General features: G+C 43.9%; 100 protein-coding genes, 3 rRNA genes and 1 pseudogene (1 of these 104 cut by a window edge). 33 read left to right on the forward strand and 71 right to left on the reverse strand.

Going from position 1 to position 115,343, the window contains the following annotated elements:
* The 5 genes from ACO05V_RS00535 to ACO05V_RS00555 form a co-directional block, all read left to right on the forward strand.
* Positions 1–700 carry the 3' portion of an ABC transporter ATP-binding protein gene (locus ACO05V_RS00535; RefSeq protein ID WP_421846493.1) on the forward strand. The gene continues 362 nt to the left of window position 1, outside the view, so 700 of the gene's 1,062 nt are visible here — the last part of the coding sequence; its start codon lies beyond the left edge, outside the window; its stop codon occupies positions 698–700.
* A 2-nt stretch (positions 701–702) separates the two neighbouring features.
* A complete protein-coding gene (locus ACO05V_RS00540; protein WP_421846495.1) occupies positions 703–1,563 on the forward strand; it encodes an ABC transporter permease in 861 nt (286 codons plus the stop codon).
* Complete coding sequence (locus tag ACO05V_RS00545; protein ID WP_421846497.1) at positions 1,560–2,384, forward strand: ABC transporter permease; 825 nt, start codon at positions 1,560–1,562, stop codon at positions 2,382–2,384. The genes ACO05V_RS00540 and ACO05V_RS00545 overlap by 4 nt, the downstream gene beginning before the upstream one ends.
* 54 nt (positions 2,385–2,438) lie before the next feature.
* On the forward strand, positions 2,439–3,548 hold the full coding sequence (locus ACO05V_RS00550; RefSeq protein WP_421846499.1) for an extracellular solute-binding protein: 1,110 nt from the start codon (positions 2,439–2,441) through the stop codon (positions 3,546–3,548).
* An 80-nt stretch (positions 3,549–3,628) separates the two neighbouring features.
* Positions 3,629–4,468: a glycerophosphodiester phosphodiesterase family protein gene (locus ACO05V_RS00555; protein WP_421846501.1), complete on the forward strand. Its 840-nt coding sequence runs from the start codon at positions 3,629–3,631 to the stop codon at positions 4,466–4,468.
* A gap of 108 nt (positions 4,469–4,576) precedes the next feature.
* On the opposite strand, the gene ACO05V_RS00560 is transcribed toward ACO05V_RS00555, so the two are convergent.
* From ACO05V_RS00560 to ACO05V_RS00605, 10 genes are all read right to left on the reverse strand, one after another.
* Complete coding sequence (locus ACO05V_RS00560) at positions 4,577–5,458, reverse strand: energy transducer TonB (RefSeq protein ID WP_421846503.1); 882 nt, start codon at positions 5,456–5,458, stop codon at positions 4,577–4,579.
* Positions 5,455–5,886, reverse strand: a complete 432-nt coding sequence (locus ACO05V_RS00565) for an ExbD/TolR family protein (RefSeq protein WP_421846505.1) — start codon at positions 5,884–5,886, stop codon at positions 5,455–5,457. The genes ACO05V_RS00560 and ACO05V_RS00565 overlap by 4 nt, the downstream gene beginning before the upstream one ends.
* The gene (locus ACO05V_RS00570) at positions 5,883–6,305 is read right to left on the reverse strand and encodes an ExbD/TolR family protein (RefSeq protein WP_421846507.1); all 423 of its coding nucleotides are present in this window, start codon (positions 6,303–6,305) and stop codon (positions 5,883–5,885) included. The genes ACO05V_RS00565 and ACO05V_RS00570 overlap by 4 nt, the downstream gene beginning before the upstream one ends.
* A complete protein-coding gene (locus ACO05V_RS00575) occupies positions 6,295–6,975 on the reverse strand; it encodes a MotA/TolQ/ExbB proton channel family protein (protein ID WP_421846509.1) in 681 nt (226 codons plus the stop codon). Before ACO05V_RS00575 ends, ACO05V_RS00570 begins: the two co-directional genes overlap by 11 nt.
* Positions 6,976–7,171: 196 nt before the next feature.
* Positions 7,172–8,125: a magnesium/cobalt transporter CorA gene (gene corA / locus ACO05V_RS00580; protein ID WP_421846511.1), complete on the reverse strand. Its 954-nt coding sequence runs from the start codon at positions 8,123–8,125 to the stop codon at positions 7,172–7,174.
* Positions 8,126–8,412: 287 nt separating this feature from the next.
* A complete protein-coding gene (locus ACO05V_RS00585) occupies positions 8,413–9,156 on the reverse strand; it encodes an amino acid ABC transporter ATP-binding protein (protein ID WP_421846513.1) in 744 nt (247 codons plus the stop codon).
* Between the two features lie 12 nt (positions 9,157–9,168).
* On the reverse strand, positions 9,169–10,287 hold the full coding sequence (locus tag ACO05V_RS00590) for an amino acid ABC transporter permease (protein ID WP_421846515.1): 1,119 nt from the start codon (positions 10,285–10,287) through the stop codon (positions 9,169–9,171).
* Position 10,288: 1 nt separating this feature from the next.
* A complete protein-coding gene (locus ACO05V_RS00595) occupies positions 10,289–11,422 on the reverse strand; it encodes an amino acid ABC transporter permease (protein ID WP_421846516.1) in 1,134 nt (377 codons plus the stop codon).
* Positions 11,423–11,508: 86 nt separating this feature from the next.
* Positions 11,509–12,528 (reverse strand): amino acid ABC transporter substrate-binding protein, encoded by a 1,020-nt coding sequence (locus ACO05V_RS00600; RefSeq protein ID WP_421846518.1) that lies wholly within the window; start codon positions 12,526–12,528, stop codon positions 11,509–11,511.
* 256 nt (positions 12,529–12,784) lie between these two features.
* On the reverse strand, positions 12,785–13,456 hold the full coding sequence (locus tag ACO05V_RS00605; protein WP_421846520.1) for a GntR family transcriptional regulator: 672 nt from the start codon (positions 13,454–13,456) through the stop codon (positions 12,785–12,787).
* A 185-nt stretch (positions 13,457–13,641) separates the two neighbouring features.
* On the opposite strand from ACO05V_RS00605, the gene iadA reads away from it, so the two are divergent.
* Positions 13,642–14,811 (forward strand): beta-aspartyl-peptidase, encoded by a 1,170-nt coding sequence (gene iadA, locus ACO05V_RS00610; RefSeq protein WP_421846522.1) that lies wholly within the window; start codon positions 13,642–13,644, stop codon positions 14,809–14,811.
* A 40-nt stretch (positions 14,812–14,851) separates the two neighbouring features.
* Here iadA and ACO05V_RS00615 read toward each other — a convergent pair whose 3' ends face one another.
* The 4 genes from ACO05V_RS00615 to ACO05V_RS00630 all read right to left on the reverse strand — a co-directional run bounded on the left by ACO05V_RS00615 (position 14,852) and on the right by ACO05V_RS00630 (position 17,783).
* Complete coding sequence (locus ACO05V_RS00615) at positions 14,852–15,076, reverse strand: hypothetical protein (RefSeq protein ID WP_421846524.1); 225 nt, start codon at positions 15,074–15,076, stop codon at positions 14,852–14,854.
* 148 nt (positions 15,077–15,224) lie between these two features.
* Complete coding sequence (locus tag ACO05V_RS00620) at positions 15,225–15,809, reverse strand: LysE family translocator (RefSeq protein WP_421846526.1); 585 nt, start codon at positions 15,807–15,809, stop codon at positions 15,225–15,227.
* Positions 15,810–15,878: 69 nt separating this feature from the next.
* Entirely contained in the window at positions 15,879–16,721 is an 843-nt protein-coding gene (locus ACO05V_RS00625) for a helix-turn-helix domain-containing protein (RefSeq protein WP_421846528.1), read from the reverse strand.
* A gap of 93 nt (positions 16,722–16,814) precedes the next feature.
* Positions 16,815–17,783 carry a DMT family transporter gene (locus ACO05V_RS00630; protein WP_421846530.1) on the reverse strand — a complete coding sequence of 323 codons (969 nt, stop codon included), beginning with the start codon at positions 17,781–17,783 and terminating at the stop codon, positions 16,815–16,817.
* Positions 17,784–17,904: 121 nt separating this feature from the next.
* On the opposite strand from ACO05V_RS00630, the gene ACO05V_RS00635 reads away from it, so the two are divergent.
* From ACO05V_RS00635 to ACO05V_RS00650, 4 genes are all read left to right on the forward strand, one after another.
* Complete coding sequence (locus ACO05V_RS00635) at positions 17,905–18,774, forward strand: LysR family transcriptional regulator (RefSeq protein WP_421846532.1); 870 nt, start codon at positions 17,905–17,907, stop codon at positions 18,772–18,774.
* Positions 18,775–18,931: 157 nt separating this feature from the next.
* Positions 18,932–19,816 (forward strand): N-acetylmuramidase family protein, encoded by an 885-nt coding sequence (locus ACO05V_RS00640; RefSeq protein ID WP_421846534.1) that lies wholly within the window; start codon positions 18,932–18,934, stop codon positions 19,814–19,816.
* A gap of 58 nt (positions 19,817–19,874) precedes the next feature.
* The gene (locus ACO05V_RS00645) at positions 19,875–20,984 is read left to right on the forward strand and encodes a hypothetical protein (RefSeq protein WP_421846536.1); all 1,110 of its coding nucleotides are present in this window, start codon (positions 19,875–19,877) and stop codon (positions 20,982–20,984) included.
* 48 nt (positions 20,985–21,032) lie between these two features.
* Positions 21,033–21,809: a lamin tail domain-containing protein gene (locus ACO05V_RS00650; RefSeq protein WP_421846538.1), complete on the forward strand. Its 777-nt coding sequence runs from the start codon at positions 21,033–21,035 to the stop codon at positions 21,807–21,809.
* A 352-nt stretch (positions 21,810–22,161) separates the two neighbouring features.
* Here ACO05V_RS00650 and ACO05V_RS00655 read toward each other — a convergent pair whose 3' ends face one another.
* Complete coding sequence (locus tag ACO05V_RS00655) at positions 22,162–22,833, reverse strand: transposase (protein ID WP_421846540.1); 672 nt, start codon at positions 22,831–22,833, stop codon at positions 22,162–22,164.
* A 200-nt stretch (positions 22,834–23,033) separates the two neighbouring features.
* On the opposite strand from ACO05V_RS00655, the gene istA reads away from it, so the two are divergent.
* On the forward strand, positions 23,034–24,566 hold the full coding sequence (gene istA / locus ACO05V_RS00660; RefSeq protein WP_421846542.1) for an IS21 family transposase: 1,533 nt from the start codon (positions 23,034–23,036) through the stop codon (positions 24,564–24,566).
* Between the two features lie 9 nt (positions 24,567–24,575).
* Positions 24,576–25,316: an IS21-like element helper ATPase IstB gene (istB, locus tag ACO05V_RS00665; protein ID WP_421846544.1), complete on the forward strand. Its 741-nt coding sequence runs from the start codon at positions 24,576–24,578 to the stop codon at positions 25,314–25,316.
* Here the strand turns inward: istB and ACO05V_RS00670 are convergent.
* From ACO05V_RS00670 to ACO05V_RS00690, 5 genes are all read right to left on the reverse strand, one after another.
* Entirely contained in the window at positions 25,266–25,952 is a 687-nt protein-coding gene (locus tag ACO05V_RS00670; RefSeq protein ID WP_421846546.1) for a transposase, read from the reverse strand. The two genes, istB and ACO05V_RS00670, sit on opposite strands and share 51 nt — an antisense overlap.
* Positions 25,953–26,173: 221 nt before the next feature.
* Complete coding sequence (locus ACO05V_RS00675) at positions 26,174–26,803, reverse strand: hypothetical protein (RefSeq protein WP_421846548.1); 630 nt, start codon at positions 26,801–26,803, stop codon at positions 26,174–26,176.
* Positions 26,804–27,291: 488 nt separating this feature from the next.
* Positions 27,292–27,633 carry a hypothetical protein gene (locus ACO05V_RS00680; protein WP_421846550.1) on the reverse strand — a complete coding sequence of 114 codons (342 nt, stop codon included), beginning with the start codon at positions 27,631–27,633 and terminating at the stop codon, positions 27,292–27,294.
* A gap of 683 nt (positions 27,634–28,316) precedes the next feature.
* A complete protein-coding gene (locus ACO05V_RS00685) occupies positions 28,317–29,678 on the reverse strand; it encodes an ATP-binding protein (protein ID WP_421846552.1) in 1,362 nt (453 codons plus the stop codon).
* A gap of 40 nt (positions 29,679–29,718) precedes the next feature.
* Entirely contained in the window at positions 29,719–30,117 is a 399-nt protein-coding gene (locus ACO05V_RS00690) for an eCIS core domain-containing protein (protein WP_421846554.1), read from the reverse strand.
* A gap of 253 nt (positions 30,118–30,370) precedes the next feature.
* Here ACO05V_RS00690 and ACO05V_RS00695 point away from each other — a divergent pair, with 253 nt between their 5' ends.
* Entirely contained in the window at positions 30,371–31,423 is a 1,053-nt protein-coding gene (locus ACO05V_RS00695) for a hypothetical protein (protein ID WP_421846556.1), read from the forward strand.
* Between the two features lie 27 nt (positions 31,424–31,450).
* Entirely contained in the window at positions 31,451–32,473 is a 1,023-nt protein-coding gene (locus ACO05V_RS00700; RefSeq protein ID WP_421846558.1) for a hypothetical protein, read from the forward strand.
* 201 nt (positions 32,474–32,674) lie between these two features.
* Here the strand turns inward: ACO05V_RS00700 and ACO05V_RS00705 are convergent, their stop codons facing one another.
* The 16 genes from ACO05V_RS00705 to ACO05V_RS00780 all read right to left on the reverse strand — a co-directional run bounded on the left by ACO05V_RS00705 (position 32,675) and on the right by ACO05V_RS00780 (position 45,509).
* Positions 32,675–33,286, reverse strand: coding sequence for a hypothetical protein (locus tag ACO05V_RS00705; protein ID WP_421846560.1), 612 nt, complete (start codon positions 33,284–33,286; stop codon positions 32,675–32,677).
* Positions 33,287–33,404: 118 nt separating this feature from the next.
* The gene (locus ACO05V_RS00710) at positions 33,405–34,022 is read right to left on the reverse strand and encodes a phage tail protein (RefSeq protein ID WP_421846562.1); all 618 of its coding nucleotides are present in this window, start codon (positions 34,020–34,022) and stop codon (positions 33,405–33,407) included.
* Positions 34,012–36,522 (reverse strand): hypothetical protein, encoded by a 2,511-nt coding sequence (locus tag ACO05V_RS00715; protein WP_421846564.1) that lies wholly within the window; start codon positions 36,520–36,522, stop codon positions 34,012–34,014. Before ACO05V_RS00715 ends, ACO05V_RS00710 begins: the two co-directional genes overlap by 11 nt.
* A gap of 171 nt (positions 36,523–36,693) precedes the next feature.
* Positions 36,694–36,984 carry a hypothetical protein gene (locus tag ACO05V_RS00720; protein WP_421846566.1) on the reverse strand — a complete coding sequence of 97 codons (291 nt, stop codon included), beginning with the start codon at positions 36,982–36,984 and terminating at the stop codon, positions 36,694–36,696.
* An 18-nt stretch (positions 36,985–37,002) separates the two neighbouring features.
* A complete protein-coding gene (locus tag ACO05V_RS00725; protein ID WP_421846568.1) occupies positions 37,003–37,443 on the reverse strand; it encodes a RebB family R body protein in 441 nt (146 codons plus the stop codon).
* Between the two features lie 15 nt (positions 37,444–37,458).
* The gene (locus ACO05V_RS00730; RefSeq protein ID WP_421846570.1) at positions 37,459–37,731 is read right to left on the reverse strand and encodes a hypothetical protein; all 273 of its coding nucleotides are present in this window, start codon (positions 37,729–37,731) and stop codon (positions 37,459–37,461) included.
* 62 nt (positions 37,732–37,793) lie between these two features.
* A complete protein-coding gene (locus ACO05V_RS00735) occupies positions 37,794–38,072 on the reverse strand; it encodes a RebB family R body protein (RefSeq protein ID WP_421846572.1) in 279 nt (92 codons plus the stop codon).
* Between the two features lie 70 nt (positions 38,073–38,142).
* Positions 38,143–38,409 (reverse strand): RebB family R body protein, encoded by a 267-nt coding sequence (locus ACO05V_RS00740; protein ID WP_421846574.1) that lies wholly within the window; start codon positions 38,407–38,409, stop codon positions 38,143–38,145.
* Between the two features lie 70 nt (positions 38,410–38,479).
* Positions 38,480–38,701 carry a RebB family R body protein gene (locus ACO05V_RS00745; RefSeq protein ID WP_421846576.1) on the reverse strand — a complete coding sequence of 74 codons (222 nt, stop codon included), beginning with the start codon at positions 38,699–38,701 and terminating at the stop codon, positions 38,480–38,482.
* 107 nt (positions 38,702–38,808) lie between these two features.
* Positions 38,809–39,087, reverse strand: coding sequence for a RebB family R body protein (locus ACO05V_RS00750; protein ID WP_421846578.1), 279 nt, complete (start codon positions 39,085–39,087; stop codon positions 38,809–38,811).
* 66 nt (positions 39,088–39,153) lie between these two features.
* Positions 39,154–39,420, reverse strand: coding sequence for a RebB family R body protein (locus ACO05V_RS00755; protein ID WP_421846580.1), 267 nt, complete (start codon positions 39,418–39,420; stop codon positions 39,154–39,156).
* Positions 39,421–39,514: 94 nt separating this feature from the next.
* Positions 39,515–39,760 (reverse strand): RebB family R body protein, encoded by a 246-nt coding sequence (locus ACO05V_RS00760; RefSeq protein ID WP_421846582.1) that lies wholly within the window; start codon positions 39,758–39,760, stop codon positions 39,515–39,517.
* A 162-nt stretch (positions 39,761–39,922) separates the two neighbouring features.
* Positions 39,923–41,074, reverse strand: a complete 1,152-nt coding sequence (locus tag ACO05V_RS00765; protein WP_421846584.1) for a helix-turn-helix domain-containing protein — start codon at positions 41,072–41,074, stop codon at positions 39,923–39,925.
* A 341-nt stretch (positions 41,075–41,415) separates the two neighbouring features.
* Positions 41,416–42,744, reverse strand: coding sequence for an MATE family efflux transporter (locus ACO05V_RS00770; protein ID WP_421846586.1), 1,329 nt, complete (start codon positions 42,742–42,744; stop codon positions 41,416–41,418).
* Positions 42,745–42,842: 98 nt separating this feature from the next.
* The gene (locus ACO05V_RS00775) at positions 42,843–44,087 is read right to left on the reverse strand and encodes a multidrug effflux MFS transporter (protein ID WP_421846588.1); all 1,245 of its coding nucleotides are present in this window, start codon (positions 44,085–44,087) and stop codon (positions 42,843–42,845) included.
* A 63-nt stretch (positions 44,088–44,150) separates the two neighbouring features.
* Positions 44,151–45,509 (reverse strand): amidohydrolase family protein, encoded by a 1,359-nt coding sequence (locus ACO05V_RS00780; RefSeq protein ID WP_421846590.1) that lies wholly within the window; start codon positions 45,507–45,509, stop codon positions 44,151–44,153.
* Between the two features lie 568 nt (positions 45,510–46,077).
* Between ACO05V_RS00780 and ACO05V_RS00785 the strand changes: the two genes are divergently transcribed.
* Positions 46,078–47,091, forward strand: coding sequence for an ABC transporter substrate-binding protein (locus tag ACO05V_RS00785; RefSeq protein WP_421846592.1), 1,014 nt, complete (start codon positions 46,078–46,080; stop codon positions 47,089–47,091).
* A gap of 242 nt (positions 47,092–47,333) precedes the next feature.
* Here ACO05V_RS00785 and ACO05V_RS00790 read toward each other — a convergent pair whose 3' ends face one another.
* Positions 47,334–48,338, reverse strand: coding sequence for a virulence RhuM family protein (locus tag ACO05V_RS00790; protein ID WP_421846594.1), 1,005 nt, complete (start codon positions 48,336–48,338; stop codon positions 47,334–47,336).
* 259 nt (positions 48,339–48,597) lie between these two features.
* Here ACO05V_RS00790 and ACO05V_RS00795 point away from each other — a divergent pair, with 259 nt between their 5' ends.
* Entirely contained in the window at positions 48,598–49,542 is a 945-nt protein-coding gene (locus ACO05V_RS00795; RefSeq protein ID WP_421846596.1) for a LysR family transcriptional regulator, read from the forward strand.
* 92 nt (positions 49,543–49,634) lie between these two features.
* Here ACO05V_RS00795 and ACO05V_RS00800 read toward each other — a convergent pair whose 3' ends face one another.
* The 7 genes from ACO05V_RS00800 to chvE all read right to left on the reverse strand — a co-directional run bounded on the left by ACO05V_RS00800 (position 49,635) and on the right by chvE (position 58,825).
* Positions 49,635–51,143, reverse strand: a complete 1,509-nt coding sequence (locus ACO05V_RS00800; protein ID WP_421846598.1) for an aldehyde dehydrogenase (NADP(+)) — start codon at positions 51,141–51,143, stop codon at positions 49,635–49,637.
* A gap of 197 nt (positions 51,144–51,340) precedes the next feature.
* A complete protein-coding gene (gene araD / locus ACO05V_RS00805; protein ID WP_421846600.1) occupies positions 51,341–53,101 on the reverse strand; it encodes an L-arabinonate dehydratase in 1,761 nt (586 codons plus the stop codon).
* A complete protein-coding gene (locus ACO05V_RS00810) occupies positions 53,098–53,814 on the reverse strand; it encodes an SDR family NAD(P)-dependent oxidoreductase (RefSeq protein ID WP_421856837.1) in 717 nt (238 codons plus the stop codon). Before ACO05V_RS00810 ends, araD begins: the two co-directional genes overlap by 4 nt.
* Positions 53,815–53,863: 49 nt before the next feature.
* Positions 53,864–54,844, reverse strand: coding sequence for an AraD1 family protein (araD1, locus tag ACO05V_RS00815; protein ID WP_421846602.1), 981 nt, complete (start codon positions 54,842–54,844; stop codon positions 53,864–53,866).
* A gap of 23 nt (positions 54,845–54,867) precedes the next feature.
* Complete coding sequence (gene mmsB / locus ACO05V_RS00820; protein ID WP_421846604.1) at positions 54,868–56,067, reverse strand: multiple monosaccharide ABC transporter permease; 1,200 nt, start codon at positions 56,065–56,067, stop codon at positions 54,868–54,870.
* A 46-nt stretch (positions 56,068–56,113) separates the two neighbouring features.
* Positions 56,114–57,652: a multiple monosaccharide ABC transporter ATP-binding protein gene (mmsA, locus tag ACO05V_RS00825; RefSeq protein WP_421846606.1), complete on the reverse strand. Its 1,539-nt coding sequence runs from the start codon at positions 57,650–57,652 to the stop codon at positions 56,114–56,116.
* A gap of 111 nt (positions 57,653–57,763) precedes the next feature.
* A complete protein-coding gene (chvE, locus tag ACO05V_RS00830) occupies positions 57,764–58,825 on the reverse strand; it encodes a multiple monosaccharide ABC transporter substrate-binding protein (RefSeq protein ID WP_421846608.1) in 1,062 nt (353 codons plus the stop codon).
* 294 nt (positions 58,826–59,119) lie between these two features.
* On the opposite strand from chvE, the gene ACO05V_RS00835 reads away from it, so the two are divergent.
* The 5 genes from ACO05V_RS00835 (at position 59,120) to ACO05V_RS00855 (ending at position 69,983) form a co-directional block, all read left to right on the forward strand.
* On the forward strand, positions 59,120–60,718 hold the full coding sequence (locus ACO05V_RS00835) for a cation:proton antiporter (protein ID WP_421846610.1): 1,599 nt from the start codon (positions 59,120–59,122) through the stop codon (positions 60,716–60,718).
* Positions 60,719–60,867: 149 nt separating this feature from the next.
* On the forward strand, positions 60,868–63,690 hold the full coding sequence (locus ACO05V_RS00840; protein WP_421846612.1) for an SNF2-related protein: 2,823 nt from the start codon (positions 60,868–60,870) through the stop codon (positions 63,688–63,690).
* A gap of 28 nt (positions 63,691–63,718) precedes the next feature.
* Complete coding sequence (locus tag ACO05V_RS00845) at positions 63,719–64,987, forward strand: RNA-binding domain-containing protein (protein WP_421846615.1); 1,269 nt, start codon at positions 63,719–63,721, stop codon at positions 64,985–64,987.
* 19 nt (positions 64,988–65,006) lie between these two features.
* Complete coding sequence (locus ACO05V_RS00850; protein WP_421846617.1) at positions 65,007–66,971, forward strand: site-specific DNA-methyltransferase; 1,965 nt, start codon at positions 65,007–65,009, stop codon at positions 66,969–66,971.
* A 9-nt stretch (positions 66,972–66,980) separates the two neighbouring features.
* Positions 66,981–69,983: a DEAD/DEAH box helicase family protein gene (locus ACO05V_RS00855; RefSeq protein WP_421846619.1), complete on the forward strand. Its 3,003-nt coding sequence runs from the start codon at positions 66,981–66,983 to the stop codon at positions 69,981–69,983.
* A 59-nt stretch (positions 69,984–70,042) separates the two neighbouring features.
* On the opposite strand, the gene ACO05V_RS00860 is transcribed toward ACO05V_RS00855, so the two are convergent.
* The 4 genes from ACO05V_RS00860 to gltB all read right to left on the reverse strand — a co-directional run bounded on the left by ACO05V_RS00860 (position 70,043) and on the right by gltB (position 76,741).
* Positions 70,043–70,318: a hypothetical protein gene (locus ACO05V_RS00860; RefSeq protein WP_421846621.1), complete on the reverse strand. Its 276-nt coding sequence runs from the start codon at positions 70,316–70,318 to the stop codon at positions 70,043–70,045.
* A gap of 105 nt (positions 70,319–70,423) precedes the next feature.
* Positions 70,424–70,591 (reverse strand): DUF6435 family protein, encoded by a 168-nt coding sequence (locus tag ACO05V_RS00865; protein WP_421846623.1) that lies wholly within the window; start codon positions 70,589–70,591, stop codon positions 70,424–70,426.
* A gap of 158 nt (positions 70,592–70,749) precedes the next feature.
* Positions 70,750–72,171, reverse strand: a complete 1,422-nt coding sequence (locus ACO05V_RS00870) for an FAD-dependent oxidoreductase (RefSeq protein WP_421846625.1) — start codon at positions 72,169–72,171, stop codon at positions 70,750–70,752.
* Between the two features lie 118 nt (positions 72,172–72,289).
* Positions 72,290–76,741 (reverse strand): glutamate synthase large subunit, encoded by a 4,452-nt coding sequence (gene gltB, locus ACO05V_RS00875; protein WP_421846627.1) that lies wholly within the window; start codon positions 76,739–76,741, stop codon positions 72,290–72,292.
* Positions 76,742–76,877: 136 nt separating this feature from the next.
* Between gltB and ACO05V_RS00880 the strand changes: the two genes are divergently transcribed.
* On the forward strand, positions 76,878–77,120 hold the full coding sequence (locus ACO05V_RS00880) for a hypothetical protein (RefSeq protein ID WP_421846629.1): 243 nt from the start codon (positions 76,878–76,880) through the stop codon (positions 77,118–77,120).
* A 66-nt stretch (positions 77,121–77,186) separates the two neighbouring features.
* Here the strand turns inward: ACO05V_RS00880 and ACO05V_RS00885 are convergent, their stop codons facing one another.
* From ACO05V_RS00885 to ACO05V_RS00910, 6 genes are read right to left on the reverse strand one after another with little or no spacing between them, the layout of a single operon-like run.
* On the reverse strand, positions 77,187–78,752 hold the full coding sequence (locus ACO05V_RS00885; protein ID WP_421846631.1) for an SPOR domain-containing protein: 1,566 nt from the start codon (positions 78,750–78,752) through the stop codon (positions 77,187–77,189).
* A gap of 42 nt (positions 78,753–78,794) precedes the next feature.
* On the reverse strand, positions 78,795–79,901 hold the full coding sequence (gene aroB, locus ACO05V_RS00890) for a 3-dehydroquinate synthase (protein ID WP_421846633.1): 1,107 nt from the start codon (positions 79,899–79,901) through the stop codon (positions 78,795–78,797).
* Entirely contained in the window at positions 79,901–80,449 is a 549-nt protein-coding gene (locus tag ACO05V_RS00895; RefSeq protein WP_421846635.1) for a shikimate kinase, read from the reverse strand. The genes aroB and ACO05V_RS00895 overlap by 1 nt, the downstream gene beginning before the upstream one ends.
* Before the next feature lie 42 nt (positions 80,450–80,491).
* Positions 80,492–81,673: a type II and III secretion system protein gene (locus ACO05V_RS00900; RefSeq protein WP_421846637.1), complete on the reverse strand. Its 1,182-nt coding sequence runs from the start codon at positions 81,671–81,673 to the stop codon at positions 80,492–80,494.
* A complete protein-coding gene (locus tag ACO05V_RS00905) occupies positions 81,666–82,376 on the reverse strand; it encodes a hypothetical protein (protein ID WP_421846639.1) in 711 nt (236 codons plus the stop codon). Before ACO05V_RS00905 ends, ACO05V_RS00900 begins: the two co-directional genes overlap by 8 nt.
* Positions 82,348–83,343 carry a hypothetical protein gene (locus ACO05V_RS00910; protein WP_421846641.1) on the reverse strand — a complete coding sequence of 332 codons (996 nt, stop codon included), beginning with the start codon at positions 83,341–83,343 and terminating at the stop codon, positions 82,348–82,350. Before ACO05V_RS00910 ends, ACO05V_RS00905 begins: the two co-directional genes overlap by 29 nt.
* Positions 83,344–83,500: 157 nt before the next feature.
* On the opposite strand from ACO05V_RS00910, the gene ACO05V_RS00915 reads away from it, so the two are divergent.
* Positions 83,501–85,945, forward strand: coding sequence for a penicillin-binding protein 1A (locus ACO05V_RS00915; RefSeq protein ID WP_421846643.1), 2,445 nt, complete (start codon positions 83,501–83,503; stop codon positions 85,943–85,945).
* Positions 85,946–86,009: 64 nt separating this feature from the next.
* On the opposite strand, the gene ACO05V_RS00920 is transcribed toward ACO05V_RS00915, so the two are convergent.
* From ACO05V_RS00920 to rpmE, 4 genes are all read right to left on the reverse strand, one after another.
* A complete protein-coding gene (locus tag ACO05V_RS00920) occupies positions 86,010–86,570 on the reverse strand; it encodes a TIGR00730 family Rossman fold protein (protein WP_421846645.1) in 561 nt (186 codons plus the stop codon).
* A 111-nt stretch (positions 86,571–86,681) separates the two neighbouring features.
* Positions 86,682–87,950: a malic enzyme-like NAD(P)-binding protein gene (locus tag ACO05V_RS00925; protein ID WP_421846647.1), complete on the reverse strand. Its 1,269-nt coding sequence runs from the start codon at positions 87,948–87,950 to the stop codon at positions 86,682–86,684.
* Between the two features lie 171 nt (positions 87,951–88,121).
* Positions 88,122–88,919: a thermonuclease family protein gene (locus ACO05V_RS00930; protein ID WP_421846649.1), complete on the reverse strand. Its 798-nt coding sequence runs from the start codon at positions 88,917–88,919 to the stop codon at positions 88,122–88,124.
* A gap of 8 nt (positions 88,920–88,927) precedes the next feature.
* Positions 88,928–89,143, reverse strand: a complete 216-nt coding sequence (gene rpmE, locus ACO05V_RS00935) for a 50S ribosomal protein L31 (RefSeq protein ID WP_072840831.1) — start codon at positions 89,141–89,143, stop codon at positions 88,928–88,930.
* A 266-nt stretch (positions 89,144–89,409) separates the two neighbouring features.
* On the opposite strand from rpmE, the gene ACO05V_RS00940 reads away from it, so the two are divergent.
* From ACO05V_RS00940 to ACO05V_RS00965, 6 genes are all read left to right on the forward strand, one after another.
* A complete protein-coding gene (locus ACO05V_RS00940; RefSeq protein WP_421846651.1) occupies positions 89,410–91,641 on the forward strand; it encodes a primosomal protein N' in 2,232 nt (743 codons plus the stop codon).
* Positions 91,642–91,717: 76 nt separating this feature from the next.
* Positions 91,718–92,353: an SPOR domain-containing protein gene (locus ACO05V_RS00945; RefSeq protein WP_421846653.1), complete on the forward strand. Its 636-nt coding sequence runs from the start codon at positions 91,718–91,720 to the stop codon at positions 92,351–92,353.
* A 120-nt stretch (positions 92,354–92,473) separates the two neighbouring features.
* Positions 92,474–93,025: an ATP-dependent protease subunit HslV gene (hslV, locus tag ACO05V_RS00950; protein WP_421846655.1), complete on the forward strand. Its 552-nt coding sequence runs from the start codon at positions 92,474–92,476 to the stop codon at positions 93,023–93,025.
* Between the two features lie 72 nt (positions 93,026–93,097).
* Positions 93,098–94,420: an ATP-dependent protease ATPase subunit HslU gene (gene hslU / locus ACO05V_RS00955; RefSeq protein ID WP_421846657.1), complete on the forward strand. Its 1,323-nt coding sequence runs from the start codon at positions 93,098–93,100 to the stop codon at positions 94,418–94,420.
* 80 nt (positions 94,421–94,500) lie between these two features.
* Complete coding sequence (locus ACO05V_RS00960) at positions 94,501–94,884, forward strand: gamma-butyrobetaine hydroxylase-like domain-containing protein (protein WP_421846659.1); 384 nt, start codon at positions 94,501–94,503, stop codon at positions 94,882–94,884.
* A gap of 38 nt (positions 94,885–94,922) precedes the next feature.
* Entirely contained in the window at positions 94,923–95,543 is a 621-nt protein-coding gene (locus ACO05V_RS00965; RefSeq protein WP_421846661.1) for a ubiquinone biosynthesis accessory factor UbiJ, read from the forward strand.
* 14 nt (positions 95,544–95,557) lie between these two features.
* Here ACO05V_RS00965 and ACO05V_RS00970 read toward each other — a convergent pair whose 3' ends face one another.
* The 4 genes from ACO05V_RS00970 to ilvA all read right to left on the reverse strand — a co-directional run bounded on the left by ACO05V_RS00970 (position 95,558) and on the right by ilvA (position 100,942).
* A complete protein-coding gene (locus tag ACO05V_RS00970; RefSeq protein ID WP_421846663.1) occupies positions 95,558–96,427 on the reverse strand; it encodes a DMT family transporter in 870 nt (289 codons plus the stop codon).
* Between the two features lie 23 nt (positions 96,428–96,450).
* Positions 96,451–97,434, reverse strand: a complete 984-nt coding sequence (locus tag ACO05V_RS00975) for a type I asparaginase (RefSeq protein ID WP_421846665.1) — start codon at positions 97,432–97,434, stop codon at positions 96,451–96,453.
* A gap of 134 nt (positions 97,435–97,568) precedes the next feature.
* Complete coding sequence (gene argS / locus ACO05V_RS00980) at positions 97,569–99,302, reverse strand: arginine--tRNA ligase (protein ID WP_421846667.1); 1,734 nt, start codon at positions 99,300–99,302, stop codon at positions 97,569–97,571.
* A 134-nt stretch (positions 99,303–99,436) separates the two neighbouring features.
* On the reverse strand, positions 99,437–100,942 hold the full coding sequence (ilvA, locus tag ACO05V_RS00985) for a threonine ammonia-lyase, biosynthetic (protein ID WP_421846669.1): 1,506 nt from the start codon (positions 100,940–100,942) through the stop codon (positions 99,437–99,439).
* 298 nt (positions 100,943–101,240) lie between these two features.
* Here ilvA and rpiA point away from each other — a divergent pair, with 298 nt between their 5' ends.
* Positions 101,241–101,912 (forward strand): ribose-5-phosphate isomerase RpiA, encoded by a 672-nt coding sequence (gene rpiA / locus ACO05V_RS00990; protein ID WP_421846671.1) that lies wholly within the window; start codon positions 101,241–101,243, stop codon positions 101,910–101,912.
* A gap of 42 nt (positions 101,913–101,954) precedes the next feature.
* Here the strand turns inward: rpiA and ACO05V_RS00995 are convergent, their stop codons facing one another.
* The gene (locus ACO05V_RS00995; RefSeq protein ID WP_421846673.1) at positions 101,955–102,923 is read right to left on the reverse strand and encodes a zinc transporter ZntB; all 969 of its coding nucleotides are present in this window, start codon (positions 102,921–102,923) and stop codon (positions 101,955–101,957) included.
* A 147-nt stretch (positions 102,924–103,070) separates the two neighbouring features.
* Here ACO05V_RS00995 and ACO05V_RS01000 point away from each other — a divergent pair.
* Positions 103,071–104,027: pseudogene (locus tag ACO05V_RS01000) on the forward strand (class 1 fructose-bisphosphatase); the annotation flags it as partial.
* Positions 104,007–104,513 carry a helix-turn-helix domain-containing protein gene (locus ACO05V_RS01005; RefSeq protein WP_421856840.1) on the forward strand — a complete coding sequence of 169 codons (507 nt, stop codon included), beginning with the start codon at positions 104,007–104,009 and terminating at the stop codon, positions 104,511–104,513. The pseudogene ACO05V_RS01000 and the gene ACO05V_RS01005, both read left to right, overlap by 21 nt.
* On the opposite strand, the gene ACO05V_RS01010 is transcribed toward ACO05V_RS01005, so the two are convergent.
* From ACO05V_RS01010 to ACO05V_RS01035, 6 genes are all read right to left on the reverse strand, one after another.
* Entirely contained in the window at positions 104,483–104,911 is a 429-nt protein-coding gene (locus ACO05V_RS01010; RefSeq protein ID WP_421846675.1) for a hypothetical protein, read from the reverse strand. The genes ACO05V_RS01005 and ACO05V_RS01010 overlap by 31 nt on opposite strands.
* Before the next feature lie 590 nt (positions 104,912–105,501).
* Positions 105,502–105,616 (reverse strand): 5S ribosomal RNA (gene rrf, locus ACO05V_RS01015).
* Positions 105,617–105,806: 190 nt separating this feature from the next.
* Positions 105,807–108,696, reverse strand: a 23S ribosomal RNA gene (locus tag ACO05V_RS01020).
* 367 nt (positions 108,697–109,063) lie between these two features.
* A 16S ribosomal RNA gene (locus tag ACO05V_RS01025) occupies positions 109,064–110,603 on the reverse strand.
* Together the 16S, 23S and 5S rRNA genes form the textbook arrangement of a ribosomal RNA operon.
* 477 nt (positions 110,604–111,080) lie before the next feature.
* A complete protein-coding gene (gene sfsA / locus ACO05V_RS01030) occupies positions 111,081–111,803 on the reverse strand; it encodes a DNA/RNA nuclease SfsA (RefSeq protein ID WP_421846677.1) in 723 nt (240 codons plus the stop codon).
* A gap of 530 nt (positions 111,804–112,333) precedes the next feature.
* A complete protein-coding gene (locus tag ACO05V_RS01035; protein ID WP_421846679.1) occupies positions 112,334–112,912 on the reverse strand; it encodes a class I SAM-dependent methyltransferase in 579 nt (192 codons plus the stop codon).
* Between the two features lie 475 nt (positions 112,913–113,387).
* Here ACO05V_RS01035 and ACO05V_RS01040 point away from each other — a divergent pair, with 475 nt between their 5' ends.
* Positions 113,388–114,599, forward strand: a complete 1,212-nt coding sequence (locus ACO05V_RS01040; RefSeq protein ID WP_338269659.1) for an IS256 family transposase — start codon at positions 113,388–113,390, stop codon at positions 114,597–114,599.
* A 7-nt stretch (positions 114,600–114,606) separates the two neighbouring features.
* Here the strand turns inward: ACO05V_RS01040 and ACO05V_RS01045 are convergent, their stop codons facing one another.
* Together ACO05V_RS01045 and ACO05V_RS01050 are read right to left on the reverse strand one after the other, a co-directional pair.
* Complete coding sequence (locus ACO05V_RS01045; protein WP_421846681.1) at positions 114,607–114,831, reverse strand: hypothetical protein; 225 nt, start codon at positions 114,829–114,831, stop codon at positions 114,607–114,609.
* 103 nt (positions 114,832–114,934) lie between these two features.
* Positions 114,935–115,315: a DUF6626 family protein gene (locus tag ACO05V_RS01050; RefSeq protein ID WP_421846683.1), complete on the reverse strand. Its 381-nt coding sequence runs from the start codon at positions 115,313–115,315 to the stop codon at positions 114,935–114,937.
* Between the last annotated feature and the right edge of the window lie 28 nt (positions 115,316–115,343).

A 115,343-nucleotide genomic window follows, 5' to 3' on the forward strand; every position in this document is an offset into this window, starting at 1 on the left:
ATCTCTGACGTCACAACTAGATAAATTACCCACAGAATTATCCGGCGGACAGCAACAGCGCGTCGCCCTTGGAAGAGCGCTTGCTATTCAGCCTGGAGTCATTTTGTTTGATGAACCACTATCCAATCTTGATGCAAAATTACGCGATTCTGTTCGCTTCGAAATACGCCAGTTACAGAAAAAACAAAATTTTACTGCCATTTATGTCACCCACGATCAAGCTGAAGCATTAGCCATGTCTGATTTAGTCGTCATAATGAACCAAGGCGCAATACAGCAAATCGGCTCGCCCCAAGAAATCTATCATAATCCAGTCAATCGCTTTGTTGCGGACTTCATTGGCGCTGCCAATATATTAGCCGCCACGGTTCTTGAACAAACAACAACCGGCTATCGAGTACAAACAGAGCTTGGTGAGTTGCTGGTCGAAAGCAACGGTAAACCGGTTGCCAAACAAACCTATGTATTTTGGCGACCAGAAGACATGATTTTTGGCACTCAAGACATAAACAATATCGAGCTAAAGGTGATTGCCAAAACTTTTCTAGGCAATTTAACTGAGTTTTTACTTTCGCCTACCGCAAGTAATCAGTTAAACATTCGGATTCAATGTCTTGGCTTTCAGCAGCTACAGGAAAGAGAACAAGCTCACTGCCATATACCTGCCAATAAGATTCGTTTTCTTGCTGAGGAATCTTAATCATGTCTAAAAATACTTTATTAGCTTACGCACTGCTTATACCCGGATTAGGGTTCGTATTAGTCTTTATCGTGGTCGTGATTTCGATGGCAATAGCCCAATCCGTTGGCTACTTCAATTTTGCTGGAGACAGTAAATTCACCTTGAAGTTTTGGCATGAGATTTTAGCTAACGATCAGTTGTGGCGATCTTTCTTTTATTCTTTAAAAATAGCGACGATCAGTGCCATTCTCGCCATCGCCTTCGCCTACCCTCTCGCGCTGTGGCTAAGGAAACCTTTTTCTGGCTCTCAATTTATTTCCAGCCTACTCAAAGCTCCTTTGCTAGTACATGGTCTTGTTGCTGCATTTTTATATGTCAATTTCATCTCATTTAATGGTTTTTTGAATCTCATTTTTGTTCACCTTGGCTTTGTCAGTCGACCCATTCGTATGCAAAACGACACCTATGGGATAGGCGTTATCATTTTGCAAGTTTGGAAACAAATGCCGTTTGCTCTCTTGTTACTAAGCAACGCAGTGCAATCTATTGGTGACGATATTATTAATGCCGCGCGAGATCTCGGTGCAGGTAGCTGGAATCGATTTATAAAAGTCATTCTGCCACTCACTCTAAGGGCATTACAGGCTGCCTTAATTATCATCTTCATTGGTGCAATTGGAGACTATTCATTTCAAGCTGTTGCAGGACCCACCAGTGTTAATTCGCTCACTCAATTTATGCTTCGTATGAAAAATTCCTCGGTAGATGGCTGGCATCTTTCCGCTACTGTCGCTCTATTACTCATGTTCACGGCTCTTATTGGGTCGCTATTACTCGCTTTTATTACCGAACGCGTTGTTAAGTGGGGAGCAAAACGATGAACACGTCTCGAACAAATCAGCTTTTAGTAATATTTATTGTTGGCCTATCCTTGCTGTTATTGGTCATTCCATTTTCTCTCGCCATCCTGTGGTCCTTAGTGGACCCGAGCCATGCTTGGTCGTACCCAGATATATTGCCACCCGTTTTATCCTTTAGACGATGGGTAGAAGTGTGGACAACCACATCACTTCCGATCGCATTAATGAATAGTTATACGCTGGCGCCAACCGTTGCTCTATGTACCATTTTACTGGCGTTACCGACAGCTTTTGCATTTGGACGTTTGGAGTTTCCCGGTAAGGCCGTCGCACAATCACTTACCTTGTTGCCGCTGATGATTCCGAGTTTTGTCGTTGCGCTGTTTTTTTCATCACTGCTAACCGAACTCGGTATTTACTCACGCTTTTTAGGCATATTAATGGGTCACACTATTCTTTTTATACCGTATGCCATTCGTATTCTGTCGGTTTCATTTTCGCTTATTAGACAAGATATTGTGGATGCTACAAGAGATCTAGGAGGCAGTCGTTTTACCGTTTTTCGTACTGCCTATTTGCCAACGTTAAGATCTGGCTTATTCGCCAGCTTCATCATGGTCTTCATCATGAGCATTGAAGAGTTTGCCTTAGCCTTTGTCATCGGATCACCTGATTTCACCACAGTACCAACGATTCTCTATTCTTACCTCGGCTATAACTTCATTCGTTCGAATGCCGCCGTGGTGTCTCTCATTCTTGTTGTGCCCAATGTCTTTTTGATGTTGCTCATAGAGCGTTTTCTCAAAGGCCAAAACACAGCATCAATAACGGGCAAAGGGTAATTCACCCTTAACGTAATCCTTAAATAACTTCATGAATGTAAAAGGAAATAATGTATGAAAGCGTTACTGTTATCTCTCACATTAGCTTCAGTCAGCATCCTTCCCGCTGCAAATGCTGCAGACTTATCATCTATGTCATGGGAGCAAGTGGTTTCTCAGGCAAAAAGTGAAGGCAAAGTTGTTTGGTACAACTGGTTTTTGCAGAATGATTTTCGTCAACAGGTAAAAAGTTTCGAAGATACCTATGGTATTGAAGTGGTTATTCCTGAAGGCAGTCATGATGCCAATTTACAAAAATTCTTAGCCAACTCTAATCGTAAAAACGGCGATATTGATGTGCTATCTCTTGGTGGTGGAGACATCACTAAAATCAACGCTAAAAAGACGTTGATCGGGCCTTTGCCCTCCTTATTGCCTAATGGTAATAAGCTCAAATATAAAATAGAAGGCGCTGACTCTAAGGGTTACGGTGTTGCCTATTGGGGAAATCAAACAGGGATTGCCTACAACCCAGCATTCATTAGTAAAGAGCAATTACCCCAATCTATCGCCGACTTTGATGCTTACCTAGCCAAAAATCCAGAGATGCTAGGTTTTAACACCGTAAACGGAGGTTCTGGGCCAGCTTTAATAGAATCAATCACCAAAAACATTGCCACAGACATTCATTATCAAACGGATAAGCCGACCAAAACAACGATGGCCAAATTGCAGCCGGCTTGGAATTGGTTTAATAACAACAAAGGTAAATACATTATTACGGCGTCGAATTCAGACAGCATAACGCGTTTAAATAGTGGTGAATTTGCCATGGTCGCTACTTGGGAAGACTTTTTAGCTGGGTTACAAAACAAAGGCGAAGTGTCCAAAAACATCAAATTTTATATTCCTAAACTAGGCATGCCTGGTGGTGGAAATATCGTCGTCATTCCTAAAAATACTCAACACCCTGCCGCCTCTCTATTATTTGTCAGCTGGCTCACTAGCGCTGCAACTCAAACAGCATTTAATCAAAGATTTGGCTCAGCACCACAAAACCCAGATGCCGATGACAGCAATGCTTTGATATCAATAGAAGAACGGAAAAATAGTACCGACTGGGCTAATCAACCCCTTAAAGAGTCCATCACCAATACTTTCATAAAGGAGGTTACGCTTCACTAAACCTTCTCTCAGAAAACAAAGGCCGCCCAGTCATGAGCGGCCTTATTTAATACTTCTACATTTAGACATAAGGTAAAAGAATGACACCAAATAGTGCACCATTAGATTTTTCCCTGAGGAATTCTAAAATCATGGTTATTTCACACAGAGGGGTTTGGGAAAAAGCGCCTGAAAACTCTCTTTTAGCAGTCGACCATGCAATACAAGCAGGCGCTGATATCGTTGAAATTGATACACAAAAATGCTCAACAGGTGAGTTTGTCGTTATCCATGATGAAACATTAGATCGTACAACCAATGGCACAGGTCTTGTCTCCGAAACATCATTAGAGCAGATAAAGACATTACGGCTTCGACTCAGAGATGGTAGAGAAGAAAATGCGGTTAGTGGCCATTCTTTACCCTTGCTGTCCGAGCTGCTAGAACATGCAAAAGGTAAGATAATGGTCAACATTGACACAAAAAAACCAGAGGAGTTACCTGAACTCATCAAAGAAGTAGAACGACTAAACATGCAAGATATCGCTATTGTGAAATCTGATTTCAACACGACTTCCGCTACATGGGACTCGCTCAATAACAGCATCAAGCATATGCCAATGCTAACACCTAAAAAAGGGCAACTGATTACTAACCTAAAAGCGTTAGAAACAGCTAAACCTTTTATGATAGAGCTGATACCACAGAATATTGAAGAATTATGGGAAGCAAAACAGCAATTAGAAAAAATGGATTGCCGTATTTGGATCAATACTTTAGATCTTGTTCCTCCTTTCGATTTCTCCGATTCAAAAGCGGTTATTAATCCTGAAAATATATGGGGCACACTTATCAATGCCGGTGTTGGTGCGATTCAAACGGACTTTCCTAAACAACTAGCAATATGGCTAGAATCAAAGTCCGCTAACCAGCAACAATAGGCGAATCAAATCCATTAAAATGTGGATTTTAAAACCACAAATAAAAACGCCGCGCTTTAATATTTCAAGCGCGGCGTTGTTATTCTTCATGATCTCAAATTCGCTATCTTATCTAAGGTCACTTAACTTAAAGGATACGGGTAAGTTAATTCGCAACTCCGTTTCAGCCATGTCCTTTGAGAATTTAGGTAAAGGTGTTGAACGCTTTATCATGTCCAATACCGCATTATCCAAACGTTTATGACCGGAACTCTCGGTGATTTTTACGTCGGAGACAGAGCCATCCGCATGAGCAACAAAAGAAAGGGAAACAACACCTTCTTCATTGCGGCGACGCGATGCTCTTGGGTAGCGTTTATTCTGAGCCAACACAGATTTTAGCTCGGTAAAATAGTTTGCTTTTGCACCTGGGTTGCCTCCAGTGGTTGCCGCATTCGAGCTTCCCGTTGTGGCTTTCTGGTTCGCCATTGATGGCGGTGCAACCGGTTTAGGAGCAGCCTTTACCAAAGGCGCTTCTTTTTTGGGTTCAGGTTTTGGCTCTGGTTTGGGTTTCGGCTTAGGCTTAGGCTCAGGTTTCGGCTCTGGCTTTTTCACTTCAATTGGCGATACTTGCTTAACGTCAACTGGCTCCGGCTCTTTGATAACTTCTGGTTCAACAATAGGTTCAGGCTCGACTTCTGGTTCAGGTTCAGGATCGACAACGGGCTCAGGCTCGACTTCTGGTTCAGGCTCGACTTCTGGCTCAACTTCCTCTTGAACCTCTTCAATCTGCTCCTCTACCGTTTCCTCTACTTCTTTCACTTCTTCTTGAGCCGCTGTATTTTGTGCCGAAGCACCAAGATCACCAACCATACCTAGGTCGAACTCAATACCTTGCGCTCCCACAGACTGACTGCCAACGGATGGCGCATAAAATACCGCATAGAAAGCTGCTGCATGAACAGAAATAGCCAAGCCACCTGCAATAATCCAATGACGCTTGGAAATCATTTATTTTCCCGCTCAAGCTGAGTCGCCAAGCTGACTTTCGTAAGACCCGCTAAACGAACTTGATTAAAAATGGGGCGTAGTTTTTCTAACGAAATGGCACCATCGGCTTTGATTTGTATCCAAAAACCGTCTTTATCTGCAGCGGAAGCAAATTGCTGCTCTAGATAGGCTTGAACGTCATCAACAACAAATAATTTATCATCGACATAAAGGCTGCTGTCCGAACCCAGCACAATCTCAATATTTGGGTCGGTTGCGGCACGGTTATCGTTGATAGATTGTGGAGGCATCACAGGAATAGGATCTGCTTTTTGGATTTGCCCCGCGACCATAAAAAACACCAACATCAAAAACACCACGTTAATCAGTGGCACCATGTTGTCATCGCTGCTGGCGTTTCTCGCAGCGTATTTTTCGCCTATTTTCATTCTGCCTCCGGCATTGCAAAGGCATTCGCAATTGATACGGTGTTTGCGCCATTGAGTTTTAAGCGATCAGCAAGATGCATTAGGGTCTGTAAGGTGACACCGTCTTCTGCCTTGATGATAAAAACACCTTCGTTATGATCGGTTACGAGGGTTTGAAAACGGGACTGGTCGGAGAAACTAACCGCTTGGCCATCAACCCAAACCTGATCGTCATTTTGCTTCAAGGTCAGGATAAGGTTATCTTTCTCTTGCGGCGGCGTTTGAGCATCGGATGCCACCGATAACGGTGTATCAACAATGCGCCAAGGCACAAAACTTGAGGTCAACATAAAGAACAACAGCAAGATAAACACCACATCAATCAATGGCGTTAAACTTATTGCGTTCTTACGTTTGGGTTGAGAAAGGTTAAGCGGCATGCAACAACTCTTGGTCAGACTTTTCAATCAGTTGTTTAGCCTGTTTGCTAGTGAACACCTGAGTCACCGCATCATTCATATTATGCGCAATACGTTCTACTTTACGTTCTAGCCAGCTTTGCAGTGTGACCACTGGAATCGCTACGGCCAAACCCACGGCCGTCGTTAACAATGCTTGCCAAATACCGCCAGACAGCACAGAAGGATCAACTTGATTGCCCGCGCCTTCCATTTGCTGGAAAGCGGTGATCATGCCTAATACCGTACCTAACAAGCCTAATAACGGGCTCAAGGTCGCAATAATTTCTAAGGGGCGAAGGTAAGAACGAAGCTGGCTCAATTGATTCATTGCGCGGCGCTCTGCCTCTTCACGAATCAAATCGACTTGCGTATTCGCAGCCAACAAAGCACGCATGGTGTAACCCACTAACGCATCGATTGGGCGTTTTTCATTTAGTTGCTCAAGTGCGGTTTCGCCATCGTCTTCACTGCGCCATTGCTCAAGGGCCAAGTTACTTGTTTTAAGGCTTTCAGCGCGAAGTGAGGAGAACTGCCACAACTTTAATAGCACAATTGTCAAAGCAACGACGGAAAATACCATCAGAATCCAAACGACAGGTCCACCGACCTGCAAGAAGTCGACTATTTTCTGCTGAACTGAACCTTCCACGACACTCTCCAATGAATAAAAGACATTAAACAAATGGTAGTCATTCTCAACCGCATTTTCAATAAGTAATTACTTAAATAAAAAGATATAAAAAAACCACTAAAGCGTGGTTGTAATGAAGAGTGATAAAAAAAGATGAATGATCATGTTGGATTCAACATGATCATTTTTTAAGACGGGAAGAATGCCGTTTAGCTTACAACCAGCCGCGATGCTTAAAATACCAATAAGGCGCAAACGCAGAAAATACCATCAAGCCTAATGCAGCGGGATAACCAAAATCAAACCCAAGTTCAGGCATGATTTTAAAGTTCATCCCATAAATGCTGGCAACCAATGTGGGCGGTAAAAACACCACGGAAGCGATGGAGAATATCTTGATGATTTTATTCTGTTCGATGTTAATAAAACCTTGCGTCGAATCCATCAAGAAGTTGATCTTATCAAACAAGAAAGTCGTATGTGACATCAAGGTTTCAACGTCACGCATGACCTCACGTAGGGTTTCTGAATAGCCTTGTCGATTTGGCAAATGACGCAACAGAAAAGAAATATTGCGTTGCGTATCCATCAAACAAAGACGGATTTTGCCGTTACTGTCTTCTAGACGCGCTAACTTTTCGATAATCGTATCCAGCTCTGTCTCATCATCTTCTAGCACAAGATGGCTCACGCCTTCCAACTGACGATGGGAATCTTCTAGCGTATCTGCATGGTTCTCGACTTTATTTTCCAGCAAAGTAACCAATAAGTGTGCGGCCGAATCGACAACAATTTGTCCACGACGAGCGCGCATTCGTAACAACCTAAAATCGGCCAATTCTGTTTCACGAATGGTGATCAACCTGTCTTGCTGCAAGATACAGGCAACGGTTGAGGTTTTGTGTCGCCCTTCCGTTTGATTTAAAAACAATGAGTGAACATGAATGCCTGCTTGATCAACAAAACAACGGGCAGACGCTTCGATCTCTTCGACATCATCGGATTCGGGAAGGTCGGTTCTCAATAACGCTTTAAGCTGTAATCGCTCGTCGTCATCGGGTTCTGCGGCGTCAATCCAGTTCGCCTCTTTTTGAAGGGTGGCAAAATTCTCATCTTCTTTGGAAATTTCTTGAATCAACCCATTACGGATTTTAAAAAATCTTAACATGCTACTTCCTCGATATACTCAGCACCTTATTCCAGCCTAATCATGTAATTTGGACGGCTCGCAACCTATAGAATAAACACGAGAGATGTGTGTTTTATGACGTTGAAATAAGTTTTTGCGGTTGCAAGAGCACGTATTGTATCTCACGCCTAAGAGAAACAGCAGGACAAAAAAAGAGGCAATACAGACTAAGCCGTATTGCCCCAAAAAAGACCTTTCCCTGGGAGGAGACGGTCTACTTCTTATCGAGTTGGATAAGAAACTTTAAAATGTCATAACAAAAGCCATCAGTGCGCTAGAATTTGATCCAAGAAAACTTTGGCCCGCTCTGTTTTTGGCTTCACAAAAAACTCTTCTGGCGGCGATATCTCAATCACACTGCCCGCCTCCATAAAGACGATACGATCAGCAAACTCTTTTGCAAAGCCCATTTCGTGCGTCACACAAATCATCGTCATGCCATCTTTCGATAATGAGCGCATAATTTCCAGCACTTCAGAAATCATTTCAGGATCAAGTGCTGAAGTTGGCTCGTCAAACAACATAATGTCAGGAGACATAGTTAATGCTCTGGCGATGGCAACACGCTGCTGCTGACCACCAGACAGTTGACCTGGGTACTTCTGCTCTTGATCACCAATTTTCACTTTATTAAGCAAATCACGCGCGACTTCATTCGCCTGTGCTACAGACATGCCCAGTACGTGGCGTAAACCAAAGGTACAGTTATCTAACACTGTCATATGAGGAAAAAGGTTAAAGTGCTGAAACACCATCCCCGTATGACGACGAATTTTTTCAATGTCTTTAACATTGTCACTGATGGTGATATCGCAAATAGTGATATCTCCTTCGTCGTGTTGCTCTAAATTATTAAGGCAACGAATCAAGGTGGATTTCCCTGAACCAGAAGGTCCACAAATTACGATGGTTTCGCCTTTGGCTACTGCTAAATCGATATCGCGCAGCGCATGATATTTACCGTACCATTTATTAACTTGATCCAGCTTTACTACTGTTTGTTCAGACATAATGCATTCCAATTAATGTTTTGTGCGTTTGATACGTCGCTCTAGATGCGCGCCGTACTGTGCAATAGAAAAACAAGCGATAAAGAAAAACGCCGAAATAACGATTGGACCTTCCGCATGAAGACCAAGCCATTCCGCGTTATGAAACGTCGCATTAATCGCGCCCATCACTTCTAATAAGCCAAGAATCATCACCAAAGTGGTTTCTTTAAATAAGCCGATAAAGTTAGTAATCAGTGCAGGGACTGAATTACGTAATGCTTGCGGCATAACCACATACGCCATGGTTTTCCAGTAACCACATCCCATCGCATAAGATGCTTCCACTTGTCCTTTCGGCACGGCTTGAATCGCACCACGAATGATCTCGGCTTTATACACAGCAGAAACAAAAATCAGCACAAACAAGACACGGAACAATACGTCGATAGACACTCCGCTTGGTAAGAACAACTGCAATACCAAAGACGCCATGAATAAGAAAGTAATGACAGGCACCGATCGAATAATCTCGATATAGCCAGTACAAACCCAACGTAATATTGGCAATTTCGACTGTCGCCCTAAAGCCAACAGGATTGCCACAGGAAGGGACAAACACATGGCAATTATGCCTAAGAAAAAGGTCAGCGTCAGGCCGCCCAACGCGCTGGTTGAAATGTCTTTAAAAATGAAGCCGCCTTTCAACAACAACCAAAGCAACACTGGTAAAACAAGGATATAAACCACAATCCACTTTTGTGGAATACGCTTACTAAACAACAAAGGAAAGGCGAACAACCCCACTGCAAAAGCTGCATTCACACGCCATTGCTCGGCCTCAGGAAAAGGCCCATAAATGTAATAATCCATGTATTGTCGAATTGGAATCCAACACGCAGCACCCGGCGCACAATCCGCGCGGCTTGTTCCACTAAAGGTAGCGGAGAAAAACAGCCAATCCAAAGCCTTTGGCAACAACAAACACAAGAGCGCAATAATGGCCAAAGTGACGACACTGTCCAACCATGTGTTGAAAAGGTTACGTTTTATCCACATAACAACTCGGCTAAAACTTAAAGGCGTTGCTTGTTTCAGTCTCGCTTCAATCGGCTTACCAGTAATTTTTACAATGCTCGTTTGATGATTCATCTTATCGTCCTTTCAACTGCATGGCTTTGTTGAAACGTCCCATAATGGCCGCCAGTATCAAGTTCAAAACCCCATAGCTCACCATCACGATCACGATGCACTCAATGGCTTGGCCTGTAATGTTTAAACTACTTCCACCCATGGTGCCCATAATGTCCATAAAGCCCACAACGGAACCCAAGGCAGCGGCTTTTAAGACATTGATGTAAATAGACGTCATTGGCGGAATAATAGAATGCAGTGCTTGTGGAATAATCACTTTATTCATCACTACGTTATGTTTAACACCAAGCGCTAGACCTGCTTCCATTTGACCTTTTGAGATAGCCAAAATACTGCCTCGAATCACTTCCGATCCGTGGGATGCAGAGTAAGTACTTACTGCAATAATAAGCATTATGAATTCCGGAGGTAGCGTCCAACCATGTTTGAAATTAAAGCCGACTAATTTAGGGGCAGTGAACGTCATAATAGGGTCAGAAACAAGGCTCGCTAGCATCACCAAAACAACTGTCATCGACAGCAAAGATACAAAACGTCGTCCGCCTGTAGACACCTTCTTTTTGATTGCTACATACATTACAAACCAGAGCGTAATCACCACGAAAGAGGCCAAAAAACCATAATTCCATTGCACACTTGGAATGGACCAACCGCGATTTGAAAGAAAAGATACGCCGCCAAAATCAAATGCCTGACGCACACTTGGCAAAGTTAGTGACAAGGTATACCAAACAGAAATATGCACTAAAATGGGTACGTTACGCACATATTCCACCAAGCAAAGAGACACTTTTGACAGCAAGAAATTCTGCGACAAACGCATCACAGCCAAACACAAAGCCAGCACAGTCGTTAGCAAAATAGCCACGATAGCAAAAGCAATGGTATTAACCATGCCTGCTGCCCACGCCATCAGATGCGTGGAGGTTTTTGGATCATAGTGAATCAAGCTATAGCTAATATCGTAGCCAGCGCGTTGAAAGAGAAAGTCAAAGCCGCTAGTCAAACCCGCATCGCGCATATTGGTCGCAGCATTCAGCGCAAGATAGGTCGCCCCAAAACAAATAGCCACGAGAAACACAAGCTGTATCAGAATGTCTCGGACTTTGCGGTTATATAAAAAAGTGTGCATAAAACAACTACCATCGATGGCACGGAACAAGAGCCAAACACAACAAAAAAGCCAGTTCCTACATCAAGAAACTGGCTAAATTAGTATTAACGGAACGGATAGGCGTACAACAAACCACCTTTGGTATAAAGATCGTTTAAGCCTCGATCAAATTTCAGCGGAGAATCTTTACCCAAATTACGATCAAAAATTTCACCATAGTTGCCCACCGCTTTAATCGCGTTATAAGCCCACTTATTATCTAAACCAAAGTTGTCACCCAGTTTGCCTTCAGTGCCCAATAAGCGCATAACGGCTGGTTTTGTGCTTTTCAACTTTTCATCAACATTGCCTTGAGTAATGCCCATTTCTTCAGCTTCGATCAATGCCATTGCTGTCCAAGTGACTACTTGACGCCATTCATCATTACCTTGTTTTACATATGCGCCCAATGGCTCTTTGGAAATACGCTCAGGCAAAATAACGTTTGCTGACGGATCCGGCATACCTTGGCGATCAGCGGCCAATGCAGAGGCATCGTTGGTCACGGCATCACAGCGATTAGCTAGGTAAGCGGCGGTGGATTCAGCACAGCCTTCAACGATAAGTGCTTTATAGCTTAAACCATGTGATTCAAAATAATCGTTAATGTTTTTCTCGCTCGTTGTACCTGGATAAGTACAAATAGTCGCGCCGTCTAATTCTTCAATTGAGTTCACACCCAATTCTTTTTTCACCATCAAAGCTTGGCCGTCATAAAACCAAGGCGTGGTGACATCCACACCATTCAAACCATCGCGAGTCGCTGTAAAAGTGGTAGAACGCGCCAACATGTCAATCTCATCTGTCACTAAGGCTGTCAAACGGTTACGAGAATTCATCGTAATAAACTCGACTTTAGAAGCATCGCCAAATACTGCTGCCGCAACAGCCTTACAAAGTTCAACATCCAATCCAGTCCAATTGCCTTTCGTATCAGGCGTTGAAAAACCAGCTTTACCGGGGTGAATACCGCACTTCATAACACCACGTGCTTTTACTTCTTGTAGCTTATCCGCTGCGTAAACAGAAGCGCTAGCGGATAAAACCCCAGCACCAATAATCGCCGTCGCAATTAGTTTTTTCATTGTTGTAATCCTATATTAAGTTCCAATGTGACAAATAAAGAATACTTTGGATACATATTAAGAGTCAATAATGAATAAATGGATCCATAAATGCAAGTTCATTACCTGTATTAGAATACATATTGTCAAATAAGAAATGACTGAATTCAGAAAAAAGTGTCGGTACAGTGAGGCAGGCACAGGAATAACAACACCTTCCTAAGGAAAACCCCTAAGAAGGCGATAGAAAGAGCAACGTTATGAATAAGGTGAGGAATTACAATGAAGCAGTTTGACGACGCTTTAATTGCTGTGATTTCAACTGTTCGGCCAGAGCATAAGCGCTCATCATGATATGACTTTCCAACGCATAACAAGCGCCTTCTATGTCTTGACGTTCACAGCGATCTATCAATTCATCGTGCTCACGCAAGGAACGAGGTGTATTACGGTGACTCAAAATAAAAGACTTTAAGCGCGCATAATGACGATGATGCAGGTCTTTGATGACATTTTGCATCAAAGGACGATTCGCAGGTTTGTACAAAACTTCGTGGAACTGATAGTTCAATGGTGTCCATTCTTCAGGTGCGCATTTCTTCAGACTTTCATTGATTTCCCGGGCTTTCGCTATATCTTCCGAGCCCATTAAAGGAATTGCTAACTCTAGTAACTTCACCTCAATTAACGCTCTAAGCTCACATTTTTCAAGAAAGCTCTCGGGCGAAATCGTCGTAACTGTTGCTCTACCCGTGTCGCGAATATCAACTAGCTCTTCTCCTGCTAAAATCTGCAAGGCTTCACGTACCGGCGTGCGGCTAACCTGATAAGTACTAGCAATATCCACTTGAGAAAGTGCCATTCCTTCAGGATAAGTCCCATCCAAGATCTTAGCTCGTATGTCTTCCGTAACGGACAACACTGCTTTTTGCTTGTTATTTTCGCTCATGAAAGCCTATCTAATTGAGATTAATGAAGTTTCTGAATAAAACCACATAAAATATGGACAAGATTTTAACATAGAGTCGTCATATCTGCGACTGTAGACAATAGAAATACAGACGATAGAAACTTGATTAATGTATTCACTTGATATAAAAATACCAACAAAATGTATCCATTATGGTTTTATATATGTTCACTCTCGTTAAAAATGCAAATGTGTATGCACCAGAAGCACTTGGTATCAAAGATATTTTGGTCGCTGCTGGCAAAATTTTAAAGATAGAAAGCAAGATTGACATCACAAACATCGCTGATATCAACATTGTTGATGCACAAGGACAAACACTCATCCCAGGTTTTGTCGATGGTCATGTGCACCTGATAGGTGGCGGTGGAGAAGGCGGTTATCACACTCGTACTCCCGAAGTATTACTCAGTCATTTAACTCGAGCTGGCATTACCACAGTTGTTGGTTTGTTAGGAACAGACAGTGCTACACGACATAATGAAAGCCTCTACGCTAAAGCAAAAGCCCTGACCACCGAAGGTGTAAGTGCTTATATGTTTACTGGCGGCTACAAGGTTCCAACCGAGACCATTACTCAATCGATTCAACGTGATATTGTCTTTATCGACCGAGTCATTGGATTAAAAACCGCCCTTTCCGACCATCGTTCTTCACAACCAACCATAGAAGAGCTATCACGAATGGCTTCAGAAGCCCGTGTTGCAGGCCTTATTTCTGGAAAGTGTGGTCGTGTTGTCGTACATCTTGGCAATTCCAAGAAAGGCTTTGGCCGGCTGTTTGAAGTAGTAGAACAATCTGACATTCCGGTTTCTCAGTTCATACCGACTCACGTCAATCGCACCGAATTACTGGCAGAGCAAGGTATGGAATGGTTGAAACAAGGTGGTTTTGTTGATTTGACCGCTGGCATCAACCCAGACAAAGGTGCTACAGGCAGCGTTAAAGCATCCACGTTCCTCACTCGCTGTAAAACACAAAACATTGATACTAGCCGAGTTTGCATTAGCTCAGACGGTAATGGCTCTGTGCCAATATTCAATGAAAAGCGCGAACTTATTGGTCTGAAAGTAGCGGGATTTGGCTCTTTACTCTATCAGCTAAAAGAAATGATTCAGGTCGAAAATATGTCTATCACTGAAGCGGTTATTCCTTTCACTCAAGCACCGGCTCAATGCTTAGGGTTAGCCAGTGACAAAGGGGAAATATCATTAGGAAAGGACGCTGATTTCTTAATTCTTGATAAAAAACTCGACATCCAACACACCTTCGCTAAAGGCGTTTGTCATATAAAAGATGGCATCGCTCAAATCAAAGGGACGTTTGAGGACTAAACAAAAAACTCCTTGCTCTTTTTTGAGAGCAAGGAGTCACCTACTCCCCTTCAGCACTGTTCTTTTTTGCGGCCACTAACTTAGGGGCAACAATCAATTCTTTGATCAGAGTAAACACATTGCCTTTGGCGACTTCGGCCTCAAAGCTATCTTGCATGATACCGAGGTCTTTACGCAGCTCATGAGATAAGCCACTAAGTTTTTTACGAGAGTGGTAACGCTGAAAACAAATTGAAAAATGCTGGAGTAACGCAATAATGATCATATCAACCTCGCTTGCCGAATTAGATGTGTGAGCGAACAATATTAAGTGTATTAACACCAGCCAAACAGACTCAGACAGATCATTAAAAAGGCACACAGAATTCAATACAGACAATCTGTATTGTCATTTTTCACACATTCTGTGTGTTTTACGGATTAACAATAAATCGATAGGCAACATAGAATAGCAATAGCGCCATCACACGGTTAACCCACGCCATTACCTTGGGGTTCAACGCGGCTTTTTTAAGACATGAACCAGCTATTAAATACACGCTTGGCGCCCCGCAAGCCATGACAGCCAGCCCAAATGACCATACAGCAATTTGCCCATCTGCAATCTGCTCTCGCGGAAATTGCACCGTAACAATCGGTACAATTGCGACCAAAGCTTTAGGATTACAAAGTTGTAATATCAGCCCTGTTTTAAAGCTCACTGCTGTATTTTTTGCCTTTATCGTCGTGGATTGAAAACTCGTTTGCAGAATTTTTACACCAAGATAAGCGATATAAATGCCACCCAGTATGGCGATAATCGATTGGTATTCTTGAGGGATAATTTCTCCCCCTAAATAGCCGATCAGTAAGAACAAGATCAACATGGCAAGCCCTACGCCCACACAATACAAAAAAGCACGCCAACCCTGACCATTCACACCAGCAAAAAGCGCTAGCATATTAGCAGGGCCAGGACTGTACATAACGCCAAAGGCGTAGATGAGTATTTCGAGCATAGGAATCCCTCAAATGGATATTTGATTAAACGAAGTAATAGAAAAAAGAGTTCGAGTGTTGTGTTGCTACTAGGTACGCAGCAAAGTGCGCCTAAATTGATAAGGAGTGAGCCCAAACATGGGTTTGAATCGCCGGTTAAAGTAACTCAGATCCGTGAAGCCAAAGGTAAATGCCACATCAGCCAATGGCATACCCAATTCGAGCGCTTCTTTGGCGCGGTTAATACGATAATTTTGCCAATATTGATGTGGCGTCATACCAAAATAATCACGGAAACAGCGTAACAAGTGGTACTTAGACATATGCGCCACTTGGCTTAACTCGTCGAGAGACACCTCTTCCCCGACATGAGCATGTAAATAATCACGTACTCGTTCAAATACAGGGTCTTTCGCGCGACGTTTGGACTTGCCTAGACTAACAGAGCGCTGAATTCCCTTTTGGCATGCTAAATATTCGGCAAACTCAAACAAGGCAGACGAGTATTCGAGCGCAGATGAGGTGTCGTTTTCTACTAACGCCGCCAAACGTAAAATATGCGTTTTTAGCACAGTATCGTTTTGTACAGCCTGCTCGATGCGAAAGTCTTGCGCGCGATGAACGCCTGCGCTTTCAAGCATAGGGCTTAATTGGTCAGGATGAACATAAAGCATTTTGTAATGGAGCGGGTCATCAGCACCAGAATGACCATCGTGAGCGTCTTCTGGATTAAACACAATCACATTGCCGGCATAGCTTTTGTGATGTTCACCTAAAGCGAAGAAATCCTGACGACCCGATAACGTCACACCAAACGAAAACTCCTCATGGGCATGAGTACCATAAGAAAAATCGCTCATAGAGGCTTCCAGCAACATGACCTCATCAAGCACAGCGCTTTTCGCAAACTGAAAACGATTTTCTGCCGACATCACACCCTCTCTCAACTCGCCCAATCCATAACCATAGACTAACCAATAACAAACAAAAAAGATTGGACGATATTGCTCAATGAACTGTCTTGACTAACCATTATGTTTAGCAACGAATCCTGCACTATGGCGTTCAGCAAGGGCCAAAACAACAACCGATGCCATTAAAATAATCACGCCAAACATAGCCAAAGGCGTCAGCTTTTCGCCCAAAAATAACACAGCAATAACCGCCGCCGTCACGGGTTCGACGAGCACAATAACCGATGCCGTTGTGGCGCGGACAGAAGCAAGGCCGGTATTGAACAGTATGTAGGCAACCGCAGTCGGCACCAAACCAAGATAACTAAGAAGAGCAAAGCTAGAAAGATAGTTTCCTGATAGAGGCAGCAAGCCTTCAAGTAAGGCGAATGGCAATAGACAAATGGTTCCGATTATTATGCCAAAGAAGGTAATATTAAATTGATCAGTACGATCACGCCGACCCATCGCTCTAGTAATCAAAGTGACACTGGCATAACAGATAGAAGATAGGAGAGCAAAAGTTAGCCCTAGCAGTGAGCTGGTCTCAACATCTCCGCCCCCCGTCAACAAACCAAGGCCAAGAATAGCAAAGGCGATGATCAGAGCACCCGACCAGCCGATTCGTTCACCCATTGTCAGATGAGAACCGATAGCCATCAAAATTGGTCCCAACCCTAACGTCACTATGGTGGCCACTGCTAAGCCGCTATATTGCACCGCTGCGAAATACGCAGTCTGATAAATTGCTAATCCCATGCCAATGACAATAATTCGTGCCCAGCGCTCAAGGATGAACTCTCCCATAGCGCTTCTTTTGTCTTTCGAACTCATAACGAGAGCCACAATAGCAAGAACCAACATACCGATGGCGAAACGCCAAAACGAGACCGCAATCGGCCCAAGACCACTGCGATAGAGAACGGCAGCGACAGCCCCGCCCGTGCCCCATGCAATGGCAGCAAAGGACACATAGAGCAAACCACGACTAACCGATAAAGTGGAAGAAATCCCCTTTGTATCTGCAGCGTCAGAAACCATGTTTAACCCTCAGCTTAAAATGAATACCTTCTGTTCTTGCAGCAAGCGTCGCTTAGTTATATACAATAGTAAAACGCATAACTTACAAATCAATTATTCGAAAAACGAATAGGTAATACCGATGAATTACCCTGACTTACAAATAAGTTGGTTACGAACCTTTGTGGCAGTGGTCGATACTGGGTCTTTATCCGCCGCCGCCCCCTTAGTGCATCGCTCTCAATCCGCCGTCAGCATGCACATCAAAAAGTTAGAAGACATTATTGGTACGGCCATTTTATCCAGAGGGCCTCGTCATTTAGAGGTCACATCAAAAGGCATTGAATTACTTGCCTACTCACGACGAATCCTCGAACTACAGTCTGAGGCCTATGACGCACTATTTGGTACGCAATTGACTGGCCTAATTCGCATCGGTGTTCCTGATGACTATGCCATGTACCTAGCCCCTATATTACGAAGCTTTGTTAGTCGCTATATGGGCGTAGAAATCGAATTAACCTGTGAACAATCAACCTCTCTTATTCCGCGCATTATTGGTAATGAATTGGATATTGCGCTAATCTCTCGCGACAAACCAGAAAATGGGGAGTTGCTTTTTCAGGAGCCGCTCGTTTGGGTGGGAGCGTCAAAATACGAGGTCTGGCGACGCAATCCTTTACCTATTGCGGTCTATGAAGCGGGTAGCATGGCGCAAATTGAAACATTGTCGGCCTTAAATAAGTTCAACAAAGATTATCGCATTGTTTATAAAAGCTCAGGGCTAGCTGGTCAGCTTGCCGCAGTAGAAAGTGGATTAGCTGTCGCAGCACTGACTCGTTGCAGCGTTCCCACCGAATTGCAAATCTTACAAAATTTACCCGCTGAATATGATTTACCTAAACTAGCGGCCATGGAAGTGGCTGTCTTTCGCAGCAAACGATCACAAAAATCAGCGGCTGTGGATGTGATTTACGAGCAAATAGTTCAAGCATTAAAAGTCGACTCTTAATGTCTATATCAGAACAGAACGGAACACACAGTTTTTGATCTGCCCGCAAATTCCGAACTTCCTTCGTTTACCAGACAAATCCCTAGGTTTCACCAATTACCTGAAGATCATTCTATTTAAGCTTTGCATGAAATTCATCACTTAATAGGAATGCATTATGTCTGAACTCGTCCTTTCGTCGTCCGTTGGTATTGGTGGAGAAAACCAAGCAGAAGACGTGCTAAAGATACAAAAAGCGCTCAATGCTATCCAAAAAAAAATCGGTTTAGATGAACCGTTATCGGAAGACGGTCAAATTGGAACAAATCCAAGCGTATCAAAGACCTGCCACGCTATTGCGCTCATGCAAGAAAAAATTCTAGGGTTCAAGAATCCAGATAGTTTAATCAGCTGCAACGGCAAAACCCACAAGGCGTTAGAAAAGGCGATTCAACAACCGTCTTCTACATTAAGTTTATTTTTACCTAAAATTGAGCCAGAAAAAGGCTTAACAGAAGAAGATTATCAGCATGCAGCTGGACTATTGAACTGCGAAGTTGCTGCAATCAAAGCCGTCTCTGAAGTGGAATCATCAGGCAGTGGTTATTTTGAGAATGATGCGCCTTGCATTCTGTTTGAAGCCCACCAGTTTTCAAAATACAGCGACCATCGTTTTGATGAATCTCATCCTGAAATCTCCTCAAAAAAATGGGATCGCTCTTTATACCTTGGCGGGGAAAAAGAATATGGACGCCTACAAACAGCCATGACACTTGACCGCACTGCCGCGCTCAAATCGGCCTCTTTTGGTCGTTATCAAATCATGGGGTTCAACCATCAAGCCGCTGGTTATGACGATCTAGAAACCTTTGTTAGAGACATGTTTTTTGCAGAACGTCACCACCTTATTGCCTTTGTAAACTTCATCAAATCAAACAGTCGATTGCTCGATGCGATACAAAAGCTAGATTGGCCAACCTTCGCTCGTTATTACAACGGTCCGAGCTATGCTGAAAATAATTACGATAAAAAATTAGAAAGTGCTTACAAGAGACACTGCTAATGCTTAAATCAATAACCAATACGACGGATCAAAAATGGGTTATTTACAAGGAAATACCATGTCTCTGAAGACGATAAACGAAATACTAGGCAAGCATGCAAAAGCCATTATCCTTTTTATAATGGGTATTCTTTCTGCTGCCATCATTCCTATTTGGCAAATTCATTTTATTGCTCAGCCTGATATCAATATAGAAATAACAGAGATCCGCCGTATTAATTCAGACGACTTCAAGGTGCCACTATCAACAGATGAGCTCCAATTGATTAAGCCATACCTAGATGAAGACCTTTTCTATTCTTATGATAAAAACGGAAAACGTGCTGATAAAATAAATCATCCTGAGTTCACAATTGACACTATTAGCACCGCTTTTGAAAAATCTAAAACTGATATGAAAAATATCACTGAGACAAGATCCATATTAAATAGCCACATTGATATAATTGACAAATACTTGGACCCACAAGATAAGGTTCATTTATTAACAGAGTTCCGTGTGGGAGATATTAAAGATTGGTCGCTACGTAATTACATTGACGATGACGAAGCACGATACTATGAGGAACAGGTACTAAAAATTACCCGTGATTATACTGACATGCATTTCCAAAAAGGCAAAGCCGTCCCAATCAATACGGCTGCATTAACCTTTCTTCTTTCTGATGTTAAAAAGGATCTTCTTGAAGTCATCTCTGAAAATGAAGTTCGTGTAGAAACATTACGAGACAATCTTCAAGCTATCGATACGCAAATAGCAAAACTAAAAATAGAGCAAAAAAATCTTTACAGTTATTTTGATGTCAGTGTTGTAACCACCAATAATGGGCGAGCAAGCGCTTCCCTCCGGCCAGCAGCATTACTTCGAGTGGATATTAGTAAAGATAACTACGTCAATCTCAACTTAGAAATGCAAGATTATCAAAGGCAATCAAACTTCCCAGCAGGTTCTACTAATATTTTGCATTATAAATCAAGAATTTTACATGAAATCCCAGCCGAAGACAGAACAATGGTCAATACATTTTGGGGTAGCACTGGTCGAGCAAGTGTATTAAGCCTAGACACAAAACAAAATATTTATACATCAAACACTATTGCTTTTGCTGATAACAGCAACCAGAAAGTAATGTTTGATAAATTAAAAGAAGCGGCTAACGCCCTATAAAAATTTATATCCCTGCAATAATTTTTCAGACTAAAAAAGGAAAAAACCATGTCTTTTTTCAATAAACAGCTAAGTAAAGAACTCACTAAATCGCTCAATTTATTCGCATCTTGCTCACCAATGAGCCGACTACAAGCTGATGAATATTGGCTAAAACTCAATAAACTACAAGCCTTAAGCCAAGTTCAAATCGAGGACATTGACTTTAAAGGCAGCCCTCACCCACTGGATGAATCAGTGACGATTCGTAACCATGGAGGCTTGATAATAGATATCAGCGGCTGGCGAATTCAAGCCAGCTCCCCCCGACAAGTTTATATTTTCCCTGAAGATACCTTTATTTTTCCTAACGACACTATATGCATAGACACACAAGGTAGAACCGAGCATAGCTTTAATACCAATAGACCCATTTGGAGCAATCGAGGTGACACCGGAACCTTGTTTGATGATGAAGGTCAAACCATTTCCACCTTATCCTACGGCGACAATGCGAATAGAAAAATTCTCATTAGCCATATGAATTTTGATGGCAAAGAACATCATACTGAAGATGATGAATTTGTCGAAATAAGCAATGTGTCTAACGAAGATGCGGTGCTATCTGGATGGCGCTTAGAAGCCAAGACAAACAATAGCGTATTCCACTTCCCAGAAGGCACTAAATTAGAGGCTTACACATCTCTCAGGGTTTACACCAACAAAGCGGATTTACAGCAGAACGAGTACAGTTTTAATAGTCCAAAAGCCATCTGGAACAATTCTCGTGGCGGTTGCACGCTAATCAACTACCGAGATAACGAAGTATCCAGTTATCGCTACTAACCATAACCACTACTTAAGAGAAAACTCCCGTGGCAAACGACGCATTGATAACAGCAACACCATCGTCACACAAAGAGCTTGCTATGCTTGCTGAAGATGGCCGACGACTCTTGCAATATGTCGCTCGTCACGGGGTTTAACCATCATGCAGCATCGAGATTCAACACTATATTGATGAGATGAGATGAGATGAGATAAATCTAACAATGCATGATGAAAATGCTTCACATATACAAGATCAAGAAACTAGAGAAACATTGTGGCATGATGACAATGAGGACTAGCCAGTAACGAATTACTCGAGCCCCTACATGATTAGTTTTTGATCTGACCCTGAGGTATCCCCACGAACTTAAACCATAAAACCATCTCCCTTGAACAGCTCTTCGGCGATTTTCCGAATTCCTTCTCGCCATTGTTTGAGGGTGATTTTTAAATTCGTAGACAGTGCTCTTTTACCCAGAAAAAAGTGAGAGAGTACTCTGCGTTTGCGAATGCTAGAAGATTGAAAACGATAAGCTAATCCAGCCAGTTCAACAACTTTTCCCAACAAGATAAGTACCATAGCGGTCAGTGTTGTCAGTAACACTAACAGCTTCATTCTAGTCAGTTTTTTAGTGTGGTTATGCTCGAACCCTAAGCCAAATTTTGTGCTCTTCATGTCTCTAAAGCTTTCTTCTATTTGCATTCGTGTCTGATAAACCTTCACGCTTTTCTTGGCAAACGAGCTGTTCTTTGGCAGCGACGAAATCAACAACCACGGTTCTTTTGCTCCGCGATCAGCGGTTAACGACGTCTTTGATGTTTTCGTTGATCCGTCTTGGTTTAAAGAGTGCCGACCTTTTGGCTTTCCTTTGTAGAGCACTAGATGACAACAATACGATTTGAATTTACCTAGCGTTAATGAAAAAGATTTTGGAGTGCTGCTTGCTTGAGGAAATAAGTGTGAAATACAGCGCCATGACTGGCTTGCTTCATCAAAAAATTGTCGTGGTGCATATACCGGAGCAATCCGGACACCCATTCCGATATAACTCGGACACCCATTCCGTTTTTATCCGGACACCTATTACGCTCTAAACCGGACACTTTTTGGCTTTTCCCGGAATCCCTGTCCGGATTAGCGTAAACTCTGTCCGTATTCACCGGAATCCCTTCGTTTTCTCTTTTAAATCAATCGCTCACTACACTTGGTTACCCCTAATACGTTGCCAGGAAGTGATCATGACCAGAAAGAGAACCTCAATGACCAATATTAAAGAGATTTTGCGTCTCAAACATGAGTGCCATTTATCCACGCGGCAGATTGCTTCTTGTTTGAATATCGGCCGCTCTACCGTGTCCGATGTCCTGACTCGTTTCAAACAAAGTGACTATTATTGGCCCCTTGCCAGTGACGTTTCCGATACCGATCTGTCTAAAGCGCTGTATCAAGAAAAACCGGCTAATCGCCTGAAAGTGATGCCGGACTTTGCGTACTTTTTTATCGAACTCAAGCGCAAAGGGGCGACGAAGCAATTGTTGTGGGAAGAATATGTTGCCGAGCACCAAGAGCGCACTTATGGCTACAGCCAGTTCTGCGAGTACTTCCGTCGTTGGCTCACCACACAAAAACGCAGTATGCGTCAACTCCATACCGCAGGTGACAAGTTATTCATTGATTATTGCGGACCGACTATCCCGATCGTCAATCCGGAAACGGGCGACGTTCGCCACTCACAAGTGTTTGTCGCCACACTGGGAGCGTCTAACTACACCTACGTTGAAGCCAGCGAAAGTCAAAAGCTGGAGCATTGGTTACAGTGTCACGCCAATGCGTTTGAACACTTCGGTGGCGTTCCCGCTTTATTGGTGCCAGACAACTTAAAAGCTGCCGTGACAAAAACAGATCGTTATGAGCCGAAACTCAACGACAGTTATCGTCAGTTAGCACATCACTATCAAACCGCTATTATGCCGGCTCGTCCCTATAAACCCAAAGACAAAGCCAAGGCCGAAAATGCGGTTCTGATTGTTGAGCGCTGGATCATGATGCGTCTTCGTCATCGCACCTTCCACACCCTGAGAGAGCTGAATAATGCGATTCGAGAGCTGATGAAGGTTCTGAATCAGCGACCAATGCAAAAGATTGGCGTGAGCCGCCAAGCCCTTTTTGACACCCTCGATAAGCCCGCCCTGAAACCATTACCGATGCAAAAATATGTCTACACAGAACATAAACGCGCCAAAGTGGGGCCGGACTACCACATTGAGTACGCAAAACATTACTACTCGGTACCGCATCAGCTTGTGGGTCAACATGTGACACTGGAAGCCACGTCGCAGATCATACAAATCTTCCATCAAGGTCAACCTGTCTCGTCTCACCCAATCAGCCGAAAAGAGTATGGACTGAGTACCCACATGGAACATATGCCGAGCCATCATCAACATCAAAAGTGGTCACCAGAACGCTTGATCGGATGGAGCAAGCAGATAGGCGTCGCCACCGAAAACGTCATCAAACAACAAATCCAGTCCAAAGCTCATCCAGCCCAAGCCACTCGTCGCTGCCTTGGCATACTGAGTCTAGCGCGCAAACATGGTGATGTTCGCCTAGAGCAAGCCTGTCAGGATGCCTTACTGGTAAACAAGCCCGTTCTACGCTTTATCCGAAATCTGCTCGACCATCATCGAGAAGGCACGCTGTCCCTTCCTTCTGACTCGACACCCGACATCCCGCACAGCAATGTTCGCGGGCCACACTGCTACCACTAGGAGAACGACATGAATCACCTGACTGAACAACTAAAAATGCTGCGATTGAGCCATGCCGTCACCGCGTTAGAGCAACAACGAGAACAATTAACTACCTATGGAGAACTGGACTTTGAGCCACGTCTCACATTGCTCCTTGACAGTGAGCTGCTAGGCAGAAATCAAGGCAAAATCGAACGGCTCAAGCGACAAGCAAAACTGCGCGTAGAAGCCAGCGCCAGCCAGCTACTCTACAAAGAAGGGCGTGGACTGAAACGCCTCCAATTAGGAGAACTGCTGACAGGCGGTTATCTGCAAAAGCATCAAAACATCCTTATCACAGGCCCAACGGGCGCGGGAAAAACTTATGTTGCCTGCGCTCTTGCCTCACAGGCGTGCGAGCAACTTTATAGCGTTCGTTATCTGCGTCTGAGTCGACTGCTGGACGACCTCAGCCTTGGCCGCTTAGACGGCACCTATCAAAAACAACTCGCCGCCCTCGCCAAAAAGCAGCTGCTGATACTCGATGACTGGGGAATGGAAAAACTCAGTGCGGATCATGCAGGCCATTTATTAGAGCTTTTAGAAGATCGTTACCAAACAAGCAGCACGATCATGATCAGTCAACTGCCGGTGAAAGAGTGGTACAACATGATAGGCAATGCCACGGTAGCGGATGCTTTATTAGACCGTTTAATCCACAACAGTCACCGCATCGAACTAGGAGGAGAATCGATGAGAAAACTGGCGCAATCCGGACACATGGAGTAAAACTAGAAACTGAGAAAATGAAGGGAAAAAGGTGTCCGGATTAAAACGGTACCAGTGTCCGGAATCAGCGGAATATGCACGTGGCCGACGAACACGTCCAACATAGTCCCACTTCAAACTCTTTACCAGCTCAATCCAAGGCATTTTAAAACCAGCGTCTGTGACAATAATCGGTTTGGTTTTTTCTGGAAGAAGAGATTTTAATTTGGAAAGAAAGTGCTTGTGTGTTTCAGGTTTCTCCTTCGTTTTAATATCATGTACTTCTTCGTATAGAGTAAAAGGGCGTCCTTGAAATGCGACTACTGCTCGAATGAGAAAATGTTGTTTTCGACCATCAAGGTCAGACCAATCAACACTGATAATGGGTCGTCCTTTGCTCGCAAAAAGGTGACACATATGAGCATAAATAGAGATAGACTCTTGCTGTAAATGAACGTTAGAAAGCACTCGATCAGCACGTTTAATGCAGTGTTTTTCAAAGGCTTTAGATTGAATGACTCTTCCAATATTAGTCACGGTACTGAGATTGCCCTGAGCAAGGCTTTGAACGCAGGCCGCTACAGCATTGCGTCGAGTTTTGTGCATATTAGGGCTGACAAGAGGGAGGATTTTGTTCAGAATAGTCGTGGCGTTCATGTTTCTCGTGTTTGGTTGTTTTTGGCGAAATTATTGATCACCAAGGGTCATGAACGTTCCCTTTTTATGCTAACTAATTGTTATTTATTAAAAATTTGTGGGGATACCTCAGGATCTGACCCCAAACTCACCTAACGTGTTTTTGTTGTGCAGAGTCTCTGTTGTTTGTTTTCGAGTAAATGCTTGTCTTGGCCGCCGTTATTTTTCGGGGGGTATTTCTACTACTCTTGATTACAGTTTGCCGTCACCATCTGAGATATTTGCATTGCAATTCCATCATCTAAATGCCCAGCAAGTACAGCTAACATCTCAAATCCACCTTCTTTATGACCTTTCAAACTGGCCCAATGAGAGTGTTTAGCACTTATGCCAAATCCACCCGCGTCGTGCGCTCCTTTATGCCTAGGAGCAGGTTGATCGTCCTTGGCATCTAAAGGCGACTCCCCAAAAGCTTTCCCGAATTGTTCTCCCGCTGCTCCCAATAATTTATAGTATTTTCCGATGTCCACAGATGCTATACTCACAGAAATAATATGATTATGATTAACTTCAAAAACGAATATATCCCCTTTCTTGTTTACGTGTTTTATAAACCTAGTTATTCCATTATTTATAGTTATTTCACTATACTCCGCTCTCTGTACTATTGATTCCCTAGGATTTTTTGAGACTATTTCTTTTGCATCCTTTAACCGTGATCCATTTTTCCTTGAGGTTAACCTCAAAATTTTATTAGAATAGTCTGCACTCCCAATTCCTTTTTTTTCATTATTCATTCTATTTTTATGCCCTCCAAAATTAACGATACCTTTTCTTGTATTTTCTTTAGTTTTCTTCACGTGCATATACATTCATTAATTCCTCTACTATTTAATTCACAACGAGTGTAGTGGTCAAATAAAACTGGCCACCGCTTTATAGTTAATCCAGTACTGTTCTTCTTTCTTATTTGGGCTCATACCGAAGTGTTGGGGTCAGATCAAGAAACTAGGGTTCTATTACGAATGACGGTACTGGGGATCCGAAAAGTACGGGGCACGCGACAGTCTAAAGAATTAATTTTTGATCTGATCCCAAACTTACAATGTTTGGCCTGGTTGATAATGTTTTCAGATGTCGCTTCGGCTGATTGTTTAGATAGCCCCGTTGTAGTTAAGCATTCATGAGCACTGAGCGCGGCCAACGTTAGCCGGTACAGATCTCAATCGTTAGATCTCTACGGGCTCTATTTGTTTCCTTTCCGTCACTCTTTATACGTTTGGTTTTCTTAATTTTATTGGTTTGTTTTGTTAAAGGCTCGCGATTTACTCCGCAGTTTTTTTCCATGTAGGTGTTCGGCTTAGGCCCAGTGAACCGGAGTCAATACAAGGGTGGCTTCTGTCAATGCAGGCGGATCGTTCTCATTAGTTCTGCCAGTTCCGAGTGTTATGACCACGTCCCGTATACCCACACTCGTATGGCATGCTGTTTCTCCTCTGATAATTCTTTCAGCATCTGCCACATAAAGCTGGGGCACAGTCACGGTAAATTGCCATGTTTGTGTATTCGCATGCCACTGTGCTTGAGGCATCGCCCGATTAAGGGCGTCGAAAATCTCAGCATTCAATTGTTCTTCGTCAATGTTATAAATAACAGAACTTCGCATCAAACCATCATTTTGCATTAAACGTTGTTCCGCCATCGTCTCAGCTATCCTTGGGCTGTTCGTTGGCAGGTGGTGCTTAGCTATAAAATTGTGAGTTTTCCAGCTAGTGATGTCCCGTGATGTATCGATGGTGGCCGGTTGAAGCACCTGGTTCTTAGCAGCTGTAGGGTATCGCATATGTTTTTTTACAGAAAACTGGAATATATTATTCCCTTTACCCTCAGCTCTACCTTCACACTTACCTTGTTTTTTTTACCTGTTCATACATATCACTATCCTTTTAAATTGGATTTTGTCACTAGTTATAGGTTGTCTTTAGTTGCCTATAACATGCTCGGAAAGTCCCTAGTGGACTTTATTATCATTATCAACACTGTTTTTTAATACCTCCTTACGCTGTTAAAAGGCCACCCTTCGCACACCCTTCCATCCAAACACGAGCGCTTCATTGACGATGGCAACGCTTACGTTTATTTGTTGTGGTTAACCTTAGTGTTTCTTAAGCAGCATCTACCCCTAGCGGCGCTCTGCCCACTGCTCAACCACTCGCCCATAAACACCGACTATCCCCAATGCCTTGGGCAAGTTGACTGCTCAGCCCTTCTTTGATAACGGCTTACTGACGTTGCGTTTGTATTTTGCTCTGTTTACTCACTGTAAATCTAAATAAGATGTTTCACTTGGTGTAAATGACGCGCTATTTGGTCAAAGTGACGAGTTTAAAAAAATGTATGGCTTCCTGCGTGTTCCATGTTGTTTGGTTGAGTCCGTTGGGTTTTGTTGATCGCAGTTTGAATGTCTTCCAGCGCAAGGCGGTGAGTGTGTTTACTCATGGCTTTTAGCGCGGCGTAACGGACGATGTTGATAATTTCTGCGCCGCTGAGCGGGTGCCGTTTGGCTAATAGGTTTAGGTCGACATCGTTAGCCAATTTGGAAGCATCCGGGATGGCGTTTTTCCATAGAGCAAGTCTTACACGTTCATCTGGTTTTGGAAAATAGACGGTCGCTTCAAAGCGGCGAAAGAAGGCATCATCTAGGTTGTTTTCAAGGTTGGTCGCCAAGATAATCATGCCCGAAAACGCTTCTATTCTTTGTAATAGATAAGCGACATTTTGATTGGCAAATTGATCATTCGCTCCCGCCGTTTGTACTCGTTTGCCAAAAAGTGCGTCGGCTTCATCAAAAAACAATAGCCAATGATGCTTTTCCGCTAGGATAAAAACCTGTTCTAGGTTCTTTTCGGTTTCCCCTATGTACTTAGATGTGATCGCACCAATGTCTACTCGATACACGGGCCGTTGGGTTCGTTTGCCTAGTAAGGTGGCCGTGAGCGTTTTTCCCGTCCCTGGAGGGCCATAAAATAATGCCCTAAACCCGGGCCGTAGTTTGCCTTCCAGCTGCCATTCTTTATTCAGTGCCTCTCCATGGTCTAGCCAGAGGTCTATTTCGTTTAGTTCACTGTGCACTTCTTCCGGCAGCACAAGATCGTGCCACGTTAATGAGGTAGTTAGCGGTGAAGCTAAGCTGCTGCCGCTTATTGAATACTGATCGTCTAACAGTAACAAACGTTGGTAAACATCATTGTGCAGCTTAAGCGATTGCCCGATTAAAGGAACACTGCCGACGGATTTATCAAAGTCGAATAAGGGCGAAAGTGCGGCATCAGAGCTTTTTGACAATAATGTGAGCACGTCTAAGCGTTGTTGTGCAGGATTGCCACCAAGCAAAAAAGCCAATGTGTGCCCAGTTGCCAAGATACTTCCTTCGCTCTCCACCAGACCAAATTCGATAAAAGGCCGTTGAGTGTGTTCATTGGGTTGCAGCAACACCTCAAACAAGGAAGGCGATAAGATGGGGATCAGAGCCAAACAAACGGCTAACCGAGCTTCTTCTGTCAGTCTAAATTGTTCTATCAACGCCGTGTATTGGCATGTGTTTGGCGCGAGATACGGAGCGATCAGGCTTTGAGTCTCTTGAGATTGTGTCTCTTGAGATTGGAACATCTCGTCTAGGCGTGAGTGAATCCGTGCTTGGCACCATGCTAGATCGGCGTTGATATGTTGTATAAGGAGATTATTCAATTGCTTTGGCTTCCTTCGGGCAAGAGTCTCGTGATGAGCATTAAGAATGGCTAGAAGCTAGGCCATAACCTAAGCGCACGGCGGCATTCCCTAGCTCTGTGGCATGCTGCTCTAGGGCTGGATCATCATTAACTGGGACACCGTTCACATGGGTAGTTGGTTTCACCATACCTTTTGCTTGCTGAATGATATGACCAAGCTCATGAGGTAGGTGATGTTCTTGCCCGGAAGCGAGGTAGATATTCCAGCCTTGCGCATAGGCATGCGCCTTTACCTGAGCGGGCTTAGGGGAATGATAAAATACTCTGACGTAGTTGAGCCTAATGCCCGTCAGTTTTTCCATCCCCCTTCTTAATCGAGTAGGCAAAGGATAACAAACAGGCTTTCCTAAGCGATAAGAGAGTGCTTTGTCGTTATTTGTTTGCAGTGGCTTTATCACCTTGTTCTCCTGCTCTATTTAATTTCAAAAACGAAGCATTTGAATGTATGCCAGCCATTCACTAAAAACTCGGTTTTAATGACGATAAAAAAAGCAAAACATACTCTATTGTCTCTTTAAAATATATTCATTCATTAGGCCGATAATTAAAGAGATCCGTCCGACTAATATTTTTCATTACTGCTTATGCTTACTCTCTTATGAATTACCTATCATTCTGTATTTTTAGAGTACATTTAAAAAAGGAAACGTCATGGAATCGCCAGATCAATTAGATAATACAAATAACCTAGATACTCAATTAAATAATGAAGCGACACCTTTAGCATTACCTGAAAAACCAACGGACCTGATGCAGTTCGCATCTATTGAAGATGCCAACGCGGATTTTATCGCATCGCTTACCTCTTCTATTCCTATTTATGTTGCAGGAACACTTAGAGTCATTTTTCCCAATAAGGGCTTGGAGAAAGAATGTGAAGCCGCTGCTCAAGAAATTTCAGCCCAAAAAAAAGACAGTGTTGCACCCTATGACTATGGCAGAATATTTGGCTATAAAGACTGTGCTAATAAACAAGCCAATGGAGCATGTCAGAACAATGGGGTATGCCAATGCCCAAAACCTTATCGTTATCTTGCAGAACAGGTCAATTGGATACTGTCAGTAGACGATCAAGATGCGTATCTTCTTGAACCTAACAGCATTGTTGAATTAAATGAGTTTATTTTTTTTCTAAAGCAGGTAAAAAAGAGCTCTGATTTACTTTGTGTTATAGCAGGAGAAAAAATTGGGAATAAGACAACTACTAGCAATGACCCCACTTCATTACCAACGGTTAGGTGTAAACATATATTCGAGTTCGATATGAAACCGGAGGTCATTAAAAATAAATTAATCGAATGTGGAAATAACACCACTACAGAAGCCATACAAAACTTGATTAAGTTACTAGATACAAAAAACAATTTTGGTATTACCGACTTTGAGCGAGCTAAGAACTTTCTAGCTTTTAGATACCCAACTATCTATAAAACAAGAGCATCAGAGTATCAAACAAAGGCCTCAGGGCATTCATCAAAAGACCCTTATTCAACAGCTGACGATAACGATGCATCAGGCTTCTTACTCAGTATCGAAACCAAATATTCAGATAGTGCGGATGGACACAAAATCGTCGATGTGATTTTTCATTATCAACGCTCAATCAGCGGACGTCTTTACAGTTATTATGCCAGCGTCGATGTCTCTCATATTTTCCCTTATCTGCACTCTCCTTTGACCAACTATGTCTCATTAACAAATTAATCCAACCAAGTAAGAGGAGTGAACAGGATGAATGAATATAACCTCAGTACAAATAGGAATAAGAGTCATAGCTTGCTTAGCTTAGCGCATGAATATCCAGTACAAAGAAGCGTCACGCACAGCGCATTTGGGCCGAATGAACTAACAACGGATGTTTATGCTTTGGGGCGCATTAGCGCGAAATGGCCAAATAAAAGCATTGAGCAAGAGTTTCGTTGTAGCTATGACGTCATTAATAAATATGACAAAGACATCAAAGACCCAAACATGAATAGCTATAGAGATGGTAGAGCCCCTTTTTGGGTCAACAGTGAACAAACTCTTAACTGCTGTACTCCTTCAACAAACAGCATTAAGAATGAAGGAAAAGCTTGGAAAGAAGAGGAAGAGCGCAACATTATCAATACTGTGCTTTCTTCTCGGTATTTTCGCTACCTTGCGAGGGAACTGGACTGGAAACTTCAAGATCTATATCACAATGACATGTACCGGCTCATCCCTAGTGAATACAACATGCAATTGCTCATTAATGCATTGGCGAAAAGCAAGCCGTCTGAGAAAGATGAAGCACTAACCGTAAACTCCCTAGTGGTTGGCCAGTTAGTACCAACACTAGGACATGAAAATACCATTAAGATTAGTAGGTTTCATCAAGTCGATGCTCAGGAAATTGCTAACAATGCTTCTTATTTGGACTGTTTTGATAGTCAGAACGATCTAATTAACGTCATTCACGCTTATCTCGTTTTAGCCAAAAATAATGGTCTTGCAGACGAAGAAAGAGCTCTTAACTATATACTCTGTTATGGCTATTCCTTTTATCAAAAAATGTATAAACAACGCAGCCAAACATCCTCTTATCAAGCTATTCGCTTAGTCAACATCGATGCCCGAGTTGACTATGTGGGAGAGAGAACATTGGTATGTGTGATTTTTAATTTCCAAGACAGTAAAACCAATGCTACGGAAGCCTGGTCTTCTACAGTAGATGTGACCGAAACGTTTCCATTTATGGTTGCGCAGTTCGAGCCTTATATCAATATTTTATGAGTCGATGTGTGATTCACCCACCGCCACGTGAAATTTAGTGGCGGTGGTTTTTTTAATTCGAGTTAAAATGAGATGAAAACCTAAAAGCTAAATCGCTTTTTGGTTTAGAGAGTTAACAACTTGGGCGAGTGACAATCCAGCGCTGAAGAAAACTAAGCTTACTTCAACGCTGAATAAATAAGTTTTACAAAAATCTATGAACTATTTCCCTTTTTCTATCAATTCCCCAGTGACAGTACTACTGACACTGTTGCCTAGATTGAATATTGACTGAATACCTGTCGCACTAGAGGTGTTTTGCATCATTGCAGTTTGTTGTTGAGATACGGATAAAGTTTGACTTGAAGCCGAAAGCGCTTGGCTACTTGTATTCAGTTGATTACCTGTTGCAATCACCGGCGCCAACATAGTAACCATATCGCTAGCATTTAATGTGGACTCTAAAAATGAGACAGAAATATCTACCATGGCGCCCCAAGCGTATTGCCAAATCTTATTAACTCTTCTTGTAGGTTTGAAATATAAAACGATAGGGGAATTAGGCATAACGTATTTTGAAATATCTAATATCAATACGTGTAAATATTCCTTATTATGTTTTTTTGTCGTCAGCGAATCGACTTTATTTCCATTGACATATAAATCAATATACTCTCCTTTATGCCCCAAGTCTCCTTTTAAACTTATAGAAATTGATGCTCCAACTATTTGCCTTCTACTTGAAATCATTAGCTCAGCAGGTTCACTCTCTCCACCAATAATTTCTACTTTTTTATTTTTTTCATCTAATTGAATTTTTGATAATACGGTCATTTATACACCTCCAGTTATTTTCTATATTTTATGAAAAAATCACTAGTTATAACTGGGGAAAACCATCAATATTTAAGGGTAAATATTTAAAAAACCCCATATTAAAATTCTATTTACATTACAAAACAGCATCTGGTTTTGCTTTTATCAACCAATAAACAAAAGTATTTACCGGTCTAATCTCAATATTACTTTGATTACTAACATCCACATCCAGTAAACCTGTTGTCTCCTCGCTTGAATTTATGGCGTTTAAAAAAGTCGCTTTTGGTGGATCGGCTGGTGTAATCGCTCCTACCTGCCTGTATTTATAATTATGTTGATGTGTCTTCAAAGCATAATTTTGTGTGGAGCCAACACTATTTTTGCTACCATTTCCAGGTGTCGTTCTTTTCTCAAGGCTACCTGGATATTGCGTACTATTAGAATCATCAACACCACGTAAGAAGGTTCCCTTATAATTTGGCAGTTGAAATCTTCCTGACTTTTGATTCCCGCCATAGAGGAAACCTAATGCTGAAAATAGCACCGGAAATTCGGATATTTTCACACTCTGACCATCACACAAGAGCCAGTCAAACATAAATAAATTGGTTTTATGCTCTTTCAAATCATCAGGGCTCAACCTAAGCTCTCCAGCAAAAGCAATAACAGAGCCTACCGGCATTCCCAATGAAGATGGGAATGGCGGAAACTGGGGAGCGGGCATCACTGAAGTGGTACGTTTATCTTCCATAAAGGTGTCTTCCTATATTTTTTAAATTATCGTCGTCACTAAGTACTGACATAGCGGTTGGCAAAGTAATGGTCCAAGAGTTTTTTTCTTCTTTATCGCGGTCGGGATAAGGGAGCTTTTTATAGTCGTTGACAATAGCTAAGGCTTGCTCGTTAACAGGGGTTAGATGCTCAGCGCCATGCCAAATTTGCCCTGTATCTAAGAAATACAAGAACCTCAATACTTGATTTTCTTTAACAGGTAATAGGACTTTAGCTTTGGTTGCCAATAAAAAGCGTTTTAAATAAAGAGTATTATCAAGTTTTGATAATACTGGAGAAGTAGTAATGCCAAGACTATCACCATCCTGTTCATCAGGAGATAATTCAAACAGCTTACAATAAAGATGATCCCACTCTAGTGCATTTTCAAAATACTGGGTAAAGGGAAGTTCGTCATTTGGATAAGACTGATCTCCTGCACAGCGTCGCATGGCTTTATCATACAATACGCGCATGCTTTGCTTAGCAATATAATTATTAATTAGGCCTCGAGTTACTGGTGTATCATGATCTTCTAACCATCTCTCTAGTTGTTTCAGTTTTTCATGGTACTCAGCTAACTGCTTATCATAACCTCGACCTAATGCTTTATAGACTTCGTATTTCCATTGATTTAAATAATCTTCCTTAGCCACTAGATCAATCTGAATATTTGCTAAATAGCTTATATCTTGCTGAATATTTGCTAAATAGCTTATATCTTGCTCTTCTGAAGAGGGTAACTTTTTTAAAACAGAAACAGACAACTCCGTTAATTGCGCTCCACTAATGCTTGGTACAAATGAGCCTGATGTAAAGACATGACCGTCTTTTGTCATAGGTACGGATTCCCCACCAAGTGTCACTTCGAAAAGTGGCGCCGTACTGCAATTAATCACCACACAAATAGCATTAAGCTGATAACCAGGCTCTACAGAAAAAGAACAACTCGAAGCCACTTGGTCACTTTTAAAACTCTTGGCAACACTGTAGCTTTGCGGTGGCACAGCCACCTCTTCGACAGAAAATTGCTCTGCTAATGTCAGATAATAAAGCGGATCCGCCGTAACGGTACTAATGTCAGCATAGCTATTAAGCCCTACTTGCTTAAGCGTTTCTGGTGCTGAAAAATCATGTAACCTCTGCATTTCCAGCATTCGCTCTAATTCGGTATTTTGAATAGGAAAGATAATTTCGATTAGCAAACGCTTTCTCAGATCGGAAGCAACCACTTCATATTCCTTATTAAGCCAATAGTAAAAACCATTGGTATTACGATCGGATTCATTCGCAAACCTATTGGTAATAGTCAACTCTTTTTCTATAGTCAAACGCGTTTGACGAGCTTTTTGAACCGCTGCAGAGGCCTTGCTTTGAGTTTGCTCTAGTACTTTTTTTACAAACTCGACATGTCGTTCGTCCCCTCTAGCAGGCTTTTCATCTATGGTCCAGCCGCCCGTGGTTGTCGCATTAGGGGACGTACCTGCATAGTCAGCTTTGTAATCTTTAAAGTCTGTTGTAACCGAGCGATCTGCTAAAATTTGCTGTACATAAGTGTTGAGATCTTTATCAATCAATTGTTGCTGAGTATCATTTATCTCATTATTAGAGTTTTTCGAGTTAGCTTGCTGCTGATCTTGGACTAATTCACGAGAGCAGCTTTCGCGAGTCTCCCCTTTTAAAACCGTTTCAACTTTTTGTAATTCTCCAAGTTTATATCCAACCAGTTTATACTCGATTAAATGTAAGGTTCCTAGAGCATAATAGCGTGCATCATAAAGATTTTCTGTATTTTCACCTTTTACATTTTCAGCTGTATTATCGATATCCTCGACTACTTCAACCTGATCTATCAACCTACTATCTGGAAGCGGAAAAATACTTTTAGGCAAGAGTAAGCTTGCTTGCCACCATATCGATAAAAACTCTTCTGTAATCTCAATACCATGGTTGATGCTATTATTCACATGTTTTAAAACATTTATTTTCTTTAATAATTTGAACAATTCTTCCAACCAACTTAGTTCATAATCGATTTGAATTATCAATGAAAAAACACTTAACCATAGCGACTTTGTTTGATTTTCAGATACATTTAATACTTCACCATTTTTTTCTAAAAACTTTATAAGGTCTCTAGCTGATGTATTTTCATTAAATGGTGCATTAAAAATAAACTGCAATGAATCATTAAACTGCACTGAATAACGCAGAAAAGAGTGTTTCTGAAATTTAGTTCCATTAATATAATTGGCAGAAAGTGACTCCATTTTTTCTCTATTCAGATTTTTATCAAGCTCCTCTAATTCTATATAGTAATCTGTAGTAGTTACTGAAGATGGCACTTCGAAAAAATTATTTGCTCTAAAAAAATCACTAACCTCAATAAAAGATCCGACATTTAAATAAGGAAAGAGATTCTGATAGGTAGATTTTGTCCCTTTACCTATTAAAACATCAATTTCAGACTCATTTCTCATAATTCATCTCAAAAATAATAATAATCCACTACAATAAAACTTCATTTAACATAAAAATCGTATTACTAACTCAAAAACACAGCTTAATTTATTATAAATATCATCATTTTAAATGACATAAAAAAGGCCGCATTATAATATGCAGCCTAAATCATAAGTATCACTCTGAATTCATATTTTATTAATTTCATTCTGAATAATTCTTTGTAAATCCATAATTTTTTGACAATTATTTTCCAGAATCTCATCCAAGTTTAGTTTCATACTATTAATCTGAGCATCTAATCCTATACGATGCTCGGAGATTGTTCTTTCTAATGTTTGAACATCAAAATTATTGGATGAGGGCACTTTTTCCTTTACATAGGGCCCCTGGCTATAGCGTTTCCCATCAGGATCAAACTCAGAATTAGCAGGAAGGTTCGTAACCAATTCTACTGCTTCTGCCTTAGGTTCAATCATTACTTTTATCCTCAGGTTTTATAAACGTCCAAAAGAGTCTGTAGCCCAGAAAAGTATAAAACCAAGTGCAGTGAGTGAGATTAGCAATGCCCCTATACCTACTAAAAATAGCATTTTCGATCTATTCACTGGTTTTCTTTTAACATTGGTGCTCTCTTTTTCTTCCTTGCCTTTTTTGCAGGTATCACTCTTATTACTTTGAGCAATAGGAGGATAAGAGGAGCGCTCCTTTGGCATTGTGATTGGGCCACTCTTATTTGCCTGTGCTTGCAAAATTCTGGCACAAGCATTAGTAACAGAACTAGAAGAGGCCATTTGTGAATTCTGTTGAGATACGATGGCGTTTTGCATTCCACGTGAAAGAGTGTCTGCAAATATCGTATCTACAACCTCTAGGGAATAATTATTTTTCGACGGCTCATTCTCATTGGAATTCTGAGACTTTAAATCATTATCCATACGCTCCTCCTCCAGTCATTTTGAGGCTCTGGTGTTGTTAACACTGCTATAAAGCTCAATGAAGTTATTACGAGATGCTTGAGATTGCTCATTGATCTTATCAAGTGCCATCAAGTACTCTGGATTACCCGTTTCTATATAGTTTGCCAACGTTACGCCACTTGCCGTCGTCAATAAGGTACTCATATCCCGATAAGAGTTGGCAGCATCTTGAACCGCTAGCGCCCCTGATTGAGCTAAAGATTTATCAGTAATCTGATACGTTTGTTCCGTGTCTTTTGCACTCATTTTGACCCCCTGAAAATTAGAAAACTTCGAGGCTCTACGAGCCCCGAATCGTCCACTAAAAATTAGCGACGAACATCACCACGATCAATAATTTGTCCAGATACCGTTCCTGTAACCGCATTACCTGTGTTCATCAAAGCATTAATGCCTTGAACGGTTGCGGCTTGCCACATCACGTTTGCTTGTTGTTGACCAGCCGTTAGGTTTTGAGCTGAAACGGCCAATGCTTGACTGGTCATCATCATCAAGTTACCCATCGCAATAGCTGGGGTGTCCCCAAGAACTTTTGTATTTACTTGAGTGACGGAATCAGTAATGGCTTCATTAACATAGTTTGGCATAATGTATCCTTTATATATTGTATGTATGTTTATAGATGATTAAGTACCTGCGCTATCTTGTTAGATAACATTACCCTCGATCAATAATATTGCCTGTTACGGCACCTGTTACCGCATTACCGGTATTCATCAAAGCATTAATCCCTTGAACGGTTGCAGATTGATGCAAGACATTTGTTTGCTGCTGTCCTGTTGCTAAATTTTGACCAGATACGCTTAGCGCTTGGCTAGTCGTCAGAATCAAATTCCCCATTGCTGATGCTGGAGTATCACCAAGCACCTTAGTATTTACTTGAGTAACTGAATCAGTTATTGCACCATTTACACTTGTTGGCATTATATTCCCCTTTAATAATTGATTATTTTAAATATAAATATAAAAAACCAACTAATTTAAAAACCATTTGTTAAAAAAATGCACCTGATGTTCTCATTATTTCAGCATTAGAATGAGTCGATGAGACATTTAAAGTAACATTCCCTAAATGCTGATTAACTACAGCATTAGATATTGCTATTGATAACACTGTACTCGAAGTATTCATAAGACTTGCAGCAGAGTTAGCAGAAGACAGACCTACAGTGACAAAGGTTGTATTTGATACTGCTTCTGTGACCTGATTACTCATTAAACCACCTACTTAAGTAAATAGAATATTTCACATCAATAAACTTTAATTAACACTTTAATATAAGTTACTTCGGAGCTAAAAAAGCCCCGAAGTAATTTATTGAATTATCGACGAACATCACCTCGATCGATGATTTGTCCTGATACAGTACCGGTTACAGCGTTACCAGTATTCATTAACGCGTTAATACCTTGAACAGTAGCTGCTTGCCACATCACGTTTGCTTGCTGCTGGCCTGTTGTTAAGTTTTGAGCAGAAACGGCTAATGCTTGACTGGTTGTCATCATTAAGTTGCCCATTGCACTCGCAGGCACGTCACCAAGTACTTTTGTATTTACTTGAGTTACAGAATCTGTAATGGCTTCATTCACATAATTTGGCATAAATATTCCTCATTTATTATCTATTGAATTGTTTATTAATTACTTTTATCGCCTTGCTAGGCGAGTTTATCCACGGTCAATAATATTACCTGTCACCGTACCTGTTACCGCATTACCAGTATTCATTAAGGCATTGATACCTTGAACAGTTGCTGTCTGATGCATCACATTGGCTTGCTGCTGTCCTGTTGTTGCATTCTGACCAGACACACTAAGAGCCTGACTGGTAGTAAGAATCAAGTTGCCCATTGCTGATGCTGGGGTATCACCAAGCACCTTAGTATTTACTTGAGTAACTGAGTCTGTAATCGAACTATCTACAGTATTTGGCATATTTTCTCCTTTAATTATCTATTGCGAATACGCACTATTTAAAAATCGGGCTATGTAGAAATGCTAATAACCCTATTACTGTTCAAAACGAGTTTTAAAGAATATTCTCCGTTACTGCGCTTTGAACTGCACTTCCAGTACTCATTATTCCTGAGTTAGATTGAGCCGATACTGTTTGACGAGTAAGGCTACCCGCTTGCTGATTAGCAACAGCATTAAGCATGGATAATGATATTGATGTACTAACCGAATTAATTAGATTTACAGCAGAATTAACTGAAGATAAACCTACGGTTAGCAAAGCCATATCTGCAACTGTATTTTTAATCAACTGACTCATAACGATCACCTTATTTCTTTTCATTTTAAAAATGAAACCACCCCTAACAATAAAACTATAAAACTGAAACACTTCATTTAAACAATATTAATATTAATATTAATATTTTATTTTTCCTGAGTTTAAGTAACGAAAAAATAAGTGTTTTCAATGAAATTAACTTTATGAGAAAACTTTATTTTCCAACCTTAATTTCTGCCTATGCTGTCTAGGTGTATAACCAACATAACGTTTGAACATTTTCTCAAAATGACTTAAATCACCAAATCCAGATTGCAAACTAATATCGGTAATTTTCATTTGCGGAGAAGCTTCGATAAGTTGCTTGGCATAGCGCACTCGGACTTGAACGAGAATTGTTTTAAAAGATAGGTCCAGATAGTTTCTAAATAGAAAAGATAGATGTGAAGAGCTTGTGCAAGCTACATCAGATAGATTAGCGAGAGATATATCTTCTTTAAAATTTTCTCCCATATAAAGAATAGCTTTTTTTAGACCTTGATGAACATGATTAAATTGGTCAATATCCAGTGATAATATTTTGCCAATTGTGTCAGACTCATCATTTGTTTTTTTAATAAGATTTAGTGCTAGGACATCTTCTTTGGTTATGTTCCCATCACTACAAGAGGCTAATAAGAAGAGCACTCTTTGTAACTGATCTAAATTTCCAGGCCAGTCATAACTTAATAGTATGTCTATCGCCACATCCTCTATATGGTTTATAGACAACTTTTTAAGGATGTAATTAACGTGTAATTTAAGATCTTCTTTTCTTTCGCGTAAGGCTGGTATATTTATTTCTAAATGAGGAACGGTACAGCCAAATATTTTTGCAATGTATTGCGGATTGTCATGATGAGAAATTAATGAATTAGTACAGGAAATAATGAGGTGGAATTTATTTTCCAATAACTGATTATTGAATTCAGTCCCAGTAAATAAATCCATTAAATATATTTTTAATTTTTCAGGTAAAAGATCAACCTCAGATAAATAGAGTGTTCCTCCAGAAGAAGTAGATAGGCTTTTTTTCAGGAATTTATTATAGCTAACTATGTCAGTAATATTAGAAGAAACATGGATGAAAGCGTCTTTTTCGAAACCTCTGCGTTTATGCATTTGCTTTGCAATTGAAATCTTTTCAGTGCCTATTTCTCCTGATATGAAAATTGGATAGCTTACCTTGTCTGAAAATTCTATTTGATTTCGGATTCGAATAATATCTAAAGAGTCACCAATCAGTGGGTATTCCTCTTGTAAAAACGAAGATGTATCGAGCTCTTTACGTGGATTAAATACTTCATCTCTCACTTCAAATTCCTTTTTTCGTCATTATAAAATTTGGTGTAAGCATCTATACTAAATCCGACTCGTATTTTTATATTGGCCAAAGCAGTTACTTTTTCAGGGAAAACGATTAAAAATAGAAAAGAAAAAATTATAAAAACTAAAATAGCTGAGAGACAAACGAGAGGAGTTTGAGATAATTGAGATAATTGAGATAATTGAGATAATTGAGATAATTTAAACGAAGAAAGTCACTCTACAGAAAACACCATAAGAGTGAATTTTAAATTAATAACAATCATAAATAATGAATCAAAATATTTTAAATATATGATAATTAACTAAAAAAACAGTAATATTCCTTTTTATCTTAATGTGTTCTCAACCTGCCCAAGCGCCCTTCGGTACATACGCCAAGCACAAAAACCCGCGAGGATATTACCGATTAGAACGCCGAAGAACAGCCCTTTAAGCCCAGCGATTTCCGAGCCAATCCACAAGCAAGGTAAGAAGAAGGCAAATAAGCGCAATGCAGATATCGTCAACGCGGTATAGGATTTTCCCAAGGCGTTAGAGATAGACACCATCAACATACAAATACCGAGCAAACCAAGGCTCACCGGCACTATCATCAGATGCCAATGCAAGATTTTCGAGACTTCTTCGTCGCTGGTCATCAAGTTTGCCAATACGCCCGAGATGAAGAAAGTAATTACGGCGATCACCAACTGAAACGACAACACAAAGCGACACGCCAAACGCACCACATACCGCACATCGTCCAAACGGCCTTCGCCTAACAATCGCCCTACCATTGGCGGCATAGACATAGTCAGCGCCAACACAGCCACAATAGAGAAAAATTCAAAGCGCGAACCCAATGCCCAAGACGCCACCGCGGCCGTGCCAAACCCAGCAATCAGCTTGGTCGCCAACATAGAGGAGACTGGCGGCAACAACTGACTGATCATCGCAGGCCCCATAATATGACCAATCGACGCCAAGCTCTTGCCGATATTAAGATCTTGCCAATCAAAGGTAACCCAATGTTTACGAGCCACTTTAGGTGCAACTATCAAGATACCCAAACCGAACGCCACCGTAGTCGCCATCGCAGCGCCGTTCAAGCCAAGATCGAAAGTAAAAATAAAGATGGGATCCAGCACCAAGTTCAGCACGCTGGTCACAATCATCATAATGCCAGGCAACAATGTATTCCCATTGGAACGACAAATGCTGTAATAAAAATAGATTAACGCACCCACCCAAGCGCTGAGCAACCAATGGGGCCAATATGAATCAATAATAGGATAGACAGAATCTGGCGCACTTAATAGCGCCAAAATAGGATGACGTAACAACCAAATGATCACGCTAAAGAAAGCAATACCTACGCTTCCCATCATCAGCACCAAACCGCCTAATTGCTTGGCATAACGCTTGTCCCCTGCGCCTAAGGCACGAGAAATAATCGCCGTTGTTGCAATCCCCAGCCCCACTTGCAAGCCAATCACAATCATTTGAATCGGCAAGGTAAACCCTTGCGCGGCCAGCGGCAATAGTCCTAATTGTCCAATGAAAGCACTGTCCACCAGCTGAAAACTCATCAACGACAAAACACCAAACATCATTGGCCATGTCATGGAAAAAAGCTGCTTAGCGAGAGAATTAGATTGGGACACTGGAGCGGACATATAGGAACTCTTACAAAAACTGAACCTATATTCTAACCTACTTTACGGACAACTGGATGACACTCGTCTTCACCAAAGACACTATGCAATGAAAAGTCTCATTCTTCAGTATGACGCTGGCTGTCATTGTATCCATACCACAGCATGACTAAAGCAATGATAGAAAAGATCACAAAGCCGCTGGCCAATGGGATGACGGTGAAGTTGTAAAACTGCCCAGCTACTGTTGCCAACACAATGGCAATCAAACTTGATAGAGAGGAGATCAACGACGCACCCAGCCCAGCCATGCTCCCTAACGGCTCCATAGCCATAGCGTTTACATTGCCAAACACCATGCCAAGACAAGAAAACATCACCATACCCAAGCCCATAAAGACTATAAAAGGCGGCACACCATCAAAAAATAAAGCCACGATCAAAAGGATAAAAGCCGTCGAGAACATCACACTCAAAGCACCAATAACACAGCGTAGCATACCAACTCGCAGGACAATTTTGCCGTTTGAAAAATTGATAATAGAAGACCCTATCGCCAGCATGCCAAAAAACAAAGGAAAACGGTCGCCCGTATTATAGACATCCTGAAAAATAGACTGTGCCGTACTTATGTACAGCATCAAGGCACCAAAAATACAACCTAACAAAACGGTAAACGCCATCACATCTCGACGGCTAAGTATGATACGAACATCGGCCACTAATCGTTTTCGGTTAAGTGGAATAAGGTTTTCTTTCGACAAGGTTTCAGGCTGACGCAGCAGCAACCATACGCCTGCAATGGTTGCTTGAGTCATTAACAAACCAAAAATCCAACGCCAATCTGCGACTTGCAACACGAGCTGCCCAATAGAGGGTGCAAGCATGGGCACAAGAATAAACACCATCATCACAAACGACATAATGCGAGCCATCGCTGCGCCTTTGTACATATCTCGAATTAATGCTCTAGAGGCGATTTTTGGCCCCGCCACGCCGAACCCTTGAATAACGCGCCCCAACAAAAACACTTCAATTGAAGATGCCGCCAAGGCCACTAAAGAACCGATAATGTAAATACAGATTCCCAGAAGAATGCTTTTCTTACGACCAATCGCGTCCGACAAAGGACCAAAGACTATCTCGCCAAACACCATGCCCAGAATCATCGCCGACACAATCCACTGGGTTTTCTGATAATCCACAATTGCTAAGGACTCAGCAATATTGGGAAACGCCGGTAACATGGCATCCATGCTCAACGCCGTGAGCGACATCATCAAAGCAAACAATGCTACCAACTCTTTTTCAGCCAAGCGTTTTACCTGAGTTCCAGTGGTCGATTGTGAATCTAGCAGAGACATCCCTTTCCTTAGCAGCTAATAAAATGGACCAATAGTTTACTCGCCTTCTTGGTTATCTAACAATTAATTCGCTGGCGATTTCGCTAACAATTCCACCACAGCCGCTTTTACGTCTTGTATTAATTCGGCTTCGTCCACGCCAAGTACTTGGCCATTTTCAACCACTCGCTTGCCGTTCACAAAGCTGTGTTTAATGAGCGCTGGTTCACCACATAAGATCGGCGCTTCTAGCGGGCTGTGTACACCAGAAAAACGCGGAGTATCAAGGGAATACAACACCAAATCCGCCGCATAACCCTCGGCAATTTGGCCTGTTTTCAGCCCCAAAAGCTCAGCACCGTTTTGGGTTCCCCATTTTAGTACTTGCGCTACATTTGTGGCTGCTGGACCGCCCTGCGTACGATGCAGCAGCCAAGCCAAATTCAACTCTTGCAGCATAGAGGCATTTTCACTGGACGCGGAACCATCAACACCAAGGGTAATAGGAATGCCCGCTTTTTCCATCGCCAAAATAGGAGCAATACCGCTGCCTAGTCGACAATTTGACGTTGGACAATGAGCGATTCGAGTCTTAGTTTGCGCCAATAATTCAATCGCATGAGCATCCGCTTGCACCAAGTGAGCGAACCACACATCGTCGCCTAACCAATCACAATGAGCGGCGTAATCAATGGCGCTCATACCGAAGTTTTGTTGTGCCATTTGTTCATCAAAAGACACTTCTAATAAATGTGAATGACGCAGCAACTTACGTTCTTTTGCCCATTGAGCATAACGGCGTAAATCTTCGGCTGGCGAGGTGTGAACCAAACTGGTAGGCGCGACGACCAAGCGCCGCATACTGAATGGGCTGTCATCATGATAGCGTTTGTAGGAAGCTTCAAGGCGATCCAATGACAAATCCAATGACTCTGGAACGATGCCGCTGTCTCGCATGCCTTTATGACTGCCTTGTACCGTTGCGCCACCACGGCATAAAATTAAGCGAATACCTAAATCTTCGGCAGCTCGCCAAACGGCGTCTTCCAACTCAGGCGATGTGCTCGCATGATACAAATAATGGTGATCCGCGCAGGTTGTCACCCCAGAACGCAGCTGTTCATAAAGACCTAATTTCGCCGCGACATACATTAAATCTGGCGTAATTTGTGGCCAAAAACGATAGGGAACGCTTGCCAGCCATTCCCCTAGCCCTTGATTCAAACCCGCTGGAATGCCTTTTAGTATCGACTGAGCAAGATGATGGTGAGTATTCACAAAACCAGGATAAACTACACAGTGAGACGCGTCTATTAACTCATCGTCAGGCTCGCGATTTAGTGTCGGAGCAATGGCGGCAATCACGCCATCTTTGATACGGATGTCTTGAGGAAACTCATAACCAAAAACCGCTTTGGCTTGGCGGATTAAATACTGGGGCATAACACTCTCCTTTTTTAGGAAAGAGCAATGTCCAGGCCACAAGGCTTAACCGCTTCTACTCTTTATTTCACATACAATTTAACTGGACCAACAAGCAAACCCTATACCAGTCTGCACAAAGCCAATGAGCACACAGCAGGTACGAACCATTCATCATATTTCGCATGCTATTAATCATATTTATGGTGCGACTAGACCGCAACACGCCCAATTTAAGTGCAGAACAGAGCACTAACAACCGCATTATTGCCGAATTTATAGACAAATATATTTGGCCTGCTTGTTGCTTAGTCATAAATAGCGCAAACAGTTTGCGTGACGCAATGAGTAGAAGCGGTCAAATTTGGTGTCGGATTCCAACAAACCAAGTTCGGGCATTGCTCACTGCCTTATCGACAACCCAAAGAGGATGTCGAAAGGGAAGTGACAGCCGTTTCCATTTAACTCGACTGTGTACCCAGCCCTCTCGCTCTTTCCTCATCTTGTTTTCTTTGTGGTTGTTTCAGTGACTGAGTTTGGTTTGCTTAAAAAAGCAACGCCGAATCTATGATGAAGCATGGAGAAAACAATGAACAACCAACTAAAAACACCGCTATTTCGTAATCTATGCCTAGCTGGGGCCATGGCATTTTCGGCTTTAAATGGCTGTGCTGCATTCGCAGCAGATGAGGTGAAATTCCAACTAGACTGGTTGCCCGGTGGTGACAAAGCGCCGATTTATGTGGGCATCAAAAAAGGCTTTTTCAAAGACGCTGATTTAGATGTAACGGTGGCAAGTGGACGAGGTTCCACCGATGCGATTAGCAAACTCGCCACCGGCAATGCAGACATGGGATTATCTGACTTAGTCGCCTTGTTAATGGCAAAAGCTGAAAACGATGTGCCGGTTTCTGCGGTTTATTCGGTTTTCAGTAAAGCACCTCACGCTTTCTTTGTGCCTTCTGACTCAGACGTTAAAAGCGTAAAAAATGTCGCAGGTAAACGCATTGCCACCTCACCTTATACCTCTTCAAATGTCTTTTTACCTTTGCTGTTAGACGTGAATGGCGTTGATCCAAACAGCATAAAATTGGTCAAAGCAGACGCCGGCGCTCTAAACCCAATGTTACTTTCTGGTAACACAGACGTCGTTATTTCATGGGTAACTGACACCGTAATTTATCAACAACAAGCCAAAAGTGCTGGCCAAACCTTGCGCGTATTGCCTTGGTACGATGCAGGGTTGGAATTTTATTCAACGTCCGTCATTGCATCTGATCGCTTTATCAATAAGCACCCAGACGTGACAAAACGTTTTGTTCAAGCCTATAAAAAAGCCATCGAATACACTTGGGAGCATCCAGAGGAAAGCGGAGAAATCGTTCATGACATGGTGCCTGAAGTCGATGCCAGCACAGCAACGGATACCATTAATTCCATCAAATCCTTGGTTTATAATGCAGTAAGTGATCAAGATGGCTACGGCGTATTTACCAAAGAACGACTCGCCACCACATGGAAATGGACTGCCGAAGCACAAGACATTGCCGTCGACAGTTTTGATCCAGAAAGCGCCGTTAATCGCCAATTTATTCCTAAATAAGCGCTGCGATTTATACCCGTTAAAAATCTAAACAGATAGTTTTTAACGGGTATAAGGGTCAAATCAAATTAAATCTACAGATATCTCTTTTTATCTGGCCGCTCAAGCTTAGATCACACCTCTAGGGTTGCTTCGGACTATTGTTAAAGATCTTGGGGCTTTAATATTGCATTAAAGTATAAGTAATCTCACAGTCTGCTGCTCAGTTTATTTTATTATGTTCCGTCCTGATATGGGTGCTTTCATTCGTCATTTGAACGGTATTTAAGTTTGTGTTCTAGTGCTTGCAGCTCGGAGTCATCGACTTGGTCGGCAGCTAACTTTTCTTGTTTTTTACGAAGCTGCTCAAATTCCACATATCGTTCGTTAGTCGAGTGCTCCATTTGCGCATGACTGATTGAGCCAGCATCCGCTAATAAAGGAAAACCATTGCTGCTAATAATCTCGCCAACACGTGTTTGCCAAAACGCCATACGCGTTTCTATACGGCTCTTGGCACGTAGCTCAGCGGTTTCTAAAAAGATCACCACTAGCCGATTAAGCGTGTCTATTTCATCTTCATTCAAATAGTTTTTAGCAATTAAAATATCTTGTTTACGTACTTTATCGCCTTTCCAGCTGAACAATCCAAACCTATCGTCATTTGGATTAGCACGGGCACAAATTAACTCAGCGGCGGTCTGTTGTGTTACCGCATAGATCAATAGGTTTTGCACTGTGGCAAAAAACTGTAGAGTGCTTTTATCACTCTTATCGTAATCGATGCTAAGAGCAAACAGCTCACGTACTTTTTGGTAAAAACGTTTTTCTGAGGCACGAATATCACGGATTCGTGCCAACATCTCATCAAAATAATCAGGTCGACCATCGGGATTTTTCAAGCGCTCATCATCCATTACGAAGCCCTTATGTAAATACTCGCTCAGTACCGTACTGGCCCAGCGACGAAACTGTACGCCGCGCGGCGAACGTACTCGATAACCGACAGCCAAAATGGCGTCAAGATTGTAGTGTACAACCTTATATTTTTTGCCATCGGAGGCAGTTGTCAACCATTGGTTGACAACTGCCTCTTGGATCAACTCTCCATCTAAAAAAATCGCTTTAAGATGCTTAGCTACATTTTGTTTCGAGGTGAGAAACAGCTCGGCCATTTCCAGCTGACTGAGCCAGACCGTACCGTTATCTGCTCGAAGTTGAATCTGATTTTTTCCGTCTTCGGTGGTGTATAAGATCAGTTCATTCATGCATTGATTTCCTTATCAGAGTGAGTGGGTATGCATAACAGCCATACTATGCGGTGCCTTTTTTTACTGATCATTTTAGGTATGCAACAAATTTTCATTTAATTTATCAAAATATATTGTTTCTCAGAACGGTTGGAGAGAATAGGGGAAAGTAGAGTAACTCTCAACCAAATAGGCCCAATCAAACCAGTCTGAGCGCTTATGCAACACTTAAGATTAGAGTAAGATATCTTCATTAAAAATAACAACAGAGGTCAATATGGACATAGGTCTGGCCAAGCATTTAAAACTCAATCAGCTGCGTTTAATTTCAGTTATTTCAGAGCATGGTCAACTTGGCATCGCTGCGGATGAAATGGCGATGACACAGCCTGCCGCGTCACGTATGTTAAGTGAAATTGAGCAAACCATTGGTACACGTTTATTTATTCGTCATGCTAAAGGCATGGAGCCAACCTTGGTTGGCCAAGCAGTGGCACGTCGGGCGCACAATCTTTTGGTTGAGCTGCGAGATCTTGCCCGTGAAGTAGGCGAACTAAAAGAAGGTGGTGGTGGCACCACGGCCATCGGCGCAGTAACAGGTGCTGCAGTGGGCTTTGTGATTCCAGCGATTCAGCAATTGCGAGCCATCGCTCCAAAGGCCGAGATCGATATCAATGTTGATACCAGTGATATTTTGGTGCGCGATCTAGTCGCCGGACACAATGACTTTGTGCTCGCGCGAATTCCCAAACAATACGATGCCAACGAATTTGAAATTTACCCAGCTCGCACAGAGTCCGTCACCCTCGTGGTTCGAAAAGATCATCCATTGGCCAATTTAGATCATGTTAAGATTCGTGACCTAGCAAATTTTGAATGGGTCATGCAATCGCACCGCGCGCCCATACGGGAAGCCGTCGAAGCCGCTTTTATGGAAGAGCGTGCCGAGCTGCCACTAAGCATCACTAACAGTACGTCTTTATTGGCATTGATCGCGATTCTTGTCTCTTCCAATGCCATTGCCCCTATGGCCAGAGAAGTCAGTGATTTGCTGGTTGGTCATAAAGTGAAAGCCGATTTGAAAACGCTCAAATTAGACCGAAAAATTGTCATGAGCCCCTATTATTTGTTGCAAATGCGTGGCCGCCAATTGTCTCCTCTCGCCAACCAGCTTAAGCGTTTGGTACTTGCCGAGCTGGAACAAAAAACCACTAATGTGTAAATCACTCATTATTAACCAGCCAAAAAAAAGCGAGTCGGTTGCTTTCAAAACCGAACTCGCTAACGCCTTGCTTTGGGACTAAATCACAAAAACTATTGATTAAGATCTTTTGGTAACAATGCTTTTGGAATGTTTTGGTAACAAACAGGACGCAAGAAACGACGAATCGACAAGGTACCCACTGAGGTGGCACCGAAGTTTGTTGACGCTGGATAAGGGCCGCCATGCACCATGGTATCGTTCACTTCAACCCCTGTTGGAAAACCGTTCGCCAACAAACGCCCCGCTTTACGCTCCAATACAGGCAAGAGTTTCTGACACGCAGCATAATCGCCTTCATCAAGGTGAATGGTACAAGTAAGTTGACCTTCCAAGTGACGAGCAAGCTCGACCATTTGCTCAACACTGTCCGCTAATACAACCAAACCAAGAGGACCAAAGACTTCATGGTGAAGTGTTGGATGATCTAACCATGCTTGACCTGTTACCGTGAACAAGTTTGGTCGTGCGGTACGATCTTCAGTATCTGCTGTACGTACCACAGACTGAATACCGGTTTTTTCAATCGCTGCTACACCTGAACGGTACGCATCAGCAATGCCATCAGTAAGCATGGTTTGCGCAGCGACTTCCGACAATGCCGCACTCGCCGCCGCTATCATGACTTTTGAGTCTGCGTTGTCTAACATCACTGCAATACCAGGGTTGGTACAAAACTGTCCAGCCCCCATGGTTAATGAACCTGCCCAACCTTTGCCCAACTCTGCCGCTCGGCTTTTCACCGCTTCTGGCATCACAAACATTGGATTCACAGAACCTAATTCACCAAAGAAAGGAATCGGTTCTGGACGTGCCGCACACAAATCAAACAAGGCTCGCCCACCAGCTAAACTGCCTGTAAAACCAACCGCTTTAATTAACGGATGCTGCACTAAGGCTTGACCAACTTGACGGTTACCGCCTTGGATCAAGGAGAAAACGCCCGCTGGCATCTTGCAACGTTTTATCGCCGCTTCAATCGCTTGCGCCACTAACTCGCCCGTTCCCGGATGAGCTGAATGGCCTTTCACCACAACTGGACAACCGGCCGCTAGAGCCGCTGCGGTATCGCCACCCGCCGTTGAAAACGCCAATGGAAAGTTAGACGTTCCAAACACAGCAACTGGACCGATTGGACGCTGTACCATGTACATATCTGGACGCGGCAATGGTGCGCGATCTGGCAAGGCTTCATCAAAACGACGATCCAAGTATTCACCTGATAAAATACGCTCTGCGAACAAACGAAGTTGCCCTGTTGTACGACCGCGTTCGCCCTGCAAACGTGCTGCTGGCAAACCGGTTTCTTGTACGCCAACTTCAGTAATTTGATCGCCTAGCACATCGATTTCGTCAGCAATGGCATTCAAAAAAGCCGCACGATCTTCACGAGTGGAATAACCAAATTCCTCAAACGCCGCTTCGGCGGCTTCTACCGCTGCATCCACATCTGACACACGACCCACGGCAAATTCATGAGAAGGTCCTGTAGCAGGCGTTGAAGAAAATGTTGCGTCGCCCTTTACCCATTTACCGGCAATAAAATGCTGTCCCGTTAACATACTCACTCCTCTCTACTTTGTTCAATTAATATACGTATCTATTCAGTACTAATGTTTCAGACCGAAGAGGACTTGATTGCAGAGGAAACGTTTGCGACATGGATGTCGCAACCGAGCCTACAGGGAGGTATTCACGGCGTTTTCCTCTCAACAAGTCCGTTTGGTCTTTTCACTAAACCGTTATGAATAGCCATTTGTTAATGGCTATCTTTTGGTACCGCAGCACCACGACACCCTTTTAGGAAGTCAAAATCGGCACCTGTATCGGCACCTTGTACGTGGTCATGGAATAATTTGATGTAACCACTTTTTGGTGGTTCCAAATGACTTTTCCAGTTTGCTAAACGTGTTGCCATTTCTTCATCAGAAATATCCACATGAAGGCGTCGATTTTCTACGTCTAATTCAATCATGTCGCCATTTTGAATGACGGCCAATGGACCGCCAGCAGCCGCTTCTGGTGTGGTATGTAAAACCACAGTGCCATAAGCCGTTCCCGACATACGTGCATCAGAAATGCGTACCATGTCTTTAATACCTTTGCGCAACACTTTTGGTGGTAAGCCCATGTTGCCAACTTCCGCCATGCCTGGATAACCTTTTGGCCCACAGTTCTTTAGCACCATGACACAGTTTTCATCGATATCCAAAGCTTCGTCATTGATCTTAGCTTTGTAATCATCAATGTCTTCAAACACCACAGCGCGGCCGCGGTGCTGCAATAAATGCGCCGATGCCGCAGACGGTTTTAATACCGCGCCTTGTGGCGCAAGGTTACCTTTCAATACAACAATACCGCCTTTTTGTGTCAGTGCTTTTTCAACGGGCAAAATAACGTCTGGGTTCCAGTTGCGAACCTCTTTCACTTCTTCCCAAATTGATTCGCCAGACACGGTAATGGCGTTTTTATGCAATTTGCCGGCTTCTGCCAAGTGCTTGATTACCACTGGCAAGCCGCCTGCGTAGAAGAATTCTTCCATCAGGTATTTACCTGACGGCATCAAGTTCACAATAGTGGCGATTTCTTGGCCCAATTTATCCCAATCATCTAGGGTTAAATCCACACCAACACGACCAGCAATGGCCAATAAGTGAATCACAGCATTGGTAGAACCACCAATTGCACCGTTTACTCGAATTGCGTTTTCAAAAGCTTGGCGAGTCAAAATGTCAGACGGTTTCAAATCATCTTTCACCATATCAACGATACGACGACCGGTAAGATGCGCCATAACGCGACGACGACTGTCTACAGCAGGAATCGCTGCGTTACCCGATAACGCCATACCCAAAGCTTCTGCCATAGATGCCATGGTGCTGGCGGTGCCCATAGTGTTACAAGAACCCGCAGAGCGCGACATAGATTGCTCGGCTTCAAGGAAGTCTTCTTGTGTCATCTTGCCCGCTTTAATGTCTTCCGACATTTGCCACAAGGCTGTACCAGAACCCACACGCTCGCCTCTAAAATAGCCGTTCAACATCGGACCACCAGACACAACAATCGCAGGAATATCGACACTACAGGCGCCCATAAGCAACGCTGGAGTGGTTTTGTCGCAACCTGCTAACAAGACAACGCCATCAAGAGGATTGGCACGTAAAGCTTCTTCCACATCCATCGCTGCCATGTTGCGATACATCATGGCCGTTGGGCGAAGTGAGCTTTCACCCACAGAGAACACAGGAAACTCTAGTGGCAACCCACCCGCTTCATAAATACCGTGTTTCACACGATCGGCAAGATCTCGAAGATGGGCGTTACAAGGTGTAAGCTGCGACCAGGTATTACAAATGCCAATCACTGGACGACCATCAAATAAATCCGCCGGCAAACCTTGGTTTTTCATCCAGCTGCGATGGTAAATATGATCACGTGAGGTACCGCCAAACCATTCGGTTGAACGTAATTTGCGGGGCCATGTTTTCGGTACGAACGTGCCTTTATCAGAATCACTCATACCCAACCTCCATCAACGATAAAGTTTTGCGCCGAGCACATTGCCGCCGCATCGGACCCTAAAAACAGCGCCATGTTGGCGATGTGTTCGGGAAGCACCTTGCCTGCTAGGCATTGGCTTTGTTTAATTTTTTCTTCTGCCGCGTCATCAACCCACATGCGCAGTTGTTTTTCTGTCATCACCCAGCCCGGTACCAAGGTATTCACACGAATACCAGAACTACCCAAATCACGGGCAAGGGATCGAGTTAAACCGTGGGTCGCCGCTTTGCTCGTGCCGTAAGTTGGATAACCGGCCGTTGCCATCATCCAGCCCACAGAACCAAAATTGATAATCGAACCACCACCCAATTTACGCATCATCGGCGCAACCGCTTGAGCGGCAAACATAGCGTGTTTGATATTCACACCTACTAGCTCATCAAAACGCTCTTCTGTCAGCGATTCTAAAGAATGACGTACGTCGTTGGCGGCGTTGTTCATTAACACAGAAATTGGCCCAAAAGCCTCTGCGGCTGCACGGATTTTGCTTTGATAATCTTGAATATCAGTGATATCACACACTTCAAAGCGCACTTCACAACCGTCTTTTTTAAGACGTTTGGCGAGCGCCGTACCGGCTTTTTCATCCAAATCCACAAAGGCCGTTTTTGCGCCTTGCTTGGCGTACGCTTCAACAATCGCAGCACCAATACCGGTCGCGCCACCAGAGATAAAGACCGAGCGATCTTTTAAGTCTGGGTAAACCGCGCTATTTTTTTATTCATAACGGCGCTACCTCGGTATCGAGTTCATCCGCTTTCGCCAAGGCGTTGCGTAATGGCAGACCAAAGGTAGGTGAAGAGATTTCAAACACGTCGCCTTCTTGAGCCTGAATACCATCGGCAAAAGACAGGGTTGCCGTGCCAAACATATGCACGTGCAGATCGCCTGGTTGGCGGAAAATGGAGTATTTAAAGTGATGGTGTTCTAGGTTTTTAAAGGTGTGTGACATATTGTCCTCACCAGATAAAAAGCCTTTCTCCCAAAGCGTTTTCTCGCCACGTTCGATACGTGAATGACCATCAATGTGCATTGGCAATTCGCCCACGAGCAACTCTGGACCAAACGACGCTGGGCGCAATTTTGAATGAGCCAAGTACAAGTAGTTCTGGCGCTCTGTAATGTGATCGGAGAATTCATTCGCCAAGGTATACCCAAGACGATGCACTTTGCCGTCATCGCCCACCAAGTAAAAACCAGCGATTTCTGGCTCTTCGCCGCCATCTAATGCAAAAGACGGTGAAGGCAGAGCATCACCCGGCGCAACCACGCCTGCACCATTGCCTTTATAAAACCATTCTGGCTGAACGCCTTCTTCACCGTCTTTTGGCTTACCTCCTTCCACACCCATCTGGAAAATCTTCATGGAATCTGTCAGCTCTTCGCTTTTCGCATGCATGGCATTACGAGTCGCAGCAGAACCTAGATGCGTTAAACCAGTACCAGTCAGATACATGTGCGCAGGATCTGGGTGACGAACAGGACAATCTAGCTGGTTATTCTTAGCCAGCTCTGCCAAATTCACCGACTCACCTAAACCATGTTTTTCAATAATAGACTTCAACGGCACGCCATTTTTAACGGCTTCTTTTGCGAGCTCGTAAACGCTCGACGCATGAAGTACAAGGTGTGCCGTACTTTCATTAGAAAGCCCTTCACGGCAAACCACACCACCTTGTTTAATTTGAGATAAAAACAACATAATTCGCTCCTTAACCTGCGTTCTTAACGCGCTTTTTGTTTGTTGTAGACGTCGAAGATAACCGCAGCGAGCAATACCAAGCCCTTAATAACCTGCTGCCAATCAATCCCTATACCCAATATCGACATCCCGTTGTTCATTACGCCCATGATGAAAGCACCAATCACCGCGCCGATGATCTTACCCACACCACCTGTCATGGAAGCCCCACCGATAAAGACGGCAGCAATGACATCTAGCTCCATGGCAAAACCGGCTTTTGGCGTCGCTGTATTTAAGCGTGCGGCAAAGATCAAACCGGCCAATGCGGCCAACATGCCCATATTGGCAAAGGTCAAAAAGGTTAAGCGTTCCGTATTAATACCCGAAAGCTTGGCGGCTTTTACATTGCCACCCAAAGCATAGATGCGACGACCGATGGTGGTGCTGTTGGTCAAGAAGGTATAAATCGCGATCAACACCGCCATAGTAATCAACACGTTTGGCAAACCGCGGTAAGTACTTAAGAGGTAAGACAAGTAAATAATAGCGATGGCAACCAAAGCATTTTTTACGATAAAGAAAGAGAAAGGCTCATCTTGAATCCCGTATTTCAAGGCACGAGATCGACTGCGAGCTGCCAAAAAGACAATCGCGCTCGCCGCCAAAACACCCAATACAAGCGCGGTGACATTAGGACGACCTACGCCGAATACATCTGGAATAAAACCTGTACTTAATAACTGGAAGCTTTTTGGGAAAGGCCCGACAGATTGGCCTTCAAGCAATGCCAAGGTCAAACCACGAAACACCAACATACCCGCCAAGGTGACGATAAACGCAGGGATTTTCCAATAGGCAATCCAATAGCCTTGTAAACCACCGATAATCAAACCAACAACAAGACACACTGGCACCACAAGAATCGTTGGCAAGTCATAGTTAACCGACATCACGGCAGCCAATGCCCCGATGAAGCCTGCCACAGAGCCAACCGATAAATCGATATGTCCTGCAACAATGACCAGTAACATGCCAATCGCCATGATGATTATGTAGCTGTTTTGTAAAAATAAGTTGGTTAAGTTTACCGGACGCATCAAGGTGCCCTCGGTCAAAAACTGAAACATGCCCATGATAACCACCAGTGCGATCAACATACCGTAATCACGCATATGCGACTTCAAGTAGCTGGCAACAGAAGGTGCCGATTGGACCACTGTAGAGGTTTCTTTTGTTGTCATTATTATTGCTCCGCTATTATTCTTCTCGCCGTTATTATTGCTATCGCTAGGCTTTCACAATCATTGACATGATTTTTTCTTGGCTCGCATTAGCTTTGTCTAACTCACCAACAAAATGGCCTTCGTTCATCACGTAAATACGATCACACATGCCAAGCAACTCTGGCATCTCTGAAGAAATCATCACCACACCTTTGCCATCATCGGCAAGTTCATTGATGATGCTGTAAATTTCAAACTTGGCACCCACGTCAATACCGCGAGTTGGTTCGTCTAGAATCAGTACGTCTGGCTGTGAATACAACCATTTACTCAACACCACTTTTTGTTGATTACCGCCTGATAAGTTCATCACTTTCTGGAACACACTTGGTGTACGAATATTGAGCGCTTTGCGGTAATCTTCAGACACTTGGCGCTCGATGTTTTCATCAATCACGCCATTTGAGGACACACGATCTAGGTTCGCTAATGTGGTATTGGTTTGAATGGTTTCTTCAAGAATCAAACCCAGCTCTTTACGGTCTTCGGTGACGTACGCCAAACCACTTTTGATGGCTTTAGGCACGGTTGATAAATCGGCGATTTCGCCGCGTAAACGCACTTCGCCTTGGATGTTTTTTCCGTAACTTTGTCCAAAGATGCTCATCGCTAATTCTGTTCGACCCGATCCCATCAAACCCGCAATACCAACAATTTCGCCTGCATGCACATTGAAGGCAATGTCATGAATCATTTGACGATCTACTGCTTCAGGATGCCAAACATTCCAATTACTGACTTCCATCAAGGTTTTCCCTAAGTGACCTTCTTCGGTCGGGTTCTTTCTTGCTGGGTAACGGTGTGCCATGTCACGGCCAACCATGTCGCGAATAATGTCTTCTTCACTGATGCTTTGCGCACGGCAGTCTAATGTCGATACAGAGGCACCATCACGAATAACGGTAATACTGTCTGCAACACGGCTGATTTCGTTTAATTTGTGGGTAATCAGGATAGAAGAAATACCCTGAGCTTTAAATTCCAGCAATAGGTCAAGCAACTTGGCGCTGTCGTTTTCTTGTAGTGCGGACGTTGGTTCGTCCAGAATCAATAATTTCACATCTTTAGCAAGGGCTTTGGCAATCTCAACCAGCTGCTGCTTGCCCACTCCTAGTTGACCAACGAGAGTGGATGGCGATTCTTTTAAGCCCACTTTGGCTAATAACTCTTGCGTACGAGAATAGGTTTTCGGCCAATTAATCACGCCACCTTCGACATTCTCGTTACCTAAAAATAGATTTTCAGCGATAGACAAAAGCGGCACTAGAGCCAACTCTTGGTGAATAATAATGATGCCTTTTTCTTCGCTGTCCGTAATGCCGGAAAACGCCACGGTTTCATCATTAAACAGAATATCGCCATCATAACTTCCATGTGGATAAACCCCACTCAACACCTTCATGAGAGTGGACTTACCCGCGCCATTTTCACCCACTAAAGCGTGAATCTCGCCAGCACGAACTTTGAGGTTCACCGCGTCGAGGGCTTTTACTCCAGGAAACGTCTTGGTAATGCTGCGCATTTCCAAAATAATATTTTCCATAAAACATCCCATTAGCAGACGCGCTACTACTGCATAGGCACGCAGTTAGTAACGCGCTCACTGGTTTATTATTGTTGAATTAGGATATTAACGAGCACACTAGTCGTGCGCTTATTCGATCTGAGACTTCGTATAATAACCACTACCTAGCAACACATCTTGCCAGTTGGATTTATCAACTGTGACAGGTTCAAGCAAGTAACTTGGGATAACCTTAATGCCATTGTCGTAGGTTTTAGTGTCATTGATTTCTGGTGTGGCATCATTCAATACTGCTTGCACCATACCAACGGTAACATTGGCTAATTCACGCGTATCTTTGAAGATGGTGGAATATTGTTCGCCTGCGATGATGGATTTCACCGATGGCACTTCCGCATCCTGACCAGTGACAATTGGCATTTTCAGATTACCAGAACCGTAACCGACACCTTTAAGAGACGACAAAATACCAATAGAAATACCATCATAAGGCGATAACACACCGTCTATGTGTTTCTTGGTGTAATGAGCAGACAACAAGTTATCCATACGTGCTTGAGCGGTTGCACCGTCCCAACGTAAGGTACCGACTGTGTCCATGCCCATTTGGCCTGAGACAACATTCACTTTGTCAGAATCAATCATTGGCTGAAGTACAGACATGGCACCGTTATAGAAGAAGTAAGCATTGTTATCATCAGGAGAGCCACCGAACAACTCGACGTTGTAAGGACCTTTACCACGTTTTTCCATACCGCTTACCAAAGACTTGGCTTGCAACACACCGACTTTGAAGTTATCGAATGTCGCGTAGTAGCTCACATAAGGGCTGTTTTTAATCAAACGGTCATAGGAGATAACTTTAATACCAGCAGCATCGGCGTTTTCTAATGCGTTAGATAGGGTCGTTCCATCAATCGCGGCAATGACTAAAACGTCGACGCCTTTTACGATCATGTTTTCGATTTGGGAGAGTTGGTTCGGAATTTCATCTTCCGCGTATTGCAGATCAACTTTGTAACCGGCGTCTTGGAAGAGTTTTACCATGGAGTCACCATCGGTGATCCAGCGAGCGGAAGACTTGGTTGGCATAGCAATACCAACATAACCATTAGCGGCCAAGGCACTAGCGGAACTCAGCGCAGTGGCACCCAATACTAAACCAGCAATGGCATTCTTTAGATAGTTCATTAGCTTCTCCTGTAACGGCCAAGCAAGCACCATAAGGAACAAGCTTCAGTGGCCATCGAGTGATTTTTATGATTATTTTTTACGAGCCAATCAGGTCTTGAAAAACCTATTATGCAGAGTAGGCAAAATGAACATACCAATCAAATAGAATAAATGTTGCCCTTCATATCATTTTTGATATGTGTAGCGAATTGTAAGAGCCCCTACAAATAGCCGTATTACGTGCTGCATGGCTTAGCCAAATTTCGTATGATAAAACTCCCCTTTAGCCACTCTATAAATTAGAAGGAATCTATGGAATTTATTTGGATCTTATTCGCATTCGTCTGCGGACTGGCCGTCAAAATGATTAATTTACCGCCATTAATTGGTTTCTTGTTAGCTGGCTTTTTACTTAAATATGCAGGCTTGGAGCCAAGCGACACATCAAGCACCACATTGGACTCCCTTGCCAATATAGGCATTACGCTAATGCTGTTTAGTATCGGCTTGAAGTTGCATGTTAAAGACCTTCTAAAACGCGAAGTCTGGGCATCAACACTAAGCCATATGGGAATAAGCACCATTATTTTTGCAGGCATAGCCCTACTCCTTGGCACATTAAGCCTGCCATATTTTGGGGTACTTGATTTTAAAACCGCTGCACTTATCGGTTTCGCACTCAGTTTTTCCAGTACCGTTTGTGTGATGAAACTGTTGGAAGAAAGTAGCGAACTAAAAACTCGCCACGGGCAATTATCCCTTGGCATTCTGGTTATGCAGGACATAGTCGCGGTGGTTTTCCTTGTCGCTGCCACAGGCAAAGTACCGTCTATCTGGGCGCTGGGTTTATTTGGCTTGCTACTGATTCGCCCTGTTATTAACAAAATCGTCGACAAGGCAGGCCACGGAGAAATGCTACCGCTAACAGGTCTGTTTCTTGCGCTAGGTGGCTATGAACTGTTTTACCTGGTTGGCGTAAAAGGGGATTTAGGCGCACTGATTTTCGGTATTTTATTAGCGTCTCATTCAAAAGCGGCAGAAATGAATAAGTCGCTAATGAATTTCAAAGACTTGTTTTTAATTGGTTTCTTCTTATCTATTGGTTTTACTGCCTTACCCACATTAAACATGATCAGCATGAGCTTAATCATTACCTTATTGATTTTGGCAAAGTTCGCACTCTTCTTCCTGTTGCTAACAAAAATGAAACTGCGCGGCAGGACATCTTTCTTATCGTCGATGATCCTGTCTAACTACAGCGAATTTGGCTTAATTGTCGTCGCTCTGAGTGTGGCAAACGGCTGGTTGGAAAAAGAATGGCTGGTCGTATTAGCACTAGCCGTGTCTTTCTCATTCGTCATTACCAGTATTTTGTACCGCAACGTGCACCGCATGTACCGTAAAAACAAAGACGTCATTCGTCGTTTTGAAAGCCCAGAGTGCTTACCTGAGGATATCTTCGTCCAACCTGTTAATAGTGATATTCTCGTGGTGGGATTGGGTCGAGTTGGACGCGGAGCGTTTGAGTCATTGAAAGGCTTGGTAGGTGACACGGTGGCTGGTATGGATGCGGATCGAAACCGTATAAACCAAATGCAAGCCGATCAAGAAAACGTCTTCTACGGCGATGGTGAAGACGCCGATTTATGGGAACGTTTGGACACGTCCCGTATCGAGCTCGTATTGCTTGCATTACCTGCGGCGGAAGACACCACTAACGTCGCCATACAACTGCGTAAAGCCAACTACACAGGCCAAATCGCCGCCATAGCACGTTATCAAGATGAAAGAGAAATTCTTATCAACAGCGGCATAGACAACGTCTTCAACTTCTACACCGAAGCAGGTACAGGTTTCGCCGAAGAAAGCTTGGCACTGATTCGGCCAATGGACAACGCCATGCCTTCTTAAATTAAGGCTTCGCTAGTTTACAGGCACATTAGTGCTAGAAACATTCGCAAATCTGGTTAGTTTGAAAAGAAATGCGGTAAACTAGCGAAAACCATTTCATCCTTCTCTTAATTAAACAGTAAAACGTTTTAGGGGTCTTCACGAAGCCTATGTTTACACATCACCAAAGCGCGTACTTTGCTCATTGGCTAACTCAATCAGGGAAAGTAGAAAACCAAGTATCAAAGGTGATTGCATCTGCTCGAGTAGACATGAACCCTCATCAAATCGATGCGGCACGCTTTGCGCTTAAATCCCCTCTGGAAAGAGGAGTATTACTAGCGGATGAAGTAGGCCTAGGTAAAACGATTGAAGCCAGTTTGGTCATCGCGCAAAAGTGGGCGGAAGGAAAACGCGCCATTCTATTAGTTGTACCTGCATCTCTTCGTAAACAATGGAACCAAGAACTTTGGGATAAATTCGAATTGCCATCTGCTGTAGTTGATAGCAAAGTCGCGGCAGAATTAAAAAAACAAGGTTTCTCTAATCCATTTGAACAAGAAGATAAGATCATTATCTGTTCCTATGAATACCTTGCGCAAAAGAAAGAGTTTTCATTACGCCTAGACTGGGACTTGGTCATCTTTGATGAAGCCCACAAACTCAGAAATCTCTATAGTAAAGGTGGTAGTAAGCGAGCAAAAGCCGTTGTAGAAGCCACGGAACACGCGCAACATCGAGTTCTTTTGTCTGCCACGCCCTTACAAAATAATCTAATGGAACTGTATGGTCTAAGCCAAGTTATCGACCCGCATTTCTTTGGTGATGAAAAATCCTTTAAAGCTCTTTATGTCAAACGTCAAAAAAATAGCGATGCACTCGAAGACCTAAAAAAACGTATTGAAACCCTATGCCATCGCACATTACGCCGTCAGGTTCAGCAAGAAGGCGGCATTAACTTTACTAATCGCTACGCCATTACTGAAGACTTCACACCTCTTCCCGAAGAATGGGAGCTATACCAACAGCTTTCGGCTTATCTACAAAATCCAGAAAACCAAGCAATAGCGCCGAATGCAAAACACCTGGTTAACATCGGCCTGCGCAAAATTTTGGCTTCTTCTTCTTTTGCCATTTCTGACACCTTAAAAGGCATGGTAAAACGACTAAGAGAAAAGCAAAAAGTGACAGAAGACAGTATCAACGATATTGATACCGCCGATGACTGGAACGATATCGAGTTTGAAGAGCTTACTAACAGCACACAAGCCACAAACCGCTTAGAAGATGAAATAGAGCAGTTAAACAGCTTCCAAAAACTGGCCGAGAGCATAGAAGTCAACGCAAAAGGAGAAGCCCTTCTCCTTGTGTTAGAACGCGCCATGGCATCAACTGAATCAATGGGAGGTCAGCGTAAAGCTGTCGTTTTTACCGAGTCATGCCGCACACAAACCTACCTAAATAACCTACTGGAAAGAAATGGCTACAAAGGTCGTACAGTATTGCTTAACGGCTCTAATAACGACCCTCAGTCTCAAGCTATTTACAAAGACTGGATGGAAAAACACAAAGACTCGTCACGTATCAGCGGCTCCAAACCTTCTGATATGAAAGCGGCGTTAGTGGAGCGCTTTAAAAGCGAGGAAGCGGATATCCTTATCTCCACCGAAGCGGGTGGCGAAGGTATCAACTTACAATTTTGCTCTTTGCTGATTAACTACGATTTACCATGGAACCCACAAAAAGTGGAACAGCGCATTGGTCGTGTCCATCGTTACGGCCAGAAAAATGATGTGGTTGTGGTGAATTTTGTTAACCGTAAAAACCCTGCCGACCAGCGTGTTTTCCAGTTACTCAATGAAAAGCTCAAATTATTTGAAGGAGTATTTGGCGCCTCAGATGAAGTGCTGGGGGCTATTTCCGAAAACCTCGATATCGAAAAGCGCATTTATGAAATCTATCAAAAATGCCGAACAGATGCAGAAATCGAGCAGCAATTTAATAAACTGCAAGACGATCTAAAAGAGGCACTTGAAGTACGAGAAGAAGCAGCAAGACAAACCTTGCTCAACCATTTTGACCGTGATGTCGTTGCAAACCTTAAAAACCAACGGGATCAAAATAAGATATTCTTACAAGACTACGAGCATATACTGCTCGACCTTGCCAAAGCAGAATTACCCGACGCGGTATTTGCCGACAATCACTTCCAATACCAAGGCAAGCGCTTCGATATTCGCTGGTCTCTGGCCGAACAAAACGACTCTGAGTTTTTCCGTTTACAAGCCATGGAACATTATCTCGCTTGGGATCTTGTTAAAAAAGCCAAAGCACGTCAGCTTGAACCAACCCATCTAATATTCAGCTACAACCAGTTAGAAGGTCGATATGGCGCGCTACAGCCTTATATTGGTCAGTCCGGCTTTATTCAAGTGGTGAAACTGGTGTTTTCCTATAACCAAGGCAAAGACAAAGACCACAAACTGTTTGCTCTCGCCTACACTGATGGCGGACAACGAATAAGCAATGAAAATGCCGAACACCTACTCTGCATTCCCGCCATAGCAGAACCATTTGCAGGCGAATTACCTAAGCAAGCTTTTGCGACACAATTAGAGCAATTGCTAGAAAGCCAAACCCTTGCCAAAGAAGGCGAGCTGGACCAGCTTTATGAAGTGGAAGAAAACAAACTAGACCGTTGGAAACAAGACCGCGAAGCCAGCTATCAAATAACAGTGGATGAGCTGAATAATGAGATAGACCTATTCAAAAAAGAAACGCGAAAACTCGCCTCAACCAGAGAAAAAATTGAAGCGAAAAAAACACTGCGTAAGCTTGAGCGTAAACGCGATGACGCGATGACAGAATTCCACGAAGCCAGAAAACGAATTGAAAAAGAAGAGGACGAGATGATAGACAAGATCAGCGCAAAACTCGAACTGTCTTGCCAAACGGACATTATTTTTACCGCCCGTTGGGCTCTCGACGCCTAATCTAACCAATTCAAATAGTGAGAAAATCATGGAGCACGAAAAGCTAGTCAGGGAATTACTTTTCCATATTCGCTTAGGCGAAGACTCAAGCATCGAATTTAAAGCCGTTACCTTTGAAAACGGTAATAAACCAAAAGACCCAAACAAAGACAAGATGGCACACGAACTTGCCGCCTTTGCTAATGGCCAAGGTGGACGTTTATTGCTTGGCGTCGATGACAAAAATCGTGACGTAATTGGCATTGATGACGACAAGGTCGCCAGTACCGAAGAATGGATAGTCAACATCAGCCAACAAAACATTGTGCCGCCAGTAAGAATTGACACTCGTCTAGTTCAGATCCCAAACCGTGAAGGTCACTTAAAAACCATCATTTATGTGGAAATTCCTCGCAGTCTTTCCATTCACCAAAGTGCCGGACGCTATTACCAACGCGTAGGCTCTACCAAGCAAGAAATGAAGCCCGACGTCTTAGCGCGTTTATTCCAACAACGTTCACAGGCACGTCTGATCCGTTTTGACGAATCCCTTGTGCCCGGAACGTCCATAGACGACATAGACAGCAGCTTAAAAAGCCGTTTTCTGCGCCCGACTATTCCAGAGCACATGCAGTTGCACAAGTTGCACCTCACAGCCAAAGACGACTACGAAGCAAAACAAGGATTGTCCGTTTCTGGTGTATTATTGCTGACACCAGACCCGACCCAATGGCTTACTAACGCCTATATTCAATGTGTGTGTTACAGCGGCCAACAACGGGACGCACAAGATCAACTCGATGCACAGGATTACACAGGCCCTATCGACCAGCAAATCAATGGCGCGGTGGACTTCGTAAAACGCAACATGAAAACCGCAGCGATAAAGGACGTAGGCCGAATCGATCTTCCTCAATACGACATTGGCGTTATTTTTGAAGCCGTAGTGAATGCCATCGCCCACCGAGATTACTCCATGACAGGACGACGCATCCGCCTGCACATGTTTGCGGATCGCTTAGAACTTTACACACCGGGGCAATTATCCAACAGTCTCACCATAGATGGTCTAATGGACAACACAGTGACGCGTAACGAAGCGTTAGTGAACCTATTAAGCCGCTATTACAACGCCAGAGAAGAAGCGGGTAGACAAGCCATTATTGAACGTCGTGGAGAAGGCGTACCAAAAATAATTAACCGCAGCAAAGAACTCAGCGGCAAAGAGCCAGAATATAAAATGATTGATGATGCCGAACTCTTACTCACCATCTATGCCGCCAATAAAGCTTATGCCACCAATGAAAGCAAGCGCTAGAACACCCCAAGGAAATACCATGGCAGACCATGACATAAACAATACAAGCACTAACACTCAACTCAAAGGCGACTCGCTCAATATCAGCGAACAGCGCAAGCAAGAGCTTAAACAGCTTTTCCCAGGGGTATTTACCGAAACCAAAACCGACGACGGCAAGCTAGTCGAAAGCATTGATTTTGAACGCCTCAAGGCCGAACCGGGTCAATTCAGTGAGATTTATGACAACCGCCGTGAACGTTATGCCATGGACTGGCCGGGCAAAAAAGACACCCTGAGACAAATTCAAGAACCGTCTCGCGCCACCCTAAAACCCTGCCGCGAAGAGTCGGTGGATTTTGACACCACAGAGAATCTTTTCATCGAAGGCGACAACCTAGAAGTCCTCAAACTGCTGCAAAAAAGTTACTACGGCGCGGTCAAAATGATCTACATCGACCCGCCCTACAACACCGGCAAAGAGTTCATCTACCCAGATAATTTCACCGAATCCCTTGATACTTACCTCGAATACGCTGGCCTAAAAGAAGTGGGCGGCGAAGGCCGAAAATTCAGCACCAACAGCCAAAACGAAGGCCGCTTTCATTCCAAATGGCTCAACATGATGTACCCACGCCTTTACTTGGCGCGTAATCTACTGCGAGAAGATGGCGTGATTTTTATCTCCATCGACGACAACGAAGTTGAAAACCTGCGCCGTATTTGTGATGAAATATTTGGTGAAGAGAATTTTGTAGCTCAAAATGTCTGGCAAAAACGATATTCAAGAGAAAACAGGGGTATGGTCGGTGACGCCCATGAATATATTCTTGTATACGCAAAGAAATTCGAGGCTTTCAAAAACGTCTCGAATCTTGTTTCGATTACAGAGAGTCAACGTAAGGCATATAGAAACCCAACCAATGATCCAAAAGGAGATTGGCGTGCAATCCCTATGACCGCACAAGGGTATAGACCGAATCAGATGTATGAAGTTGTATCTCCAACAGGAAAAGTGTTTTTACCTCCGGAAGGAAGGTGTTGGGGGATGATTGAATCTGAGTATCTAAAACAAAAAGAAGAAGGGAGAGTATATTTTGGTAAAGATGGTAACTCTCAACCTGGAATTATTCGCTATTTAAGTGAAGTAAAAGGTGTCGTTCCTTGGACTTGGTGGCCGCATGAAGAAGCTGGCCACACGGATGAGGCTAAAAAAGAAATTCGTGCTTTCTTAGGGAATAGTCAAGTTTTTGATACTCCAAAGCCCATTAAATTACTTAAACGGATATTGGAAATTTCTACCAGAAAAGGAGATATAGTATTGGACTTCTTTTCTGGTTCTGGAACAACAGGTCATGCGATTTTTGATGAGAATCTTAACAAAAATAGCGATCTCAAGTTTATATTGGTTCAATTACCAGAAATGATTAACATTGACTCAGAAGCATTTAAACTCGGCTTTAGTAATGTTTCCCATATTGCCAAAGAGCGCCTTCGCCGCGCTGGCGCTAAAATCCGTGCTGAACGAGAAGGCCAGCTCGATTTAGCCAATCAGCAGAATCTGGATCTGGGCTTTAAGGTGTTTAAACTAGACCAAAGCAATTTCAATCAATGGCAGGCACCAAGTAAAGACACCTCCAATGATGAGCTAGTGCGCCAGATGGAATTGCACATTGACCCTGTGGATCATGACGCCTCTCAAGAAGATTTGCTCTTCGAGATTTTGTTAAAAATCGGTATCGCGCCCACTGAGCAAATTGAAGTGTTAGAACTGGCAGGCCATCCTATTTATAGCGTTTCCGATGGCATGATTCTGATTCATTTAGAAAAACACACTGACCAAGCCTTGATCGATGCGGTGTTAGACCAGCAACCAACGCAGTTTATTTGTTTAGATAGTGCCTTCCACGGCAACGAACAAATGAAAGCCAACGCGGTCAAAAGCTTTGCTACCTTTAACCAAGAAAAAGTCGGTATCGACCGTATCGACTTTAAAACGGTGTAAGGGAAGCATATGAAGCTGCAATTTGATCCGAGTTTGGACTATCAACAAGACGCGATTCAATCGACTTTGTCTCTGTTTGAAGGCTTAACCACCACAGGCAACGCCTATGTGGAACGCGGTATTGCTAACGCCTTGGTGATTAACCAAGATAAGCTGTTAAGTAATTTACACAAGGTGCAAGAAGCCAATTTTATTGAAAAATCGGCGTCCTTGTTTGATGACACCGATGCTTACGAATTTCCCAATTTTTCGGTTGAGATGGAAACAGGCACAGGCAAAACCTATGTGTATTTGCGCTCGATTTTTGAGCTCAACAAACACTATGGCTTACGCAAATTTGTCATCGTGGTGCCATCGGTGGCGATTCGTGAAGGTGTGTTGTCTTCTTTGCGATTGATGAAGGAACACTTTCGTCAACTCTATAATAATGTGCCTTTTGATCATTACGAATACCGCTCAAAAGACTTATCCAAAGTTCGCCAATTTGCCACAGCGAATACGTTACAGATCATGGTGATCAATATTCAGGCGTTCCAAAAAGACGCCGAGACCGACACAGGCAAAAAAACCAATATCATTCACCAAGACTTAGACAGAATGCAGGGTAAACCGATTGAGTTTATCCAACAGGTTCGCCCGGTTCTCATCATAGACGAACCGCAATCTGTGGATAATACGCCCAAGGCAAAGCGTGCGATTAATCACCTTAAGCCCTTATTGGCGTTACGTTATTCGGCGACTCATAAGAACCCTTACAACGTTGTGTATGAACTCGGCCCAGTAAAAGCCTATGACTTAAATTTGGTCAAACAAATCTCGGTGGCCTCAGTGCAAGCCGAACAAAATATCAATAAAGCCTATATCAAGCTAAAAAGCATTGGTTACACAGGCAAAAACAAAACACCGACCGCCACTGTGGTGATCTTTGAAAATACACCGAATGGTACCAAAGAAAAGCACGTCACTCTCAAGCAAGAACTAGATTTATCCGATTGCACCAATCGCACGGGTTACGAAGGCTATGTGGTAGACGAAATATACGCCGAGACCGGCGAAGAATATGTCAGTTTCTCGAATAAAGTAATACTGCAACCAGAAGAAGAAAAAGACGGTATTCGAGAAGACGTGCTTAAAGAGCAGATTCGCCAAACCGTAGAAGCGCATTTCAAAAAAGAACGCCAGCTGCATAAGCAAGGGTTGAACATCAAGGTGCTTTCCCTCTTCTTTATCGACAAGGTCGCCAACTATCGTTACTACGATGAACAAGGCAATGCCCATAAAGGCAAACTGGTCAAATGGTTTGAAGAAGCCTATCAAGAAATGACCAGCTCACCTTTGTTTAGTCATTTACCCAAACGAGATGTCGATCAAGTACATAATGGCTACTTTGCCGAAGTCAAAAAGCGCGGCAAGGTGGTCGATATAAAAGACACCACTGGCAACACCGCCAGCGATGCTGAAGTGTATGAACTGATTATGCGCGACAAAGAACGCCTGTTAGACGAATCAGAACCCTTGCGTTTTATCTTCAGTCATTCCGCATTAAAAGAAGGCTGGGACAATCCGAATGTGTTCCAAATTTGTACTTTGCGGGAAATGGGCAATGAAAGAGAACGACGCCAGACGCTAGGACGAGGTTTGCGCCTTGCGGTCAATGCCAGTGGTGAACGAATTCATGATCCACAGATCAATCGCTTAACCGTGATCGCTAGTGAATCGTTTGAGCAGTACGCGAAAAACCTACAAACCGAAATGGAAAACGACATTGGCGGCGGCTTCAAATTTGGCCGTGTTCCCGCCATTGCGTTTGCGCCCTTAGCTTTGCCTGTTCCTACCTCTTCAAATATAGAAACAGAAAACACAGAACCAGAAAGTACAGAAGAACAAGATACGTTAGAACCACAGCGTCTTGGACAAGAAAGGTCTAAACAACTTTGGTTGTCTCTCAAAGCCGAAGGTTATTTAGATGCGAAAGGGGAAATCACAGCTAAATTCCAGCCAGACGATTTATATTTTCAGCTGCAACTACCAGACGAGTATCAGCCACTGGAAGATGCCATTATTGATAAGCTGCGTAGCTTTATGTTTGTGGGCCGTATTAAAAACGAACGCAACCGTGTCAGCGTCACTTACAATAAGCGCGTAGAGTTAAACCCTGATTTTGCAGATCTATGGGAGAAAATTCGTCATAAAACACGCTACTCAATTGATTTTGATACCCAAAAATTGATCGACCTTGCCTGTCATAAGCTGCAAAACATGCCTTTTGTTAAACCCGTTTCGCTGGTAATTGATCACACAGCAGCGTCATTAACCGAGGCTGGCGTCACAGCAGAGCGTCAGATTCAAACCACTCGATCTCGCTATGTGAACTCTCACGAATCATTACCTGATTTATTAAGTGAGCTACAAGAACATACCCAACTCACTCGTGGCACCTTGTTTGAAATGGTGAAACGTTGCGGCCGCTTAGATGAGTTTAGAGGGAATCCTCAAGGCTTTATCTCCGAAGCCAGTAAACAAATTTTATCTGCGCTAGATGAACTACTCGTCGACAATATTCGCTATGAGAAACTAACAGATAAAGAAGGCTATCGTATGACCAGCTTTGATCAACCAGAGCTGGAAACCTACTTAGATCGAGCTTATCAAGTACAGCGGTCAGAAAACTCTCAATACGTGCAAACGCCCTACGATTACATTGAGTACGATTCAAACATCGAGTTGAAAACAGCCCATGCGTTAGACGGTGCTGAAAACGTTAAGTTCTTCTGCAAGCTTCCTCGCTGGTTCACCATTCCCACTCCTGTGGGTAACTACAATCCAGATTGGGCGGTGGTGCTCGAAAACGATGAAAAGGTCTATTTGATTCGTGAGACCAAAACCACACACGATGAAGGCAAACGTCGTAAAGAAGAAAATTTGAAAATAAAATGTGGCGAAGCACACTTTAAAGCACTGGGCGGCATCGACTATAAAGTCGCTATCAGCGTTGCGGAAGTGGTGAGTTAAAACAATAAAACCGTGATGCTTAAATAAAGCTATCACGGTTTTATTCCCCCTTAGAAATACTAGAAATTATCGTTAAGCCAATTAAAGACATTCACTTGGCTGCGAGTATCGCCAGGAAGCTTGTCCTTTATTAAATCTTCTACTTTTTGTCCAGATTTAGTACTTGTCAGATTTTGATGATCTAGCACTTTATTAATCATATAAAGGACTTCATACCCTTCTTTCCGGCTGAATAAGGTACTATCAGGCTTTCCTGTCACTTTTGGGTCATCACCGGGAACAGCTGTCCAACTGTAATGATCATGCTTCATATCCGATTTATAAAAAGTAGCCATGTATTATCCTTAATCAAATGAAACCAACATTAGTTTCAACGAAGAAGGTTAGTATCAATTTTAGAAAACCACATACGAATAAAGTAATTTAATGTAGCGGAAAATTTATTTTTTCAACTCATCCATCTTGGCTTTAACAGCTTCAGCTTTTTCCGTCAGTTCTGAATAGAGTTTGATGTCGCCACCGCGTTGGGCTTGCATGGCTTTTTCTAGTAACTCGCCATATTCTTTATCGAGTTTTTTAATCGGGTCGGACTTAAGAAAAGAAAACATAAGTAGCCTGTTGTTGTGAATTTATAAAGTTCATACGACACGGAGCGAGATTTGGATCGATTTAACTAACACATCATCAAAACAAAAACGCCAAGCAGATTTCTCTGATTGGCGTTTTAACTAAAAGCTGCACAAGGTCGCGAGCGAAGCAGTCGCGCTTAGACGTCTAGGAAATCCATAATCCCTTCAGCCGCTTTACGACCCTCATCAATGGCCGTTACCACTAGGTCAGAACCACGTACCATGTCACCACCAGCAAAGATTTTCTCGTTGGTCGTTTGGAACATAAATTTGCCTTTCTTAGGTGCGACAACACGGCCACGAGCATCAGTCTCGATACCGAATTTTTCGAACCAAGGCGCAGGGCTAGCTTGGAAACCAAAGGCAATCAATACGGTGTCTGCAGGAATGATCTGCTCGCTGCCTTCAACAATCTCAGCAGTACGGCGGCCATTTTCGTCAGGCTCACCCATTTGCGTTTCGACAACCTTGATGCCTTCCACTTTACCATCACCAATGATTTCCACTGGTTGGCGGTTGAAAAGGAACTGAACGCCCTCTTCTTTTGCGTTTTGTACTTCTTTACGGGAACCTGGCATGTTTTCTTGGTCACGACGGTACGCACAGGTCACGCTTTTCGCACCTTGACGAATCGCAGTACGGTTACAGTCCATTGCCGTATCACCACCACCCAAGACAACCACTTGCTTGCCTTTTAAATTCACGTAATCGGCTTCGTCTTCTTCGAAGTCTAGGCAATGATTAACGTTAGAAATCAAATAATCCAAGGCATCGTGAACACCTGGAAGATCTTCACCTGGGAAGCCGCCTTTCATGTATTTGTAAGTGCCCATGCCTAAAAACACCGCATCGTACTCTTCCAATACATGTTCGAATGGCACGTCATCACCAACCGATGTCCCAAGCACAAACTCGACGCCCATTTCTTCAAAAATTTCACGACGACGTGTCATGACGCTTTTTTCCAGTTTGAACTCTGGAATACCAAACGTCAGCAAGCCACCGATTTCTGGGTACTTATCAAATACGACTGGCTTGATGCCATTACGCACCAAGATGTCCGCACAAGCAAGGCCAGCAGGACCTGCACCAACGATAGCAACCGTTTTGTTAACCGGTACTACGTTAGACATATCGGGACGCCAGCCCAAAGCAAACGCGGTATCGGTGATGTATTTTTCAACAGAACCGATCGTCACCGCACCAAAGCCACCTTCACCAAGCGTACAAGCGCCTTCACAAAGACGGTCTTGTGGGCAAACACGACCACAGACTTCTGGCAAAGAGTTGGTTTGATGGCTCAACTCAGCGGCCTCTAAAATACTGCCTTCGCTCACTAGCTTCAGCCAGTTAGGAATGTAGTTATGCACTGGGCATTTCCACTCACAATAAGGGTTACCACATTCTAAACAGCGGTGCGCTTGATCTTTCGCTCCTGCCTCTTCGAATGGTTTATAAATTTCGACGAATTGCGCCTTTCGAGTAATTAAAGGCTTTTTCTTAGGATCCTTACGGTCCACTTCGACGAATTGAAATGCGTTGTTCAAGCGCTCAGACATAAGCTGCTATCTCCTCGGCCGCCTGTAAACAAGCGGCGCTTCTCTCAAATGGGTCAGACTGATTCGTTCACAGCGCTTAGTTTGTCTCATTGCAAACCAAGCGCCATAACAGCGTGTTTTATTCCGGACGTTGGCGAGTGTTTGCCAATAGCGCGCCTAAACTCGCGGCTTTTGGTTTCACTAGCCAGAACTTACCAATGTAGTCATAGAAGTTTTCTAGGATCTCATGGCCCCATTCGCTGTCAGTTTCTCGGACGTATTCTTCGATCACAGAGCGAAGGTGTGAACGATATTCTTCCGTCAATTCCGTACCGATACGGTGAATTTCCACCAATTCGTGGTTGTACTTATCCACGAAGGTACGGTCTAAATCGAGTACGTAAGCGAAACCGCCTGTCATACCCGCACCAAAGTTGTAACCCGTATTGCCAAGCACAGTTACCATACCGCCAGTCATGTATTCACAGCAGTGGTCGCCTGCGCCTTCGATAACCGTATGAGTGCCTGAGTTACGTACTGCAAAACGTTCACCTGCCGTACCCGCCGCGAACAATTTACCGCCCGTCGCACCGTACAAACAGGTGTTACCGATGATGGCAGAATCTTGTGATTTGAAGACAGATCCTTTCGGAGAACGAATAACCAACTTGCCGCCTGTCATGCCTTTACCAACGTAATCGTTAGCATCGCCTTCTAGGTACATGTTCAAACCGCCTGCGTTCCACACACCAAAACTCTGACCAGCCGTACCGGTCAATTTCAATGTTAATGGCATATCAGACATGCCTTGGTTACCGTAGCGTTTCGCAATTTCACCAGACAAGCGAGCACCGATCGAACGGTCACAGTTCGTCACGTCAAAGGCAAACTCACCACCTTCTTTTTCTTCAACAACGTCTTTTACCGTGTCCCACATTTTCAACGCCAATAGGCCTTTATCGTGTGGCGGGTTAAAAGGCGTCTGACAATATTGCGCTTTGTCGACTGGAATCAAATCGTTTTTCAAAATCGGCGATAGATCTAGGTTACGTTGCTTGTCTGTTTCACCTGGCAAGATAGCGAGTAGATCGGTACGACCAATCAAGTCTTGCAAATTTGCCACACCAAGCTTCGCCAACCATAGACGCGTATCCTCTGCCATAAAGCGGAAGAAGTTTTTAATCATCTCAACGGTGCCGATGAAGTGTTCGTCGCGCAGCATTTGATCCTGAGTCGCGACACCAGTCGCACAGTTGTTCAAGTGACAAATACGCAAGAACTTACAACCCATGGCAACCATTGGTGTGGTACCAAAACCAAAGCTTTCTGCACCAAGAATCGCTGCTTTCACCACATCCAGACCAGTTTTTAAACCACCGTCTGTTTGCAGGCGAATTTTGCCGCGAAGATCGTTAGAGCGAAGTGCTTGTTGCGCTTCCGCTAAACCTAACTCCCAAGGCGAACCCGCATGACGAATCGACGTAATGGGCGATGCTGCAGTACCACCATCGTAACCAGAGATGGTGATCAAATCCGCGTAAGCTTTCGCTACACCAGCGGCAATCGTACCCACGCCCGGTTCAGAAACCAGTTTCACCGATACCAAAGCATCTGGGTTAACTTGTTTCAAATCGAAAATCAGCTGCGCCAAATCCTCGATAGAATAAATATCGTGATGCGGTGGTGGTGAAATCAAGGTCACACCTGGAACCGCATAACGTAGACGAGCGATTAAACCGTTCACTTTACCGCCTGGTAACTGACCACCTTCACCCGGTTTCGCACCTTGCGCCACTTTAATCTGTAGCACTTCCGCGTTGACCAAGTATTCTGGTGTGACACCAAAACGACCAGAGGCGATTTGCTTAATCTTAGAGCGACGCTCTGTACCGTGACGAGCTGGATCTTCACCACCCTCACCAGAGTTAGAACGACAGCCTAATTCGTTCATCGCTTGCGCTAGGGCTTCGTGAGCTTCTGGCGACAAGGCACCCAAAGACATACCTGCTGAATCGAAGCGTGGAAGAATCTCTTCAATTGATTCCACTGTGTCTAACGGAATTGCTTTCGCTTTATCTGACAAAGCAAACAAGTCACGTAACATAGACGCTGGACGGTTGTTCACTAGTTCAGTGTATTTAGTGAAGTCTTCAAAGCGACCGCTGCCCACTGCTGTTTGCAAATTGCGAACAACATCTGGGTTAAATGCATGGTATTCCGCTTCATGGACGTATTTTAGATAACCGCCTTGTTGAATCGGTTTACGCAATTTCCAAGCATTGCTTGCAATGGATTCTTGATCCTTTTGGAAATCTTCAAAACGCGCGCCTTTAATTCGGCTCGCGACGCCTTTGAAACACAGATCAACGACTTTGGTATCCAAACCAACCGCTTCAAACAACTGCGCACCACGGTATGAGGCAATGGTAGAAATACCCATTTTAGAGATGATTTTCATCAAGCCTTTGTTAATACCTTTTCGGTATTTCACGTGGCAAGCAATTGGGTCACCCAAGACTTCGCCTTTATCAATCATGTCGTTGATTAAACGATAAGAAAGATACGGATAAACCGCCGTCGCGCCAAAGCCTAATAACACAGCAAATTGATGAGGATCACGGGCAAAGCCAGTATCAGCGATGATGTTGGAATCACAACGCAAACCTTGCTTAGACAAGTGATGATGTACTGCACCTACTGCCATTGGTGCAGGAATAGGCAAATGATCTTTTTCGATATCACGATCCGTTAGAACCACAATAACCGCGCCATTACGCACTACTTCTTCCGCTTTCAATTGCAAGCTTTTAATCGCTTGCTCAAGAGAAACGTCTTCTGGATTGTAATTGGTGTTTAAACGCACCAAACGGAAACGGTGATCATCTAGTGCTAACAAACGGCTGTATTTACGCGCTGATAAGACTGGCGATGACAAAATAATACGGTTCGCGTGCTTTGGCGTTTCTTCAAATAAGTTACGTTCCACACCAATACAGGTTTCCAACGACATCACCACAGATTCGCGTAGCGGATCGATTGGTGGGTTGGTGACCTGTGCAAACTTCTGACGGAAATAATCTGTCACTGGGCGAGTCTGGCTAGACATAACCGCCATCGGCGTATCATCGCCCATCGAGCCAACCGCTTCATGACCACTTTCAGCCAATGGACGGAAAATTTGCTCGCGCTCTTCAAAAGATACTTGGAACATCTTCTGATACGTCAGCATTTCTTCTTTAGTGAAAGGTTCGAATTCAAGAGACGATTCTTCCAACAAAGATTCAATGCGAATCGCTTCCTGCTTCAACCATTTTTTGTATGGGTGCATGGATTTAAGGCGATTATCGATGTCATCCGTGTGCAACACTTTGCCGTTTTGCGTGTCAATCACCAACATTTGGCCAGGGCCAACACGACCTTTGGACACAACATCTTCGGATTTATAACCGTAAGTACCGACTTCAGAAGCCAGCGTAATAAAGCCATTTTTAGTGATAACCCAACGAGCAGGACGCAAACCGTTGCGGTCAAGCATACAAATAGCATGACGTCCGTCGGTCATTACCAAGCCAGCTGGGCCGTCCCAAGGATCCATGTGCATAGAGTTATACTGGTAAAAAGCACGCAACTCTGGATCCATGTTTTCAACGTTTTGCCACGCTGGTGGAATAATCAAACGTGCAGCGCGGAAAATATCCACACCACCAGTTACCAACACTTCCAACATGTTATCCATAGAAGAAGAGTCAGAGCCCGTCAGGTTAACAATCGGTTGAAGGTCTTGTAGTTCAGGAATCAGCGGCGTGCGTAGCTTGCTGCTACGAGCCAAAGCCCAGTTACGGTTACCTTCGATAGTATTGATCTCACCGTTGTGCGCCAACATGCGGAATGGTTGCGCCAATGGCCATTTAGGAAGCGTATTCGTAGAGAAACGTTGGTGGAAAACACAAATCGCGGTTTGCATTTTTTCGTTACCCAAATCTTTATAAAAGAAAGGCAAATCCACTGGCATCATCAAGCCTTTGTAGGCCAACACTTTGTCAGACAAAGAACAGATGTAGAAGTTTTCGTATTGAGCTAACGCGATTTCAGCTTGGCGACGCGAAACAAACAAACGTGTTGCGAAAGTACGAGCGTCCATACGGTTGCTATCAACAAAGACTTGCTCGATGCGAGGCAAGCAGTCCATCGCGATAACGCCAAGGCAAGACGCATCGATTGGCACTTCACGCCAACCCACTACGTTCAAACCTTCATCGGTCAATTTTTTCGTTACGGTGTCACGTTGCTCACTGGCAAGCGTTTCGTCTTGATCAAGAAATACCATGCCTATGCCATAAAGGTCAGACAGGGTGTGATTAAATAAAGCGTGTGCTTCACCACGTAAAAATAGATCCGGCTTTTGGATAAGAAGACCACAGCCGTCACCTGTTTTGCCATCAGCGGCGATGCCGCCTCGGTGTGTCATACATGTCAAAGACTCAATGGCTGTCTTAAGTAATTCATGGCTAGTATTGCCTTCCATATGAGCAATTAAGCCAAAGCCACAGTTGTCTTTGAACTCGCCAGGACGATAAAGGCCTGCATTCATACACCAACTCCCACAGTTGAAACGTAAAAATAAAAAATTAGATATAAATTCGACTATTCAGGTAGCTGAGCCAAAAGCGAAAGTTTGGACACACTCGCTTCGAGAATGACTATCATTTGCTCAAAAGACCACCGAAATGGACAATCATACTACCCTGACGCTGGGCACTACTCAAACGAGCATAGGCCTGCTTTATGTTATTTTGGCGTTTTTTATAGGGGTTTTAGCGGCAAATAACGCGGACTTAGAGAATTATCTATGGCTGGAGTTTTTCCAAACAGAAAATTTCACTGTTCATTCATGTTTTTCAGAGAATTACAGTGATTTTTACTATTTTTATAAATTTGTTTTAAGAAAACCTCAAAAAAAGAGGTTTTGATGACGTTTTATATGGGGAATTTCAAACAAACAGGCACTAACAGCCGAGCACCTAATGCAATTTGGATTATTGCGCTTTCTTTATATCATCCTGAATACCACGCGCACTTCGTGCCCATGGATTAAGATCACGAATATCTTTAGGAAGCGTTTCCGCCGCAGCGATGGCTTCGCTACGGTTACGATAGGTTCCATACACTACAACAAACCAATCCTTGCCATTATGTTTTGATTTAAAATAGCCAAAAGCATCCACACCACCTTGATCACGAATAAAATCCTGCACGGTGCCTTTATTGTGTGTTCCCAAGAGCTGCAAGGTGTAACGATTCGGGTTCTGTGATAACCACCACTCAGTTTTATCAAAACGGTCTTGTGAGACTTTTAAGTTAGCTTGTTCGTTTTTAGGTTGCGCCTCTTCTGCTGGAGCATCGGCAATTGGAGCCGCTTGCGCTAGAGGAGCTTCAGCTCGAATAGGTGCAGTAGAGATAGCTGGAGCCACCATTGATGTAGCATTCGGCGGCTCAGTCGTTGGAGTATTGGACATACTGATAGCAGGCAATGATGAAGTGCCCGCAGGAATAGGCGGAAGTATAATTTCGCCTTCTTGGCCTATTTTACGCTGCATCGCATCAATGCGCGCAATCGTCTCGGCTGAAGATTGCCCTTGTCGCGGGCTTAAAGGAATAACATTACTGGTTCTATCCGCCGCGGTAGTCGATGTAGAAGGTTTATCAGACTGTTTATCAGAGAATAATACCGCGACTAAAATGCCCAGCATAACCACGGAAAGCAGCGCCATATGCGCCAACGGGAAACCCATTGCAAGGTTGAAACGCATACCTGATTTTGCTGGTTTATCACCATTACCCATCATTGCTTGAGCAAGCTGGTTAATTCGACCCGGGTAACCACCAGACTCTTGATGTATTTGTTTAATCTGCTTCTCATTAAAGGGCAAATTAATTCCACCGCCAACAGCACGTACACGATGCAATAAATAGGCTCGTGTTTGCTCTAATGAATAAGGCGCTAACGTAAATGAATGGCTTAATTGTTCATAACGAGAGCGCTGATAAGCATCAAGATTACGTGATAAGGAATATTCACTGAACAATACAATATGAGGAACGGTTTGATTTTCAGTTGCCAGCGACATCATGTCGAGCAACATGCTCACTGCATCAGTGTTTAGTTCTTGAGCGTTATCAATTAATACCAAAGCCGCTTGGCCTTTTTCATCTAAGTCATGGGAAAACTTAAGCAAAGGACCAAAGGTGGTTTCATTCGGAGGTTGGGTGAAATGACTCGCAAAACCAGCATAGATGGCTTGTAACAACTGCCCTGCTGTCATTAGCATGGTCGCTTTAACGTGGCTAACGACAGTGGTGTCATCCTGATGACGAGCAAACTCCATCAAAAAACGACTTTTGCCACTGCCTTGTGGCCCTTGAACCACAGACAACAAACTACTATAGCGACTCAAATGCTCAAGCAAAGCCAGTTGTTGGTTACCTTCTTCAGACGCAAAATAAAGTGATGCGTCTTTCGAGCCAAAAGGATCCCTCAGCGTGGCTTTTGGGGGCTGATTAAGCGCATCCTCTAGATCAAACTGAAAGTCTGGCTTAGACATAGTCGTCCTTCAACATTAAATAACTAACAAAAGTAAGCAAGATTAAACAAGGTCAGCGTGTTTACTCGCTTCAAGTGCATCCAAAAGACTGGAATTAAAGTCTTCCATCGGAAAATCCGACGTTACTATCGCATCACCCAATGCACCAAGCAAAACCAAACGCAAACTACCATCTAATACTTTTTTATCCAACGCCATGCGTTCAACAAAAGACTCAACCGTCATTTCAGCAGGCGGTAAAACGGGCAAATTCGCCGCTTGAAAAAGCGCAACAGAACGACTGACATCTTGTTCTGTTAGGTTGCCCATTCGCCAAGAAAGGTCAATGGCTAACATACTACCAGCAGCAACAGCTTCGCCGTGCAACCAATTGCCGTAGCCCATTTCGGTTTCAATCGCATGACCAAACGTATGGCCTAGGTTTAAAATAGCACGAATACCACCTTCTCTCTCGTCTTGCGCAACCACATTGGCTTTCGCCAAACAAGATCGATAAATAGCATCACTAATTTTATCGTTATCCAGCGCCATCAATTGCGACATCTCTTGCTCTAACCAATCAAAAAATGGCACATCACAGATCAAACCGTATTTGATCACTTCTGCCATGCCTGCTGACAGTTCGCGCTGCGGCAAGCTCAGCAAGGTTTCAGTATCGATAATAACAGCCTGAGGCTGATAAAAAGCACCGATCATGTTTTTTCCAAGCGGATGATTCACACCTGTTTTTCCGCCTACAGAAGAATCTACTTGAGATAGCAAGGTTGTTGGCACCTGAATAAACGGCACGCCTCGCTGATACGTCGCTGCGGCGAAACCAGCCATATCACCAACGACTCCGCCACCTAAAGCGATCACAGTCGTGGTTCGATTATGCTTTGCTTCTAATAAAGCTGACATGATCAAACCGTAGGTTTCCAACGTCTTATACACTTCACCATCAGGCAAAACACAGATATCAACTTTATAGTCCGCCGATAACATAGTTACCATAGATTCTAGATACAAAGGCGCAATGGTTTCATTGGTGACAATCATGACTTGCTTGCCATGAATGGCATCATCAAAAAGAGCTTTCTGCTGACGAATTCCACTACCAATAAAAATAGGGTAGCTTCGATCGCCAAGATCAACGGTTAACGTGCGCATTAGGATACTGTTATCTCCATTTTAAGGTGGCGCTTGATTGCATCTAGCACCTTATTAGCGACAGCGCGAGGATGACGAGCATCAGTTTCAATCACTAATGTTGCCACATCTCTATATAGTGGATCACGAACTTCAAATAGTTTTCTTAATGTTGCTCGCGGATCACCTGTTTGTAAAAGAGGCCGATGATTGCTTTTTGAAGTGCGGTATAACTGTTGAGCGACAGATGCGTATAGATATACCACTAGGGCATTTTCTCTAAGAATATCTCTATTTTCTTCTCGCATCACGATGCCGCCACCGGTTGCTAACACGCAATCGCCAGTATCAGATTCAACTATAGAGGCCAGCGCTTGAGTTTCACGTTTACGAAAACCGTCTTCGCCTTCCCGTTCAAAAATCCAAGGAATGTCTGCGCCGGCATTGTCTTCTATGACTTTATCAAGATCATAAAACTCTTTGCCCATCGATTGAGAAATCAAACGGCCTATCGTCGTTTTTCCTGCGCCCATCGGGCCTACTAAAATAATATTGGGGGCTTTTATCATTGTATTCAATTACGTCGGAATTAAGCAGATTTAGACTGCGGCCTAGTTAACTGACATTTGTAGCAGCTTTGGTGTAATAAATACAAGTAATTCAACCTTTTCTTGCTGTTCTGAGCGTCTTTTAAACAACTCGCCCAACCATGGAATGTCACTAAAGAAAGGAACGCGACTCTCTGATTCAAAACGTTCTTCGCGAAAAATCCCACCTAAAACAAGCGTTTCTTGGTTTTTCACCACAACCTGTGTTTTTAAACGATTGGTTTTTAAGCTAGGAACACCGTTAACCAGATCACCAACGGAATCTTGATGAATATTCAGCGATAACAAAATATGCTCGCCATCCTTTACAAACGGCGTCACTTCTAACATGAGCGACGCTTGGCGAAATTCGATACTCACTTTATCATCACTAACCGTTTGATAAGGCACCTCGGTTCCCGATTCAATTCGAGCAGGCTGTCCTTCAGAAGTAACAATTTTAGGTTTTGACACCACATCGGCTAAGCCTTCGCTTTCCATCATATCCAAAGTAAGCGCCAGCAAGCTAGAACCGCCGAGACTGGAAAAATCCAAATTCGTCGTCGGCGTCAATGCGCCTAAATCAACAGCTCCGCCAAGCGATGAGCGGACGCCATCTGATAACTTGGTTTGCCAGTTCACCCCAAACTGAGATTGAGCCGTTCGACTGACTTGAGCAATTTGCGCGCTGATTTCAATCTGTCTTAACGGCGTATCTAACCAAGCAAGCGTTTCCTGAATACCTTCGGAAGAATCACAAGAATAGGCCACAATTGAATTGGTTCGATCATCAACAATTAATGAAAGAGAAGGGTATAAAGTTTTTAGATGCACACCGACCTCTTTCGCTTTTGCGTGCTTCAATATCCAATAGGATCTCTGACATACAGCGGAAGAGCTCTCAACATTTCCCACCATTGATGTTGTCGCAGGCATTAGAACCGCAACATCGCCTTGCCACTCAAGCCGAAGGTTAGGTTGCTGAGCGACCGCTTCCATCACATCTTTCCAACTCGCATCTTTGATAGAAAGCGTTAAAACATCATCGATTTCAGGACTAATAACCACACTTTCATTCATTTGCGAGGCCAACCAAGGCAATACCTCCTGTAACGAACGCGATTCGAAATAAACATCCATCGCCAGTAGAGGACGAGAACCAGACAAAACAAACAACAAAAGACCATAGATGAGACGTTTATTCATTAGAACCTCCCTGTTCTCGAACCAATAAAGTCTGCTGAGAACCGTCTATTGCCAGCAATACAACCTGATCGAACGATACCGATGACACTGTCAAACCTGCTTCGGCTAACCAACTGCCTTGACGAACCCAATGGCGACCGTCTTTATAAATAATCAAGGCGGACGTGATTTCCCCTATGCGCATGGTCGATAACAACTGCCAGTCATTCAGCACAAAACGCTCTGCTCGTAACCTAGTCGGTAACCAATTATGAAATTCCCTATTTCCTTTCGGGGCTTTCACAGCAAACAATAAGGATCCTTGCCAGTTTCCACTTTGTTCCCGCCGCCAAGAGACAGAAAGTAAATCTAAGGCGAACTGGCGTTCAATTTCTTCTAGCAAGCCTTGCCACTTGCTAATAGAAGCCACGCCTTCCAAAAGCCACTGCGTCGGCACATTCTGGTCTGTTGCCAACACTCGATGTTGCGCCCAAGGTGCCGCTTCAAATTGAATGAATTCAAGCTGTTTAGCCTGTATTTGTGCTTTTTCCCATCGCTGAGCTGCTTGATATTTTTGCCTTGACTGAGATTTCAGCGCATCCCGAGCATCGGATAAAAAAGGATACCAAGCCGCCATTTGCAGTAATAACAGGAACAAGACCGAGGAGCCATGAATAGTAAAAAAAGACGTTTTTTTAATGTTCAAATACTGAGACAGATGCATCTACCACCTCCTTTTGTTGAGAAAGAATGGGCAATTCTTCTGCCGAGTAAGTAACTTCCCAACGCCAAGCGGGATGCTGTTTTTTCCAGTTTTCCAACAACAGCTCCAAATCAGCTTTAGGCAAGGTTACTTGGAAAAAAATAGGCTGTGTCTCGCCATTAACTTTGTCACTGCTTTCGAATAGCGTCAGACGAGCCGATGTTGGCAAAGCCTGTACCTTAGACAATACAGACGTCACAAATTGTACATCCTCGTTATTGGAAGACTCCCAAGCTGATTGAGCGGCAATCACCGCTTGGCGGCTGTGCAGCAATGTATCAGAGTCCTGCTGTAAAGCAGTGTAATAGCCATAAGCTACACCATTAACCAACACACTAAACACCATTAGACACAACCAGAGCCGCTGTGTTTTTTGCTGCTTTTCTTTCTCCGGCTGAAACACCGATAAGGCTTGCTTTGAACACTGAGACCAAGAAAAAACGCCAGTCGACTTACTTGCCCATTGTGCAAATGACATTACAAGACAATGCTTTACAGATGGCTTAAACGGAAAGCTCAGCTGCTCAGCCCACTCAGATGAACAAGCAAAAACCTTGAGCTGAGCTTGCTTCGCTGGCAACACGTCTTGCTGGTAACTAAACATCAAGGAGTCAGGAGGCGAAAACGTTGTTTCCACAGCGTAACTTAAGGCAGCCAGAGGCAACAAAGATGAAGGAATAATATGATCAATGCGATGAACAGAGACAGATAGCCAACTGTCCGGAACAAGGATGAGCATGCGTGTTGAAGAGCTGACATTAATGGGTAATAAGCTTCTTTGAATCGTTTCTAACTGACTAGAATCTGGAAGAGTGTTGTTTTTTGAGGGGCTTTTATTGACTAATTTCGTAGCCTCTAAAGGAGTACAAAGACTACATTGTTCCAGCGAATAAACCGCTACGAAGTAATTGGGTGTCAGCAACATCATTCTTCCTTGAATTAATAAGCAACAGTGTATAGTTTTAAGTTTGGCTTCCGTGCCAAATTTTCATCAAGATAACACGATTTGATGCAAAGTTAACCGCCTATTCTGTGATCATCTTAGGTATAATGCCATTTTCTCACTCTGTACTAATTGAATTTATATGGCTAAGACACTCAAAATACTTTTCTTTCTCGGTCTCTTTGGGGCACTTTGCGCGGCGGGAATCACCTACGCAATTTATTACAACGTAAAAGACCGTATTCCCACTGTTGCCGAACTAAAAGACATCGAGTTAAGAATTCCACTGCGCATCTACACAGCCGACAATCAACTTATTGGTGAATTTGGTGAGCAGCGCCGTACTCCAATCAATTATGCAGAAATTCCGCAAAATCTAGAGCACGCTATTTTGGCGGCAGAAGATACCAACTTTTATCACCATCCTGGCGTCGACATTCTGGGGTTAGGTCGGGCGGTTGTACAGCTCATCACGACCGGGCAAAAACAAGGTGGCGGCAGCACGATCACCATGCAAGTAGCACGGAATTACTTCCTCTCATTTGAACAAACTTACACGCGTAAATTTACCGAGATCTTTATTGCCCTAAAGATGGAACGAGAGCTATCTAAACACGAGATCCTTGAGTTATACGTCAACAAAATCTACTTGGGCAATCGTGCCTATGGATTCGAAGCAGCTTCTCAAGTTTATTATGGCAAAAGCTTAAACGAGCTAGATCTTGCACAACTAGCGATGATCGCAGGTTTGCCAAAAGCCCCCTCTCGCTTTAACCCTGTGGTAAACCCTTCTCGTGCGCTGATTCGTCGTAACTGGATTCTGCAACGCATGTTATCACTCGGCATGATTGATAAAGACGCGTACCAAAACGCCGTTGAAGCACCGATCACTGCCAAAAACCACGGCGTCATGCCAGACATAGAAGCAGGTTACATTGCCGAAATGGTGCGTTCTGAACTTTATAGCACCTTTGGAGACGACCTCTACAGCACGGGCATGACCGTCTACACAACCATTGATTCAAAACGTCAAAAAGCCGCGAACGAAGCCGTTTTCAATGGTGTACTGGATTACGACATGCGCCACGGTTACCGAGGTTCTATTGAGACTCGTGTTGACTTGATTGATGCTCCATTAGAAGAACAAGAAAAAGCCCTACAGGACATAGAGCGCTTCAAAAACTGGCAAACTGCGTTGGTTATGTCAACAACAGAAACGACCGCTGACGTGCGTTTGGCCAATGGCCTACGCGCCACTTTACCGTGGGATGCCGTCAAATGGGCAAGACCTTACATTAATGAAGATTCACAAGGTCCATCGCCTTCGGTTGTCTCGGATGTTCTAGTGCCTGGCGATATCGTTCGCTTGCGCCCAGACACTCAACTTACATGGTTGCTGGCCCAGAAGCCTGAAGTACAAAGTGCGCTAATCTCATTAAACAGCAAAGACGGCGCAATCCAAGCCTTGGTTGGCGGCTTTAACTTCTACGAAAACAAATTCAACCGTGTTACTCAATCTAAGCGCCAACCAGGGTCGAATTTTAAACCGTTCATTTACGCAAGCGCACTAGACCGAGGCTATACCGCAGCCAGTATTATCAATGACGCTCCGGTTGTCTTTAATGACACCAACTTAGCGTCTGCATGGCGACCAACCAACAACTGCGGCAAGTTCTATGGCCCAACCCGTTTGCGTCAGGCACTTTATCGCTCGCAGAATATTGTCTCCGTTCGCTTGCTAGACGAGCTGGGAGTTACTCCGACGCTGAAATTCTTACGCCGCTTTGGCTTTGATCCGAACGAGTTACCACACAATCTATCTTTATCTTTAGGCAGTGCGAACTTATCTCCCTTGCAAATAGCGACGGGTTACGCGGTGTTTTCTAATGGCGGTTATCAAGTTCAGCCCTATCTGATAAATAAAGTGGTCGACAGAAACAACGAAACCTTATTCCAAGCGAACCCAGTAACCGTGTGTACAACCTGTACTCCGCTGGAAAAAACCACCGATGGCGAGCCACAAATGGGGTTGTTTAATACGCCAGAAGGTATTCGTAGCCTGCCCATCGCACCGCAAGTGCTCGATCCAGAAGTAAATTACATTACCTACGATATGATGCGAGATGTTATCAAATACGGAACCGGTCGACGCGCTCGTGTTCTTCAGCGTGATGACCTCGCTGGCAAAACTGGTACCACAAACGATGGCCGTGATGCTTGGTTCTCTGGCTTCAACGGTAATCTAGTAACGTCTGTTTGGAGCGGCTTTGATAATTCGTCACCTCTAGGGCGTGGCGAATGGGGTGGCTCAGTCTCATTGCCCCCTTGGATCGATTACATGCGTGAAGCACTAAAAGATACACCAACTGATTTTGTAGCAAAACCGTCGTCTTTGGTGACAGTGAGAATTGATCCGAATACCGGAGAGCGTGCGTTACCTGGGCAATCTAATGCGATTTTCGAAATATTCAGAAAAGACCATGTGCCGCCAGAACGTGACCAAAACTTACCTGCATTTAACAACAATGTTGGTAACGAGGCACAAGAAGAGAAGCAAGAAAATAACGTCTTAGAAAACTTGTTCTAACATAGGTTTATACCCTATAAAAATGCCAGCCCAGTGCTGGCATTTTTATATCTCTTTAAATACTTTAGCTCCACTTGGGCTGAGGAGCTTGGTAAGCTTTCAGAGCCGCTAGCAAGGTTTCTGGCGTGCTCTCTTTGATGATCATTTCAATGTAAGACTGCTTCACAAAACCCGCCTGCTGCATACTTTCTATCATAGTAAACAAGGGATAATAAAAGCCATTTAAATTGTAAAAGGCACAAGGTTTACTATGCAGACCAAGTTGCCCCCAGGTCCACACTTCGAACACTTCCTCTAGTGTCCCTACGCCACCAGGAAGCGCCACAAAAGCATCAGCCAATTCACTCATCTTAGCCTTACGTTCATGCATATTCGCAACCACATGCAGTTCAGTTAAACCTGTGTGGGCAATTTCCTTTGATTCAAGATGTGAAGGAATGACACCCACCACCTTTCCGCCAGCCTGCAACGCAGCGTTCGCAATAATGCCCATTAAGCCAACATTGCCTCCACCGTAGACAACATCCACTCCTTGCCGAGCAAGGTATTCGCCTAAAGCTTTTACGCCATTGACATAATCAGGAGAGTTTCCCTCTGCCGAGCCACAGTAAATAGCCACTTTCATTCCATTTCTCCCATACTTTTATCCATATTATTACAGTGTTTCATCTAAAAATTTCGCAAAAAAAGGCGACCCCTTATTAGGAAGTCGCCTTTTTAATCGATCACAATTTAATTAAGCACCAAAGTGATCTAAATTTTCAAGTGGGTAGAAGTCTGGGTATGGAAGCATAGCCACACCAGAATCAACCGCTGCACGGGCAACTGCTGCAGAAACAACATTAAGCAAACGCGAATCCATTGGCTTTGGAAGAATATATTCTTTACCAAAACTTAATGGTGTGCCGCCATAAGCAACAACTACATCTGCAGGCGCTTCTTCTTTAGCAAGATCTTTAAGCGCATGAACTGCCGCCAATTTCATTTCTTCGTTGATCTTAGTCGCACGAACGTCCAAAGCACCACGGAAGATGAAAGGGAAGCCAAGTACGTTATTTACTTGGTTAGGATAATCAGAACGGCCCGTCGCCATGATCAAATCATCACGAGTTGCACGAGCAAGATCTGGATTAATTTCTGGATCTGGGTTTGAACAAGCGAAAACGATTGGGTTAGCCGCCATTTTAGCAAGCTGATCAGCAGACAATAGATCTGGACCAGATACACCGATAAATACGTCAGCGCCGTCCATTGCATCATCAAGGGTGCGCTTGTCAGTATCAATCGCAAACATGGCTTTGAACTGGTTCAAGTCAGTACGGCCAGAATGAATAACACCATTACGATCAAGAACGAAGATATTTTCGCGTTGTGCACCACAAGCAATGATCAGCTTCATACATGCTGTCGCTGCTGCACCCGCACCTAGACAAACGATTTTAGCATCTGCAATGTTTTTACCTTGAAGCTCAAGCGCATTCAAAAGGCCGGCTGCGGTAACGATAGCTGTGCCATGTTGATCATCGTGGAAAACAGGGATAGAACAACGTTCAATCAATTGACGTTCAATTTCAAAACACTCAGGTGCTTTGATGTCTTCTAAGTTGATGCCGCCGTAAGTGTTTGCAATACGCGCAACGGTATCAATGAATGCTTGTGGGCTTTCAGATTCAACTTCCACATCAACAGAGTTAATGCCAGCAAAACGCTTAAACAATAAACCTTTGCCTTCCATAACTGGCTTGCTTGCCAATGGACCTAGGTTACCTAATCCAAGAATCGCCGTACCATCAGAAATAACAGCGACTAAGTTGCCTTTACCAGTGTAACGGTAAGCAGCTTCTGGGTCTTTTGCGATTTCACGACAAGGCTCAGCCACACCTGGGCTGTAAGCTAGAGAAAGGTCACGAGCGGTCGCTGTTGGTTTAGTAATAGTGACGCTCAGTTTTCCTGGAACTGGATACTCATGGTAGTCCAGTGCAGCTTGCTTTATATCTTCTGCCATTATGATGTTTCCGTCTATTTAGTGTAATTAATTAGTTTTATCATAGCCAAACTGGGCCTTATTCCCAAGCTTACATAAAGCTTCGAAAGTGGCACCTTATAATTTTGTGTCGTCAGAATAATCGATCTACTCAATACTTTAAAGCGTAAAACCATAGGAATATTCTATCAATCAATGTTTGAAAGATGCTTTGATTTCAAGCAAGTCATTGGGATGTCTTACAGAAAGTACCCAAGACTTAAAGTCTGAATGGCGACTTTTCCGTTGATGTTGCCAGCCACGAACTTCAATCTCCTTACCCTCAAGATAAAACACTTTTTGGGCAGGCCAATAATCAGTGACGTTTGGTGGTAAATTGATCACTAGATCCTGATCAGTTTCTAGCCACCAACCTCCTCGATTTTGGGTAATTGAAGTGATGTTGACACGGGAGATTGCAAATCCAGCTTTTGGCTGCCATTGCAAATTTTGCTGCCATAATCCCTTATGCGCATTGCGAGCTGCGGTTTCAGCCGCCTCGAAACAGTCTTGATAGGCTAAGTTTGGAGGGACAGCAATACGATAACCAAGTCCTTCGGATAGTAACTGACTCGTCAGTGAAATACGATCTTTATCGAAAAGGTAGTACAAATATCGACCGTATCTGTCTTGATCATTTTTCGCTCTTTGTAGGTAAACAAATTGATCGAGGCGAGAGCGAAGAAAGTCTGTCGCGGCTACCGCATAAGGCTCATGGTTACCTTTTTTATGGTCAAGTTCTGGCGTATCTATGCCCACCAGCCGAACTTTTCGGCCATCAACAAGGTGTATGGTGTCGCCATCGACCACTCGCTTGATCTTAGCTTTTTCAAGTTCGCCGCTTGCCGTACAGGTTGCGGCTGTTTTAGCAACCTGCGCCTGAACGGCTAAGGACAAAAACAAAAAAAGCGCCAAAAGAACTTGGCGCTTTTTTAATGCGATCACTATCATCCCACCAATTACTTAGTAGTACGACGTGCTCCGAAACGTTTGTTGAAGCGATCAACACGACCACCAGTATCAACCATTTTCTGTTGACCTGTGTAGAATGGGTGACAGTTGCTGCATACGTCGACGTGAAGGTCGCTACCTAAAGTAGAATTTAGGTTTAGAGTATTACCACAAGTACAAGTAGCAGTAACCGCAGAGTAATTTGGGTGGATATCTTTTTTCATCATATTTACCTTTAGGTTTGGTGTGCCGCCACTTGATCGATATAGATGGGCTTTCGCCGCGTCAAGCACCGCACGTTTCGTTGTACAGACATTGTACAGTGGAGCCAAGAGTCGCGTATTTTAGGGATCTATTGCCCAATCAGCAACCTTTTTTCATGCTTTTCTCATAAAATTGTGACTCGCACCGACCCACCACTCTGACGTACACTTACGAAATGATCGAGTCATCCTATTTTTGCTTTACTAAACAAGGTCTAACCTAACGCATGTCAGAGGTGCTTCTTACTCCTTATCCATTTATCAAAGTCGCTTTGCCTGTGCCGATGCGCACATTGTTTGACTACAAAGTCCCCAAAGCGATTGCATTAAGGCACGAACTGAAGCCTGGTATGCGTGTCAAAGTGCCTTTTGGTAAAAGCAGTCGTCTTGGCGTTATTGTCGCACTTAGCGACACCAGTGATTGGGATCCTGAGCAAGTTAAACCTCTGACATCGATGCATGATCAAAGCCCCGTGATTACCGAAGAGCTAATGGCATTATGTGAATGGGCCGCGCGTTACTACCATCACCCGATTGGCGATGTCGTTTTTCACGCTTTACCTGTGCTATTACGCAAAGGTGAAAGTGCTGAATTTCGTACGGAAAACTGGTGGTTTACCACGCCAGAAGGGCAAACATTGCCTCTTGAACAACTCAGCAGAGCGCCACGCCAACAAGATTTCTTAAAAGCCGTGCAACAGCATCCCAATGGTTTAAGCCAACATGCAGCGTCTATATTAGATCTTGCGCCCGCAGCAGGAAAAAGCCTTGAAGAAAAAGGCTTATTACGCCGAGAGCCACGCTCTTTCAGCAAAGGCGGTGAAAAGCACGCACACCAAACTCAAGTACCTCCGACTCTCAATCCAGAGCAAATGCGCGCCACAGAACATTTGTTGGATTATCGTCACCAGTTCAACGTCACCTTATTAGACGGTGTTACGGGCAGCGGTAAAACCGAAGTATTTTTGCGCGTCATGGAACGCTTGATCGAAGAAGGAAAGCAAATTTTAGTCATGGTGCCAGAAATCGGCCTAACGCCACAAACTCTAAAACGCTTTGAAGTCCGCTTCAATACTGACATCGTCTTAATGCACTCCAACATGAGCGACCGGGAACGTCTGGATGCTTGGTTATTGGCTGCGAGCGGCCATGCCAAAATCATTATCGGCACAAGATCGGCGGCTTTTATTCCCGCGCCCAATCTTGGCATGATAGTAATTGATGAAGAACACGATACCTCTTATAAACAACACGAAGGCTTCCGTTATCACGCTCGTGACCTTGCTGTGAAACGCGCCCAAGCACTAAATATTCCTGTTCTACTCGCCTCGGCCACACCATCTTATGAGAGCCTAACCAACGCCCTGCAAAAGCGCTTTGCTTGGCTCAAACTTCGTCAACGCGCTGGCAACGCACACATTCCCGAAATGGAAAGAGTGGATCTTAGAGGCAAGACCTTAATTCATGGTTTTAGTGAACATGCCCTTGCCAGCATGAAGCTGTGTTTAGAACGCAAAGAACAAGTCTTGGTGTTCCTAAACCGCCGCGGCTACGCACCAACCTTAATGTGTCACCAATGTGGCTGGATTGCCGCCTGTGATCATTGCGACGTCAATCTGACCGTACACAAACGCGCCAACAAACTGCACTGTCACCATTGCGACACGCAAAAGGCATTGATTCATACTTGCCCTGAATGTCAGTCTGAAGAGTTATTTACCGTCGGCGAAGGTACCGAGCAAATTGAAACTCAGCTCAGCACGCTTTTTAAAGATGTACCGATTTTACGCATTGACCGAGACAGCACTCAACGTAAATCCGCCATGGCGAAACTCACTCAGAAAATCCATGAGCATGACCAAGCGATTCTAATCGGCACACAAATGCTGGCGAAAGGTCATCATTTCCCTAACGTCACACTCGTCATTATCATGGATGCCGACGCAGGGCTGTTTTCTTCAGATTTTCGTGGCATGGAGCGCACCGCCCAGCTTATCACTCAAGTCGCAGGTCGTGCGGGTCGCGCAAAAAAACCGGGGCATGTTTTACTACAAACTTATCACCCAGACCACGCGGCTATCGAATGCTTGTGTAATCTCGGCTACGAACACTTTGCGATTGATGGCTTGGCGGAGCGTAAATCACTCTCGCTTCCACCCTTTTACCATCAAGTTATCATTCGCGCCGAATCGGGTAATGAACAAGAAGCCATGCAGCTTTTATCCGCCATGAGAAAAGACCTTGAACCTTACTTTGCCAAGGACGTCTATCTGGTTGGCCCTTATGCTGCCATCATTGTTCGCAAAGCGGGACAGCACCGCGCGCTGATTTCGATCAAAGCCGCTCAGCGTGCACCTTTGCATCAGGCAACGCAAATGATGACCGAATGGTTAGAACAATCCACAAAACAACATAGAATTCGTTTTGCAATTGATGTCGATCCACTGGAAACTTACTGATCTTGCCCGCATAATGTGCGCAACTCACACTCTGTTTATTTATTTACGCTAAAGCTAAAAGCAAAAAGCCCAAATTATGTTTAATCCTGTTCAAATTGCAGCAAAAGGAAGTCGCCCAAAGAAAGGGGCGACACGTCGAACTCCGCCACCACAAAAAAAACGTAAAACCGCGTGGTGGTTATGGCTTCTGGTACCAACAATCCTCGTGGCTTTTATTTACGGGCTAACACAACTGAATAAAGTCGCGCCTAAATCTGCTTCAATAGAAAAAACAAAAACAACACCAATAGAAAAAACAAAAGCGGCTCCCAAACCGAAACCAAAGCCGGCACCCGTAAAAGAAAAAGCGCCTACACCAGTAGCGCCGAAAAAAGATACTTTTGAGTTTTATCAAATACTGCAGAACAGCGAAGTAGACACCAGCCACGTAGACGCTTATCAATCGACTCCTCGTGGCGAGCAAGATTTTTATTACATGCTGCAAGCAGCCTCCTTTCGTAACCCAGAAGATGCTGACCGCATGCGGGCTAAACTGATTCTATCTGGCATGGTAGAAGCCAGTATTCGCAAAACTATCGGCCAAGGTGAACAACCTTGGTACCGTGTTGTTCTCGGTCCTTATGAATCACGCTCTAAAATGAACCGAGCAGAAGATAAGCTCGTTTCTATGGATATTGCATCCTACTCTTATAAAGTCAAAAAAGAGCAATAACCTTCCCTTACCATCTCGTATAGATTGCATACAGAAAGTGAAAGCTGACTCTGTATGCAATCCTTGCTTGAAATCCTATCGCTTGCCCCCATTTCGTTAGAATCGAAACTGGAGTAGACCATGACAACGATTCTTACTGTACGCAAAGGCAATCAAGTCGTCGTAGGCGGCGATGGACAAGTATCTTTAGGCAACACTGTGATGAAAGGCAACGCTCGTAAAGTACGTCGCCTATACCATGGAGAAGTGATTGCTGGCTTCGCTGGCGGTACGGCGGATGCTTTCACCCTATTCGAACGCTTCGAAGGCCAGCTAGAAAAACACCAAGGCCAACTTGTGCGTGCTGCGGTGGATCTTGCCAAAGACTGGCGCTCTGACCGAGCATTGCGCAAATTAGAAGCTATGCTGATTGTCGCTAACAAAGAAAGCACCCTAATCATTACGGGTACTGGTGATGTGGTCGAGCCACAACACGGCGCATTGGCCATTGGCTCTGGCGGCAACTTCGCAGAAGCCGCGGCTCGCGCCTTGATTGACAACACTGACTTATCTGCCAAAGAAATCGTTGAGAAAAGCCTCAACATCGCTGCTGATATTTGTGTGTTCACTAATCACAGCTTAACCATCGAAGAAATTACAATAGACCCGCAGCTTGAAGACAAATCCGCATAGGATATCAGTCTAAAACGCGACGCAACCATCATTCAAGAACACATCATTCAAGAACATAGAAGAGAATTGATAATGAGTAGCATGACCCCAAGAGAGACGGTTAACGCCTTAGACAACCACATTATTGGTCAGCAGAAAGCAAAGCGTGCAGTCGCCATCGCGCTGCGTAACCGCTGGCGTCGTATGCAACTTCCAGAAGAAATGCGTGCGGAAGTTACCCCTAAAAACATCTTGATGATTGGGCCAACCGGTGTTGGTAAAACTGAAATAGCGCGTCGTTTGGCTAAACTATCCAACGCACCTTTCATCAAGATCGAAGCGACTAAATTCACCGAAGTGGGCTATGTTGGTCGCGATGTTGAGTCGATCATCCGTGATTTGGTTGAGATGGCAATTAAGATGCTTCGCGAACAAGAAACCGCAAAACTGCGTCACAAAGCCGAAGATGCCGCAGAAGATCGCATTCTAGATGTGCTATTACCACCAGCTCGTGGTGGCGATCCAGAACTAGAAGACAACAGCACACGCCAGACTTTCCGTAAGAAATTACGCGAAGGCCAATTGGATGATAAAGAAATCGACATCGACGTTGCGGATTCGCCAATGGGTGTAGAAATCATGACGCCACCTGGCATGGAAGAAATGACCAGCCAGCTGCAAAACATGTTTTCTAGCTTTGGCTCACAAAAAACCAAAAAGCGTAAATTGAAAGTCAAAGAAGCCTTGCGCCAAGTTCGCGACGAAGAAGCGGCAAAACTGGTCAATGAAGAAGAGCTAAAAGCGCGTGCGGTTGAAGCCGTTGAACAAAACGGTATCGTCTTCTTAGATGAAATAGATAAAGTCGCAAAAAGCTCTGAACGTTCTGGCGGCGAAGTGTCCCGCGAAGGCGTACAGCGCGATCTATTGCCTTTGGTCGAAGGTTGTACGGTGAGCACAAAATACGGCATGATCAAAACCGATCACATCCTATTTATCGCCTCTGGTGCATTCCACTTGTCTAAGCCATCGGATTTGATTCCTGAGCTGCAAGGTCGCTTGCCAATTCGTGTTGAGCTAGACGCGCTAACTGTGAACGACTTCAAACGTATCTTGGTCGAGCCAAGCATGTCGTTAACCAAGCAATATGTCGCTCTCGCTAAGACCGAGCACATCAATTTGAACTTCACTGAAGAAGGCATTCATCGCATTGCCGAGATCGCCTTCCAAGTGAACGAACGCACAGAAAACATCGGTGCTCGTCGATTGCATACGGTACTAGAACGTCTGCTTGAGGAAGTGTCTTATTCCGCTAGCGACATGCCGAATGACCAAACGGTCGATATTACCGCTGCATACGTTGATGAGCAGCTTGGCGAAATCGCTGAAAACGAAGACCTAAGCCAATACATTCTGTAATTGACTCATACTTCTACAAGAAAAGCGTTTCTTTAGAAACAGCCCCTTCATTGAAGGGGCTTCCATAGGATACTGAGATCATGACAACGCCTACGCCAACGACTATCAATTATCACAAGCAATCCCGTGAATTGGCACTCACTTTCGCCGATGGCCAAAGTTTTCGACTTAGCGCTGAGTTCTTACGCGTCCACTCGCCTTCTGCCGAAGTTCGCGGGCATGGCTTACAAATTCCCATTTTGCAATACGGCAAAAAAGACGTTGCGATTAATAATATCGAAGGCGCAGGCAATTATGCGCTGAAGATCTCCTTCGATGATAGTCATGATACTGGTCTCTATACTTGGGAATACCTCTACAATATTGGCAAAAACCATGATGAGCTCTGGAAAATGTATCTAGATCGCCTTGAAAAAGAAGGCCAGAAGCGTGACACTTCAATGATTCAAATTCACCAAGTGTAGTTTTAACCGCATTCTAGCAATCATTGGAAAATTTTCTTATGGGATCACTCAGTTTATCGGCACTCAGCGCCATTGAAAATGCGATCAACCTCGCCCTTAAACAAGACACACCTTCCCAAGACCGCCTAAGCAAATTAGCAGGGCAACAAGTTTTTCTTTATGTGGAAGACTTCGCCTTTATTTTGCAGATCCATATTCTCGAACAAGGTGTGATGCTTAATCGCCCAGAAAGCCTAGACGAGGTCGAACTAGATCCACGACTGGATACACTGGTGCAAGGACCGAGCGCGGCATACCGAAAATTACTCGAAGGCGATGGTTTCTTTGATGGCGATTTACGCATTCAAGGCAATGCTCAAGCCTTAATGACACTGCATAAAGTGATGGAAAACTTTGAGTTTGATTGGGAAGGATTACTGGCTGATCATATTGGCGACTTATCCGCAGCCGCCTTTGCTCGCCTATTTCGCGCCCAATGGTCTTGGAGCAAAGAATTCGCTACTAATGCCAGAATGCAGATGGTTCATCACCTACAAACCGACAGCCAGTTACTGCCAAGCAAAATTGAATTCGACAACTTCGTCGATGAAATGGAACGCTTCGGCACCTTGATTGATCGTACTGAAACTAGGTTGAGGATTTTAGAGAAGAAAAGCTAAGTCAGCTTTTCTTCTCAATTATCACTGGGTTTTGCCCGACTAAAATACACACCGACGATGGTAATCACAAAACCGATGATTTGAATGGTCGTCATGGATTCGCTGAATAAGAAATAACTTTCTACCGCTGCTAACGGCGGCGCTAATAGCAGCATAGTCGACACCTGTGACGCTCTGACTTTTCTCAATAACCACACCATCAAGAAAACACCACCGCCAGATAGAACCAGTACGCCCCAGATAACGAGTAAGAAAGATTCCAGCTGAACTGCAAATAAGGTTTCACCCAGCAACAGCATAAAGCCAATGGAGACGACGCTCGCCGCAAGGTTTTGTATCGCCATAGAACTAAAAATATCAGATGATGATATCGACATTTTTTGGTAGGTGACACCAAGTGACAAGGCAAATATCGCTGTGCAAGCCAAGGTAAACGTCAGCAAAGTGACGCCTCCGTGGCTCATATCTAACTCTAGTGCTGGACTGATTACTAACACTAGCCCCACGATACCAACCAACATGCCAATGACGCCTTTCAGGGAGGTCTTTTCTTTGATCAACAAGAAGGCAAGCAAAGCCACCAAAACGGGCTGTAACGCGCCGATTAAGGCCATAACGCCAGCGGGTAAGCCTTTTGCAATAGCGACATAGGCAAAGCCCAAGTAAAAACCATTCATCAACATACCAGCAATGATGTGCTTAGGAAGCTCATTCCATGCAGGAAAGCGCCGACTCTGCAACAAGGCAATGGCAAGAAACAGCAAACCTGCCAAAACAAAACGAATACTCAAAAAGACGTCAGGATCAATCAGACCCACGATGAGTTTGCCCGTGATAAAACCTGTTGACCAAATCAGCACTAAGAGCACATATAAAAATGCCATGTAAATTCCTTTTTAGTTTTCCATTAGGAAAAGTGTTTTTTAATTTCTTCGCTCGAAAGGCCTAAACCGATCAAGAAGCTCAATTTCACAAACGCGACTTCGTAAGTCATATCTGTTCCTGACACCACGCCTGCTTTCATCAAAGCAGAGCCAGCCGCATAAGCGCCCGCGGCGACGCTACCAGCACCACATTGGCTGACATTAACGATAACAACACCGCGGTCTGTTACAGCTTTTAATAGCGCTAAAAGAGCAGGATTGTTATCGGGAGCATTGCCAGCGCCATAGCTTAATAACACAGCACCTTTTACGTTCTCATTCAACAAGCCTTGCCAATGAGCGACCTGTACGCCAGGGAAAACAGGCAGAATAGTAACCGCGCCTTCGTCCATCTCTGGGATTTGAATGACCATTGGCTGCTTCACAACATCCGTAGAGCGCCAGCGCCAATCAATACCTAATATGCCTCGCTCTGGGCAGTTTGGCGAGCTGAAAGCTTGCCAATCACTGGTGTGAGCTTTATGAGCTCGGTCGCCTTCTATCAATCGCCCTGCGAAGAATAAAAACACGCCATTGCGATTATTTTCACAGTTAAGTTCTTCGCAAGCGGAGATGGCGCCCATGACATTTATCATCGCATCGGTACGCACCTTATACATGGGCACTTGCGAGCCAGTCACGATAATAGGTTTGTCACTGTGAGCAAACATATAAGACAACGCCGCCGAGGTATAAGCCATGGTGTCTGTGCCATGCAAAACAATAAACGCATCGAAGTCATGCCATTTGCTTTCAATATCACGAGCGATGGTTTGCCAGTCTTTTGGCGTCGCATTGGAGGAATCGATTAAGGTTGGATAACTTGTAATCACAAAATCGTGGGCAAGCTCATCGGATTCGTTTAAATGTTGGGTAAGATGATCAGCAAAGGCTGCATCGGGTATCAAGCCTTGATCCGAAGGCACCATACCAATCGTGCCGCCTGTGTAGGCAATATAAATCTTCATCTGCTGACTCTTCCTCTTTATTAATCCTATTTTACGTGCGGATTATGTCACTTAAGATTTAAAACATAAAAGGCGCTAATCGAGCAGAAAAGCACCTTTTATTTTATTCATTAAAACAAACCGGTAGAGAGATTTTACATGCGCTCTAAGGTTTCAATCCCTAACAAAGACAAGCCAAGTTTCAGAGTTGAAGCCGTGTTCAACGCCAATTGTAAACGGCTATGTTTCACTTCGTCTTCGGCATTTAGAATAGGACACGCTTCGTAGAAAGTCATAAAGGTTCCCGCTAAGTCGTACAAGTAGGCACACAAGAAATGCGGCATACCGTCGTTAGCAACCTGTTGAATCGCTTCTTCAAACTGGCACAACTTAACCGCCAAGGCGCGTTCTTGCGGCTCATCGATAGCAATATCACCGGTCAAGCTCGCCACATCAATTTCAGAGCGTTTAACGATGCTCGCTACGCGAGAATAAGCGTACAGCAAGTAAGGTGCTGTGTTGCCTTCGAAGCTCAACATGGTATCCCAGTTGAAAACATAATCACTGGTACGGTTTTTCGATAGATCAGCGTATTTCACTGAAGCAATACCGACCACACGACCAATATTACGCAACTCTTCTTCGCTCATTTCTGGGTTCTTCGATGCCACCAATTGATAAGCACGCTCTTGAGCCTCTTCCAACAAAGAAGACAATTTCGCCACGCCACCAGAACGAGTTTTGAATGGTTTACCATCGCTGCCCATCACGGTACCAAACGGCATGTGTTCCAGTTGTGTTTCTGGTTTCACAAAGCCCGCTTTGCGAGACAAGGTGAAAATCTGTTGGAAATGCAAAGACTGGCGCGCATCCACAAAATACAACACACGATTAGCATTCAAGGTATGTTGACGGAAACGCACCGCCGCTAAATCGGTTGTGGCATACAAGAAGCCTCCACCGGTTTTCTGTACGATAATTGGCGTAATTTCGCCTTCTTTATTGGCGAACTCTTCCATGAAAACACACTGTGCGCCATTGGATTCTTGCAGCAAACCTTGATCTTGTAGCTCATTGATAACGTTCTGTAAGTCATCGTTATAAGCACTTTCTGGCATCACGTGCTGACGCTCTAAAGAAACGCCTAACATCTTGTAGGTTTCTTCACAGTGAGTCATGGAGATATTGATAAACTCATCCCAAAGCGCCAAACATTCTTCATCACCAGACTGCAGCGCAACAACCAATTCACGAGCACGAGCCGCGAAAGCTTCGTCCTCGTCAAAGCAGGTTTTCGCCGCACGGTAGAAGGTTTCAAGATCGGAAAGCGCCATACTGATTTTGGTATTCTCAGCACGTAAGCGTTCCATGTAGGCCAACAGCATACCAAATTGCGTACCCCAATCGCCTACGTGGTTTTGACGAACCACATGATGACCAAAGAACTCTAACGTGCGAACAACCGCGTCACCAATAACGGTAGAACGCAAATGACCAACGTGCATCTCTTTGGCAAGGTTTGGCGCAGAGTAATCGACAACAACGGTTTCTGGAGCCTCAACAGGTTTTACATCAAGACGCTCGCTGGTACGCAATTGCACCAACTCTTTGCTCAACCAAACATTCTTCAAGAAAATATTAATAAAGCCTGGTCCGGCGATTTCCACCTTATCGGCAAGATCAGACAAGTCCAATTTCTCTAGTGTGGCTTGGGCAAAATCACGAGGATTCATTTTTAGCGCCTTCGCTGCGCCCATAATGCCATTAGCTTGGTAATCACCAAATTGAACTTTTGCAGATTGACGTACTAACGCTTGCGCAGTATCGGACGCGCCAGCCGCAACCATAGCCGCTTGAATGCGTTGATTTAGAAGAGTTTGAATATTCACAAGGGAGACCTTTAAACAGTAAATATGTCGCTAATAATGGCAACATATTAGAATCACACAGCCCTCTGACTGTGACCAATCAGAGGGCTGAATTCAAAAAATAATTGCGCTAATGATAACCGATTTTCGTGCTTTTAGCGAAAGAACAGCTTACAAGCTTCGTTGTTATTTTCGTCTTGGTATGGATAACCTAGTTCATCTAAGAATTGAGTCACATCGGCCTCTTCTCCAACCGCTTGCAAACCCACCAAGACGCGACCGTAAGCATCACCGTGATTGCGATAATGGAACATGGAAATATTCCATTGACCACCAAGAGTGTTTAAGAATTTCAACAAGGCACCTGGGCGTTCAGGAAACTCAAAAGTGTACAGCAACTCACCTTTATCACTGCGCAGATGTCCACCGATCATGTGACGAACATGCACCTTAGCGGTTTCGTCATCGGTCAAATCAACAATCTCGTATTCTTTCAAATCTTCCAATAGCTCTTTACGGCTATGCGGGCTACCACCTAAGGCAACACCAACGAAAATCACCGCTTCTTGATCATCGCCATAGCGATAGTTGAATTCAGTGATATTACGGCTAACCAAGGCTTGGCAGAAATCTTTAAAGCTACCCGGATGCTCCGGAATCTTCACCGCAATAATGGCTTCGCGTTTTTCACCTAATTCCGCCCGTTCAGATACATGGCGCAAGCGGTCAAAATTGACGTTCGCACCACTGTTAATAGCGATAAGCGTTTGGCCTTTCGCACCTTCGCGCTCGATGTATTTCTTCAAGCCAGCCAAGGCGCAAGCGCCAGCAGGTTCTGTAATCGCACGCGTATCATCGTAAATGTCTTTGATCGCCGCACACATTTCGTCTGTGGTTACTGTGATCACTTCGTCGACTGTGTCTTTAGCAATGGCAAAGGTATTGTGTCCAATTTCAGCCACGGCAACGCCTTCCGCAAAAATACCCACCGTCGCTAAACGAGTTGGCTTGCCTTTTTCCATCGCTATTTTTAGACACGCGGCATCTTCTGGCTCAACACCGATAATTTTGATGTCTGGGCGCAAGTATTTTACATAGGCTGCTATTCCAGCGATCAAACCACCGCCGCCAACAGGAACGAAAATCGCGTCGATATTACCTTCGTGCTGGTGCAGAATTTCCATGCCGATTGTGCCTTGACCCGCAATCGTATCCAAATCATCAAATGGATGAACATAAACTTGGCCAGTCTGCTCCATAATTTCACGAGATTTTGCCGACGCTTCATCAAAGGCATCACCAAACAAAACCACTTCCGCGCCGTGATTACGTACCGCGCTGACTTTTACTTCGGGCGTAGTCGCTGGCATCACAATCGTTGCCTGAATGCCCAACTTTTTCGCCGCCAAAGCCAAGCCTTGCGCATGATTACCAGCCGATGCTGCAATAACGCCACGAGCACGCTCTTCCGGTGTTAACTGACAAATCTTGTTGTATGCCCCACGAATTTTGAAAGAGAAAACTGGCTGCAAATCTTCTCGCTTCAAAATAATCTCGTTACCCAATCGATTCGACAATTGATTGGCTCGAGACAGTGGTGTTTCTACGGCAACGTCATAAACGCGCGCCTGTAGAATCTTTTTGATCATGGTATGAGGCATAGTGTTTCCTAAACGAATATAAATCGACAACACGATGTTCTTAACGACATCTACGCTGACGGCTAGTCAAAAAAAACCGAGTAGGAAATATACTCTTTCACCTCTCTTGGCGCAAAGACCGATGCCCTCTAAATTCACATTAAAAAGGCATAAAATCGATAATTAGCTTGATCAGGCGGGGTAACAATCACATCTTGAAGCGCCTATAATATCACCACCATCAGAGGTGGTTTATCATAAAAGATAAGCCGAATAATACCGCCCCCTAGTAAAATTATAATAGAAGGTGAACATCACCATGACTCAAGACGAATTAAAACAAGCCGTTGCAGAAGCTGCGGTTGCTTACATTCTTCCTATGTTAGAAGCCGATACTATCGTCGGTGTTGGCACAGGCTCTACGGCAAATCTATTCATTGATGAATTAGCCAAGCACAAAGGTTTATTTGACGGCACAGTGGCAAGCTCTGAAGCTTCTACAGAACGTCTAAAAAAACACGGTATTCCTGTCTATGATTTGAACAGCGTTGACAGCATTCGCGTGTATGTTGATGGTGCGGATGAGTCGAATGACAATCTGCATTTGATCAAAGGCGGTGGCGCGGCGCTCACTCGCGAAAAAATCGTTGCTGCATGCAGTGATGAGTTTGTCTGCATCGCGGATGAGTCTAAGTTGGTAAAAATCCTAGGAGATTTTCCGTTACCAGTTGAAATCATTCCAATGGCACGCGGCCATGTTGCACGTGAATTGGTAAAATTAGGCGGAGACCCGGTTTATCGTGAAGGCGTTGTTACGGACAACGGCAACCATATTCTTGATGTCTACAATTTAGAAATTCTTGATCCAATAGCACTAGAAAAAAGCATCGACGGCATTGTTGGTGTGGTAACGAATGGCTTGTTCGCAAAACGCTCAGCGGACGTTTTGCTATTAGCCACGAAAGATGGCATTAAAACACTGAAAAAATAGCCTTCAGTGTTTTTATTCATAAGATAAGAAAAAGCCGCTTGATTAAAACCAGCGGCTTTTTCTCATTAGCAAAAACTGCCCACCACCTAACACTACCAAAACTACGCAAAACAACCAAAACGCAGCGCTGCTATCAGTACCTGGCATGCCGCCAATGTTGATACCAAACAAGCCAGTTAAGAAGCCCAACGGCATAAAAATACCCGACAGAATCGATAGCACGTACATTCGAGCATTCATCTTTTCAGCCTGTAAGTTGGCAAACTCTTCTTGCATCAACAAGCAGCGTTCACGCAACGACTCCAAGCCTTCGACATAACGAGTGATATCGTTGGCCGCTTCTTGCACTTGTGCGATTTGATCTACTGTCATCCAAGTAACAGATTCTTGCGACAATTTATTAATCGCGTCTTTTTGTGGAACCAAGAAACGTCTTAGACGAATGGTTTCCAGGCGACGCTGAACCAGCGAATCGCGTTGTCCTGCTTCAATCCCCTCACCAATGCTTTCTTCTAAATCTGCCAGCTCATCTTCTAAACCAGTAATAACTTTCGCCATGCGCCCCGTCAGGGTTTCTGTCAGTGTTGCGACAATATCGCCAGTGTTTGTTGGCCCTTCATTATTCGCTAGATCCTTTACGACATCTTGTACAGATAGCAACTTACGACGCCGACTAGAAACAATAAAATGAGGCGTTACCCAAAGGCGTAAGGACACCATGTCAGAAGGATTAGACTCTGGGTTTAAATTCACTCCGCGCAAAGTGAGTAATAACCCCTTACCCATTTTTACCGTACGAGGACGAGTTTCCTCCGCAAATAAAGCCTCTACAGCCGTCTCAGGTATACCTTCTAAGCTAGATAACCAATCATAGCCATCTTCTTGGAGAGCATCTAAATGCACCCAGCGACAACCTTGATCCGGCAAGACTTTAGGTAGCTCCGAAACAGGTAACGACGTAGCGCCACCTCGACCATCAAGCTCTAAGTTGTGTACAACAAACGCAGACATAGACATTCCTCTCAACATTTTGCGTAGATTATCTGAAAACGTTGGTTTTCCCTATTTATTTTGCCTTCATATTCCTACCTTGGCTGACACTTAATGTCTAGAGTGGCATAATTTAAACAACTTCAAATAACAAGGAAATGCCACACCATGCAAAATCTACCTGATGTTTTAGCATCAAGCGAAGTACCAGAAGCCTTACAATCGGTGTTAACGGTAACAACAGAGACCTGCATTGCGATCTCAGATGCGCTTAAACAAGGCTCGCTTGCAGGTATTTTAGGCATGGCTGGCAATGAAAATGTTCAAGGCGAAGAACAGAAAAAGCTGGATGTCATCTCCAACGACATGCTGAAAGACGCACTGCTTGCTTGCCCAGCAGTGAGAGCCATTGCCTCAGAAGAAGAAGACCACATAGTTCCTGCTAATACAGATGGTGAATACTTCATCGCCTTTGACCCGCTAGATGGCTCTTCTAATATCGACATCAACGCCATGGTCGGGACTATCTTTTCGATCTATCGCCAAACAGGTGACAAGCCAGCAACCGAAGCGGACTTTTTAATTCCTGGCAAAGAACAAGTCGCAGCGGGTTACGTGCTGTATGGTCCATCAACCATGTTGGTTCTTACCACTGGCGATGGCGTCAATATGTTTACTTACGACCCAACCAAACATGTCTTCATGTCAACCCATGAAAAAGTTCAAGTAGCGAAAGACACCCAAGAATTTGCCATCAACATGTCTAATCAACGCTTCTGGTCTGGCAACATGCAAAGCTATGTAAATGATTTAGTAAAAGGCAAAGAAGGGGCTCGTGGTAAAAACTTCAATATGCGCTGGGTAGCAGCTATGGTGGGCGATGTACATCGTATTCTTTGTCGCGGAGGTATCTTCATCTATCCGTGGGATAATAAAGACCCATCTAAAGCTGGCAAGCTACGTCTAATGTATGAAGCTAACCCAATGGCGATGTTATTGGAACAAGCTGGCGGCAAAGCTCATACGCACACTCAACGCATTCTGGATATTCAACCAGAGGCTATTCACCAACGTGTTGCCGTCATACTAGGTGCCGCAAACGAAGTGGATAAGTGCCTAAGTTTTGAGTTGGTTACCCTATACAGTAAATCAAGCGTATTAAGAGAACTTGGTCATATTCTTGTTATAGACACATCCCAACGTGAACAGCGCTATTACCAAAAATTCACTCCTCGCCTTAATCATGGTGATGATACTATATTAAATCTACAACACTACCTTGGCACTCACTACCAAGAACGCCTCTCCATTACGATGTTAGCAGACAAAGCCTGTTTAAGTGAACGCACACTTCAACGTCGATTTTTCAATGCAACAGGACTGAAACCTACTCGATATATACAAAATCTTAGGATACAAAAAACCTGTGATTTACTCGAAACTACCTCACAACCCTTCGAAAGTATTGCTTATTCTATGGGCTACCAAAGCGCTAGCGCACTCCGCAAACGCTTTATCGAAGAAATGGGACTAACACCTAAAGCTTTCCGGGAACGTTTTTACCTAGCAAACAAGCCTCATCATGAAAAAGAAAGTGGGCCTTTAACATAACCCTTTTCACTCCAATTTCTTCTAATAATAGGAGAAATAAAGACCATTAAAGCAATTGCCAAAAACAAGCAGACACCATATAAGATCAGAAAATGCTGAAAAGATAAATACTCTGCTAATGGACGTGCCACTCCCAAGAAACCAGCAAATGTCCATGAGCATGTGCTAATGGCTCCAGGGATGGTCATGACCAGCATATCTGTATAACTTAGTTTAGCTTTCTGGGCCTTTTTAAAAACAATATTATGTATCAGAGTCGCATTAATGGTTAAAACACTCACACAAACCAATTTCGCCAAAAGCTTATCAGATGCAAGAATCAACACAGGGTCAAAAGACGTATCAATAAAAACAACTCCAGTCCCTGTAATCCACAGCCCACCAAGCAAGAAGCTCATCTGACGTCCCAATAACTGCAACTCAAATAAATTCGAACGTCGGAAAAACAGATTAAAATCACTTATATAATTTACTTATAGCAAATGCGAAAACAATCAAATGAAGGAAAATTAACACTGTTCGCAATGTATCCATAAAAACTCTGCTCCAATATTTACAAGAACTTATAATCTCGTAATAGCTAACGAAATCGATATAACTTTCGATCTATATTACGGAATGAAGTTTTTTACAAACAGATGAATAAGTGACAAAAAACACTTTGTTTCAGACACTAGTAACTTAAGTAAAAGAGAACAGGTACTTTAGTACTGGATTCACGCAGACGCGTTGAGGGACGAAACAGGCGCAAGCGAACCGAAGGGCAAGGGAATTGCTTTAATACGGATAGGCGCATTTCCTTGAGACGAAAAAAAGCCCTGACAGCGTTAGCTATCAGGGCCTTCTTAATATAAAGCTTGACGACGACATATTACCACATGCTTGTCTGTTATAAAGAGCCCCACTCGACCATCGGCGTTGGTGATTCGATTCCCCATAACGAAAAAACCCACCCTGCTGAGCAGGATGGGTTTTTTCTTAATATAAAGCTTGACGACGACCTACTCTCACATGGGATCTCCCACACTACCATCGGCGATGGCGCTTTTCACTTCTGAGTTCGGGATGGGATCAGGTGGTTCAACGCCTCTATGATCGTCAAGCAATTCTGTTGCGTTTGTTCTGAGGTGCACTGTGTTGTGCGCTGACTTGTTAGGGTTAGCTCGTCTCAAAACACGCGAATACGTGCTTGGATCTTTAACAATTCTGTTTTGAAATAACGTGTATCAAGTATTAAACCGGATCGTATTATGTGTCTTTTTAACGTTTTCGTTAAAACCACTTTGGTGTTATATGGTCAAGCCTCACGAGCAATTAGTATTGGTTAGCTCAATGCCTCACAGCACTTACACACCCAACCTATCAACGTCCTAGTCTCGAACGGCTCTTTAGGGAACTTAAGTTCCAGTGAGATCTTATCTTAAGGGAGGCTTCCCGCTTAGATGCTTTCAGCGGTTATCCCGTCCGAACATAGCTACCCGGCAATGCCACTGGCGTGACAACCGGAACACCAGAGGTTCGTCCACTCCGGTCCTCTCGTACTAGGAGCAGCTCCTCTCAAATCTCAAACGTCCACGGCAGATAGGGACCGAACTGTCTCACGACGTTCTAAACCCAGCTCGCGTACCACTTTAAATGGCGAACAGCCATACCCTTGGGACCGGCTTCAGCCCCAGGATGTGATGAGCCGACATCGAGGTGCCAAACACCGCCGTCGATGTGAACTCTTGGGCGGTATCAGCCTGTTATCCCCGGAGTACCTTTTATCCGTTGAGCGATGGCCCTTCCATACAGAACCACCGGATCACTAAGACCTACTTTCGTACCTGCTCGACGTGTCTGTCTCGCAGTTAAGCGTGCTTTTGCCTTTACACTCTATGCATGATTTCCGACCATGCTGAGCACACCTTCGTGCTCCTCCGTTACTCTTTGGGAGGAGACCGCCCCAGTCAAACTACCCACCACACAGTGTCCTCGATCCCGATTAGGGACCTGAGTTAGAACCTCAAACATACCAGGGTGGTATTTCAAGAGTGGCTCCACGCAAACTAGCGTCTGCGCTTCAAAGCCTCCCACCTATCCTACACAAGTAGGTTCAAAGTTCACTGTGAAGCTATAGTAAAGGTTCACGGGGTCTTTCCGTCTAGCCGCGGATACACAGCATCTTCACTGCGATTTCAATTTCACTGAGTCTCGGGTGGAGACAGTGTGGCCATCGTTACGCCATTCGTGCAGGTCGGAACTTACCCGACAAGGAATTTCGCTACCTTAGGACCGTTATAGTTACGGCCGCCGTTTACTTGGGCTTCGATCAAGAGCTTCGCTTGCGCTAACCCCATCAATTAACCTTCAAGCACCGGGCAGGCGTCACACCCTATACGTCCACTTTCGTGTTTGCAGAGTGCTGTGTTTTTAATAAACAGTCGCAGCCACCTGGTATCTTCGACCGACTAGTGCTTACGGAGCAAGTCCTTCACACCGGCCGGCGTACCTTCTCCCGAAGTTACGGTACCATTTTGCCTAGTTCCTTCACCCGAGTTCTCTCAAGCGCCTTGGTATTCTCTACCTGACCACCTGTGTCGGTTTGGGGTACGGTTCCTGCATATCTGAAGCTTAGAAGTTTTTCCTGGAAGCATGGCATCAACCACTTCGCCCAAAAGAGGGCTCGTCATCAGTTCTCGGTCTTAAAAGGGCCCGGATTTGCCTAAGCCCTAAACCTACCGCCTTAAACACAGACAACCATCGCCGTGCTGGCCTAGCCTTCTCCGTCTCTCCATCGCAATATGCACGAGTACAGGAATATTAACCTGTTTCCCATCGACTACGCATTTCTGCCTCGCCTTAGGGGCCGACTCACCCTGCCCTGATTAACATGGGACAGGAAACCTTGGTCTTCCGGCGGGGGAGTTTTTCACTCCCCTTATCGTTACTCATGTCAACATTCGCACTTCTGATACCTCCAGCCTGCCTTACAGCTTGACCTTCAACGGCTTACAGAACGCTCCTCTACCATGCCTAGTAAACTAAGCATCCGTAGCTTCGGTGACCAGTTTGAGCCCCGTTATATCTTCCGCGCAGGCCGACTCGACTAGTGAGCTATTACGCTTTCTTTAAAGGATGGCTGCTTCTAAGCCAACCTCCTAGCTGTCTAAGCCTTCCCACATCGTTTCCCACTTAACTGGTACTTTGGGACCTTAGCTGACGGTCTGGGTTGTTTCCCTTTCCACGACGGACGTTAGCACCCGCCGTGTGTCTCCCGTAATTGCACTCATTGGTATTCGGAGTTTGCATGGGGTTGGTAAGTCGGGATGACCCCCTAGCCCAAACAGTGCTCTACCCCCAATGGTGAGATACGAGGCGCTACCTAAATAGCTTTCGAGGAGAACCAGCTATCTCCGAGCTTGATTAGCCTTTCACTCCTATCCACAAGTCATCCCCAGCCTTTTCAACGGATGTGGGTTCGGTCCTCCAGTTGATGTTACTCAACCTTCAACCTGCTCATGGATAGATCGCCCGGTTTCGGGTCTATTCCCAGCAACTAAACGCCCTATTAAGACTCGGTTTCCCTACGGCTCCACTACATGCTTAACCTTGCTACTGAAAATAAGTCGTTGACCCATTATACAAAAGGTACGCAGTCACGGAACAAGTCCGCTCCCACTGCTTGTACGTACACGGTTTCAGGATCTATTTCACTCCCCTCACAGGGGTTCTTTTCGCCTTTCCCTCACGGTACTGGTTCACTATCGGTCAGTCAGGAGTATTTAGCCTTGGAGGATGGTCCCCCCATATTCAGACAGGATAACACGTGTCCCGTCCTACTCGTTTTCATGATTAGGGTGTTTTCGTATACGGGGCTATCACCCTCTATCGCGGCACTTTCCAGAGCCTTCTACTAACACCAAAACCACTTAAGGGCTAATCCCCTTTCGCTCGCCGCTACTTAGGGAATCTCGGTTGATTTCTTTTCCTCCGGGTACTTAGATGTTTCAGTTCCCCGGGTTCGCCTCCACACAGCTATGTATTCACTGTGGGATACTCTACAAGTAGAGTGGGTTTCCCCATTCGGACATGTTCGGATCAAAGCCTGTTTATCGACTCCCCGAACCTTTTCGCAGATTACCACGTCCTTCATCGCCTCTGACTGCCAAGGCATCCACCGTGCACGCTTGGTCACTTGACCATATAACCCAAAATAGTTTTTTACGATTCCAAAAGGAAAAGTAGAAACATAAATCAGATCACATACCAAAGGGCTTTTGTACCCCTCTGGATTTACGATAATAGAAGTCACTAAGTCGTTATCCTTAAAGAATAAGAGCAAGTGAACTTCCACCGGTTTAACGCTTGATTCATCGTTATTTCAAAATTCGAATTGTTAAAGAGCAAGTTTAGTGCAAAGCACTAAGTCAGAGACTAAACGCATCATCTAAGTGAGTGTTTAGTGTCTTGCTTAAAGCTTTGTCGCTAAGCTTTCTAAAGTAGATAGTTACTGTATTTAACAGTTATCAGATAATTTGTGTGAACGCTCACCAGAGGTTTCTATCGTTTAAGGAGGTGATCCAGCCCCAGGTTCCCCTAGGGCTACCTTGTTACGACTTCACCCCAGTCATTGACCACTCCGTGGTAACCGCCATCCCCGAAGGGTTAAGCTAGCTACTTCTGGAGCAATCAACTCCCATGGTGTGACGGGCGGTGTGTACAAGGCCCGGGAACGTATTCACCGTGGCATTCTGATCCACGATTACTAGCGATTCCGACTTCATGGAGTCGAGTTGCAGACTCCAATCCGGACTACGACGTACTTTCTGGGATTCGCTCACTATCGCTAGCTCGCAGCCCTCTGTATACGCCATTGTAGCACGTGTGTAGCCCTACTCGTAAGGGCCATGATGACTTGACGTCGTCCCCACCTTCCTCCGGTTTGTCACCGGCAGTCTCCTTAAAGTTCCCACCCGAAGTGCTGGCAAATAAGGATAAGGGTTGCGCTCGTTACGGGACTTAACCCAACATTTCACAACACGAGCTGACGACAGCCATGCAGCACCTGTCTCAGAGTTCCCGAAGGCACTAAGCTATCTCTAGCGAATTCTCTGGATGTCAAGAGTAGGTAAGGTTCTTCGCGTTGCGTCGAATTAAACCACATGCTCCACCGCTTGTGCGGGCCCCCGTCAATTCATTTGAGTTTTAACCTTGCGGCCGTACTCCCCAGGCGGTCTACTTATTGCGTTAGCTGCGCCACTAAGTCATTACAACCCAACGGCTAGTAGACATCGTTTACGGCGTGGACTACCAGGGTATCTAATCCTGTTTGCTCCCCACGCTTTCGCACCTCAGTGTCAGTATTAGTCCAGGGTGTCGCCTTCGCCACTGATGTTCCTTCCTATATCTACGCATTTCACCGCTACACAGGAAATTCCACACCCCTCTACCATACTCTAGCCTGCCAGTATCGGGTGCCATTCCAAGGTTGAGCCCTGGGATTTCACATCCGACTTAACAAACCACCTACGCGCGCTTTACGCCCAGTAATTCCGATTAACGCTTGCACCCTCTGTATTACCGCGGCTGCTGGCACAGAGTTAGCCGGTGCTTCTTCTGGGGCTAACGTCAAAATAACTAGGTATTAACTAGTTACCCTTCCTCACCCCTGAAAGTGCTTTACAACCCTAAGGCCTTCTTCACACACGCGGCATGGCTGGATCAGGCTTGCGCCCATTGTCCAATATTCCCCACTGCTGCCTCCCGTAGGAGTCTGGGCCGTGTCTCAGTCCCAGTGTGACTGGCCATCCTCTCAGACCAGTTAAAGATCGTCGCCTTGGTAGGCCTTTACCCTACCAACTAGCTAATCTTACGCAGGCTCATCTAATAGCGGAAGGCTCCGAAGAGTCCCCTCCTTTCCCCCTTAGGGCGTATGCGGTATTAGCATGCGTTTCCACATGTTGTCCCCCTCTACTAGGCAGATTCCTACGCGTTACTCACCCGTCCGCCGCTCGTCAGCAGGAGCAAGCTCCCCTGTTACCGCTCGACTTGCATGTGTTAAGCCTGCCGCCAGCGTTCAATCTGAGCCATGATCAAACTCTTCAGTTTAATTTTTAAACTCATACTTAAAAGTAAAAGTTTGCCTGCTCAAAATCTATTACACTAACAATAACTTAATCATTTCATCACCCCGAAAGATAACAAAACAACATAAAGCGAATTGACGTGTTAGACGTTTCGCAAGACTTCAATTTTTTTGATCATCTCGAACCAGTCAAAAACTAATCCGGACAATCTTCTGAAGCCTCCAGCGAGCGCCCACACAAATTATCTGATTATCTATTTTAAAGAGCGTGCTAACTTGAATGACTAACCAAACTTTAATTTAGTTAGTTGAACTTGGTCTTCGTTGCTCTGAAGCCTTGTCCGTGTCAGCGAGGGCGTATATTAAGGATCTACAGATTTTGTGCAACCCTTTTCGACATTTTCTTTCAATTTATTTTAAATAAAAGCGCATTCGTTCATAAAATCGTCAAAAATCGCTCTTTTTGGTTATAAAGCAACCAAACCAAGATAATTTAAACATCATGAATCTATTAATTCAGGCATAACCACAGGAACTGAGCGCACTACCTTCATCTCTTGAGAATCAATTGCAACCTGATAGGCAATTACCTCAACCCCTTTCCCGACCACTTCAACAAAAGCCTGCGCATACTTTTTATCGATGTGAGCAGCAGGCGTAACAGAACTTATTCCTGTATGGCTCACACAGAAGAACATTACTGCTCGATGACCCTCTTCGACCATCTTCGCCAGTTCATATAAGTGTTTGCGACCACGATCCGTCACCGCATCAGGAAAGTACCCCAATCCATCCTCTTCTAATAAGGTAACGTTTTTGACTTCCACATAGCACTTTCGACCATCGCCACTAGTGAGCAGCCAATCAATACGACTTTTTTCGCCATACTTCACTTCGGCTTTTTGCTCGGCATAACCAGTAAGCTCTTTTACCACACCATTCGCAATCGCCTCGCCAACCAACTTGTTTGGATAGCCTGTATTGATACAGGCTAAATGCAGCCCATCAACCTCCACCAGCTCCCATGTATAAGCCAGCTTACGCTTTGGGTTATCGCTTTTAGACAGCCACACGCGAGCATCATCTTGTTTGCAGCGCTTCATTGATCCCGTATTCGGGCAATGCGCCACCACCACATCACCATTCGGCAACTCGATATCCGATAAAAAACGCTTATAACGCTTAAGCAATTTCCCCTCTATTAAAGGCGTTGGAAACTTCACAGCAATACTCCAGAACTTTTTTCAAGATTCGACACAAACAAAAACGGCCCTCTTTACTATAAAGAGAGCCGTCTCATTAGACCATTAACACAGGAGGATTATTCCCACTCAATAGTTTCAACCCTGTAAATCATTGATATTGCTATGCCTTTTTTAGACTTTCTAACAACTTTCAAACATTGCGGTTTGAAAACACGCAAAACTGAGTGTTGTGTGACTATTGAAAAGCAATAGAAACGTTGAAAAACTGTTAGAGACTTTCTAACCACTTTTCAACGCTATTACAAACACACTTACAGTTCTAATTGTTTAAGTGCTTTGCCTCTAATGTCACCTTTTGTAAGGTTGTATTGAAGAATAAGTTTCTACACTTCAGCAACAGCATTCTTCTTATGCTCTTTAAGTGCTTGTTTCTTTTCAGCCGCGAGTTCTTTTTCTTGTGCTTCTATTTCTTCTAATGAACGTGCCATTTCTTTCTCCTTTTGTTTAACAAAGTTTACCTTCAACAACATTACCTAAGATGTATTTTTCTAACTTCTTTTAACAACACGTAATTTAAAATAAACTTCCTCAAACCCCCCAATGTATGAAGAAAAAAACCTCTCAAAAACATTCTGAACCCCACTTCTTGAATTTACTATTCTATCAATAAACTTCCCCACCTTTCTCATACGATTTGATGTGGTGGGGTTTCCATTTCGCATGCCCTGATAGAGACAATAGTGGAGCCTAATTTCTTCTACTATTAATTCCCCTTCAAACCCATAAATATGCCTCGCATCACTACCCCAATGGATAAAAGAATGTTTCACTAACGCTCTTTTATGAGTTGGATCTGCCCAAACGGTTGGAAAACAAGATGCGTGTGGACACCGAACTTCTATAACCGCATTATGTTTACAAATCCTACAAAGTTCTTCAACGGTTTCAATAAAGTCAGGAACATGTTCAAGAACGTGATTGGCTTGTACATATTCAACACTATCATTCTCAAATGGATATGGAAATAATGACAAATCATGAACAATGTCAACATTAGGATGTTGAACTATATCTATGCCCAAAAGCCCTTCTGTCTTGTGCTCACCACAACCCAAGTCGATTTTCATTTATATACCCTTTCATTTGGTTAAAAATTTTATATTATATTACAACAATAAAGACAATAACAAAACCTCATAGGGAAGCATATAGCAACACATTGTAAACACGCATCACTATACCTTCATCTCATTCTGTCAAACTTACTTTCAAACTGTATAGAAGTGTACATTTTTGAACTGTTTTCGTATGGCAAGTGGTAACAGAACGTTAGTTATATAACGTTTACATTGATGGCTGTGGTTTAGTTGGCTGTATAGATTGCTGTCTATCTACAAAGTCATCTCTTTGCTTATTAAAGTCAGTACTCTTCAGTGTGTTTAACTTATCTGCTTTTTGCTGTGGAGTGTTTTTGCTTTGTGGTATTGGCAAAGGAGTAACAGAAGGAAACGGCTTTGCTTTCTTTGCTTGAGACTGTAACTAATTTTGTGTAACTACCTATCACAACATATTCTATAGAGAATTAAGGATAGGTAGATGCAAATGAACCAAAAAGAACTGGAAGCCTTCGCAAAAGAAGCCGCCAAAGGCATTAAAACGCCTGAGGATCTTAACGAATTTAGCCAAATGCTGAAGAAGATTACCGTTGAGGCGGCCTTGAATGCAGAGATGGATGAGCATCTGGGTTACGAGAGACATCAAAAATCCTCGTCAACCAACAGTCGTAATGGTAAGAACAGTAAGCGTATTAAGACGGAAGATGGTGAGTTTGAACTGGATACGCCTCGTGACCGCGAAGGTTCTTTTGAACCAAAGCTGGTCAAAAAGCACCAATCCCGCTTTACTTCCATGGACGATAAAATCCTATGGCTCTACGCGCAAGGTATGAGCACCCGAGACATCGTCAATGCCTTCGATGAATGGTACGGTGCTGAGATATCTCCGACACTGGTATCACGTGTTACCAACGCGGTGATCGAGCAAGTAACTGAATGGCAAGCACGCCCCTTGGATGCCATCTATCCCATTGTGTATCTTGATTGTATTGTGTTGAAAATCCGCCAAGATAAGCGTGTTATCAATAAATCGATTTTCTTGGCACTCGGTATCAACACCGACGGTCATAAAGAACTCATGGGCATGTGGATTGCTGAGAACGAAGGGGCTAAGTTCTGGCTAAACGTCCTCACTGAGCTTCAGCAGCGTGGTGTAGAAGATATTCTCATCGCTTGTGTTGATGGTCTAAAAGGCTTCCCAGAAGCCATCAATGCCGTTTTCCCACAAACCAGCATTCAACTGTGTATCGTGCATATGGTACGCAACTCATTGAAGTATGTATCATGGAAAGACTACAAAGCGGTGACGGCGGACTTAAAGCAAGTTTACCGCTCTGCAACGGAAGAAGAAGCCTTGTTGGAGTTAGATCGTTTCGCAGGCGTCTGGGACGATCAATACCCGCAAATCACCAAATCGTGGCGCAATCACTGGCATAATCTTAATACACTGTTTAGTTACCCTGACGATATCCGCAAAGCGATCTACACAACGAACGCTATTGAATCACTGAACAGTGTCATCCGTAGAGCCATTAAAAAACGTAAAGTCTTCCCAAGCGACGATTCTGCGAGGAAAATGGTTTATCTTGCCATTAGAGAGGCCAGTAAAAAATGGACAATGCCCATTCAAAACTGGCGCCAAGCGATGAGTCGATTTATTATTGAGTTCGAGGAGCGACTCGAAAAGCACCTTAACTAAATGGTAGTTACACAGAATCTGTTACAGGGTCCTTTGCTTTGCTAAGTGGCTTAGTCTTACCTTTGTCATTTGTATTTAAACTCTTCTTTGTGCGAGTAGTTATTCTATCAGATAAGTCTTTAACGGCGGTTGATAGTGTTGTTAAATCTTCTAACGTACTTTCTAATGGAGCATCAAAACTTTGTTGCTTTACTAAGTCTATCAACTTCCTCATTTCATCTTTGTAATTCATCTTCATCCTTTAATTAGGGGTGGTGTAAAATCACCAACCAACTTCTGTAAGTACTCCACTATAAAAATCCATACAGTACTTTTTTTGAGTACAAATACCCTTTTCAGTGTACTGTTCTTTCTATTCTTTCTATTCTTTCTATTCTTTCTGTTCTTTCTGTTCTTTCGTTCATTTGTTTCATCCACTTTGATGTGCTGTTGTCGCATATCATTAAGTCAAGTTTAGTAGAGTAAGTTGTAAACACACTTGCTAACTCAATCATCTTTGTAGTCTTCTTTTGCTGAAGTAGTTTGCTGTAGTGTTTAAGTTTACTACTACATATTGCCAAAGCATCAGTAGAAGGTTGCTTATTGTTATGTTTGAGATAACGCACATAGCCTTCACTTCTATTCAACCAATCTATGTAAAACTCTCTCTTCGTATCAACAACTCCAATATTTGATAGAGTGTTGTAAATTTCATTTAGTGCTGTTTGATTGTTCATTATTGCTCCGTTTTTTTCTAACTCTGAT

Origin of the sequence: Marinomonas sp. (genome assembly GCF_965225885.1) — a bacterium.
Classification (GTDB): domain Bacteria; phylum Pseudomonadota; class Gammaproteobacteria; order Pseudomonadales; family Marinomonadaceae; genus Marinomonas.

Excerpts from the sequence above, each read along its gene's own strand:
- ACO05V_RS00545 (WP_421846497.1), top strand. The coding sequence starts at position 1,560 with ATGAACACGTCTCGAACAAATCAGCTTTTAGTAATATTTATTGTTGGC.
- ACO05V_RS00880 (WP_421846629.1), top strand. The coding sequence starts at position 76,878 with ATGGACAATCATACTACCCTGACGCTGGGCACTACTCAAACGAGCATA.
- ACO05V_RS00895 (WP_421846635.1), bottom strand. The coding sequence starts at position 80,449 with ATGATAAAAGCCCCCAATATTATTTTAGTAGGCCCGATGGGCGCAGGA.
- ACO05V_RS00540 (WP_421846495.1), top strand. The coding sequence starts at position 703 with ATGTCTAAAAATACTTTATTAGCTTACGCACTGCTTATACCCGGATTA.
- ACO05V_RS00695 (WP_421846556.1), top strand. The coding sequence starts at position 30,371 with ATGGAATCGCCAGATCAATTAGATAATACAAATAACCTAGATACTCAA.
- ACO05V_RS00995 (WP_421846673.1), bottom strand. The coding sequence starts at position 102,923 with ATGTCTGCGTTTGTTGTACACAACTTAGAGCTTGATGGTCGAGGTGGC.
- araD1 (WP_421846602.1), bottom strand. The coding sequence starts at position 54,844 with ATGTTGTTTTTATCTCAAATTAAACAAGGTGGTGTGGTTTGCCGTGAA.
- ACO05V_RS00975 (WP_421846665.1), bottom strand. The coding sequence starts at position 97,434 with ATGAAGATTTATATTGCCTACACAGGCGGCACGATTGGTATGGTGCCT.
- ACO05V_RS00725 (WP_421846568.1), bottom strand. The coding sequence starts at position 37,443 with ATGGATAATGATTTAAAGTCTCAGAATTCCAATGAGAATGAGCCGTCG.
- ACO05V_RS00560 (WP_421846503.1), bottom strand. The coding sequence starts at position 5,458 with ATGATTTCCAAGCGTCATTGGATTATTGCAGGTGGCTTGGCTATTTCT.
- gltB (WP_421846627.1), bottom strand. The coding sequence starts at position 76,741 with ATGAATGCAGGCCTTTATCGTCCTGGCGAGTTCAAAGACAACTGTGGC.
- ACO05V_RS00755 (WP_421846580.1), bottom strand. The coding sequence starts at position 39,420 with ATGCCAAATACTGTAGATAGTTCGATTACAGACTCAGTTACTCAAGTA.
- ACO05V_RS00585 (WP_421846513.1), bottom strand. The coding sequence starts at position 9,156 with ATGTCTGAACAAACAGTAGTAAAGCTGGATCAAGTTAATAAATGGTAC.
- ACO05V_RS01035 (WP_421846679.1), bottom strand. The coding sequence starts at position 112,912 with ATGAAAATCGACTTGGGTTGTGGTGAGCACAAGACAGAAGGGCTTTTG.
- ACO05V_RS00925 (WP_421846647.1), bottom strand. The coding sequence starts at position 87,950 with ATGGCAGAAGATATAAAGCAAGCTGCACTGGACTACCATGAGTATCCA.
- ACO05V_RS00775 (WP_421846588.1), bottom strand. The coding sequence starts at position 44,087 with ATGTCTCTGCTAGATTCACAATCGACCACTGGAACTCAGGTAAAACGC.
- ACO05V_RS00655 (WP_421846540.1), bottom strand. The coding sequence starts at position 22,833 with ATGGGTGTCCGGATTGCTCCGGTATATGCACCACGACAATTTTTTGAT.
- ACO05V_RS00680 (WP_421846550.1), bottom strand. The coding sequence starts at position 27,633 with ATGGCGGAACAACGTTTAATGCAAAATGATGGTTTGATGCGAAGTTCT.
- ACO05V_RS00600 (WP_421846518.1), bottom strand. The coding sequence starts at position 12,528 with ATGAAAAAACTAATTGCGACGGCGATTATTGGTGCTGGGGTTTTATCC.
- ACO05V_RS00630 (WP_421846530.1), bottom strand. The coding sequence starts at position 17,783 with ATGGTTTCTGACGCTGCAGATACAAAGGGGATTTCTTCCACTTTATCG.
- ACO05V_RS00845 (WP_421846615.1), top strand. The coding sequence starts at position 63,719 with ATGGAGCACGAAAAGCTAGTCAGGGAATTACTTTTCCATATTCGCTTA.
- ACO05V_RS00670 (WP_421846546.1), bottom strand. The coding sequence starts at position 25,952 with ATGAACGCCACGACTATTCTGAACAAAATCCTCCCTCTTGTCAGCCCT.
- aroB (WP_421846633.1), bottom strand. The coding sequence starts at position 79,901 with ATGCGCACGTTAACCGTTGATCTTGGCGATCGAAGCTACCCTATTTTT.
- araD (WP_421846600.1), bottom strand. The coding sequence starts at position 53,101 with ATGAGTGATTCTGATAAAGGCACGTTCGTACCGAAAACATGGCCCCGC.
- iadA (WP_421846522.1), top strand. The coding sequence starts at position 13,642 with ATGTTCACTCTCGTTAAAAATGCAAATGTGTATGCACCAGAAGCACTT.
- hslU (WP_421846657.1), top strand. The coding sequence starts at position 93,098 with ATGAGTAGCATGACCCCAAGAGAGACGGTTAACGCCTTAGACAACCAC.
- ACO05V_RS00615 (WP_421846524.1), bottom strand. The coding sequence starts at position 15,076 with ATGATCATTATTGCGTTACTCCAGCATTTTTCAATTTGTTTTCAGCGT.
- ACO05V_RS00625 (WP_421846528.1), bottom strand. The coding sequence starts at position 16,721 with ATGTCGGCAGAAAATCGTTTTCAGTTTGCGAAAAGCGCTGTGCTTGAT.
- ACO05V_RS00645 (WP_421846536.1), top strand. The coding sequence starts at position 19,875 with ATGTCTCTGAAGACGATAAACGAAATACTAGGCAAGCATGCAAAAGCC.
- ACO05V_RS00930 (WP_421846649.1), bottom strand. The coding sequence starts at position 88,919 with ATGATAGTGATCGCATTAAAAAAGCGCCAAGTTCTTTTGGCGCTTTTT.
- istB (WP_421846544.1), top strand. The coding sequence starts at position 24,576 with ATGAATCACCTGACTGAACAACTAAAAATGCTGCGATTGAGCCATGCC.
- ACO05V_RS00870 (WP_421846625.1), bottom strand. The coding sequence starts at position 72,171 with ATGTCTGAGCGCTTGAACAACGCATTTCAATTCGTCGAAGTGGACCGT.
- ACO05V_RS00915 (WP_421846643.1), top strand. The coding sequence starts at position 83,501 with ATGGCTAAGACACTCAAAATACTTTTCTTTCTCGGTCTCTTTGGGGCA.
- ACO05V_RS00720 (WP_421846566.1), bottom strand. The coding sequence starts at position 36,984 with ATGATTGAACCTAAGGCAGAAGCAGTAGAATTGGTTACGAACCTTCCT.
- ACO05V_RS00795 (WP_421846596.1), top strand. The coding sequence starts at position 48,598 with ATGGACATAGGTCTGGCCAAGCATTTAAAACTCAATCAGCTGCGTTTA.
- ACO05V_RS01040 (WP_338269659.1), top strand. The coding sequence starts at position 113,388 with ATGAACCAAAAAGAACTGGAAGCCTTCGCAAAAGAAGCCGCCAAAGGC.
- ACO05V_RS00705 (WP_421846560.1), bottom strand. The coding sequence starts at position 33,286 with ATGACCGTATTATCAAAAATTCAATTAGATGAAAAAAATAAAAAAGTA.
- ACO05V_RS00715 (WP_421846564.1), bottom strand. The coding sequence starts at position 36,522 with ATGAGAAATGAGTCTGAAATTGATGTTTTAATAGGTAAAGGGACAAAA.
- ACO05V_RS00905 (WP_421846639.1), bottom strand. The coding sequence starts at position 82,376 with ATGCATCTGTCTCAGTATTTGAACATTAAAAAAACGTCTTTTTTTACT.
- rpiA (WP_421846671.1), top strand. The coding sequence starts at position 101,241 with ATGACTCAAGACGAATTAAAACAAGCCGTTGCAGAAGCTGCGGTTGCT.
- ACO05V_RS00730 (WP_421846570.1), bottom strand. The coding sequence starts at position 37,731 with ATGAGTGCAAAAGACACGGAACAAACGTATCAGATTACTGATAAATCT.
- ACO05V_RS01050 (WP_421846683.1), bottom strand. The coding sequence starts at position 115,315 with ATGAACAATCAAACAGCACTAAATGAAATTTACAACACTCTATCAAAT.
- ACO05V_RS00945 (WP_421846653.1), top strand. The coding sequence starts at position 91,718 with ATGTTTAATCCTGTTCAAATTGCAGCAAAAGGAAGTCGCCCAAAGAAA.
- ACO05V_RS00650 (WP_421846538.1), top strand. The coding sequence starts at position 21,033 with ATGTCTTTTTTCAATAAACAGCTAAGTAAAGAACTCACTAAATCGCTC.
- ACO05V_RS00770 (WP_421846586.1), bottom strand. The coding sequence starts at position 42,744 with ATGTCCGCTCCAGTGTCCCAATCTAATTCTCTCGCTAAGCAGCTTTTT.
- ilvA (WP_421846669.1), bottom strand. The coding sequence starts at position 100,942 with ATGCCTCATACCATGATCAAAAAGATTCTACAGGCGCGCGTTTATGAC.
- ACO05V_RS00745 (WP_421846576.1), bottom strand. The coding sequence starts at position 38,701 with ATGAGTAATCAGGTCACAGAAGCAGTATCAAATACAACCTTTGTCACT.
- ACO05V_RS00565 (WP_421846505.1), bottom strand. The coding sequence starts at position 5,886 with ATGAAAATAGGCGAAAAATACGCTGCGAGAAACGCCAGCAGCGATGAC.
- corA (WP_421846511.1), bottom strand. The coding sequence starts at position 8,125 with ATGTTAAGATTTTTTAAAATCCGTAATGGGTTGATTCAAGAAATTTCC.
- ACO05V_RS00800 (WP_421846598.1), bottom strand. The coding sequence starts at position 51,143 with ATGTTAACGGGACAGCATTTTATTGCCGGTAAATGGGTAAAGGGCGAC.
- ACO05V_RS00635 (WP_421846532.1), top strand. The coding sequence starts at position 17,905 with ATGAATTACCCTGACTTACAAATAAGTTGGTTACGAACCTTTGTGGCA.
- ACO05V_RS00555 (WP_421846501.1), top strand. The coding sequence starts at position 3,629 with ATGACACCAAATAGTGCACCATTAGATTTTTCCCTGAGGAATTCTAAA.
- ACO05V_RS00885 (WP_421846631.1), bottom strand. The coding sequence starts at position 78,752 with ATGTCTAAGCCAGACTTTCAGTTTGATCTAGAGGATGCGCTTAATCAG.
- ACO05V_RS00570 (WP_421846507.1), bottom strand. The coding sequence starts at position 6,305 with ATGCCGCTTAACCTTTCTCAACCCAAACGTAAGAACGCAATAAGTTTA.
- ACO05V_RS00595 (WP_421846516.1), bottom strand. The coding sequence starts at position 11,422 with ATGCACACTTTTTTATATAACCGCAAAGTCCGAGACATTCTGATACAG.
- rpmE (WP_072840831.1), bottom strand. The coding sequence starts at position 89,143 with ATGAAAAAAGATATCCACCCAAATTACTCTGCGGTTACTGCTACTTGT.
- ACO05V_RS00740 (WP_421846574.1), bottom strand. The coding sequence starts at position 38,409 with ATGCCAACAAGTGTAAATGGTGCAATAACTGATTCAGTTACTCAAGTA.
- ACO05V_RS00590 (WP_421846515.1), bottom strand. The coding sequence starts at position 10,287 with ATGAATCATCAAACGAGCATTGTAAAAATTACTGGTAAGCCGATTGAA.
- ACO05V_RS00710 (WP_421846562.1), bottom strand. The coding sequence starts at position 34,022 with ATGGAAGATAAACGTACCACTTCAGTGATGCCCGCTCCCCAGTTTCCG.
- ACO05V_RS00785 (WP_421846592.1), top strand. The coding sequence starts at position 46,078 with ATGAACAACCAACTAAAAACACCGCTATTTCGTAATCTATGCCTAGCT.
- ACO05V_RS00790 (WP_421846594.1), bottom strand. The coding sequence starts at position 48,338 with ATGAATGAACTGATCTTATACACCACCGAAGACGGAAAAAATCAGATT.
- ACO05V_RS00675 (WP_421846548.1), bottom strand. The coding sequence starts at position 26,803 with ATGTATATGCACGTGAAGAAAACTAAAGAAAATACAAGAAAAGGTATC.
- mmsB (WP_421846604.1), bottom strand. The coding sequence starts at position 56,067 with ATGACAACAAAAGAAACCTCTACAGTGGTCCAATCGGCACCTTCTGTT.
- ACO05V_RS00865 (WP_421846623.1), bottom strand. The coding sequence starts at position 70,591 with ATGTTTTCTTTTCTTAAGTCCGACCCGATTAAAAAACTCGATAAAGAA.
- ACO05V_RS01045 (WP_421846681.1), bottom strand. The coding sequence starts at position 114,831 with ATGAATTACAAAGATGAAATGAGGAAGTTGATAGACTTAGTAAAGCAA.
- ACO05V_RS00780 (WP_421846590.1), bottom strand. The coding sequence starts at position 45,509 with ATGCCCCAGTATTTAATCCGCCAAGCCAAAGCGGTTTTTGGTTATGAG.
- ACO05V_RS00860 (WP_421846621.1), bottom strand. The coding sequence starts at position 70,318 with ATGGCTACTTTTTATAAATCGGATATGAAGCATGATCATTACAGTTGG.
- ACO05V_RS00550 (WP_421846499.1), top strand. The coding sequence starts at position 2,439 with ATGAAAGCGTTACTGTTATCTCTCACATTAGCTTCAGTCAGCATCCTT.
- ACO05V_RS00940 (WP_421846651.1), top strand. The coding sequence starts at position 89,410 with ATGTCAGAGGTGCTTCTTACTCCTTATCCATTTATCAAAGTCGCTTTG.
- ACO05V_RS00900 (WP_421846637.1), bottom strand. The coding sequence starts at position 81,673 with ATGAATAAACGTCTCATCTATGGTCTTTTGTTGTTTGTTTTGTCTGGT.
- ACO05V_RS01010 (WP_421846675.1), bottom strand. The coding sequence starts at position 104,911 with ATGAGCTTCTTGCTTGGTGGGCTGTGGATTACAGGGACTGGAGTTGTT.
- ACO05V_RS00970 (WP_421846663.1), bottom strand. The coding sequence starts at position 96,427 with ATGGCATTTTTATATGTGCTCTTAGTGCTGATTTGGTCAACAGGTTTT.
- ACO05V_RS00760 (WP_421846582.1), bottom strand. The coding sequence starts at position 39,760 with ATGAGTCAGTTGATTAAAAATACAGTTGCAGATATGGCTTTGCTAACC.
- ACO05V_RS00850 (WP_421846617.1), top strand. The coding sequence starts at position 65,007 with ATGGCAGACCATGACATAAACAATACAAGCACTAACACTCAACTCAAA.
- ACO05V_RS00640 (WP_421846534.1), top strand. The coding sequence starts at position 18,932 with ATGTCTGAACTCGTCCTTTCGTCGTCCGTTGGTATTGGTGGAGAAAAC.
- istA (WP_421846542.1), top strand. The coding sequence starts at position 23,034 with ATGACCAGAAAGAGAACCTCAATGACCAATATTAAAGAGATTTTGCGT.
- ACO05V_RS00920 (WP_421846645.1), bottom strand. The coding sequence starts at position 86,570 with ATGAAAGTGGCTATTTACTGTGGCTCGGCAGAGGGAAACTCTCCTGAT.
- ACO05V_RS00620 (WP_421846526.1), bottom strand. The coding sequence starts at position 15,809 with ATGCTCGAAATACTCATCTACGCCTTTGGCGTTATGTACAGTCCTGGC.
- ACO05V_RS00700 (WP_421846558.1), top strand. The coding sequence starts at position 31,451 with ATGAATGAATATAACCTCAGTACAAATAGGAATAAGAGTCATAGCTTG.
- ACO05V_RS00965 (WP_421846661.1), top strand. The coding sequence starts at position 94,923 with ATGGGATCACTCAGTTTATCGGCACTCAGCGCCATTGAAAATGCGATC.
- hslV (WP_421846655.1), top strand. The coding sequence starts at position 92,474 with ATGACAACGATTCTTACTGTACGCAAAGGCAATCAAGTCGTCGTAGGC.
- ACO05V_RS00835 (WP_421846610.1), top strand. The coding sequence starts at position 59,120 with ATGGAATTTATTTGGATCTTATTCGCATTCGTCTGCGGACTGGCCGTC.
- ACO05V_RS00605 (WP_421846520.1), bottom strand. The coding sequence starts at position 13,456 with ATGAGCGAAAATAACAAGCAAAAAGCAGTGTTGTCCGTTACGGAAGAC.
- ACO05V_RS00735 (WP_421846572.1), bottom strand. The coding sequence starts at position 38,072 with ATGCCAAACTATGTTAATGAAGCCATTACTGATTCCGTCACTCAAGTA.
- ACO05V_RS00855 (WP_421846619.1), top strand. The coding sequence starts at position 66,981 with ATGAAGCTGCAATTTGATCCGAGTTTGGACTATCAACAAGACGCGATT.
- ACO05V_RS00840 (WP_421846612.1), top strand. The coding sequence starts at position 60,868 with ATGTTTACACATCACCAAAGCGCGTACTTTGCTCATTGGCTAACTCAA.
- chvE (WP_421846608.1), bottom strand. The coding sequence starts at position 58,825 with ATGAACTATCTAAAGAATGCCATTGCTGGTTTAGTATTGGGTGCCACT.
- ACO05V_RS00750 (WP_421846578.1), bottom strand. The coding sequence starts at position 39,087 with ATGCCAAATTATGTGAATGAAGCCATTACAGATTCTGTAACTCAAGTA.
- ACO05V_RS00960 (WP_421846659.1), top strand. The coding sequence starts at position 94,501 with ATGACAACGCCTACGCCAACGACTATCAATTATCACAAGCAATCCCGT.
- mmsA (WP_421846606.1), bottom strand. The coding sequence starts at position 57,652 with ATGGAAAATATTATTTTGGAAATGCGCAGCATTACCAAGACGTTTCCT.
- ACO05V_RS00910 (WP_421846641.1), bottom strand. The coding sequence starts at position 83,343 with ATGATGTTGCTGACACCCAATTACTTCGTAGCGGTTTATTCGCTGGAA.